The following is a 115,343-nucleotide window of genomic DNA, read 5'->3' as shown; positions in this document are numbered from 1 at the left end:
CCCGTCGATATCGGCGGCATCTCTCGCCGCATCGCCCGAGCCCGGCTGGTCGTAGCGCAACACCGGATAGCCGAGACCGGCCAGCCGGTCGGCGAGGATGCGCAGGGAGCGGCGGGCGCAGAGCGCCTCGTAGCCCCAGGGCTCGCAGATGACGATGCCGACATCGCCGGCCGCCGGATGCAACAGGGCGAAGGTCTGCGCAAGGCGAAGCGGCCGCATTGGCGCGAGAGCCGCGCCGTTCATTTTCGTTTCAAGGCGCTGCACGCCTTTTCCTCCGGGTTCCGCCGCTCGATCAGCCGCGAGATCGCGACCAGTTGCGGCCGGTCCTCGCCATCGACCGGCTGGATGGAGAGCGGATAGTCGCCCCACCAGTCGCCGGCGGACCAGATCGCCCAGCCAAGCCAGACATCGGGCCTGCCGTTGATGCGTCCGACCATCCGCGCCAGGCCGCGATAGCAGTCGGGACGCGGATGACCGCCGAACTCACCCAGAAACGCGCTGTTGCCGGTCTCGGCAAGCCAGCGCGTCATCGCGTCGACGGCGGCAACGGCGTCGCCGACCCGGTCGCAGGCCGTCTTCGTACCGGAGAAATCGGCATCGAGATACTGATGGATGTCGAACGCATAGCGATCCAGCGGATCGGCGACGCGGGCCAGCACCTCGGCATTGGACCCGCCGGGCTGGGCCTCGAACCAGTGCGAGGCGCCGGTCCAGATGGTGCCGGGCACCATGACGAGATTGTCGGCGCCCGCCTCGCGGATCGCGGCGATCGCCGCGTTGACCGAGGGCAGCCAGTCGGCGGCGGAAATCTGCGCCGGCTCGTTCATCAGGAGGTAGATGACGTCGTCGCGCCCGGCATAGCGGGGCGCCAGGCGACGCCAGAAATCGGCGAAGGCGGAGGATGGCGCCTTTGCCGATCCGACCATCTGCCCGCGATATTTCGCGTAATTGTGCGGGTCGAGAATGACGCTGAGACCCATGCCGGTTGCCATTGCCACCGTCTCGTCGATACGCGCCAGTTCGGCCTTGTCGAGCGGCGCGTTCAGGCGCGGCTGCAGCCGCTCCCAGCGAAACGGCAGGCGGACGACGTTCATGCCCTTGCCGCGCAGATAGGCCAGCGTTGCGCGCGAGGGATAGGTGTAGGTGCGGCCGGCGACGCCCGGCAGGTCGCCGAACTCCGCTCCGGCCACATTGGCGCCGCGCAGGCATTCGGCCAGTCCCGGCGCCGGCAGCAGCGTCGCCAGCACCGCCAGCACCGCCAGCCCCGCCCCCAGGCGGCGCAACCTAGGCAACGCCATCGCCGCCTCCCTTCGCCGGAACCGGGGCCGGAACCGGGGCCGAAACCGGGGCCGGGGCAGGTCCGCCCGCCTCGCGCGCCCGCCGGTCCGCCCGGCGCAAGCGGAAGAAGGCGGTCGCCATGTTGTCGACCTGCCAGTTGCGCATGACCCAGCGCCGCGACAGCAGATGCACCGTGACGAGCTGGATCCAGCCGGCGACGGCGACGCCGTCGAGGCCGTAGCGGGTGCCGAGCACATAGAGCATCACGCCGTAGAAGACGAAGACGACGCTGCGCATCCGAAGCAGATAGGATTCGCCCCCGCCTATCATGATCAGCCAGGTGCCCGGACCGAAGAACGCATGGCTGATCGCGGCCAGCGAGAGCAGCACGAGCACGTCGAAATGCTCGACGAAGGCCGGGTCGAACAGATGCAGGATGAAGGGGCCGGCGACGAACAGGAAAACGCCGCCGACAAGGGCGAGCGCGAAACTGCCGGCCGACAGCATCGCCACCAGGCGCTGCGCGCCGGCGCGGTCATTTTCCTGGAATTTCGCCGAGATCAGCGGCACGCTTACCGTGTCGATGGCCAGCACCGGCAGGGTCAGCAGCATGGCGATGCGGTAGGCGACGAAATAGAAGGCGGCGACCTCCAGCCCGATGGCGATGCCGATCAGGATCGTTTCCAGATAGGAGGAAGCGGAATTGAAGAAGCCGTTGGCCGTGAAGTTGAGCGTCTCGCGGTTCCACCGGCGCCAGGGAATATCCCCGCTGCGGGCCGGCGGGCGGAGGAAGGCGAGGCCTTCCTGCGCGACGAAGCGTGCCGCCTGGTAACCGACCGTGACGACGAGAAGGCCGGTGACGATCTCGGTTGCTGCCGCGCCGCTGCTCAGGTAGCCGCCCCAGGCGAGCAGCGGCAGGGCGAGGGCGCACAGGAGCCGCCAGAGGTTTTCGCGCGGCACCAGCGCCAGCACGATCTGGCCGTGGATGCGGAAATAGTTCTGAAAATACTCGCTGAGCGTGAACACGGCACCGAACAGCAGCGCGATCGGCAGCGCGTTGTAGGGGCTCGGCAATCCGTCGGCGAACCACCACAGCACGAGGGCGGCGACAAGCTGGCCGCCGCAGCCGGCCGCCAGCCAGAGCGCGTTGAAGACGAAGAGCGCCTGGTTGGTCTCGCCCCGGGCATGGTCCTTCAGCCGGAAATGCTTCACCAGAACGACATGCTGGCCGAAGACGAAGATCACGCCGAGCGAGGTGCCGACCGAGAAGAGGAAGATGTAAAGGCCGTATTCGGCGGTTTCCAGCGCGTGGCTGGCCGCAAACAGCGCCGCGAAGCTCAGCACCGTGCTGCCGAAACGGCTGAACAGCGACCAGAACAGCCGCTTGATGTCGCCGCGGCTGGCGAGCGCCAGAAGCCGTCTCATCCGGCCGCCTCCCGCTGGTCCCGGCGCGCCGGCGCGCCGCGACGCGCCAGCGTCTCCGAAAGGGCTGTTTCCAGGACCGTGCGCACCGCCGGTTCGAGATAGTCGGCGGCGGCCTCGAGCGCGCCCCGCGACAAGCGGGCGTAGAGATCCGGCGATCCGGCGATCCGTTCGATACAAGCCGCCAGAGCCGCCGGATCGCCGGCTGCGGCGTGATATCCGTTGACGCCGTCCTCGATGTTTTCCGCGACGCCGCCGATGTCGGTCGAGATCACCGGCACCGCATGCGAGAACGCCTCGATCGTCGCCCGGCCGAACGCCTCGCGGCCGATGGTCGGATAGACGAGAAGATCGACCTGGGGAAAGAAAGCGGCCGGCGTCGTCCAGCCCAGGAACGTCGTGCGTTCCGCCGGGAACAGCGCCCGGGTTTCCTCCGCGAAGCTGTCGCGGCCGGTGCCGCCGATGACGAACTCGACATTGCCGTGCGGGGCCAGCAGGCGCGCGGCCTCCGCAAGGACGCCAAATCCCTTGAACCGTGTCTGGACGCCGAGGAAGCCGACCCGGAACGGCCGGCCGAGAGCAAGGGCGCGCGGCGCGCGCGCATGTATCGCGTCAATCACCGCCGGCACCCGGTAGGCCTTGGCGCGGGGGAAATATCCCTCGTCGAGATGCCGCTGGACGATGTCCCGGGACTCCCCGATCACCGCATCGACCAGACGCGAGAACTGCCTGCGGCCGAAGGAGCCGGCATAGCAGCCGGTGCACTGGCCGCGGCAGTTCTCCCCCTCGCGCTGCATGACGCCGTTCCAGCACATCATGAAGGCGCTGAAGATCGTGTGCGCGACCGGAATGCCGGCGGCACGCGCCGCCGCCCAGGACGCGACATTGGTGTTCTCGATGCTCACCGTCAGCATGATGTCGGGCCGAAAGTCGTCGATCTCCCGGCGCATCGCGAAAAAGGCGCGCGGATTGCCGTTCTCCAGCGCGTGCCAGACGAGCTTCTTCCAGGCGGGCCTGGGCGTATAATAGTTCCAGTAGATGTTGAGACTGCGGATACGGTGGACGGGAACGCCCTCGTAGACCTCGTGCCGGTCGTCATCGCCGACATTGACAACGCGCACCTCGTGGCCGGCTGCGACCAGCATCTTCGCCAGCAACAGGGAGGAAACCGGCCCTCCCCCGTCGGCAAAGGGCGGGAACGCGGCACAAGGCATCAATATGCGCATGGAGCCAGTGGTATCCTCGGTTCGTTTCCAGAAGGCAGGAGGTCGGCTTGGCGGACGCGCGACCCTGCCGATGATCGAAAGATCAATAGCCCGGACATCTTAACCTGCCGTGTCCCGAACCCGGAGAGCGCCTTGTGGCGGCGAAAAACGTTCAATGGGCTTAACCGGACCTTTCCGCTAAACCCATACCCGGATCGGGCAGTCCCGGGCGGCCGCCCGTGTTCACGATTGCTTTACCAAACCGGCAATCGGTCGCCGGCAGGGCGAAACTTCAACCTGTCGTTCACGCGCGGCGGCTAGCGTGCAAGGGGTCAAGCCCTGCCCCGCCCGGCGCGAGGCAGATTCCGGAGCCGGCCAAACCGGCCGCAACAGGACATTTCGCAGGACGCATGGTTGCGCAACCGACCACCACGCCGAGACTGAGCCGGACGGACCGCTGGAAGCGCCGCGTCAAGACGCTTGGATTGCGCGTGCTGTCCGCAAGCGGCGCGACCCGCCTGGTTGCAGCCCGCTATGGCGGGCGCGGCGTGATCCTGATGTTCCACGACTTCACCCACGATCCGCGCCGCGACCTCGACCAGGGGTGCCGCATCGGCGATTTCGAGCGGATCCTGGCCCATTTGCGCAAGTCCGGTCGCGACATCGTCACCCTTGACGAGGCGCAGCGCCGGCTGAGGGATCCGGCCGCGCGCCGTTTCGCCGTGCTCACCTTCGACGACGGGTATCGCTCGAACATCGATCTCGCCCTTCCGGTCATGGAGCGGTTCGAGGCGCCCGCGACGATCTATGTGCCGACCGGCATGATCGCCCGCGACATCAACGCCTGGTGGCTCGGCCTGACGGTCCTGTTCCGTGACCGGGAACTGATCGACATCGAACCGATGGGCGTGCGCTATGCCTGTCCGGACCTCGGCAGCAAGATCGCGGGCCTGCGCCGCGCGCTCGCCTGGGTTTGGGGCGATTTCCGCCGCGCCGAAACGCTCGGCCCGACCTTCGCGCGCCATGGCATCGACCTTGCCGACATTGTCGAGCGCGCCGCCATCGACGAGGCCGGCATGGTCGCCGCCGACCGTCACCCGCTGATCGAGATCGGCGCCCACACGGTGAGCCACCGGGCGCTTTCCCTCCTGGACGACGCGGATGTGCGCGCCGAGATGAGCGACAACAAGCGCTTCCTGGAGGAACGCCTGCAGCGGGAGGTCCCGCATTTCGCCTATCCTTACGGCGCACCGTCGCTGTCCGGGGCACGCGAGCCGCGTATCGCCCGCGAGGCCGGGTTCCGCTCGGCCGTCACGACCTCGCCGGGATGCCTGTTCCGCGAACATGTCGACAGCCCCTTCACCCTGCCCCGGCAGAATGCCGAATACACCGAAGACGGTGCCGCTTACACCGCCTGCGGCATGGCCGGCCTGTTCCGCGCTCTTGCAAGCCGTGGCGGAAGCCCGCTTGCAGGCCTCGCGGGAGCGGTCACGTGAGGGCGGCGATGCACGGGAACGAGCCCCTGGACAGCGACGCGGCCGGACCGGAGCCGGTCTTTGCCGGCGACACGCTGGTGCATGTGGTGCGCCAGTACAAGCCGAGCATCGGCGGGCTGGAGGATTTCGTCGCCAGCCTCGCCGCGCGCCAGAAGGACCGGTTCAAGCGCATCCGCATCGTCACCTGCGACGAGGTGTTTCGCGGCGCCGACGGCAAGCTGCCGGCGCATGAGGTGATCGACGGGATCGAGATCGAGCGGCTGCCCTATTTCGGCTCGCCGCGCTATCCCGTGTCGCCCCGCATCCTGTCGGCGATCCGCGACGCGGATCTCGTTCATGTGCATGCGGTCGACTTCTTCTTCGATGCACTCGCCTTCGCCGCGCCGTTCCACGGCAAGCCGATGGTCGCCACCACCCATGGCGGTTTCTTTCACAGCCAGGACTACCGCCTTCTCAAGCAGATCTGGTTCCGCACCGTGACCCGGCTGACTGCCAACCGCTACAGCGCCGTCGCCTGCTGCAGCCAGAGCGACTATGAAAAATTCTCGGAGATCGCGCCGTCGAAGGTGCGGCTGATCGAAAACGGGGTCGACCTCGGCAAGTTCGGGGATTGCGGCTCCGGCGTTCCGCGCCGCAGCCTCGTCACCATTGGCCGGCTGGCGATCAACAAGCGGGTCGACCTGTTGCTCGACGCGATGGCGGACCTGAGCGCGCGCGACGACAGCTGGACACTCGACATTATCGGCACCCCGTTCGACTGGAGCGCGGAAGACGTGACGCGGATGATCGCCGCGCGCGGGCTCACGGAGAAGGTCCAGCTGCATATCGGCCCGTCCGACGCGCAGATCCGGGACATCCTGGCGCGCAACAGCCTGTTCGTCAGCGCCTCCGCCTACGAGGGTTTCGGCATCGCGCTGATCGAGGCGATGAGCGCCGGCCTGACGCCGGTGGTGCAGCGCAACGCCGCCTTCTCCGCCTTCGCGGCCAGACATGAGGGCATATCCTTGTGCGATTTCACCGACCCGGCCACGACCGCGCGCCTGATCGAGAAAGCCCATGCGGCCCTGGTGAAGGCGCCCGCCGCCGTGCGCGCACAGGTGATGGGCGTCGCCGACGCCTACTCCTGGGCCGGCACCGCGCGGCGCTACGAGGATCTCTACCGGGACGTCACCGGCCGCTGAGCGGGCTGGCGCGCTTCGCGCGGCTGCGACTGCGGCGGGGCCTTGCGGGCAAAGCCCGGCCAGACGTCGACAGCCCCCACGCACAGCCACAGCAGCGCGGCGGTCTTGATCGAGTACAGGGAATTCGAGACCACCATCAGCAGGCAGATATAGGTCGCGACCAGCGCCCGGAAGCGCCAGGCATCGACAGAGCGCGTCCTGGCGAAGATGAACAGCGACCACAATCCGGCGACGCCGATCAGGCCGAACTGGTGCAGCGTGTAGGCATAGCCGTTGTCGTCGAGAAACGTGTCGATGGCCGAGATGCCGAAAATGCCCGCAAGGTCGAGCTTCAGGAACAGGCGCGCGGCATGGAACCAGCGGCCGCCCAGGTCGTCCTCCCAGCTCAGCCGCGTCGTCCAGCTGCCGTAGATCACGAGGCTGACGATCACCAGCGCCGGCAGCAGCCACCACAGGACGCGCGGCACGAAGCGGTGGACGACGAAGGCCGCCCCGAAGCCGAAACAGACGAACAGGCCGAAACGCGCGTCGCCCAGGATGATCACCGTCGCTGCGGCGGCAAAGAGCAGCTTGCGCCGCGCCATGTCCTTGCGAAACAGCGCCCACATGCCCAGGAACGCGCCGAAATTGCCCATCGACACCGGCTCCAGAAACACCGAGGAAACCCGGTGCTGGCCGAGAAAGGGGAAGAAGTTGCGTCCCTCCGGCCGGATGCCGCTGATGAACAGGCTCGAACCCTCGTTGAAATTGTCGCCCTGCTGGATGGTGCCGCGGGCGACGTAGTAGTCGTTGATGTTGACGTTGGCGACGAAGAGATCGAGCAGGAAATACTCGAAGAGCCCGACGCCGATGACGATCCCGGCGCAGCCGAGCACGAGCCGGTCGGCGGTCTCGATATCGCGGATGCCGCGACCGAGAAAATAGAACACGATGGGGATCAGCCCGTCGCGGATCGCCTTCAGGTCGAGTTCCGGACGCAGCGCCAGGATCATCGCCATATAGGCCAGATAGATCATCAGCACGACATAGAGATCGACGCGCCGATCAATCGCGAGCATCAGGCCGATGCCGATCAGGATCACCTCCAGCAGCATCACGTGGCTGGCGGAGATACCGAACAGGCGGGTGTTGACGAAGGCCAGGAAGAAATTGAAGACAAGCCCGCCGAGCACGACGGCAACGACCGCCTTCAACCACAGGTCATAGGGCTCCGGCCGCACCTCGAAAGGGCGGTGCCGGGCCGGCAGGCCGGCCGTGCGGGGCGCTGCAAGCGCCTCAGGCCGCGAGTGCCACATTGCCGATCATCCGGTCCTGCCAGGGCTGCAGCAGCGCCAGGGTCCGGTCGAGATCGCGGCGCGAAGTCTCGCCGACACCGGACACCAGCACGATCGCGTCGCAATAGCCGAGCAGCATCGGCAGATAGGGATTGGAAAGCGCCGAGCCGCCGTCGATGACGAGGAACTCGTCGTCCTCCGCCTCGCGCAGACCCGGCACCGCACCGCCGCGCCCGTCCAGGCGCTCGACGGCGAAGGGGCTCGCGGGCGCGGCACGCCGCGTCGCGGCCGGCTCGGCAAGAGGCTGCGCCTCGCGACGCAGGCTCGACAGGCGGCTGCGCGCCGGCGAGGCGAGCTGCTCCGGTTCCGCAGGCACCTGGCGGGTGGCTGCGGCGGAGCCGCCTTCGTCCATATGCGCCAGCAGAACGTCCTCGCCCATGTCGTAGAGGCCGGCGGCGATCGCCCTGGTCAGCGGGGAGACCCCCGCAGCGTCGCCCGAGGAGAGGACGAGAACATGAGCCGGGCGTTCGTTCTCGAATGCGTGACGCAGGGCGTAGGCGATGCGGGCGACGGCGAGCTGGCGCTCGGCCGCCTCGGCCGGGTCTCCCGCGCCCGGCAGCAGCCGCGCCAGGCGCCGGGCCGACAGGGGGCGTCCGGGCGCGCTCAGGCTGGCGATCAGCGGCACCCCGGTCCGCTCGACGAGCTCGCGCTCCGATCCCAGCTTGCCGTTGACCATCTCCCAGCCGACGCTGCCGGCGGCGGCCAGCGAGAAGCCGAAGAAACCGGCGGCGAGCAGAACGATGATGCTCGAGGGGCCGGTCGGCGACAGCGGCGCCACCGCGCGCGAGATGATGCGCGAATTGGACGTGTCGATTTCCTGCTGTTCCTGCAGCTCCTTGGCGCGGCTCAGGAAGGACTTGTAGACGGCGTTCAGCGATTCCGCCTCGCTCTCCAGCTGGCGCAGGCGGATCTGCGACTTGCCCTGGCTGACATTGGAGGACGCAAGGCGGCGCGATTCCTCTTCCAGCGCGACGACATTGGCCTCGGCGCGCTGGGCCTCGCTGGTCACAGAGCGGCGCACGCGGGCCAGTTCGTCGGCGATCTGGCGGCGCGTGTTGTCGAGCTGCGAGCGCAACTCGCGCAGTTGCGGGTGGTTGGCGCCGAGCGTCGTCGCGGCCTGTGCCTCGCGCTCGGCGGCGCGCGCATACTGAACCCGGAGCGTGCCGAGCGTGGTGGTCTGCAGGTTGGTCGGCAGGCCGCCGGCCTCGATGTCGGTGACCGTCAGGTTGGCGAGAAGGTCCGCATTCGCCTTCGCCTTTTCCAGGTCCAGGCGGGCCTGGGTCAGCTGGGTGTTGACGTCCTGGAGCTGCTGGTCGACGACCAGCCCGCGCTGGCCGGTGCTGATCAGGCCGTTTTCCGCGCGGAAGGTCTCGACCGCCGCCTCGGCGATCTCGAGGCGGCGGCGCAGGTCCTCCGCCTGCGACTGCAGCGAGACACTGGCGCGCAGGGTCGTGTCGGCGCGCGAACGGCGCGCCTCGTCGAGATAGGTGCGCGCCGCCTCGTTGGCGATGGCGGCCGCCTTGAAGCGGTCCGGATGGCTGGCGTAGATGTTGAAAACGAAGGCCTTCTCGATGCGGATCGCCTGCAGGCTCTCGCGCAGGCCGGCAACGGCGGCGGCGCGGATGTCGTCGGCGGTCGGCTCGGGAGCGCTCCTGCCCAGCAGGCGGGCGACCCGGCCCGGGCCGATCGGCTTGGTGATGGCAGGGTCGCTTTCCAGGTCCAGCTTCTCGATGACCTCGTTGAGCACCGCGTTCGACAGGATCACATAGGCCTGGCTGTCGATGGACAGGCGCTGCAAGGTGTCGCCGCCCTCGCGCGCGACGATGTCGTTGCCGACGATCTGCAGGCCCTGCGGCTCGATCAGCATCTCGGCCATCGCCCGGTAGACCGGCGTGCGCATCGCAAGAAACGCCATTGCCAGGGTCACGAAGACGAGGGGCAGCACGATCAGCCAGACGATGCGCTTCTTGAGAATCCCGGGGATCTGGTAGATGTCTATCATGCTCGAGAACCGATCTTCCTGTCCGGCGCCGGGGTCGTTGCGGCCCGATCACACCGTGTCCGGCATCGCGGCGGCATCCCGCCGCCACATGCTCCGGCGCTTTGGAGTGTCACCGTTCATGGTTAACATTTCCCCAAAACCGGCCCTTGCCTTTCCCGATATCGCATCACCGGTTAGGCACCTGTTCACCATTTCGAGAGGCGCTTGCCCTACATTCGCGGCCCATTGAGTAGAAACCGTCCATTCCCTTGCCCTACCGGATCGGAAGCAGCAACCATGAGCGAGCAAGCGCCAGCGCCCCAAGCCCGGGATTCCCGCGCCGGAGCGACCAGCGAACCGGTGAGAATCGGACCGGTCGAGCTTGCCCGCCTGTCACGGGAGGCGGCCGTTGCGCTGCTTCTCGATCATGTCGCGCGGCGGCAAAGGCGCGCCGTCGCCTTCGCCAATGCGCACGGGCTGCTGCTGGCCATGGACGATGCCGCCTATGCCCGGACGCTGTCGCGCTTTCTGGTGCTCAATGACGGGATCGGCGCGGAAATCGGCGCTCGCGTGCTCTCCGGCACGGGCTTTCCCGACAATCTCAACGGCACCGATTTCATCCCCGCGCTGCTTTCCGCCGCGCCGGCCGGTACCCGCCTCTACCTTCTTGGCGCCCATCCCCATGTCGTGGAAAAGGCGGCCACGACCTTCACGGACCGCTATCCCGCCATCGAGATCTGCGGCTGGCGCGACGGCTATTTCAGCCCTGACGACGAGGCCGGGATTGCCGCCGCGATCAATGCCGCGAGCCCGGACATCCTGCTCGTCGCGATGGGCAATCCCAAGCAGGAATACCTGATCGACCGGCTGTTCCCGCATCTCGAGGTGCCGCTGGCGCTCGGGGTCGGCGCGCTGTTCGACTTCACCGCCGGCGAGGTGGTACGCGCACCGGGCACGATGCGCCGCTTCGGCCTCGAATGGATCTTCCGCTTCCTGCAGGAGCCTCGCCGCCTTGGAAAGCGCTACACGTCCGGCGTCTTCCGCTACTTGTGGAAAATCCTGTGGCTCAGGCTCACGGGCGGCAGGCAACCGTCAGGCTGACGCCGCCCTGCCGGCCAGCAGCTCCAGCCAGGCCATCGCCGCCGCGACGTCCTCGACCCTCTCGCCCGCGCCTGCGCCCGCCATTCCGGGTTCGGGCCGGCGCAGCATGATCACCGGCAGGCCGAGCCGGCGCGCCGCGACAAGCTTCGCCGCGCCCCAGCGCCCGCCGCTGTTCTTGGCAACGACATGGGTGGTGCCGTGGCTTTCCAGCAGGGCAGCCTCCGTGTCGACATCGTCCGAGGGCCGCGCCAGCACCAGCCGCCCGCCGGGCAGCGGCACGTCCTGCCCGGGCGGATCGATCATCCGCATCAGGCAGTCGAGATCGCTGCGCCCGGCAAAGCGGGCAATCTCCTTGCGCCCGACCGCCAGAAAGGGCCGCGCGCCTTGCGGCAGCGCCGCCGCCGCCGCGTCGAGATCATCGACCTCGCGCCAGTCGTCGCCCGAAGAGGAACGCCAGGGCGGCCGCTCCAGTCGCAGCAGCGGAACGCCGGCCTCCTCGGCGGCAGCCACCGCGTTCGCCGAGATGCGGGCGGCGAAGGGATGGGTTGCGTCGACCAGGCCCGCGACGCCGGTCTCCTTCAGGAACCGCGCCAGCCCTTGCGCCCCGCCAAAGCCGCCGGTCCTCACGGGAAGCGCATAGGCGTCGGGCCGCTCGACCGCGCCGGCCAACGACACGCTTGCCTGAAAGCGCGGATCGGCGGCCAGCCGCCGGGCGAGCGCGCGCGCGTCTCCCGTGCCGCCGAGCACCAGCAGGACAAGCGGCCCGCTCATGCGGCGGCCTCCGCATCGAACGGCTCATGCGCGACGACGGTGCCGGCCCGGTCGACCAGCAGCACCTCGACATCGATCTTCGCGTCGCGCAGCACGGTGCGGATCTGCGTCTTTGCGGCGCGCGCCACGCAGGCGGCAACGTCGATGCCTTCCGCCCCGGCGCGGTCGAGCACTTCCTTGGCCGTATTGGCATGGCGCGCGGCATCAACCAGCGCCGGCGAGGCCCCGGCATCCGCAATGATGCCGGCCAGGCCCTCGAAATCCACCTGGCTGCGGGCCGAATGCAGGTCGAGCGCGCCCTGCGCCAGCTTGACGAATTTGGCAAAGCCGCCGGCCATCGTCAGCCGCGGCAGGGGATGGGCGCGCAGATACTTGAGCAACCCGCCGGCGAAGTCGCCCATGTCGAGGCACGCCATTTCGCTGAGGTGCGGATGACGGGCAAGGGCGGCGGCCTCCGACGTCGATCCGGTGGCGCCGACCACATGGACGAGCCCGGCGGCGCGCGCCACGTCGACGCCGCGATGGATCGAGGCGATCCAGGCGGCGCAGGAGAAGGGGCGCACGATGCCCGTGGTGCCGAGGATCGACAGGCCGCCGAGAATGCCCAGGCGCGGGTTCATGGTGCGCCGGGAGATCTCCTCGCCGCCGGGGATGGAAATCTCCACCTCCACGTCGCCGCTGGCGCCGAAGCGCTGCGCCACTTCGGCGATCGCCTTGCGAATCATCTCGCGCGGCACCGGATTGATGGCCGGCTCCCCGGGCGGCACCGGCAGGCCGGCCAGCGTCACCGTGCCGACCCCCTCGCCGGCGCGGAAGCTGACGCCGGTGCCCTCGCCCGTCTTGCGCACCGTGGCGATCACCAGCGCTCCGTGGGTGACGTCGGGATCGTCACCCGCGTCCTTGACGATGCCGGCGCGGGCGAAATCCCCCCCCAGTTCCTCGCGCGCCAGCGCGAAAGCGGGGCGCTCCCCCTTCGGCAGGCTGACCTCGACGGGATCGGGAAACGCACCGGTCAGCAACGCCTCGTAGGCCGCCTTCGCGGCGGCGCTGGCGCAGGTTCCGGTGGTCCAGCCCCGGCGCAGCTCGGACGGCTGCTTTCGTTCGGTTTTTCCCGCGTTCATGGGCGCGACTATAGGTGCGCGCGCCGCCAGGTCGCAATTCCAATAGCGCCGGACGCAATGCAACCTTGGCTGGACCGCCACGGCGGCGTACAAAAAGGCCAGCATGAGAGACACGACCGATACCGAAAAGCACGCCGGAACCGAAGCTGCGGCACCGCATGGCGCACCGCTGGCCGGGCTGCTGCCTGCCGACTTTTCCCTGCCCGCCTTCGAACCCGGCTGGGTCTGGCTGGCGGGCGCGGGCCCCGGCGATCCCGGCCTCTTGACGCTGCATGTGATCAACGGCCTGCGCCAGGCGGACGTCATCGTCTACGACGCGCTGGTCGACACCTCGATCCTGGCGCTGGCCCGGCCCGATGCCGTGATCGACTATGCCGGCAAGCGCGGCGGCAAGCCGAGCCCGAAGCAGCGCGACATCTCGCTGAAGCTCATCGAGCATGCCAGGGCCGGCAAGCGGGTGCTGCGGCTGAAGGGCGGCGATCCCTTCGTCTTCGGACGCGGCGGCGAGGAAGCGCTGACGCTGGTCTCGCAAGGCGTGCCCTTCCGAATCATTCCCGGGATCACCGCCGGCATCGGCGGGCTCGCCTATGCCGGCATCCCGGCAACCCACCGCGACACCAACCAGGTGGTCACCTTCCTCACCGGCCACGACCAGACCGGCCTGACCCCCTCGGCCATCGACTGGGAGGCGGTCGCGCGCGGCTCGCCGGTGATCGTCATGTACATGGCGATGAAGCACATTGAGCTGATTTCCTCCAAGCTGCTTGCCGGCGGACGCAAGGAGAGCGAACCGGTCGCCATCGTCTGCGACGCCTCGCTGCCCACCCAGAAAGTGCTCGAGACGACACTCGGAACGGCCGCGCGGGATGCGGCGGAGGCCGGGCTGGAACCGCCGGCGATCGTGTGCGTCGGCGAGGTGGTGCGCCTGCGCGCCGGTCTCGACTGGCTCGGCGCACTCGCCGGTCGCGAGCTGGTCGCCGACCCGCTGGGCCTGGGTCAGCGGACATCCGTGACCGGATGAGCACAGGCTGCGGCTCAGGCCTTGTCGTGGCCGCCCCCTCCTCGGGCGCCGGCAAGACGGTGCTGACGCTGGCGCTGTTGCGCGCGCTGGCGCGCCGCGGCCTGCGCGTTGCCAGCGGCAAGACCGGACCGGACTATATCGACCCCGCCTTCCACGCCGCCGCCAGCGGCCGGCCTTGCGTCAATCTCGACCCCTTCGCCATGCGCGGCGAATTGCTCGACCGGCTTGCCGCACGGCAGGCGGTGGAGGCCGATATGGTCGTCATCGAAGGCGTGATGGGGCTGTTCGACGGGGCCGCCGACGGCAGCGGCTCGACCGCCGACCTTGCCGCGCGCCTGTCGCTGCCGGTGATGCTTGTCGTCGACGCGGCGAAGCAATCGCAGTCGGTGGCGGCGCTGGTGCGCGGTTTTCGCGACCACCGCACCGACATCGATGTCGCCGGAGTGATCCTCAACCGGACCGGAAGCCCCCGGCACGAGACGATGCTGCGCGCCGCACTCGGGGAAATCGGCATGCCGGTCCTCGGCGCCATCGCCCGCGATGCGGCGCTGGACCTGCCCGAACGCCATCTCGGTCTGGTGCAGGCGGGCGAACATGGCGATCTTGCCGCCTTTCTCGACCGCGCGGCGGAGCGCCTCGAGGCCTCCTGCGACCTCGACGCACTGATCCGGCTGGCCCGCCCGGTTCCTGCCGCCGGCGAGGCCTCGACGCTGTCGCCGCCCGGCCAGCGTGTCGCCATCGCCCGCGATATCGCCTTCGCCTTTTCCTATCCGCACCTGCTCGAGGGCTGGCGGGCGCAGGGCGCCGAAATCACGTTCTTCTCGCCGCTTGCCGACGAGGGGCCCGACAGCGACGCCGATGCCGTCTATCTGCCCGGCGGCTATCCGGAGCTGCACGCAGGCCGGATCGCGGCGGCCTCCACGTTCCGGGCCGGCATGCACGCGGCGGCGGCGCGCGGGGCGCTGGTCTACGGGGAATGCGGCGGCTACATGGTGCTCGGCGACGAGCTGGTCGACGCGCAAGGCATCCGTCATGCCATGCTCGGCCTGCTGCCGCTGGAAACGAGCTTTTCAACGCGCAAGCGGCACCTGGGCTATCGCCGGCTCCTCGCCCATGCCGGCGCGCCCTGGCAGGGACGGCTCACCGGCCACGAGTTCCATTATTCGACGCTGGTGCGGGAGGGCGAGGCGAGCCGCCTGTTCGAGGCCCGCGACGCGGCCGGCACGCTCATCGGCGATGTCGGCCTGCGCGTCGGCCGCGTCATGGGTTCCTATATTCACCTGATCGACAGGGTGTGAAAAGGGGCGCGCCGCCGCCTGCGATCAGGAACCCGCGATCAGACGGCTCAAGCCCCGGCCTTCGCCTTCTTCTTCTTCGGCCTGAGCACATGCACGTGGTCGGCATGGTAGAGCGCGGAATCGCGAAAATCCGCCGCCGGCTGCAGCGCTCGGCCGACGAAGATCAGCGCCGTGCGGGTGATTTTCGACAGCCTGACCTTCTCGCGGATGTCGGACAGCGTGCCGTGGATGAAGCTCTGGTCGGGCCAGCCGACCCGGTAGGCGACCACCACCGGGCAATCCGCACCGTAGAGCGGCACCAGCTGGCGCTCGATCTCGCGCAGGTTGCGGATCGACAGGTGGATGGCGAGCGTCGCGCCGCTCCGGCCCAGCGTCTCCAGGTCCTCGCCGGGCGGCATGTCGGAGGACTTCATCGTCGTGCGGGTGAGGATCACCGTCTGGGCGATCTCCGGCACGGTGAGTTCCTGGCCGAGCGCGGCGGCGGCGGCAGCGAAGGCCGGCACGCCGGGCGTCACGTCGAAGGGGATGTCCTTTTCGCGCAGCCGGCGGATCTGCTCGGCAATCGCGCCGTAGAGCGAGGGGTCGCCGGAATGGACCCGCGCCACATCCTCGCCGCGCGCATGCGCCGCCTCGATCTCGGCCATGATCTCGTCGAGGGTCATCGGCGCGGTGTCGATGACGCGCGCGCCCTCGGGCGCCGCCTTGACGATCGCCTCGGGCACCAGCGAGCCGGCATAGAGGCAGACCGGACAGGCCTCGATCAGCTTCAGCCCGCGCACGGTGATGAGGTCCGGATCGCCGGGGCCGGCGCCGATGAAATGAACGGTCATAGTTTCTCCTCGATGCGTTTGGCGTAGCCGCGCGGGGTGTAGACGAAGGGCCTGCCCGCGCCCGTCATCACCGCGCGCGAGGCGGACGAACCGACCAGCACCGTGGTCAGCATGTCGACATCGTCGACGCGAAGCTCGCCCAGCGTCGTCACGGTGATCGTCTCGCCCTCGCGGCCAAGGTTGAAACCGAGCACCACGGGCGTGTCGGCGGGCCGGCCGGTCAAAAGGATTTCCCGGGCGGCGGCAAGCTGGGTGCGGCGACGCTTGGAGACCGGGTTGTAGAAGGCGACGACGAAATCGCCGAGCGCTGCCGCCTTGAGCCGCTGCTCGATCGCCTCCCAGGGGGTGAGCAGGTCGGACAGCGAGATGGTGCAGAAGTCATGGCCGAGCGGCGCGCCGACAAGGGCGGAGGCCGCCTGCAGGGCCGAGATCCCGGGCGCATTGACCACCTCGATGCGCCTTGCCGCATCCGAAACGCCGCCCTCTTCCTGCGGCCTGTGCAGCAGTTCGTAGACCAGCGCGCCCATGGCGTAGATGCCGGCATCGCCGGAGGAGACGAGCGCCACCGAACGCCCCTCGCCGGCGCGCTCCAGCGCGAAACGCACCCGCTCCTCCTCCGCGCCGAGCGGAAAGGCGTGGCGCGGCTTGCCCTGGATCAGCGGCGCGACGATGTCGAGATAGAGCGAGTAGCCGACCGCCTCGTCGGCCTCGGCCAATAGGCGCGAGGCCTGCGGCGTGCGCCAGTCGTCGCGTCCCGGGCCGATGCCGATCACCGAGAGCCGGCCGCGGGCCCGGCCGATCTCCGCCGGATCGAGGGGTGCGGGCGCGCGCGCCACGGCGACCGTCGCATTGGCGCTCTTGCGCTTTTCCACGACCAGCGCGCCATCCGTGCCGCTTGCCGCCAGTGCCGCACCTTCCGAGACGCCATGGCAACCGACCTCGGCGAAGACGACGTCAGACGGGTTGGCAAGACGCCCTGCCTCCTCCTCCAGCCGGCTTGCCGGAAACACCCGCACCGGCGTGCCGAGCGCCCTGCCCAGCGCGTGCACGGCCGGCTCGTCGGCCTTGAGATCGAGTGTGGCGACCAGCGCCACCGCACCTTCGGCGAGCCCTGCCCCGGCCAGCGCCTCGCGGACAAGCCCGGCCAGTTCCTCCGGCGGACAACCGCGCGCACAGCCGACGCCGACGACAAGGCATTGCGGATGATAGACCAGCGTGTCCGGCGTTGCGGCGCGCGCCTTCTCGGTGACGGCAATGGCGAGCGCCGCGCTGTCGGAGACCGGCAGGCGCGAGCGGGTCAACCAGGAGGCCGATCCTTCGATACGCACCGGCTCGCCGGCGAGCAGCCGCGCCATCACGCCTTTCGCATGCTCCGGATTGGCCAGCCACCAGCCCTTGGGCGGCGAATCGAGCGCCACGCCGAGCGCCGTGTCGCCCTGCGTCGTCACCGCGGCGTGGGCGTCGAGCGCGCCGGCCACCTGCCGGGCGAGCGAGTTCGCGCCACGGTGGCCGCCAAGCAGCGGCACGACGCTTTCCCCGTCCTCGGAGACGGCGATCACCGGCGGCTCGGAGCGCTTGTCCTCGATCACGGCGGCAAGCGCGCGGATGAGGATGCCGGAGGCGCAGACGCCGATGATCGGCGTGCCGGCCTGGTAGAGCGCGCGGATATGGTTGAGCGTCTCGGCAAAGGGGACGTCGAGCCCCGGCACCCGGTGGGCGAGCCCGTGCAGGGTCGCGCCCGGCAGGGCGGCGGCAATGCGCCGCGCCGTGGCGAGTGCCGCCGGCGTCAGGACGAGGATTGCGGCGGAAGCATCCACGCTTCGTCTCCCTTGTAAATCAGGATCATCGAGAAATAGGGGGCGGAAGCGTCATTCACCTCCGCCAGCGGCATCGCCTTTTCGCTGGCAAGCGTCGCCCGCTCCACATAGCCGGCATGGCCCAGCAGGCCCAGCCCGGAAATCAGCCTCTTCAGCCGCTCCAGGTGGCGGCCGACCTTCATGATGGCGACCGCACCCGCCGCCTCGATGCGGGCGGCGATCTCCTCGTCCGAAAGCGGGCCGGGAATGACGGTGAGCACGTCGTTCCTTGCGGTGAGCGGCCGGCCAAGCCGTGCGGCACAGGCCGTCAGCGAGGTGACGCCGGGCACGATCTCGCAAGGATAGCTGCCCGACAGCCGCTCGTAGAGATACATGAAGGAGCCGTAGAAGAAGGGATCGCCCTCGCACAGGGTCACCACGTCCTCGCCACCGGAAAGCGCCGCGCCGATCTCCTCCGCCGCCCGGTCATAGACGGATTGTGCCGGATACCGCTCGACGCGCATCGGCACGACAATGGGGATCTCGCGAGCCTCGCGCGGAATGACATGGGCCGCAATCGAGCGGGCGAAGCTTTCGCCGTCGTCGGGCGCCGGATAGGCGACGACCGTCGCCGTGGAGATCAGGCGGTGCGCCTTCATCGTCATCAGCTCCGGATCGCCAGGCCCCAGCCCGACGCCGTAAAGCGTTCCGGTTTTTGTCATGGTTCCGGTTTTCGTCATGGCAGGGTGAGGCTCCATTGCGTCACCGGCATCAGGGGCCGCCAGCCGGTCATGCCGCCGACCGGGCCGGCCCGTGAGACGGCGATCCGCGCCAGTTCGCCGCCATGGCGGGCATGGGCTGCGGCCAGCACCGCCTCGCTTTCCAATGTCACCGCGTTGGCGACGAGCCGGCCGCCGGGTTTCAGCGCCGCAAGCGCGGCCTCCAGCGCGCCGGGCGCCGTCAGTCCGCCGCCGAAGAAGATTGCGTCCGGCGCGGGCAGGCCGGCAAGCCCGTCGGGCGCGGATGCGGCGCGCAGGTCCAGATGCGGCACGCCAAGCGCTGCCGCGTTGGCGCGCGCCGTGGCCCGGCGGGCGTCGTCCGGCTCCAGTCCGACGGCCTGACTGCGCGGCGCGGCGCGCAGCCATTCGATGGCGACCGCCCCCGATCCCGCGCCGATGTCCCAGAGCAGCGCGCCCGGCACCGGCATCAGCCGGGCAAGCGTCACGGCGCGGATCTCGCGCTTGGTGATCTTGCCGTCATGGCGGAAGGCGTCGTCGGCAAGGCCTGGCACGCGGGCCCGCAAGGGCGTGTTGGCGACCGCCTTCGCCTCGATGGCAACGACATTCAGCGCCGCCACGGCCCCGCGCCAGCTCTCCGCCGTCGCCGCAAGGATGCGCTCGCGCGGCCCGCCGAGATGTTCGAGCACGGTGATCCGGCTGGCCCCGTAGCCCTCGTCGGTGAGCAGGTCGGAAATCTCATGCGCGGCATTCGCGCCCGAGGTCAGGCAGAGGATGCGGGCGCCGGGAAAGAGCACGCCGCGCAAAAGATCGAGCGGGCGGCCATGCAGCGACAGGATCTCGCTCTCCTGCAGCGGCCAGCCGAGCCTTGCGGCGGCGAGCGACAGGGAGGACGGCGCCGGCAGAACCAGCATCTCGTGCGGGGCAAGTGCGCGCGACAGCGTCGCGCCGACGCCGAACCACATCGGATCGCCGGAGGCGAGCACCACGGTCGGCGTTCCGCGCCCGGCAAGCAGCATCCCGACGCCGGCCTCGAAGGGAGAGGGCCAGGGCGTCACGCTCTTGCCGAGTGCCGTCACCAGCTCCGCGTGGCGGGTGCCGCCGAAGATCCGCCCTGCCTCCTCCAGCGCCCGGCGAGCCAGCAGGGACAGACCGTCCAGGCCATCCTCGCCAATGCCGATCAGCGTCAGCCAGGGCGCCGGGGCGCCCGACGCGCGGTTCTCCGCCGGGCTCACGACGCCGTCTCTTCCGGCACGCCGGCGGCAAGCGCGTTGAGCGCCGCGGCGGCGATGGCCGAGCCGCCCTTGCGACCGCGCAACACCAGGCACGGGATGCCGAGCGGGCTGTCCAGCAACGCCTCCTTCGATTCCGCCGCGCCGACGAAGCCGACCGGGAAACCGAGGATCGCGGCCGGCCTCGGAAAGCCCTGGTGGATCCGCTCCAGCAGGTGGAACAGCGCTGTCGGCGCGTTGCCGATGACGACGACGGCTCCCTCGATCCGCTCCGCCCAAAGATCGACGGCGGCGGCCGAACGGGTGGTGCCCAGCCGCTGCGCCAGATCCGGCACGCCGGGTTCGTTGAGCGTACAGACGAGACTATTATTAGCCGGCAAACGTTTTGCGATGATCCCCTCGCAGACCATGCGCACGTCCGCCAGAACCGGGGCCCCGGCGGCGAGCGCCTTCGCCGCGACGGCCGCGACATCGCCGCGCCAGGCGATGTCGGCGACGATCTCCGGCATGCCGCAGGCATGGATCATCCGGATCGCGGCCGGATGCAGGCTTTCCGGCAGGCGCGCCAGATCGGCTTCGCCGCGCACGATGGCGAAGGACCGGCGGTAGATCGCCGAAGGATCGTGCTCGTAGTCGTAACAGGGGGGATCGCCCGCGTTCACGCCGTCATCCTTGCCGTCGTGGTGCCACGCTCACCCATCCGACTTGCGCATGGATTTCGGACCGTGCGGATGGTCGGCATGCGGATAGACCGGGTGATGATGATCGTGATGGTCATGCCCGTGGGAATGCCCGTGGGAATGCCCGTGATGGTCATCGCCGTGCGAATGGCCCTCGCCATGTCCGTGATCGTGGTGGTGATCACGATGATGGTCGTGAGAATGCCCATGTCCGTGGCCATGCCCGTGGCCATGATCGTGGTGATGGCCGGCGGCCGCCTGTTCCTCGCAGGCACCGGTGCAGGTAACGTCGCAGAGCTTGCACTCGGCATCGGCGCCGAGCCCCTCGACATGGTGGTGATGGCTTTCCTGCGGCCGGCCGATATCCTCCTCGAAGCCCAGCACCTGCTCGCGATACTTGCACATCTGGCAGTTCATCAGGTTGGCGCCCTGCAGGATCTCCTGCACACGGTCCGCCATCGTGTCGATCACCTGCGGATGGTCGTTGAGATAGCCGGCCTTGAGGAACTCGATCTCCGGATGCCGTGCGGCGACCTCGTCGGTGTGGTTGTAGATGCGGCTGACCAGCACGCCGGAGAACAGGAAATAGGGGAAGACAATGATGCGGCGGTAGCCGAGCTTCGCCGCATGCTCCAGCGCCGGCTGCACCAGCGGGAAGGTGACGCCGGAATAGCCCGTCTCCGCCCAGCCGAAGCCGAAGCCTTCCCACAGCATGCGGGTGATCTTGGCGACATTGGAATTGGCGTCGGGATCGGAGGCGCCGCGCCCGATCACCATCAGCAGCGTCTCGTGCAGGGGCACATCGCCCTCCGCCGCCTCCAGCGCCTCGCGGATGCGGTCGCCGGCGGCGCGGATCATGCGCGTGTCGACGGCGAGCTCCCGGCCATAGGTGATGGTGACGCCCGGGTTCTGCGCCTGGTAGGTGTTGAGGACGGACGGGATGTCGTTCTTGGCATGGCCGGCGGCGAACAGCATGCCCGGCACCGCGAGAATGCGGGTGCAGCCCTGCGCGCGCAGCCGGTCGAGGCCGTCCTTGATCACCGGGTTGGCAAACTCGAGATAGCCGTATTCCACCGGCCAGTCCGGAAAGCGGGCCTTGAGCCGTTCGGCAAGCTGCGCGAATTCACCGACCGCGCCGCGGTTGCGGCTGCCATGGCCGCAGATCATCAGCCCGAGCTTCTCGCCCGTCGCGCCCGTCATGTCGGCCATCACGCTTCCCCCTCGAATGCATCCGAGGGACGCTCCGTCAAAACCGTGCCGAAGACAAATTCGTGTTTCATCTCAAAAGCTCCCTCTCGGCCTGACGGCCAGTGCCCGTGGCCGGCCGGATGCCGGGCCACCATCGGCGTCGCTTGAGAGGGAGAAACCGGTCGCGCACGCCATGCCGGGCGCAGCGCAACCCGCGCAACGCCTGCCAAACCGCTCGGACAGCTCCGGACTGGATCCCCGACATGGGTCGATCGGCACCGGAATCGCTTTCAGTCCCTCCCGGGACGCCGTCATTGGCCGGGCACGCTAGTGGAGCCGACCGGAGGCATCAAGCGCCAAATCCGGCAGACGCTGTCGGCGGAGCGGCGGGCATCGCGAAAACCCCGGCGGCCTCAGGCAGATAGATGCAATCCTAGCAATCGCGGAAACCGGATGTTCACCGCTTTGCCTTATCCTCGGTTGCAACAAGAATGAGGGAGAGAATCGTTCATGACGCAACTCGCCGCGGCGACCGCCTCCGCCAGCGCAATGACATTTGCCGACCGCACCCCCGCCGGCCTGACGCTGGCGCGCCTGGACGGGCTGGAGCTTGACCCGGCGCCGATCAACCCGGACTGGGTGCTGGAGGGTGAGCCACAGGCCCGCGCGGTGCAGCTGGCACAGGGCGACGACCGTTATGCGTCGATGTCGGTCTGGGACTGCACGGCCGGCTGCTTCAACTGGTATTTCGGCTGCGACGAGGCCGTCTACATTCTCGAGGGCTCGGTCACCGTCACCGGCCCGGATGGCGAGACGCGCGTGCTGAGTGCCGGCGATACCGGGTATTTTCCGGCCTTTTCCTGGTTCGAATGGCATGTGCCGGACTATGTCCGCAAGGTCGCCTTCTGCCATGACGTGGTGCCGCCGCTGGCGCGCCTGCCGGTCAAGGTGCTCGTCCGCCTGTCGCAGATCGCCGACCGGCTCTATACGGCGGCCTTTCGCACCCGCACCATGCCGGGCAACCGCAAGGCCTCGTGAAAAGGGACCGGTTTCCTCGGACGCTGAAAGGCTCTAACCTCCCGGAAAACAACCCGGGAGAGCCTCCTTCATGTCCATGACATCGCTGGTCCTGACCGCGCTTGCCGACGACCGCCCCGGCCTCGTCTCGCAATTGGCGGACGTGATTGCCGCGCACGAGGGCAACTGGATCGAAAGCTCCATGTCGCGGCTTGCCGGCGAGTTCGCCGGCATCGTCCGGGTCGAGGTGCCGGAGGGCCGGGTCGCGGCTCTCGAGGCTGCGCTCGGCGCGCTTGCCCCGCACGGCATCACCACCACCCTGAGGCGCAGCGACGCGGCGAACGAGACCCACGGCCAGGCGGCGCGGATGACCGTCATGTGCCAGGACCATCCCGGCATCGTTCATGCCGTTTCCGCCGTGCTTGCCGCCAAGGGCGTCAGCATCACCAGCCTGGAAACCGAGGTCTATGCCGGCTCGATGAGCGGCGAACGGATGTTCCGCGCCGAGGTCGACATGGTGCTGCCGGTCGATCTTGCCGCGGGCGATCTCTCCACCGCGCTGGAAAACCTTGCCGGCGACCTGATGGCGGAAGTCGACTTCACCGATATCGGCTGAGGCTCGCGGCCCGTTCAGGCGGGGCCGAGCGCCACGAGATGATTGTCCCAGGCCACGCCGGGCGTGGCCGCCAGCAAGGCCGGCGCGCCGGCCGGATCGGCGCTGTCGCTGAGCCCTCCCTGCCCGTCGGAGATGAGGAACGCGCCCTGGTCGAGCGGTGCCAGTCCGCAGGCGTCGACGCGGTTCTGGGCGGCCAGGAAGCTGCCGTCGGCCGCCTTGAAATAGAGCACCTTGCCGGCGCGCGGACAGGAGGCGGCGACCACCTCGCCGTCGCGGCTGAGCGTGACCGAGCCGACATAGTTGGCGAGCCTCCCAGCCAGGTCGTCCGGCACGTCATGCATCGCAAGCCGGCCGCTGGCGATGTCGAGCGAGGCGATCAGCGGCGGCGCATCGTCGCGCGGCCCCTCGTACTGGCCGCCGATCCACACCTTGCCGGCCGTCCCCGTCGCCATGTGGCGCAGCGACAGCCGGTGCAGGTGCGCCGGCGCCTCGATGGTGGCGAGGATGGAGCCGCTCGGCCGGTCGATCAGCGCGATGTTGGGGCGCATGGTGGCGATGTTCAGCTTCTCGCGGTCGCGGTCCGGATGCGTCTCGATGCCGCCATTGGCAACGACCAGCGTCTTGCCGTCCGGCAGGGGCAGGATGTCGTGCGGACCGATGCCGCCGGACCAGTATTCGCCGACGCGCACGGGCGTCTCGCCGGAGAGATCGTAGACGCCGATGACGCCGCGCGAGGTCTCGAAGTCGTTCTCCGTGGCAAAGACCAGCCGGCCGTCGGGCGAAAACGCGCCATGGCCGTAGAAGTGCCGGCCGGGAACCGCGGTGACCGTCACAGGCGCGCTGCGCCCCAGCGGATCGAACAGCACCGCGAAGGTGCCGGGCCGGCGGGCGAAGACGAGACAGCGGCCGGTGCCCGGGCAGACGGCCACGTCGTGGCCCCGGTCCGGCAGCGGCACCCTCGCCCGTGTCATGCCGTCGAGGCCGGTGACGACCACCGAATGGGTGCCGTCGGCCTCGCGCCGCGCGGCGGCGAACAGCGGATCCTGCGCATCGAGCGCCAGCATGTCGCCCGCGAAGGCGGTTGGCCCGCGCGCGGCGAGGGCGGCGAGCCCCGCGCCCGTGCCGAGCAGCAGCTGGCGGCGGTCAATCCCCGTCGAGCGCATTGAAGCCTCCCCGGAAATCGAGATGCCCGGCAAGTTCGCCGGCAAGGGTGGCGCGCAGGCCCGTCAGGATCGTGTGCACATAGGCAAGACGCCCCGAAGCCTCGTCGTCGGCGAGCGCCGCCTCGAGATCGGCCGGCACGGCGTCAAGCGCCCGCCCGGCATTGTCCGTCTCGAAAGCGAGCGTGTTGCCGATCCAGGCCGCATCGTCGACGGCGGCGGCGAAACCCGCCGCCTGGATCGCGTCATTGAGGCCGCGGATCGCGCCGGACAGGTAGGCGATGCTCGAGCGCGAGCGCGAGAACGGCACGCGCGCGGCGCGCACCGAGGCGAGCCCGTCGCCCAGCAGCGGGGCGACCATCTGGTCGCGGACGAGTTCCAGCGAGGTCATCAGCGCGTTGAAGACATGACCGGCCGCCTCCTTGTGGGTCACGGCGAGTGCGTTTCCGGGCCCGGCCGAGAGCAGCAGCGCCGTCTGTCCGGACGGCTCGGCGAAGGTCCTGGCGACCTCGGCCGTCGTCGCCGTCATCCGCACGGCCAGCGCGCGGGCATAGGCGCAGCGATAGGCACCCTCCTCGCCCGTCTCGCCCAGCAGCACGTCGCCATCGCCGTCAAAGGCGGCCCATTCCAGCGCCGTCAGCCCCTGCAGCGCGACGCTCTTGCCGCGCAGGCTTTGCGCGTCCAGCGCGCTTTCCTCGCGCGCCGCGATCAGCCGCGTCACCTGGCGGCGCACGACACCGCGCCCGTCGGGGATGAAGGCAAGCCGCTCCAGCCGGTTGTCGTCGGCCAGCGCACCGGCGCGCAGCACGGCAAGATGCGCCTGCGCCGCCACCGCCGCGCGGAAGGCCTCGGCGAAGCCGTCGCGCGCGCCGCCCTCGCAGGCTGTGTCGATTTCAGTGCCGAGCAGTTGCAGGCGCGCGCCAAGCGCCGCCGTCGCCGGAGCCGCATAACCCTCGACCAGCGCCGGCACGAAGCGCGCGTAGTCGGGGCCCGCCGTGTCCTGTGCATGCGCGCCGGCAAAGGGAACGGCCATGGCAAGGCCGAGCGCCAGCGCGGCGGACAGCCGCCGCCGGACCCGGTGATGTCGTTCTCTCATGCCTTCTCCTTCGGCCCCGCCAGCGCCCCTTGCGGCCATTGGCCTATAGCGACTTGAGGAAGCGGACCAACGCCTCCCGGTCCTTTTTCTCCAGTCCCGCATAGCCGTCACGCGCCGCCTGTGCTTCGCCGCCATGCCAGAGGATCGCCTCCTCCAGCGTGCGGGCACGGCCGTCATGCAGGTAGGTCTCGCGCCCCGACACAAGCTCGGTCAGGCCGATGCCCCAGAGCGGCGGCGTGCGCCATTCGCGCCCCGTCGCCGTGCCCGCCGGCCGGTTGTCCGCCAGTCCCTCGCCCATGTCGTGCAGCAGCAGGTCCGAATAGGGCCAGATCAGCTGGAACCGGTGCGCCTCGATGTCCGCCTTGCGCGAGGTCACGAATTTCGGCCGGTGGCAGGCGGCGCATTGCAGCGCCTGGAACAGCTCCTTGCCGGCCAGAACCTGCGGGTCGTCGATACCGCTTCGGCGCGGCACGGCGAGATTGCGGCTGTAGAAATCGACCAGTTCCATCACCGGATCGGGCGCTTCCGTCTCGCCGAGATTTGCCTGCTCGCCGCTGGGCATGGCCCGGCACGCGGCCTGCGCCTGCGTGCATTCGCCGAACGGGTCGGGCTTGTCGGGCGAGGAAATGCCGATATCGCCGGAAAAGGCGCCGGCCGACTGGGCCCGGACCGTTGGCGCCGACGCCTTCCAGCCGAAGCGGCCGAGCACGGTTTCACCGCTCGCCTCGTCGCGAACGAGGCTGGCGCGGCCCGAGATGCCGTCGCCGTCTGCATCGTCCGGATCGGCGCCGGCCAGAATATCCCCGGGATGGATCGCCTCGACGAGGCCAAGGCCGATCATCGGCGGGGCGACGCGCGGCGACACCATGACAGTGTCCGCCATCGGACCGTAGCCGAGATCGCTCATGCGGTAGTCCGGCACCCGCAGCGACACCTGCGTGCCGTCGCCGAGCGCGACTGTCTTCTCCTCGTAGCGCACCTCCAGCCGGCCTTCGGCGGCCAGCCCCGGCACCGCGAAGGTCTGGAACTGGGTGCCGTAGGTCGGTTCGGGCAGCACCAGCGCCACACCGCTGGCCAGCAGGGCGCGCTCGTCCTCGCTTGCCGGCGGCACCGACAGGCGCAGGAACAGCGCCACCGCATCCTCGCCCGGAAGCGGCGGGTGGCCGCGTCCGTCGCGCAGGTGGCAGCCCTGGCAGGAGCGGGCGTTGTAGAGCGGGCCGAGCCCGTCGGAGGCCTTGGTCGAGGCGGGCGAGGACACCCAGAACTTCTCGAACAGCCCGTTGCCCAGCGCGAAACGCTGCTGGTCCTCGAAGGAGAGGTTGGCGGACGGGAAGGAAAAGGCGGTGCTGGCAATGCGCTTGGCATGCGTCGCCGCGCCCGCGCTCATCGCCTCGAACGGCTCGGGCGCGGAGAAATCAGTCGCCGGGGCCGTGACGCGGGCAACCCGGCCCCGGTCGCGGGGGCTGAGGTCGTCGCGGTGGGCAAGCGGTCCCTCGCCGGCCAGGACAGGGGCGGCGGAGAGCGCCGCCACAAGGCATGCGGCGACGGCTTTTGCTATCTTCTGCATGAAGTTTCGCTTGAGACTTGCGGGCGCCCTCCGGTCCCGCGCGTGAAGTCTGGCCGCGGCGGGGCCTCGTCCCCCGCCACGGCCGGTTTCGTTCTTACTGGAACACGGCGTTCGGATTGTCGAGGCTGTCGGAGCCCTCGAAGGCGATCTGGTCGAGACCAAGTGTCGCAACCACCCGCTCGATCGAACGGGTCTGGTCGACAAGCGCGTCGACGGCGGCCTGCACCACCGCGTTGCCCTCCTCGTTGCCTTCGCCGATCATCTGGTCGTAGGCCTCGACGGTCTCGGCGCGCGCGCGCATCGCCTCGAAGGCGGCCAGCGTCGCGTCGAGCTTGGCGGTCACCTCGTCGGCGAGCGCCTGGTCCTTTTCGGCGACCAGGTCCTTCAGCGCCGCGCCCTTGGCCGAACCGCCGCCGAAGCCCTCATAGGCGCCGAACCAGACGTTGCGGATGCCGTTGACGTCGTCGAGATGCGACATGTGGGTGTTGTCGGAGAAGCAGTCATGCTCCTCTTCCGGATCGTGCAGCATCAGGCCGAGCTTGATGCGCTCGCCGGCAAGCTCGCCATAGGAGAGCGAGCCCATGCCGGTGAGGATCGTGGCGAGGCCGCCGGCTTCGCCCTTCCCGGCCAGCTCGGCGCGGGCGCCGCCGCCCTCTTTCCAGGCATCCGCCATCTCGGTGAGGTCGGAGATCAGCAGCTCGGTCGCCGCCTTCAGATAGGCGACGCGGCGCTCGCAATTGCCGCCGGTGCAGTTGGCGGTGTCGAAGTCGGTTGCCGGGCGTGTGCCGGCGCCCTTGCCGGTGCCGTTCAGGTCCTGGCCCCATAGCAGGAACTCGACCGCATGGTAACCGGTCGCCACATTGGCCTCGATCTCGCCGGCTTCCTGCAGTTCCCCGGCCAGCAGCTCCGGGGTGATCTCGGTCGCGTCGATCTCGCGCCCGCCGACCGAAAGTTTCGGATTGGCGATCACGTTGGCGGTGTAGAACGGGTTCTCGGGGTTGTCGGCGCCATAGCCGGCATCGACATAATCGATCAGGCCCTCGTCCAGCGGCCAGGCGTTCACCTTGCCTTCCCAGTCGTCGACGATGGCATTGCCGAAGCGGTAGACCTCGGTCTGCTGGTAGGGCCGGCGCGCCGCGATCCAGGCCTGGCGCGCGGCCGCCAGCGTCTCGTCGGTCGGCTTGGCGGCGAGCGCATCGACGGCGGCGGACAGGTTGCGCGCGGCGGCAAGCGAATCGGCATAGGCCGCCTCGGCGATATCGCCATAGGTCTTGACGACAGCGCCGCCCTCGACGGCCCCTGCGTGGGTGGCGGGCATCAGTGCGATACCGGCGAGCGTTGCCAGCAGAAGGGTCTTGTTCATCGGTGTCAGTCCTCGTTCGAAGTGTGTGAAAGGCTCAAGGATCAGGTCCCTAGTGGCCCGTGGCCCTAGTGACGCGTGGCAGATGCCTCGTGGGTGGCAAGCCGTTGACCGTGCGGACAGGCAAGGCAGGGGTTGTCGGGGAGCACCAGGTCGAGCCGGCGCAGCGTGTCGGCGAAATTGGCGGCCGCCTCCAGCGTGAAGGGCAGTCCTCCCGAGATCACCAGTTCCTCCGCGATGTTGGTCGCGGCCTCGCGATCGCCGCGCTGCCAGGCGGCAACCAGCGCAACCGCCAGGCACTCGTGGGCGCAGCGATGCGGGCAGTCATAGGGCAGGATCGACAGGCCGCATTTGGCCCAGCCGTTCAGAGCGCGGGCAAAGGCGGAAAGCCCCGATACGGCGTGGCGCGCGCGGGTCACGCCAAGCCGCCCGGCATAAAGGGTCCAGGCCATTTCCCAGCATTCGATGCTGCCCGACTGGTATCCGGCAAGCCAGCGCCGCAGCCCCTCGACGACAAGGGTCTCGGCCTCCGCGCCCCGCGCCGGAGCATCGAGGCGGGTTTGGTCAGTTCCGGTCACGTCAACCTCCAATCGACAGGGGTCAAGGTCCCGTCATCAAAGGGAAGGCCAGTGCGGCCACGGCCGAACTAACTCTAATCGGAGTTTGATAGTCAAGTTATTATTCCAATAAAATCAATATATTAGAACTACTCTAAACTGGACTCAGAGGGTCATATTTCTGAATTTTCAGGGGTTTGCATCATGCGGCCGGCCAAGGGCAGCACCCGGCGCGACCGCCCGATGCGGCGCACCGAAGCGCCGTGCGCGCGGGTCAGCCGCCTGTTGCGCCGGCAGCCAGGGGCAGTGTCTGCACACCGGACGGGGCAGCGCCTGCAAGCAGTGCCTGCCGGGTTTGCTCCAGCGCACCGGCGGCAGGCGCGGGGGCTGCAAGCATCAGCTTCAGCAGGTCGCCGGCCGGAACCGGCCGGGAAAAGAGGAAGCCCTGGATCGTGCGGCATCCGGCCGCCTGCAGAAAGACGAGCTGCTCGTCGGTCTCCACGCCCTCGGCGAGCACCGGGGTTCCGAGCGACTGGCCCAGCATCAGCACGGAATGGACGATGGCGCGCGCCTCCTCGGAGGTGGCGAGGTCGGAGGTGAAGCCCCGGTCGAGCTTGATCCTGTCGAACGGATAGACCCTGAGGCTCGCCAGCGCCGAGTAGCCGGCGCCGAAATCGTCCAGCGCGATCGACACGCCAAGACCCTGGATCCGGCGGAGCACGGCAAGGCTCAGGTCGAGGTCCGCCATGAAGGAGGATTCCGTCACCTCGACCTCAAGGCGGGCGGGATCGAGACCCGTCTCCTTGAGGATATCGGCGATCCGCTCGGCAAGGTTGCGCTGGCGCAACTGGACAGCGGAAATATTGACCGCGACCTTGATCGGCTGCGACCAGGAGGCTGCCTGCCGGCAGGCCTGCTGCAGCACCCAGTCGCCGATGGGAATGATCTGCCCGTTCTCCTCGGCAATCGGGATGAAAACCGCCGGGGAGACCGCGCCATGCTGGGGATGGATCCAGCGCAGCAGCGCCTCGGCGCCGGAAAAGACCCCGGTCTCCAGATCCATCTGCGGCTGGAAGAAAAGCGTGAACTCGTTGCGTTCCACGGCGCCGCGCAGGGAGAGCGACAGTTCCCGGCGCCGGCGCTCGGCCTGGTCCATGATGCTGTCGCAGAACTGGGTGCGCTCGAGCGTGTCGAGCTTGGCGCGGGCCAGCGCCATGCCGGCATTGGCCAGCAGGTCGGAAACCGACAGTCCGTGTTCGGGGTAAAGCGCCACGCCGATGCCGGCGGAGCACGACAGCACGGTTCCCGAGGCGCGCACGGGAGAGCGGAACAGCCCGTCGAGCCTGTCGAGGAACGGCTGCAGGTCGGTGTTGCCGTCGAGCCGCTTGATCAGCGCGAATTCGTCGCCACCGGTGCGCATCGCCGCCTCGCCGGGTTCCAGCCCCTTGAGGACGCGCGCGCCCAGCGCCTGAAGGAAGGCATCGCCGGCCGTGTGGCCGCGCAGGTCGTTGATCGCCTGGAAGTCGTCAAGGTCGACCAGGACGAGGCAGAGCCGGGCATCGTTGGCATCCGCCCAGATGCAGCCGTCCTCGAGTTCGCGGTTGAACAGGGACCTGTTGCCCAGATCGGTCAGCGGATCGTATTCGGCGATCCGCAGGAGATCGGCATCGGCAAGGGCGCGGGTGCGGTGGTCGATCAGGGCGGTGACGACGCCCATGCCGATCACCATGGTGCCGACACCGGCGACGGAAAGGGCGAGCGCCCACAGCTGGTCAGTTGCGGGCGTCAGCACCGGGCGCAGCGGCGTCACGTCCAGCGCCGCCATGCCGGTGAAATGCAGGACGACGATGCCGATGACAAAGGCGGTCTTGGCGGCGTATCGGCACCAGACCGTGACCGGCCGCATCGAGCGGTTGATGGCGAGCATGCCGAACAGCACGCTGCCGATCACCGAGGCGACGACGAAGTTCTGGTTCCAGCTGATCAGGCCGTCGACATGATATCCGGCCATGCCGAGATAATGCATGCCGGCAATGGCCAGGCCGATCGCCGCGCCGCCGGCCTCCGGGGCCAGGCGAAACCAGCCGCTGATGGCAAGGCCGAACCCCGCTGTGGTTCCGGCGATGGCCAGGAACAGCGACAGGATGGTCAGGGTCGGATCGAAATAGACCTCCGCCTGGGTCCGGTAGGCGAGCATGGCGACGAAATGGGTGCACCAGACCGAGGATCCCGCGGCCATGCCGTTGAGGAACAGCCAGCCGGCACGTGTTGCGCCGCGCGTGTCGCGGGCGCGCTGGAACAACCGGAAGCTGATCCATGCGCCGAGCACGCAGATTGCGGCGGCAAGCACAACCAGCACCGGATTGTGATCTATTGCTATGCAGGCGATGACGTCGAGCAAGACAGGTCAACCTCGGCAGTCATGCAACCATCCTTCGACGAATCGCACGAGTGTTAGCGATCGGACCGCGCAGAACGTGGAAGGGCACTGGCGAAGCAACGCCTCTTGCGGGTTATTGCATGCTGCACCAAAGAATTTAACGTTTTGCTATCGGTTGTTTCGCAATTGCGAATTTCTACGGGAAACCCGCCTCAATATCCTCGCCAGGGCCTCTCTGTCGTCCGCCTCCAGACCGTCCAGCAGGCGATCTTCGGCCTCCCCGATCATCGGCCGCAGCTTGAGAAACCGCTCGCGGCCGGTGGCTGAAAGCCGATAGGCGACCCTTCGCCGGTCCCCGGCGACCGTGACCTGTTCGAGCGTGCCCGACGCGGTCAGCGGCTTCAGCGCGGTCGTCAGCACCGATGGCGCGCAGGACATCGCAGCGGCGACGTCGCCATGGGTGATGCCGTCATTTCGGTCGACAAGCTCCAGCACCATGAATTGCAGCGGCGTCAGCGCCTCGCCGGCAAAGACGTCCGCGAAGACCTGCTGGCCGCGCAGGAACGCGTGGCGCAGGAGATGGCCGACAAGATCGTTGAGGCAGCCGTAGTCGAGGTCCTCGCGCAGCCGCTCCGCGGCCTCGCCGCCGCCATCCGGCCCCGCCTCCTTCCGCCCTTCCACGGTCAGGGCACCGGAACGATCGGCGGGCGGGCGTTGAGCGCCTCCACGTCGAAGCCGGCGAGACGCTTGTAGAGCGAGGCCGTCTCCACCAGTTCCTCGCGCGACAGCACGTCGTCGATATCGGCAAAGCCCTGCGGCGCCCTCTCCTCGACCACGTCGAGCACCTTGTCGGGACCGTCGGCGCGATTGGCCAGCACGATGGCCGCCGTCGCCGGGCGCCGTTCCGCCTCATAGGCCGCGAGCGCGTCCGGCACGGCTCCCCGCGCATGGATCTCGCGGGTCAGCACCCTTGCATCGAGGATCGCCTGGCTCGCCCCGTTGGAGCCGATCGGATACATCGGATGGGCGGCATCGCCCATCAGCGTCATGCGGCCATGGGTCCAGCGCGGCAGCGGGTCGCGGTCGACCATCGGATACTCGAAAATGTGTTCGGCGTCCCGGATCACGGCCGGAATGTCGAGCCAGTCGAAGTTCCAGGTCTTGAAGTGCGGCAGGAAGTCGTCCGGGTTGCCCGGCCGGTTCCAGTCCTCGCGCCGCCAGGCATGGTCTTCCGGCATCCTCAGGTCGGCGATCCAGTTGATCACGGCGCCCGGGCTGCCGTCGTCCAGCTCGATGTCCTCGATCGGGTAGCAGACGAACTTGCGCGGCTTGCAGCCGGTCATCGCCATCGAGCGGCCGGTGAGGAAGCGCGGCCCGCGCGTCACGCCGCGCCACATGACGATGCCGCCCCACACCGGCAGCCCCTCTTGCGGGTAAAGCGTGGCCCGCGCCGAGGAATGGATGCCGTCGGCGGCAACAAAGGTCGAACCTGCGACCGTGCCGGCGCCGGCGCCCGTCTCGCGGTCGACGAGATCGATCTCGACGCCGTCATCCGTCTCGCGCCAGGCGGTGACGGCACGGCCGCAGGTGATCGCATCGGGGCCGAGACGCTCGCGCACCGCGTCGAGCAGCAGCATCTGCAGCTTGCCGCGATGGATGGAGAATTGCGGCCAGGCATAGCCGGCGGTCAGGCCGCGCGGCTCCGTCCAGACCGGCTGGCCGTGGCTGGAGAAATAGGCGACCTCCCGCGTCCTCAGACCGATCGCGTCGAGCCCGGCAAGCAGACCCAGCTCGTCGAGCTCGCGCACCGCGTGCGGCTGCAGGTTGATGCCGACGCCGAGCGGACGGATTTCCCGGACCGCCTCGAAGACGCGCACCGGCACGCCGATGCGGTGCAGGCTGAGGGCAAGGGTCAGGCCGGCAATGCCGGCGCCGGCAACGAGTACGGTCATGGCCTGGTATCTCCTTCGTCCGGCCTGCCATCGGCCGGCATGGCTCCGCCGTCGTCCGGCGAGGACGCGCCGGACCGGTGCCGAGCCGGAAATGTCGTTAGGATCGTTGCGGGTCGCGCCGGGAACCGGGCCGGCGCGACCGGGATTTGCCTGTTGCGGATTACTCGCCGGCGTATTTGGCGATCAGCGCCTTGGCGTCCTCGACCATCGCCGTGCCGTCATAGCCCTTGGCCGAGACTTCCGCGATCCACGCCTCGACGACCGGCTCGGCCGCCTGCTTCCAGCGGTCGACCTCGGCCTCCGGCAGCTTGCGGATCGTGTTGCCGGCCTTCTCCGCCGCCTTGATGCCCGGCAGGTCGCCCTCGTCCATGACGCGGCCGACCCATTTCGACATCTCGCGGCCGGAATTGGCGTCGATCACCTTTTTCAGGTCATCCGGCAGGCTGTCGTATTTCGCCTTGTTCATGGCGAAGACGAAGGTCGCTGTGTAAAGCCCGCGCGTGCCCTCGAAATCCGTGTGGCTGCCGACGAGTTCCGACACTTTCAGCGGCGTCGTCACCTCCCAGGGCACCACCGTGCCGTCGATGACGCCCTTGGAGAGTGCCTCCGGCATCGCCGGCACCGGCATGCCGACCGGCGTCGCGCCGAGCGCGCCGAGCAGCGCGTTGGTCTGGCGCGTCGGACCGCGCAGCTTCAGGCCCTGCATGTCCTCGAGCCTGGCAACGCCGTCGCCCTTGACATGCAGCAGGCCGGGCCCGTGCACATGCACGGCGATCGGCTTGACGTCCTTGAACTCGTCCGTGAGATACTTCTCGTAGAAGTCCCAGAAAGCCTGGCTGGTCGGTTCGGCCTTGGCCGCCATGAAGGGCAGCTCGAAGGCTTCGGTGCCGGGGAAGCGGCCAGGCGTGTAACCCGGCAGCGTCCAGACAATGTCGACGACGCCGTCCTTGGCCTGGTCGTAGAGCGAGGGCGGCGTGCCGCCGAGCTGCATCGCCGGATAGACCTCGACCTTGATGCGGCCGCCGCTGTCGGCCATCACCTTCTCCGCCCAGGGCGTGATGAAATTCTTCGGCACCGGCGCGGGCGCCGGCAGGAAGTGGTGGACGCGCAGCGTCACCTCCTGGGCAAGCGCCGGAGCGATGCCGGCACAGGCAAGCGCCGTCGCGGCGACGGCAAGCGTTTTCAGTCGAAGCATGTGATCCTCCCAGATATCGTCTTGCGCCCGCGGTGCGGCCGCGACAGTGTCTCCCGGCAATTCCCTCGTCCAACCGGATCGCGACAGCGGCCGACCGGGCCGACCGGGCGCCGCGCTATCGCATGCGGTCGTGCGCGAGCGCACATTGCGTGCGGCCGCGCGATCCCGCAACCCGCCAGCCGCCGTTTCTCCTCCCGGCGGTCCATGCGGACAGGCTCGATCAAGTTCGTTTATAATGTAAACGATTATGCCGGCGAAAGCGCCCGGAATCAAGGCACTGCTTCTGCTACCGTTCGGTTACGAAGATCGGCTACAATGAATATCTCGGCGCCATATTGATCGTGGTGTGGATGAAGAACACATTTTGAAATCGCGGATCCGCGTGCGATATATGGAAATCATATTGACGTTCGTTACGTGATCTCATCGCCGTGAGGGAGTGACGCATGAATTTCAAACGCGTGGTTATCCTTCCGACACGTTCCAAGCTGGCATTCGGGCATATCGAAATGCCGAACGGGGATGACGTGCTCGTCCTCAACGAGAGCGTTCACACCAACGCCCTGAAAATTGCTGACCAGAAATTAAAGAAAACCTTGAAGGCCAATAAATTGAGGACCAATCGTGGCGGAGCCGGAAAAGCCGCTTGAAGGCACGACGACAGGCAACGACTACAACAGCGTATTTGAAAAACTGGTCGATGAAGCCGACGGCAGTGATGCCACGCTGGTCGGGCTGGTTGCATATGGCTTCTACAAGATCAGCAAGCGTGACTGGGCGATGCAGATCCGCGATGAGGCGGGACGCAAACCGACCAGCGAAGAGCTTCATGCGTTCGCCAGAAGCCAGACGGATACCGTTCTGGACGGATACCGCTCCCAAGCCGACAATATCGTCGCGACATATGCCAATTCGGTTCTCAAAACCCAGGAGCCGGTTGTCTACAAGAAGGCACTGGAAGGCAGCTTCATGCGCTCCTTCTGGCCTTCGTTCTGGGCTTCGGTCACCTTCGCGGTGGTGCTCGTGATGTTGGGCATCGTCCTTGCGTGGCAGGGTGTGAGCCTTCCGATCAAATTCGGAACCTGATCGCCCGGCCTGCCGGTCGCGGGCGCCGCCGCCCGAACCGGATCCGCGCTCAGAACCGCGAGACCATCCGGTAGCCCGGCGGATGCAGCATGCGGACATGGGTGATCGCCTGGTCGAGCAGCCAGGTGGTCCGTTCGAAGACGAAGAGCGGCGTGCCGCGCTCCAGTCCGAGAAGCGCCGCTTCCTCGGCATTTGCCGCCGTGGCGCTGAGGCCGATCTCCATTTCCGAGAAGGGCGCGTTCTTGACCAGCCACTCGTTCGGGCTCAGCACCGCGAAACTTTCCTCCGCGATCTCGGGCACGGCGGCGACATGAATCCAGCGATCCTCGAACTGCCAGGGCCGGTTGTCGGCGAAATGCAGGCAGCGCACATGCAGCATTTCCGCATCCGCCGGAAGGTCGAGCCGCGCCCGTACCGGCTCGGGCGCCTCAATGCGCTTGCGGCTGAGGATGGAGAAGCGGTACTGGGCGCCGCGCGCCTCCACCTCGACGCGCACCACCGGGATTTCCAGCCGCGCCTCGCGCAAGGGATGCTCGGCGATGCGCGTGCCGGCGCGGCGCTTGCGCTCGATGATGCCGATCTCGGCCAGTTCCCTGAGCGCCCGGTTGACGGTGACGCGGGCGCAGCCGAACTCGCGCGCCAGGTCCTCCTCGCCGGGGATCAGTTCTCCCGGCAACCACACCCTGGCGTGGATGCGCTTGAGGATCTCCGCCTTGATGGTGCGGAAGGAGATCGGCACGCGAGGCGCCGCGAGCGCAGCCGCCGCGCTGTCCTCCGAGCCGGTCGGCGCCCGCGTCAAAGGCTCCGCCTCAGGCTCTTCATGGCGCGGCGATAGCCCGCCTCGATCTCGTCGCGGGCGACGTGGCGGCCGTTCCGCACCAGATGGCGGCCGGCCGACCAGACGTCGGCGACCAGCCGGTCGTCGCCGGCGAAGATCCAGGCGTCGAGCAGCGTGTCGCCGGCAAGCCCCTCCAGATGCAGCGCACCGGCATCGAGCGCGACGAGATCGGCGAAGGCGCCGGGGCGGATGACGCCGCTGTCGCGGCCGAGCGCCCTTGCACCGCCGGCGAGCGCCTCGTCATAGAGCCTCCGCCCGCAGGAGCGGTCCGGCGTTGCCAGCACGGCGCGATGCCGGTCGCGCAGGCGCTGCGAATATTCGAGCGTCCTGAGCTCTTCCGATAGCGCGATGCGGATGTTGGAATCCGAGCCGATTCCAAGCGTTCCGCCCTCCGCGAGGTAGTTCGCCCCGTCGAAGATGCCGTCGCCGAGGCTCGATTCGGTGATCGGGCAAAGGCCCGCCACCGCGCCGCTTTTCGCGATCAGCCCGCGTTCGGCCTCCGTCAGGTGGGTGCAGTGAATGAGGCACCAGCGGGCATCGACCGCGTGGTTGTCGAACAGCCATTCGACCGGGCGCCGGCCATAGGCGGCGAGCACTTCCTCGATCTCGCCGGTCTGCTCGGCGATATGCATGTGCAAGGGCGCGTCCGGGCGCAAGGCCGCGACACGGGCAAGATCCTCGGCCGGCACGGCGCGCAGCGAATGCGGCGCGATCCCGAGCCGCGCATCGGCGGCAAGACCGGCAACGGCATCCTCGGCCCCCTCAATGAGGCGGGCGAAGCCGTCGAGATCGGAACCGAAGCGCTTCTGGCCGCCGGCAAGCGGCCGCCGGTCGAGCCCGCCGGTCGTGTAGTAGACCGGCAGAAGCGTCAGTCCGATGCCCGAGCGCCTGGCCGCGCCGGCAATCCGGCGCGACAGTTCGGCCGGGTCGGCATAGGGCGTTCCGTCGGCCTGGTTGTGCACGTAGTGAAATTCCGCAGAGGCCGCATAGCCCGCCTCCAGCATCTCCATCTGCACGAAGGCGGCGACGTCCTCGATCGTCTCCGGCGTGAAGGCATCGAGGAAGCGGTACATGATCTCGCGCCATGTCCAGAACGTGTCATGCGCACCCGGACCGCGCCTTTCGCTCAGACCCGCCATCGCCCGCTGGAAGGCGTGGCTGTGCAGGTTCGAGGCGGCGGGAAGCAGGATCGAGACAGTCCGGTCGGCGGCCGCCGCCTCCCGGCCAACCCCTTGGGAAACCGTGCCGATCCGCCCGTCCGCATCGACCTCGACGCTGACCTTTTCCGCCCACTTTCCGGCCACCAGGGCCGTCTCCGCCCAAATCCTCATGCGTCCGCCTCATTTTTGCGATTGACAATTATGTACATACATATCGTAATTAAACAAACACATATTCCGACATTTTTCGGAACCTTCGCACCATTGCCAAGCCTTGGGAGGGGCCATGCCCGGAGCAACAACCGGCACCGACCGCGCCAGCCTGCCCGGACCCGCGTCCGGCATGCAGCCGCCGATCGTGCTCGTCGACATCCGGCTTGCAACCATGCGCGCCGGCGAGGCGGAATACGGCCTTGTCGGGAACGCGGCGCTCGCCATCGGCGCCGACGGGCGCATCGTCCATGCAGGGCCGGCCGACACGCTTCCCGCCGCCTGCGCCGGCTGGCCGAAGCGCGCGCTCGGCGGCCGGCTCGTCACGCCCGGCCTGATCGACTGCCACACCCATATCGTCCATGGCGGCAACCGCGCCAACGAGTTTGAGCTGCGCCTGAAGGGCGCAAGCTACGAACAGGTGGCCCGCGCCGGCGGCGGCATCGTCTCCACCGTCACGGCGACCCGCGCGGCCGGCGAGGACGATCTCGTCGCCTCCGCCCTGCCCCGGCTCGACGCGCTCATCAGGGAAGGCGTCACCACCATCGAGATCAAGTCCGGCTACGGGCTGACGATCGCCGACGAGATCAGGATGCTTTCCGCTGCCCGCCGGCTGGGGCGAGAACGCAATGTCAGCGTCGTCACCTCCTGGCTTGCCGCCCACGCGGTGCCGGCCGAATACAAGGACCGTTCGCAGGCCTATCTCGACGAGGTGGCGTTGCCGGGCCTCGCGGCGGCACACGCGGCCGGGCTTGTCGACGCGGTCGACGGGTTCTGCGAAGGCATCGCCTTCTCGCCCCAGGAAATGGCGCAAGTCTTCGACAGGGCGAAGGCGCTCGGCCTGCCGGTCAAGCTGCACGCCGAGCAGCTCTCCGATCTGGGCGGGGCCAAGCTTGCCGCACAATACGGCGCGCTGTCGGCCGATCACCTGGAATATCTCGGCCAGGACGGGGTCGACGCGATGGCCGCCGCCGGCACCGTCGCCGTGCTGCTGCCCGGCGCCTTCTACACCTTGCGCGAGACCCAGGCCCCTCCGGTCGCCGCCCTGCGCGCCGCCGGCGTGCCGATCGCGCTCGCCACCGACTGCAATCCCGGCTCCTCGCCGATGACCTCGCTGCTGCTCACCCTGAACATGGGGGCGACCCTCTTCCGCCTGACGCCGGAGGAATGCCTTGCCGGCGTCACCCGCGAGGCGGCGCGCGCCCTCGGCCTTGCCGCCGATCTCGGCACGCTGGAGGAAGGCAAGATCGCCGACCTTGCCGTGTGGGACGTCGGCACGCCGGCCGAACTCACCTATCGCATCGGCTTCAACCCGCTCTTCGAGCGCATTTCACCAAAAAGCACTCCGGGAACCGCGCAATGAGCCTTCTCACCCTCACGCCGGGCGACGTGACGCTCGCCGATCTCGAACGCGTCTATCGCGAGGAACTGGCCGTCAGCATCGACCGCGCCGCGAAGCCCGCCATCGACGCGGCCGCTGCCCGGGTGGCGGAGGCGGCGCGCGGCGAGGAGGCCGTCTACGGCGTCAACACCGGCTTCGGCAAGCTCGCCAGTGTCAAGATCGCACCGGGCGACACGGCAACGCTGCAGCGCAACCTCATCCTCTCCCATTGCTGCGGCGTCGGCGAGGCGCTCGACAGGGCCACCACGCGGCTGATGATGGCGCTGAAGCTCCTGTCGCTCGGGCGCGGCGCGTCCGGCGTGCGCTTCGAGGTGATGGAGCTGATCGAGGCGTGTCTGGCGCGCGGCGTCACGCCGGTCGTCCCGGCGCAAGGGTCGGTCGGGGCCTCCGGCGATCTCGCGCCGCTCGCCCATATGACCGCCGTCCTGATCGGCGCGGGCGAGGCGGAGTTCGGCGGCACCCGCATGCCCGGGGCCGAGGCGCTCGCCAAGGCCGGGCTCGCACCCGTCGTGCTCGGGCCCAAGGAAGGCCTCGGCCTGATCAACGGCACCCAGTTCTCCACCGCCTGCGCCCTTGTCGGGCTATTCACCGCCTGGCGGCTCGCCGAGGCGACGCTGGTCACCGCGAGCCTTTCGACCGACGCGATCATGGGCTCGACCGCCCCCCTTCTGGCCGAGATCCACGCGCTGCGCGGCCATCGCGGCCAGATCGAGGTGGCGAGCGCCATGCGCGCGCTGATGGAGGGATCGCAGATCCGCGAGAGCCACCGCACCGGCGACAGCCGCGTGCAGGACCCCTATTGCATCCGCTGCCAGCCCCAGGTGGCCGGCGCCTGCGTCGATCTTCTGCGCATGGCCGGGCGCACGCTCGAGATCGAGGCGAATGCGGCGACCGACAATCCGCTGGTGCTGATCGACGAGGGGCGCATCGTCTCGGGCGGCAATTTCCACGCCGAGCCGGTCGCCTTTGCCGCCGACCAGATCGCGCTTGCCATCGCCGAACTCGGCGCCATCGCCCAGCGCCGGGTGGCGCTGATGGTCGACCCGACGCTCTCCTTCGACCTGCCGCCCTTCCTTGCCCGCGATCCCGGGCTCAATTCCGGCATGATGATCGCCGAGGTGACGACGGCGGCCTTGATGAGCGAGAACAAGCATCTCGCTCATCCCTGCTCGACCGATTCCACCCCCACCAGCGCCAACCAGGAAGACCATGTCTCCATGGCCGCCCATGGCGCGCGGCGGCTTGTCCGGATGAACGCCAATCTCGCCGTCATTCTGGGCGTCGAGCTGCTCTGCGCGGCAGAGGGCATCGAGCACCGCGCCCCGCTGGCGACGAGCGCTCCGCTCGCGGCCGTCATCGCCCGGCTGCGCGACCATGTTGCAGCACTTGAGGTCGACCGCTACATGGCGCCCGACCTGGAACGTGCGGCCCGCCTCGTCACCAGCCGCGAGCTGGTCGCTGCCGCCAGCGCGGAGAACCTGATCACGCTGGGAGAGGCCGCATGACCATGACCCCAGCCATGCCTCCCGTCGAGATCCGGCAGGGCACGAGCCCTCTCATCCTCGGCCTGCCGCATACGGGCACGCATGTGCCCGAGGCGATCGCCGCCCGGCTGAACGCACGCGGGCGCGAGCTTGCCGACACCGACTGGCACATCCACACGCTCTATGACGGGCTCCTGGACGATGCGACGACGGTGCGCGCCACCTTCCATCGCTACGTCATCGACGCCAACAGGGACCCCGCCGGCGCGAGCCTCTATCCGGGGCAGAACACGACCGGGCTGGTGCCGGAGACCGATTTCGACGGCGAGCCGATCTGGAAGGACGGCGAGGCCCCGACGGCGGCGGATATCACGGCCCGGCGCGAGGCGTTCCACGCGCCCTATCACGCGGCGCTCACCGCGCAGATCGCGCGGGTGAAGGCGATCCACGGCGTGGCGATCCTCTACGATTGCCACTCGATCCGCTCGCATATCCCGTTTCTGTTTGCCGGCAAACTTCCGGATTTCAACATCGGCACCAGCGGCGGCGAGACCTGCCATCCGCTGATCCAGCAGGCGGCGGTCGATGTCTGCGGCGGGGCCCAGGGCTATTCCAGCGTCCTCAACGGCCGCTTCAAGGGCGGCTGGACCACCCGCCACTACGGCCGGCCAGCGGACAATGTCCACGCCATCCAGATGGAGCTCGCCCAGTCGACCCATCTTGCCAGCGAAACCGCGCCCTTTGCCTATGACGCGGCGAAGGCCGCCCCCTTGCGCGCCCATCTCAAGACCCTGCTCACCCGTCTGGAACGCCTCGCGCTCGACGGCAAGCTGACCGGGGAACCGGACCGATGAGCGCGGTCGTAGATAAATCCGTGACCGAAGCCCTATTGCAATGGACCACACTGCTCCTGTTGTTCCCGGTGACCTTTGTCTTGCTCCTTGTCACCGGAATCGCATTTGACGGCTGCACCAAATGCCCAATGGAGTCTAACGCGCAACGGATCTCGTTGGGGCTGCAAGTCGCGTCCTTCTGGCTGCTGCCCCTGGGTCTGGTAACAGCCACGATTGGCTACAAGCTCTACAAGCGAGGCCATGGCGATGCATCCCGAAGCTATCTGCTCATCTTCCTGGCGGCGACCGTCGCGTTCTTCGGCGGCTCAATTCTTGAAAGCATTGGGAGCAGTTTGCGGTGCGGAAAGGACTGCCTCCCGGCACACCCGCTCGCCCAGCCGCTAGGCACCCTTGGCTTGTCTCTCATGGCGCTGGCACCACTGCTCTTCGTTATCGCCTATGTCCTTCGCCACCGGAAATATGCCCTCCGCGACCGAAAATCGGTGAACCGATGACGGACAAACGATTGGATCCGGCCGTCCCGGCAATCACCCTGTTTTCGACAATCTTCGGGAGTTCCACATGACCAATCCCCGCCACAACAGCCGCACCGTGCGGGCCGCCACCGGCACCGGGATCACCGCCAAGTCCTGGCTGACCGAGGCTCCCTTGCGGATGCTGATGAACAATCTGGATCCGGACGTCGCCGAAAAGCCGCACGAGCTCGTCGTCTATGGCGGCATCGGCCGGGCGGCGCGCACCTGGGACGATTTCGACCGCATCGTCGCCACCTTGCGCGATCTGGAGGCGGACGAGACGCTGGTCGTCCAGTCGGGCAAGCCGGTCGGCGTCTTCCGCACCCACAAGGATGCGCCGCGGGTGCTGATCGCCAATTCGAACCTCGTCCCGCATTGGGCCAACTGGGACCATTTCAACACGCTCGATAAGGCCGGGCTGATGATGTACGGCCAGATGACCGCCGGCTCGTGGATCTATATCGGCAGCCAGGGCATCGTGCAGGGCACCTACGAAACCTTCGTCGAGGCCGGCCGGCAGCACTATGACGGCTCGCTCAAGGGCAAGTGGATCCTCACCGGCGGCCTCGGCGGCATGGGCGGCGCCCAGCCGCTCGCCGCGGTGATGGCCGGCGCCTGCTGCCTTGCGGTCGAGTGCAATCCGGACTCCATCGATTTCCGCCTGCGCACCCGCTATGTCGACGAGAAAGCGGAGACGCTCGACGAGGCGCTGGAGATGATCGAGCGCTGGACGAAGGCCGGCGAGGCCAAGTCCGTCGGCCTGCTCGGCAATGCCGCCGACATCTTCCCCGAACTGGTGCGGCGCGGGGTGAAGCCGGACATCGTCACCGACCAGACCTCGGCCCATGACCCGATCAACGGCTACCTGCCGAAGGGCTGGACCATGGCGGAGTGGGACGCCAAGCGCGAGAGCGATCCGAAGGCGGTGGAAAAGGCGGCGCGCGCCTCCATGCGCGAGCATGTGGCCGCCATGGTCGACTTCTGGAACATGGGCGTCCCGACGCTCGACTACGGCAACAACATCCGCCAGGTGGCGCTCGAGGAGGGGCTGGAAAACGCCTTCGCCTTCCCCGGTTTCGTGCCCGCCTATATCCGCCCGCTCTTTTGCCGCGGCGTCGGCCCGTTCCGCTGGGCGGCCCTTTCCGGCGATCCGGAGGACATCTACAAGACCGACGCCAAGGTGCGGGAGCTGCTGCCCGACAACACCAACCTGCATCGCTGGCTCGACATGGCGCGCGATCGCATCGCCTTTCAAGGGTTGCCGGCACGCATCTGCTGGGTGGGCCTGGGCGACCGCCACCGGCTCGGCCTCGCCTTCAACGAGATGGTCAGGAACGGCGAGTTGAAGGCACCGGTGGTGATCGGCCGCGATCATCTCGATTCCGGCTCCGTCGCCTCGCCGAACCGCGAGACGGAAGCGATGAAGGACGGGTCGGACGCGGTCTCCGACTGGCCGCTGCTCAACGCGCTGCTCAACTGCGCCTCCGGCGCCACCTGGGTCAGCCTGCATCATGGCGGCGGCGTCGGCATGGGCTTTTCCCAGCATTCGGGCATGGTGATCTGCTGCGACGGCAGCGAGGACGCCGACCGCCGCATCGAGCGGGTGCTGTGGAACGACCCGGCGACCGGCGTGATGCGTCACGCCGATGCCGGCTACGACATCGCGCTCGATTGCGCGAAGGAACACGGCCTGCGGCTGCCCGCGATCCTCGGTAACTGAGGACGGGCGGCCAAGGGCCGTTGCGGGGCGTGTCGCCCCATGGAAGACGTGAACGAAGACCAACCAGAGGATCGTGCACCATGAAAAGACGTGATTTCCTGAAGACCGCCGGTGTCGGCGCCGTTGCCACCGCCGCCGCCTCCACCCTTGCCGCCCCGGCCATCGCCCAGGACGTCAGGCGCTGGAAGATGGTCACCGCCTGGCCGAAGAACCTTCCCGGCCCGGGCGTCGCCGCCCAGATGCTGGCCGACCGCATCACCGCGCTGTCGGGCGGGCGCATCGAGGTGCAGCTCTTCGCCGCCGGCGAGCTGGTGCCGGGCAACGGCGTCTTCGATGCCGTCTCCGAAGGCACCGCCGAGCTCTACCACGCGGTTCCCGCCTATTGGGGCTCCAAGTCCAAGGGCATCCTCTTGTTCGGGTCGCAGCCCTTCGGCCTGCGCGCCGACGAGCAGTTCGGCTGGCTCGCCCATGGCGGCGGACAGGCGCTCTATGACGAGATGTACGGCCGCTTCGGCCTGAAGCCGTTCCTGTGCGGCAACTCGGGTCCGCAATGGGCCGGCTGGTTCCGCAACGACATCAACTCCGTCGACGACCTGAAGGGCCTGCGCTTCCGCACCACCGGGCTTGCCTCGGAGATGTGCGCCAAGCTCGGCATGGCCGTGCAGGCGATGGGCGGACGCGACATGTTCCAGGCGCTGCAGTCGGGCGCGCTCGACGCGGGCGAGTTCATCGGCCCCTGGTCGGATTCGGCCCTCGGCTTCTACCAGGTCGCCAAGAACTACTACTGGCCCGGCGTCGGCGAGCCCTCCTCGGCCGAGGAATGCTCGGTCAACAAGGCCGCCTACGACGCCCTGCCGGAAGACCTCCAGCAGGCCGTCAGCGTCGCCTGCTCGAGCCTCTACAACCCGGTGTGGACCGAGTACACGACCAAGCACGCGCTGGCGCTGGAAAAGCTGGTCGCCGAGCAGGGCGTGCAGGTCAAGAAGCTGCCCGACGAGGTGATCGTCGCCATGGGCAATGCCGCCGGCGAGGTTATCGGCGAGTTGCGCGAGAACGACGACGAGCTGGTGCGCCGCATCACCGAGAGCTTCCTTGCCTACCGCACCTCGGTATCGGCCTACATGACCTATGCGGATAACGGGCAGATGAATGCCCGCGCCATGGACTACAAGTACTAACAAGGTCATTGTTCACGAGGGACCGCGGACCGCCAACACGGCCCGCGGTCTCCCCGCCCCCGGTTCACGCCCCCGACCAAGAGGACCGCCCGTGCTCGACCGCCTCGCCGACAGGCTCGACCTCCTCAACCGCGCCGTCGGCGCCACGGTGCGCTGGCTGGCGCTCTTCATGGTGCTGCTGCAATTCGCCGTCGTCGTGCTGCGCTATGTCTACGGCATCAGCTTCATTTTCCTGAACGAGGGCGTGCTCTACATGCATGCCGCCCTGTTCATGCTCGGCGCCGGCTACACGCTGCTCGTCGACGGGCATGTGCGGGTCGACATCTTCTACGCCAAGGCCGCAAGGCGCGGGCGGGCCACCATCGATGCGGGCGGCGCGATCCTCTTCCTGCTGCCGTCGATGGCCATCCTCGCCTGGTGGTCCTGGCCGTCGGTCAGAAACGCCTGGGCTGTCATGGAAGGGGCGATCTCGGTGGGCGGCATTCCCGCCTCCTTCCTGCTGAAGTCGCTGATCCCCGCCTTCTGCCTGCTGCTCGCCATCCAGGGCCTCGCCTGCCTGTTGCGCGACCTCGCGCGCCTCGCCGCGCCCTCCCCCAATGACGGGACGCCCGCCTGATGCTGCCGCTCGACCTCCTGATGTTCGCCGCCCTGATCGCGGCGATCCTGATCGGCTATCCGGTCTCCTTCACGCTGGCCGGCATCGCCACGCTCTTCGCCTTCCTCGGCTGGGCGACCGGCCAGTTCGACATGAGCCTGCTCGGCGCGCTCGCGCAGCGCGTCTTCGGGCTGATGACCAATGACGTGCTGATCGCCATCCCGCTCTTCGTCTTCATGGGCGTGGTGCTCGAGAAAAGCCGCATCGCGGAGGACCTGCTGGAGACCGCCGGGCGCCTGTTCGGCACGCTGCGCGGCGGGCTCGGCATCTCCGTCGTGCTGGTCGGGGCGCTGCTGGCCGCATCGACCGGCATCGTCGGCGCGACAGTGGTCGCGATGGGCCTGATCGCGCTGCCGACCATGCTGAGGAACGGCTACGACCCGAAGCTTGCCTCCGGCATCGTCTGCACCTCGGGCACGCTCGGCCAGATCATCCCGCCCTCGACGCTCCTGATCATCCTCTCCGACGTGATGTCGAACGCCTACCAGCAGGCGCAATACGAGCAGGGCAAGTTCACCATCGAGACCATCTCGGTCGGCCAGATCTTCGCCGCAGCGCTCCTGCCCGGCCTGATGCTGGTGGCGATCTACATCGTCTACCTGCTGGTCAAGGCCTGGCTGCAGCCCGCCTCGGCGCCGGCGATGGAACAGCTCGACGAGCGTCCCTCGCGCACCCAGGTGGCGCGCGCCATCCTGCCGCCGGTCCTGCTGATCGTGGCGGTGCTCGGTTCGATCCTCGGCGGCATCGCGACGCCCGGCGAGGCGGCCTCGGTCGGCGCCGTCGGCGCGCTCCTGATGGCCAGCGCCCGGCAGTCCGCCGGCACGCCGCGCCTCGTCATCGCCGGCGCGATCAGCCTTGGCCTGCTCGCCGTGCTGATCGGCGTGCATCCGGTGCGCCTGCAGCGCGACGATGCCGGTCTCGCCGACTGGCTCGTCGGCGGCCTCGCGACGCTGCTCGTCGCGGTGGCGGGCGCCGCGATCTGCCAGGCGCTGGTCCGCACCTTCCGCGCCGATGTCCTCAAGCCGGTGATGAATTCGACCCTGTCGGTCACCGCGATGATCTTCGCCACGATCCTGACGGCCAGCGTCTTCTCGCTCGTCTTCCGCGGGCTTGGCGGCGACCACCGGGTGGAGGAGTTCCTCGCCAACATGCCGGGCGGCCCGGACGGCGCGCTGCTCTTCGTCATGGCGCTGGTCTTCGTGCTCGGCTTCTTCCTCGATTTCGTCGAGATCTCGGTGATCCTGCTGCCGCTGGTCGCGCCCGTGCTGATCCTGATGGGCCACGACCCGGTCTGGCTGTCGGTGCTGATCGCGGTCAACCTGCAGACGTCGTTCCTGACGCCGCCCTTCGGCTTCTCGCTGTTCTACCTGCGCGGCGCCGCGCCGCCGGAGGTGACGACAGGCCAGATCTATCGCGGCGTCATTCCCTTCATTCTGCTGCAGATCGCCGGCATCGCGCTGATCTGGCTGCTGCCGCCGGTCGCGACCTTCCTGCCGAAGCTGGTGTTCTGACGCCCGGCATCGCGCGGGTGCGGGACGGCGATCAGACGGGCGCCAGCACCGCCGCCTCGCCATCGGGGAAGAACACCTCCTCCAGGTTGTCGCCCGGCCCGACCCGGTCGGCGACGAGGAAGTCCTGCAAGGGCTGCAGCACCAGCAGCGGGTGATGCCAGACGCCGCGCGCGATCTGCACGCCCTGGTCGCCGCGCGCCAGGAAGCAGCGGCAGGCGGCGGCGTTCGGGGCCTCGGCCACCACCACCAGCCAGGGGTGCCGTTCCATCGGCACGAAGGCCTGGCTGGCCAGCGGATGCCGCTCGAGCATGCGGATCGTCACCGGGCTCGGCCACGGCGTGCCGCGAAACACCGAGAGGGCGATCTCGCCGCCTTCGCCGGGATCGGTGGCGGCAAGCGCATGGAAACGCCGGGTGCGCCCCTCGTTGATCAGATAACTGGCCTCGAACCGGGTCTCGATGACCGTGCCGAAGGGAGCGAAGGCCCCGGCGGTCAGCGGCTCCGGTGTCAGGATCTGGCTCAAGCGTCTCTCCCTGCCTGTCTGGCGTGAACGTGTCTGGCGCGACCGTATCTGGTGTGAACGTGTCTGGCGCGACCGTTCCCTGGGGAACACCCCTTCGCGCATGCCTCTTCCATGTGCCCGGCGCCTCCCGCCTTGCCGTGGCCTGCCATCCTAGCCCGCCTGTTGCCTGAATGCGACGGGTGAGCCGGCGCCGGACATCGGCTTTTCCGGACCGGGAAGCGGAATCACATCAGATGCTTGGCTGCACCAGGCCCGCCCCGTCGGTGCGGCCAGGCACCGACGGGGCGGGCCGGCCGCACTGCAACCTCTCGATGTGTAGCCCTTGTGCAACACCCCTTAACAAAACACTGCAAATCGCCGCCCCAAACGAGTGCGTGCGATTGCATACACGCGGGCGGTGGTTAAACGTGAGGCGCGGCCAGCGTCAGCGCCGGGCTGCCATTGATTACGTTCTTTCGAATTTTTGCACACACCTTGGGAGGGTGTCATTTCCTACTCGTATCCTCATAGGCGCTTCCTCTCGGGAGCCGGACGGGAATTGCTGTCCTCCTCGTGTGCCGCCGCCCTGCTGGCCGGCACGGGATCCGCCGCCCTTGCCCAGGAGCCCGCTCCGCTTTGGGGCGCCTGGGGTGAACTCGGCGCCCAGGCCGGATCCCAGAACGCCGCCTTTCTCGAAGGGTTCATGCCGCTCGCCCAGGACGGCAACAGCATAGTCTTCCTCGACCTGCGCCTCGATTACGGCGAGAACAGCAAGGGCTCGGCCTCCGTCGGTCTCGGCTTCCGCGAAATCGTCGGCCCCGACCTGATTCTCGGTGCCAATGCCTTTGTCGACCTGGTGCGGACCGACAACGGCAACCAGTTCCTCGGCATGACGCTCGGCGTCGAGGCCTTCACCTCGATCTTCGACATCCGCCTCAACGGCCATATTCCGCTTGGCGGCGTCAGCAAGCTGTCGAGCACGACGACGTCCACCGGCGTGACCATCGTCAACAACCAGCTCGTCGAGCAGAGCAGCCTGACCGAGCGCTCGGAAGCCCTTCTCTACGGCCTGACCGGCGAAATCGGCGCGATGTTCGATTCGCCCTTCTCCGAGGACCAGCGGCTGCGCACCTATGTCGGCGGCTATGTCTACGACCGTGGCGGCCACGCCATGGAGACCGGCGCCCGGCTTGGCCTCGAATACCAGATCGACGGCGCGCTCGGTCTCGCCGGATCGCGACTGACGCTGGGCGCGGAACTCGTCTACGACAAGGAAGACGAGCTCGACGCGATCGCCTCCGCCCGGTTCCGCGTGCCGCTCTTCGCCGGCCGGACCGAGGACGGCGCGGACACGGCCTCACGCCTGTCGCCGATCCAGGAACGCATGTCGGAAGGCATCCGCCGCGACAAGGGCATCCGCTCGAGCGCGCGCGCCCGCACCTCGCCGCAGACCGCGACGCCCGTCATCAACCCGACCACCGGCCGCGTCTATGGCGGCGTCTACTACGCCAATGCCGCAGGCGGCGGCGTCGGCTCGTTTGCCGATCCCACGAGCCTTGCCACCGCGGTCGCCAATGCCGGCACGGACGGCATCGTCGTCGTGCTGGGCGCCGGCGGCACGGTCACCACGTCCGGCGTCACGCTGCAATCCGGGCAGATCCTCACCGGCGGCGGCGAGAGCGTCGGCGTCCAGCTCGCCAGCGGCGCGACGACGACCTTCCTGCTGTCGGGCACCAACGGCACCATCGACGGCGACCCCGGCGTCACCACGGTGACGCTGGCCGACGGCGTCACCATCCGCGACCTGACGCTGCTTGGCGGCACCACCGTCGTCGGCGGCAACAATGTCACCGGCGTCACGCTGCAGGACCTGTCGATCCAGGACGCGACCGACGGCGTGCGCATCACCGGCGCCACCGGCACGACGCTCACCAACCTGTCGTTCAGCGGCATCACCGGCACCTCGATCTTCCTCAACAACGAGGCGGCGACGCTGTCGGGCATCACCATCGACGGCGGCACCACCGGCATCTCGATCGCCAACAACACCGGCACGACCAGCCTGTCGGCGATCAACATCTCCAATGTCAGCGGCGACGCGCTCGCCTTCGCCAACAACACCGGCATCATCAACGTCGCCGACCTGACCGCCACCAATATCGGCGATGACGGCGTCGTCATCACCGGCGGCGGCACCTTCGGCTTCACCGGCACGACCGCGATCAACGGCCTGGGCGCCGGCGCGACCAGCGACGGCTTCGACCTGACCGGCACCACCGGCGCGACGATCACCACCGGCGACACGGACATCACCGGCCTTGGCGGCGGCACCGGCCTCAATCTCGCCGGCGGCGACGCCACGGTGACGATGTCGAGCCTCGACGTCACCGGCACCGGCGTCGCGGGCTCGCGCGGCATCGACCTGTCCGGCACGCAGAACGGCCGCGCGGTGACCATCACCAATGGCGGCAACATCTCCAACGTCGCCACCGGCGTCGTGCTGGGCACCAACGGGGCGGCCGGAACGGCGGCGAGCGCGGCCTTCACCTTCGGCGGCGGCATGATCGCCGGCAACGTGTTCGCGCTCGACGGCATCGGCGTGATCTCCGGCAGCGGCACCTACGGCTTCGGCACGACCAATTTCACCGGCGCCTTCAATTTCGACGTGAGCAGCACGCAGAATTTCTACGTGGCGGCCACGGCGACCGGAACCGGCGACGGCTCCTCGACGGCGAACCGCGCCTCGATCGCGACCGCCATCGCTGCTGCCGGCGGGCTTGGCACCGTCAACTTCGTGCTGATCAACGACGGCACGGCGATCGACACGAACGGTCTCAGCTTCGCGCTGGCCAACGGCCAGAGCGTCGACACGTTCGGCAATGGGCGCACCTTCGCCGAGGCGGGCTTCGTCATCCCGGTCAACATCACCGGCGACAACCTGCCGACCGGCAGCGTCACCGTCACCGACCCGACGGGCCTGGGCGCCGCGACGCTGACCAATTCCTCCGGCGCGGTGGCGACGCTGACGCTCGCCAACGGCAATGCCGTCAGCAACATCACCATCGGCAGCTCGGCCGGCAGCGCGATTTCCGGCACCGGCATCGCCGGCGTGATGATTTCCGGCGTCACCTCGACCAGCACCGTGGCGCTGACCAACACCACCGGCGCGGTGACGCTGACCAATCTCGACATTTCCAACGGGTCGGGCACCGGCCTGACGCTCGCCGACGTGTCGGGCAGCGTCACCGGCACCAATGTCGACATTGCCGGCGTCAACACGCTCGCCGTCACCGGCGGCAACGGGACGATCTCCTTCGACGCGACCAGCTCGCTCACCAACACCTCCGGCGCCGCGGTCTCCGTTACCGGCCGCATCGGCGGCAGCTTCAGCCACTTCGGCGCCATCTCCTCGAACGGGGCGGGTGCGACCGGCATCACCGTTTCCGGAGCGACCGGGGCGAGCAACGTCACCTTCGGCGGCCAGGTGTCGCTCGGCACGACGACCGCGCTCGGCGGCATCGGCGTCAACATCGACAATGGCGGCCAGACCTCGACCGTCGCCTTCGACGGCGGTCTTGACGTCGCCACCACGGGCTTCACCGGCCTGCGCGCTGTCAATGGCGGCACGCTGCGGATCGCCGACACGGCCAGCGAGACGGTCACGGCGACGGCGGCGGCCGCGCTCGAGCTGAACGGGATCAACACCGACGTCACCTTCGACCAGGTCAACGCCACCAACTCGAACATCGCATCGGTGTCGCTGCAGAACCTCGACGGGTCCTTCACGGTCAATGGCGGCACGCTGGCGACCGTCGCCAGCGGCAGCTCCTTCAACAGCTTCAACGTTGTCCAGAACGACGGCACGGCGACGCGCGCGCTTACCCTCGCCATCGACGGGCTGACGATCACCCACGACGCCTCCGGCGCCAGCAGCACACCCAGCGAGCACGGCATCGCCGTGACCACGAACGGCGACGACAGCGCCGTCGTGGCGATCTCCAACTCGACCTTCCGGACCGAGGATTCCGCCGTCCGGGTGATCGCCAGCAACAGCCTCGTAACGGTCACGAATTTCGCCAACAACACGCTGCTCGGCGACGCCACCTCCTTCGATCCGGGGCTGTTCAACAACGGCGTCAACTTCCAGGGCGTCACCTTCGACGCCGACCTCGCCACGGCCGGCATCCAGACCGTCAACGGCGGCACCTTCACCGCCGGCACGCCGGGCCAATCCGTCCTGAACGGCATCTTCTTCGGCGATTCGCTCAACAACAATTCCGGCCGCATCGACTTCAGCAACTACACGGTCAACGCGGTCCGCACAGGCCTGTCTCTCAACGGCGGCAATCCGGGCCTGACGGTGGGCATCGCCGACGGCAGCATCACCGCCGAGAGCGTCCGTCTCGGCACCGGCGCCAGCGCGACCAACGGCGACATCACGCTCTCCAGCCTGACGCTGAGCGGCGGCCTCTCGGCCAACCAGTTCGCCGGTTCCTTCGCCGTCACCGGTGCGACCACCATCAATGCGCCGGAGACTTTCACGGATTTCGGCGGCGGCTTCTACCAGCGCATCGCCACAACCGCCGTCTCGGTGGCGAATTCCTCCGGCAGCTTCAACTTCAACACCCTTGACATCACCTCGGTGGCCGCTGCCAACCACACAAGCGGCGGCGCGACGGTCGGCATCGATCTCAACGGCAACAGCGGCACCTTCACCGTTTCCGGCACGACGACGATCACCGACACGGTCGAGGACGCGATCCGCATCACCGGCACGAGCGGCGCGATCTCCTTCGGCCAGACGGTGATCGTCAATCCGCACGCCACACCGATCGTTTCCGGCACCTTCATCGCAGGCGCCGGCACACCGGAAGCGCACAGCGCCGGCATCGACATTTCCGGCACGATCACCGGGGCGATCTCCTTCGCCGATCTCGACATCACGCTGAACTCCGCCAATTCCACCGGCATCGAACTGACCGGGGCGACGCTCAATGCCGCCGTCACCGCCGGCGATTTCGACCTGACGGGCAACAGCTCGGCCGGCACCATCGGCGTCGACCTGCGCGGCGTTCTCGGCGGCGGCACGGTGCAACTTGGCGATGCCACGGCCGGCGGCGCGGACGCCACCATCGCCGGTGTCGACACCGGCGTCTTCCTCGACAACACCAGCAATGCCAACTTCATCTTCGGCGACGGCGAGGGCGCCAGCGACACCGGGTCGTCGATCTCCGCGACGACGGCGATCAACGCGGCCAGCGCGCCGACGCTCGGCACCTACAATTTCCAGGATGTCGCGTTTGTCGGCAGCCCGGGCGCGGGCTTCGGGCTCGGCACGATCTACTATGTGGATTCCGACGGCGCGACCGGCGGCGGCGACGGGTCCGGATCAGATGCCTCCAATCCGATGACGCTGGCCGCGGCGGAACTCGCCGCCGGTGCCGGCGACATCATCGTGCTGATCAACAACGGCAATGTCATCTCGACGGCCGGCACCAACGCCAACGACACGCTGAACCTTGCCGACGGCCTGCAGCTGCTTGGCTTTGGCGACGGCGCCGGCGGCAGCCAGGCGATCACGGTCAATCTGACGGTTCCGCCGACGATCCTGCTGTCGGCGGCCGGCGTCACCATCGCCGACCCGACCAGCGGCGGCGCCGCCACGCTGACCACCACGGCCGGCAATGACGTGATCACGCTGGGCGCCAGCGGCAACCGCATCTCCGGCCTGACGCTGGAAGGCAACGGCACCGCAGGACGCGGCATCAACGACAACGGCACCGGCGCCACCGGCACGGTGATCGAGACGTCCACGATCCGCAACTTCGCCACGCGCGGCATCGAGATCACGCCGTCGACCAACACGACGATCAACGGCGTCACCTTCTCCGGCAATGCCGGCGACGTGCTGTTGAACGCCTCCAACTCCACCCTGCGCAACATCACCTCGACGGGCGCAACCGGAACCTCGATCACGCTCACCGACGTGTCCGGCACGACGACGCTGGAAAACATCTCGATCACCGGCGCCGGCCAGAACGGGCTGAGCTTCGCCACCAACGCCACCGGTCCCGCCGGCACGATCAACGCCACCAATGTCGACATTTCCGGCAGCGGCGCCGTCGCCCTGCTGATCGATGGCGGCAATGCCGCCTACAATTTCGACGCGACAAGCTCGATCAATGTCACGACCGGCATGGCCGTCAACCTGATGAACCTCGCCGGCGGCAGCCTCACCCATGCGGGAACGGTCACCGCCAATGGCGCCGGCGCCAGCGGCATCTCCTCCTTCGGCGCGACAGGGGCGCATTCCGTCACCTTCAGCGGCGCGGTCGATCTCGGCGCGACGACGGCGATGGGCGGCTCCGGCCTCTTCATCGACAACAACAGCCAGGCGGGGACGTACAGCTTCGCCAATCTCGACATCAACGTCGAAAGCGCCTTCGGCGTGGTCTTCCAGCAGGGTGGCTCGCTCGGCATCACCACCGGCACGGTCGCCGCCAACGCCGGTCAGGGCATCAATCTTTCCAACACGGCGATCGCCGCCGGCGGCATCAACCTGACCTCGCTGTCCAACACCAACGTGGCGGGCGCGACCGGCATCGGACTGAACAACCTCACCGGCGGCGCCTTCACCGTCTCCGGCACGACCACGGTTTCGGGCACCACCGGTTCGGCCGTGTCGCTCGCCAATGTTGCCTCGAATGTCAGTCTCGGCACGGTCAACATCTCCGTTACCAGCGGCGACGGGCTGCTTCTCAACGGCAATTCCGGCACGCTGACCACCGGCGACATGACCATCGCCATGGGCACCGGCGGCAATGGCATCCGCGCCACCAACGCCAATGGCACGATGACGTTCGGCAACGTCGACATCACCGGCCTTGGCGCGGGCACCGGCGTCAACCTGTCGGGCGGCACGTTCGACGGCGCGATCACCTTCGCCACGCTCGACATCACCGGCACCAGCCAGACCGGCTCCACCGGCATCGACCTGACCGGCTACGACAACACGCAGAACGTGGTGACGACCGGCTCCGGCACGATCCAGGGCGTCCAGATCGGCGTCAACCTGACCAATGCCAACATCGCCAATGGCGTGCGCTTCCAGTATGGCGACGGGTCCGCCCCGGTCGCCAGCACGATCGACACCTCGGGCATCGCCGGCAATTTCGCCATCGTCACCACCGGCGCAACCGGCACCGGCGAGTACGATTTCGAGGATGTGGGCTTTGCCACCAGCAACGTGTCGAACCTGCAGGGCGTCAGCTATTTCGTCGTCGACACGGCCGGGACACCCGGCGCGGGCACCTTCGACAGCCCGGGCACGGCCGCCCAGGCGGAGGCCTCCGGCGCCAGCGTCATTGTCCTGATCGACAGCACCGTCGACGCCGTCCAGGACACGATCGACCTCGTCGCGCAGGGCGACGGCACTCTCAACCTGGCAGCGGGCCAGGCGCTGATCGGCATGGCCAATGGCGACACGATCGACGCCTCGACCCTGGGTATTTCGGCCGGCGGCGCGCCGGCCAGCGTGCAGCTCACCGGCTTCTCCTCAAGCAGCACCATCACTGCGACCAGCGGCATCACCACGATCGATGACGAGGTGCCGATCCTGACCACCTCGGGCGCCAACAACACGGTGGTGCTGGCCGGCACGGCGACGATCCAGAACGTCTCGATCACCAATACCGGCACCGGCAACGGCGTTTCGGCGAGTTTCGGCGCGGCCTCGAACGCCATCATCCGCTCCAGCACGATCGGCGGCGGCACCGGCGCCCTCGCCATCAGCCTCGCGAGCACGTCGGGCGCCTCGACGGCGGCCTTCTCCGACCTGACGCTGACCAGCGGCCTGCGTCTCAACGGTTCGGGCGGCGGCTCGCTTGCCGGCACGATGACCGGCACCAACACGATCGACGGGGCGAGCGGCACCGGCCTGCAGCTCACCAACGCGTCGGGCACGTTCGGCAACATCACCTTCGGCGCCACATCCGCCATCGGCGGCGCGGGCATCCAGGTCGTCAATTCGGATGGCACATCCCGAACCGTCGCGCTCTCCGGCATCACGATGGGATCGGGCGGCAACGGCGACACGGGCGATGTCGCCGGGATCGGCGTAGACATCGATTCCTCCGGAACGGGCGTGCTGACCGTCAACCTGACCGGCACCAACACGATCCGCTCGACCGGTCAGGCGTTGACCGCCAACGAGACCGGGGCGGGGACCGCCAACAACCTGCTGCTGTCGCTCGACACCACGACGTTCGAGAGCACGGCCGCGGGCGTGCCGAGCGTCGCGATCACCGGCCAGAACGTCACGACGACGACCAGCAGCGTCGGCATCCGCTCATTCTCGGGCAACACGGTGATCGGCAACGGCACCGGCGGCGGCATTCTCTTCTCCGGTGTCGATTTCGACGGCAACGGCGCGGGAGCAGCCGTCGCGGGCGGCACGCTCAATGTCGGCCAGGGCACGGGCAACCGGGTCCAGGGCGACGGCCTGTCCCTGATCGACACGACCGGCGAGCTCGGCTTCACCACGCTCAACATCTTCAACAATGGCGGCACCGGCCTTGAGGTCGACACCAAGACCAATGGCAACAACACCGTCTTCACGCTGAACGGCGGCGGCTCGGGCACGGTCGACACGACGGGCGGGGCAGCGCTCTTCCTCGATCCGCTGACGATGAACCTCACCTTCGGCACGGTCAGCTCGACCGGCTCCGCCGGGTCCGGCGTCTTCGTCGACGGCGGCAACGCGACGGCGGCGGGCAACAACGCCCTGACCATCGGCACGCTGAACGTCACCGGCTCGACCAATGCCGGTCTCAGGATCACCAATTCGACCGGCACGTTCTCGCTCGGCGCGACCACGATCAACAATGCGGGCTCGGCCGGCGGCGGCGTCGACATCGATCTCGGCGCCGGCGACACGGCCACGGTCAGCTTCACCGGTGCCCTCGACATCGACACCAATGCGGCGACCGGCTTCGACGCAAACGGCACGGCCGGAACACTGCTGACGCTGAATGTCGCAAGCGCCGGAACGCAGTCGATCAACACGGCGACCGGTCGCGGCATCATCATGAACACGGTCGCGGTCGGCGCGAGCGGCGTCTTCTTCGACAATGCGACCGCCTCCGGCACCTCGAGCGGCAATTTCGTCGACCTGCAGAACGTCTCCGGCGGGGCCTTCCGCGTCGCCGGCACCTCGGCCGCCGGCGTCACCGGCACCGGTATCCGGGTCAACAACTCGTCCGCCGCCTTCACCTTCAACTCGATCACGCTCGGCCAAAGCAGCACGCCGGGTCCGATGACCTACGGCATCGATCTCGACGGAAATTCCGGTTCGTTCACCACGACGGCGTCGAACATCATCTACTACGCCCAGACGGCAGGTATCCGGATCACCAATGCCCAGGCTTCCTTCGTCGCCGATTTCCAGGGTCAGATGGAAGTCTCCAACCGCGACAACGTTGCCTATACGGCAGGCGGCGACGGCCTGGTGCTGCTGAACAACAACGCGGCCTCCCAGACCACCTTCTCCAGGTTCGTCCATACGGACTTCCAGAGGAACACCGGAGGGGGCACCGTCACCGCCAGCGGCCAGGGCATTGATGCGGATAACGGCGGCAGTCTCACCATTCTCGATGGCGCCGTGAGCAGCAACAACGCGCTCGGCGACGGCGTTGCCGCCATCGACATCCGCGGCACCGCGACCAACATCACGCTCAGCAGCGTGGCCCTGGACAATGACGACAGCGGCGAAAGCGGCGGCGGCATCTATCTTGAGAACAACACCGGCAGCTTCACCATCCAGTCGGCCAGTGCTTTTTCGACGCGCAACACGACAGCAATCTTCGCCAACAATGCCGGCACCGTGTCGCTCGGCACCGTTTCGGCGATCAATATCATTTCCTTCGGCGCCAGCACCGGCGCGATCGACATCACCAACACAGCGCTGAACCTCACCCTTGGCACCGTCAGCGCCCCGACCAGCGCGGGCCAGGGCATCCGCCTCAACAATGTCTCCGGCACGGTGACGACCGGCAACCTCAACCTGTCCAACACGGGCGGCACGGGCGCGACGATCGACATCTCCAACCTGCAGGCCGGCACCAGCGTGACCTTCGCCGGCACGAGCGCGACCGTCAACGGCGGCACCAACACCGCCGTCAGCCTGACCAACAACACCGGCTCGACCATCGCCTTCACCAATGGCGGGCTCGATATCGACACCACGTCGGGCGCCGGCTACGTCGCAACCGGCGGCGGCACGGTAACGGTCACGGGCACCGGCAACTCGGTGACGACGACGACGGGCCGGGCGGTGCAGATCGACGGCACGTCAATCGGTGGCGCCGGCGTCACCTTCCAGTCGATCTCGAGCAATGGCGCGAGCAACGCCATCAACCTGCGCAACACCGGCTCATCCGGCTTCTTCCTGATCACCGGCACGGGCTCGACCGACGGTTCCGGCGGCCTGATCCAGAACATCGGCGGCGCCGACATGCCGGACGAGACGCCGACGGCCAGCGGCCAGGGCACGGCGATCTATCTGGAGAACGTCACCAACTTCCGCGCCGACAACCTGCAGGTGCAGAACACCTCGAACTTCGGCCTGCGCGGCTTCGGCGTGAACGGCATCACGATGACCAATGTCGACTTCACCGGCGTCCACGGCAACAATGCCGGCGCCGACGAGGGCGTCTTCTACGTCAACAACCTGACCGGCACGGCGACCTTCACCGGCGGCACCTATCTCGGCGGCATCGAGGATTCGGTCCATATCGACAATGACGGCACAACCGGCACGCTGACGCTTGCCATGTCCGGCATGGCGATCACCACGGGCGACGGCAGCAACGCGGCGATCGGCAACAACGGCATCACCATCCAGGCGAGCGCCGGCAACGTCAACGGCACGATCAGCGGCAACAACTTTGTCGCCGCCGTCTCCTCGCACCTGCAGCTGGTCTCCTCCGGCACCGCCAATTACGGGCTGACGATCGACAACAACACCTTCACCCGGCATTCCGGCATCGCCGGAAACGGCGGCATCGGCATCCTTGCCGGCACGCAGAGCTCGGGCCTGTTCAACGTCACCATCTCGAACAACAACATGGCGACGCTCGGCTCGCTCAACAACGCCATCGATGTCGGCAGCGTCAACGGAGCGGGCAACTTCGCCGGCACGGTCGACATGACGATTTCCGGCAACACGATCGGCACGAACGGCGTCAACGGATCGGGCACCGCCTTCTCGGCCATCAACGTCGACGGCGACGGCGACGGCTCGTCGATCTACCGCATCACCGGCAACCAGATCTTCGATCACAACGAACGCGGCATCTGGGTCCGGGCGGGCGAAGGCGCCGGTTCCAGCCACCAGATGAGCGTCCTCATCGACAACAACCTTGTGCAGGACACCGTCACGGGCTTCGAGTTCGACGGCATCATCGTCGATTCCGGCGTGAGCAGCGGTCCGACGCCGACGATCTGCGCCACCGTCACCAACAACACGGTGACCGGCACCCATTATGCGGGCCACGGCATCCGGGTGCGGGCACGCAACAATGGCAGCCTGCAGATCGCCAACGGCACCGGCGGCGCCGCGACCGAGGTCGCCGTCGAGACGCATCTGGCCGGCGCGGCCAACAACACGGTCGCCCAGACCATCGACGCCGCGCTGTCGGGCACCGGCACGCTCTCCTTCGTTGCCGCTTGCCCGAACTAGTCACCTGAATCTGAAGTTCGCTTCACTCGCGACAGTCTCTGAACGAACTTCAGATTCAAGAAGGTGACTAGCAAGTTTCTGTTTCTAGTGTGGTTCTTGGATTTGACGTCCGTTTCGGAGCTTGCTGCAACCAATGAAGCGAACTTCAAATCCACCACACTAGGGGCATCGCCAAGGGGCGACACCGGATCCGACCAGGAACGCCCGCCACGCGCGGGCGTTTTTGCACCGCCACTGGACACGACGCCTGCCGGGGCGCAGGCAACCGGATGCCGGCACGCCCGGCTCCGCTTGTTGGCGCCTACGTGAAACAGCTGGGTTTCACAACCCTTGATCGATATTTTCACGGATAGCGCGAGGCGCTGGTTAGCTCTTTCAATCGCTAATAATCTCGTGCATGATACCGCCGGTTGCCGGAACGTTGATTACACTTTTTTGAAAGTTGGAGGATTCATGTCGGAGCCGTTTCTTGCCGAAGTCCGCATGGTGGGGTTCAATTTCGCCCCGCGCGGCTGGGGGTTCTGCGACGGGCAGATCCTTCCGATCAACCAGAACCAGTCGCTCTATTCGCTGCTCGGCACAACCTATGGCGGTGACGGACGCACCACCTTCGCCCTGCCGGACCTGCGCGGCCGCACCCCGATCCATGTCGGCACTTCCAATGGCGGCGCGCACCACGGCGAAGGCCAGAAGAGCGGCGAGGAAACCCACACGCTCGCCGTCAACGAGATGCCGCAGCACAGGCACCTCGTCGAGGCGGACTCGGCCAGCGGCACGACGCGCTCGCCGGCCGGACATGTTCTCGGCGGCTTTCCCGCAGGCTTCGCCGACTTCTCCAGCACCTCGGTGACGCTGCGGGCCGGCACGCTGACCAATGTCGGCGGCAGCCAGGCGCATGACAACATGCAACCCTACCTCGCCGTCAATTTCTGCATCGCGCTGCAGGGTCTCTTCCCCTCGCGCAACTGACGCGTTCCTTTCCCGATATTCCTGAAGGCTGGGAGGGCCTTATCCATGTCCGAACCCTTTGTCGGCGAGATCCGCATGTTCGCGGGCAATTTCGCCCCGCGCGGCTGGGCCTTCTGCGACGGCCAGCTTCTGGCGGTCAGCCAGAACGACGCACTCTTTTCCCTGCTCGGCACCATCTATGGCGGTGACGGACGCACCACATTCGGCCTGCCCGACATGCGCGGCCGCCTGCCGATCCATGCCGGCCACGGACCGGGCCTCAGCGAGCGGCGGCTCGGCGCCAAAAGCGGCGAGGAAAAGGTGACGCTTACCGTCAACCAGATGCCCAGCCACGGCCATCCCGCGCGCGCCGACACCAATATCGGCACCGAAGCCACCCCGGCCGGCAATGTCACCGCGACATCCACGGCGGTCGACATCTATTTCGACGGAACCGCGGACAGCAATCTGCGCGCCGAAGCCGTCACCCATGCCGGCGGCAGCCAGTCGCACACCAACCTGATGCCGTTCCTGTGCGTGCATTTCATCATCGCGCTGTTCGGCATCTATCCGAGCCGGCACTGAAGGAGGCGATCCCATGTCCGAACCGTTCATTGCCGAGATCCGCATCTTCGCCGGCAATTTCGCGCCCCGCAGCTGGGCCTTCTGCAACGGCCAGCTTCTGCCCGTGTCGCAGAACACGGCCCTGTTCTCGCTGATCGGAACCACCTATGGCGGCGACGGGCGCTCGACCACCGCGCTGCCCAACCTGGAAGGCCGGGCGCCGATGCATCCGGGCCGCGGCCCGGGTCTGACGTTGCGGCGGCTCGGCGAGCGTGGCGGCGTCGAGACGGTCACCCTGACCGAGGCGCAGATGCCCAATCACACCCATACGCTGCGGGCCGTTGGCTCGGATCCCGGCGACATCACCACGCCGACTTCCAACACCTCGTTGGCCTTTTCCAGCGGCGGCAACGCCTATTCGCTCAACCAGCCCAACAGCACCATGGCCGAGCAGATGCTGCCGACCACCGGCGGCTCGCAGGCGCACAACAACATGCAGCCCTATCTGACCATCAATTTCATCATCGCGCTGCAGGGCCTCTACCCCTCGCGCAGCTAGTGTCCAAAGACCGAAGTTCGCCGCGTCCCGAAGCGCAACCGTGACGAACTTCGGGTCCGCCACACTGGCTTTCGACCTTCTTTCGAACCAATTGCGGGAGTGCCACATGACCGAGGCAGCCAGGACCGAAATCGAACTGGAGGAAGGCGCCTTCCTTCCCGAGCCCCTCGCCGATGACGAGGCCCGCGAGGTTCCGTTCTTCGAGAACTCGCGCCTCATGGTCATCGGCATCGAGACCGATGCCGGCAATCCGCTCGTGTGGAAGGCCCAGGTCGCGCCGAACGGCCCCTGGTCCGAAAAATGGGTGACGGTGACACCCGACGCCTACAGCGCGCCGCTCGCCTCCGGCACCACCGCCGACGGCCGTGTCGCCATCGTCGCGATCAGGAGCGGCCAGCCCTCCATCGACTATATCGACGAGGCGGGTGACGGCTCGGGTCCGGAGCAAAGCTGGAACGCGCCGGTCTCGCTCGGCCTGCCGCCTGGCGTCACCCAGCTTCACCAGCTGCGCCTTATCGCCGATGCCGAGGGCCGCGTCTCGGTCTTCGCGCTGGCGACAAGCGGCGATCTCTGGTGGATCCGGCAGAACCCGGACCGCATCGTCGAGCAGACGATCAAGGTCGTGCCGCCGGGCGCCAGCGAGCCGATCACCATCACCGTGCCGGTGGAGCAGCCGCCCGAGCATGTCTGGGGCACCTGGCAGCAGCTCGCCGGCCAGTCCGTCGCGCTCATCGAGGTCGCGGCCAATGTCGACGGCCGCATCCTCATCGCCGGTGTCGGCAGCGACCCGAACGACCGCCATCTCTATGTCAACCAGCAGACGGTGGCGCAGACCCTGACACCGCAGCAATGGACCGGCTGGACACAGATCGACACCGCCGCGAGCGGCCCGGCGAACAGCCTGCCCTGTCCGGTGCTCGACAAGGAAAGCGCCCTCAACATCTTCATGGTCGGGGCGAATTCCGACGTGGTACAGATCCGCCAGAGCCCGCCGGGATCGCTGACATGGTCGCAATGGATCCGCCCGGGCATGGTCGGCACCACGCTCGTCAACCTTGCCGCCGACTTCGACGCCGATGGTAATATCATGCTGGTCGCCGAGGACGAGAACCATGGCCTGTACGCCAACCAGCAGGTCGATGCGCTGTTCCAGCAGTGGCGCGGCTGGCAGAAGATCGGCATTTCCCCGGGCTTCGGCTATGCGGTGATGGACTACAGTGCCGACGGACGCCTGTTCTATTTCCAGCAGACGGCCACCAACGGCGTTGCCTGCCTGCCCGAGGCCGGACCTGAATCCACCTCCTGGGAGGCGGGCTGGACACTGCTTGCCACAAGCGGCTTCCAGTCGGGCTACACGGTGGTGCGCGACCTGACGCCGCCGCAGGAAACCCCGGCCTGAACGAGATGCCGGACCCCGGGCACACGATACTGGCGGCCGCGAGGGATGCGCGGCCGCTTCCCGTTCTGCCGCGTGCCGCCGCGCGCGGCCTCGCCTTTCGGCGAATGAACGAGGACGACCTTCCCTTCCTCGGCAGCCTCTACGCCTCGACGCGGACGGAGGAGCTTGCGCCCCTGCCCTGGAGCGCGGAGGAAAAGCGCGCCTTTCTCGAGCAGCAATTTCGCGCCCAGCATGCCCATTACATGCAGCACTATCCCGATGCAGACTGGCTGGTGGTCGAACGGGAGGGCGCGCCTGTCGGCCGGCTCTACCTGGAGCGCTGGCCGTCGGAAATCCGCATCATCGACATCGCCCTGATGCCGGGCGCGCGCGGGACCGGCCTCGGCCGGGCGATGCTGGAGGATGTGCAGGCGCTCGCCGCGCGCGACGGCCTGGGCGTCGGCATCCATGTCGAACACAACAACCCGGCCATGCGCCTCTATCTCCGCCTCGGCTTCTCCAGGCGCGAGGACAAGGGCGTCTATCACCTGATGCACTGGGACGGCCAGAATCGGACAGTCTGAATCGGACGGCCTGAATTCGGAGGCTTGAAACGGACGGCCAGAATCGGGCGGGCTGAACCGGGACGGCGCGGCTGCGGCCTGGCGCAGGCCGGGCCCGTGCGAGACCTGCCGTGCCGTATTACTACGCCGGCTTATCTTGTCCCGGACGGCCACAGGCGAACCCGCCCGGCAGCCGGCGTGGCGTGGCGTGGCGTGGCGTGGCGGATTTGAAGCTTGCTCCACAGGTTGCGGCAAGCTCCAAAACGAACTTCAAGTTCAGGTGACTAGTTGAAAACCGCCTCGTAGAGCATGCCGTCCCTGTCGGGTCCGAGCGGCACCAGAAAGATCTCCGCCTCGCCGTGTCCCTCGACGACGATATGGTGGATCGCCTGCTCGACAACCGGCTCGCGCGGCCCGCGAAACACCACCGAAAACGCGCCGCCCGGCCGTTCCGGCCCGCTGACGGCGGTCACCTCGGTGATGGCCAGGTCCATGCTTTCACCGCCGGCCGTCAGCCGTACCGGCTTGTCCTTGCAGGCCTCGAAGTCGGCCATCGTCGCCGTCGCAAGGTCGCTCTGTCCGCTCATTCCCTGTCTTCCTTCCTGTCCGTGGTGACTGTGGCCGGCGAAGCTCCCGCTCGCGTCGCGCCGGCCGCCGCCGGGCGATGCAAGACCCTGGGCACCGGGAACTGGCCGAAGCCGAGATCGATCGACCGTCCCCGCCGCCCTGTCGGGCGCGTGTCCGCCGGAGCAGGCTCCAGGACGGCCCCGCTGCGAACCCCTTCCAGGGTCCTCTCGACCATCGCCGAGAAGCCGCCCTGGTGGAGCGCCGCCAGCATCGCCAGCGTGTCGGCCGCGGCCTCGCCGAAGAACCAGGCGCAATCGGAAAAACGGCAGCCGGTCAGCACCGGCAGCGTGCCGCCATCGTAATGCAGGTGACAGCGCTCGAAGCTGCAGTCGCGAAAGGCCCCGCCGTCGAGCAGGATCTCCTCGCCGGCGAAACTGATGCCCGCATGCGCGCCGGCGACCCGCTGCGTTCCGGAAACGGCCTTGGCCATCTCGTCTCCCCGTTTCCTCGTCCGTCCGTTTCATCATGCGCCGTGCCCGCACAAACCAGGCGCCGCGCCGCGCAACCGGCGGTATGCACATTCATCTGCCCGGCCACCCTAGGCAACCCGTCGCTGGAATTGTACAAAAAAGTCGCGTGGCCTGAGGCCCTGCCCGATTTCCGCATATTCATTCAACCGCCCGAAGGACGGATCACCATGACCAAGACCGAGGCCGAGGCCGACAGCACCGCTCCGCGCGCCGCGGCAGGCGCCGCCGCCATGCCGCTGTTCTACAAGCGGCCCGAGGCGCTGCGGGCCGACAGGCACGGCGCGTTCGGCGTGACGCTTGCCCCGGACTACGGCTTCGCCGCCGGCACCCATGCGGTGCCGGTCAACGCGATCGAGTTCGGCATCGCGGCGCGGCACTATCCGATCGTCTTCGCCGCCGGCACCACGCCGCCGGCAGCCGTCGCCGTGCTTGGCCTGCGACGCGACCGGAACCTGTTCGTCGACGCGGCCGGGGCCTGGGCGGAGGAGATCTACATTCCCTCCTATGTCCGGCGCTATCCCTTCGTGCTCGCCCGCAACGACGATGCCAGCGAGTTCGCACTGTGCGTCGACATGGAGAGCGGCAAGATCGGCCCGGATGGCGAGGTGCCGCTGTTCGAGGGCTCGGAGCCGTCCGAGGCGGTTCGCAAGGCGCTCGACTTCTGCGGCGCCTTCCAGCGCGAGGCGCGCGAGAGCGAGACGGTGCTGGGAAAGCTTGCCGAGCATGACCTGCTCGTCGCCAACGAGGGGCGCTTCACGCTGCCCGGCGGCGAGGTGCTCACCGTCAACGACTTCTGCATCGTCGACGAGGCCCGCTTCTCGGCCCTTTCCGACGAGGCGTTTCTCGACCTGCGCCACTCCGGCGCGCTGCCGGTGATCTACGCGCATCTGTGGTCGATGCGCAACTGGGCCGACCTGACCCGTCGCACGGCCGCCGCCTGAGGCATCCGGAAAAATAAGAAGGCAAGCTTTCCGAAGAAAGCCTGCCTTTGTTCCACGGCACCAGTGCCGATGGCCCTGCCGGGGGCGTCAGCTTCCCAGCTTGGTATAGGCGGCGGTGAAGCCGATCAGCGTCACCGGCACAGCGAGATCCTGCTGCTGCGCCGTCTTGAAGGCGATGATCAGCCGCTGCCCCTTTTTCAGCGAGGCGAGCAGGTCGTCGCTGATCGCCGTTCCCGCATAGGCGCCGTTGGCGTCGCTCGTCTGGATGACCAGCGGCGTCGGCTCGCCCTCGTCGACACGGATCGCCGCGCCGGCCGGCAGGAACACGCCATGCGGCAGCGCCAGCACCAGCGCGTGGTTGGGTGCGCCCTCGCGCGGCTCGACCACGACCGTCAGCAACCGCTGGCCGCTGTCCTTCATGACGATGTTCTGCAGCACCCGGCAGCTTTTCGGTGCCTTTTCGGTCGCCTCGCTGCATTGCAGGACCCAGTTTTCGCCGCTCGGGCTGGCGGTCTGGCCCGCGCCATCGGCCGCCTTGTCCTGGGCAAGAGCGGGCCCTGCCATGGCGAGAGCGGCGGCCAGGATGACGGACCGGGCAAGAGCGCGCAGGCATCCGGTCGCGGAAGGAAAGGTCTGAAACATGATCGGTTTTCCAGGCAAGGTGTGGACGTTTCAATTTGCGCGCGATCCTAAGTGCCGGGCACCCGCAAGGTCAATGGCCGTCCCCCGCCGACGGGTTGCTGCTTGCCAAATGACGTAAGGGACGGCAAGACAGGGGCGGGAGAACAAGAACATGCCCCGGGTCACCTCACTCGACGTCGCGCGCCGTGCCGGCGTCAGCCAGTCCGCCGTCAGCCGCGCCTTCACCGCCGGCGCCAGCGTCTCCGCGGAAACCCGTGCAAAGGTGATGGCGGCGGCCGAGGAACTCGGCTACCGCCCCAACAAGATCGCCCGCTCGCTGATCACCCGGCGCTCCGGCATTGTCGGCATCGTCGCCGCCTATCTCGACAATCCCTACTATCCGGCGATCCTGGAGAAGCTGTCGCGCCGGCTGCAGGCGCGCGGCTACCACGCGATGATGTTCTTCACCGGCCAGTCCAACGATCCGATGGACGACGTGCTGCGCGAACTTCTCGAATACCAGATCGACGGCCTCGTCATGGTATCGGCCGGGCTCAGCTCCGCCTTCGCCGCGCGCTGCAGCGCCGCCGGCATTCCCGTCGTCCTGTTCAACCGCACCCTCGACGACGAGAGCCTGTCGGCGGTGAGCTCCGACAACCGGGCCGGGGGCCGCCAGGTGGCGCGCTTCCTGATGGAGAACGGCCACGAGCGCATCGCCTATCTCGCCGGCTGGCCCGGAAGCTCCACCAACAGGGACCGGCGCCAGGGCTTCATCGAGGAACTGGCCCGCAACGGACGGACCCTGTTTGCCGAGGATGTCGGCAATTACGAGCGGGTGGCGACCTGCGCCGCGATCCGCCGCCTGTTCTCCAGGCCGAGCCGGCCCGACGCCGTGTTCTGCGCCAACGACCACATGGCGGTGGCGGCGCTCGACACGCTGCGCCACGAGCTCGGCATCGACGTGCCGGGCGAAGTGTCCATCGTCGGCTATGACGATGCCCCGATGGCGGACTGGCCCTCCTATGCGCTGACCACCGTCAGCCAGCCGGCGGAGGAAATGGTCGAGGCGGCGGTGCGCATCCTGCTCGCCAATATCGAGGCGAAGGCTCCCGCGCCCGAACGGGTGATCGTCGAAGGAGCCCTCGTCCTGCGCGGCTCGGCAAGAATTTCCGCGTTGCAGCATGGCGAAAACCATCGCATCCAAAGAAACGTTCCTCGCGATTAATTGCGAGAACACATGGTGCAACCGGTTTTTAACCGCTGCGTCCTAAGCTCCCGCAAACAAAGGGGACACGGGACATGGCGGCATTGCAATCCGGGCATTGGAGACGCGTTTCGGCACTGGCGGTGCCGATGGCGGCCATGCCCGTGCCGGCCTTTGCATCCGGTCTTGCGGGCGAGCTGTTGTCGCTGCAGCGCACCCTCGATTTCGTCTGGATTCTCGTCGCCGCCGGGCTCGTCCTTTTGATGCAGGTCGGCTTCCTGCTGCTGGAAGCCGGCATGGTGCGCTCGAAGAATTCGATCAACGTCGCCCAGAAGAACCTGCTCGACTTCACCTTCTCGGTCGTGGTCTTCGCGCTTGTCGGCTTCATGTTCGCCTTCGGCGCGTCAAACGGCTTCATTGTCGGCTTCGACGCGAAACTGTTCATGCTCGGCGGGCTCGATGCCTGGGGCCTTGCCTTCTTCGTCTTCCAGGTGATGTTCTGCGGCACGGCGGCGACGATCGTGTCGGGCGCGGTGGCGGAGCGGATGCCGCTTGCCGCCTATGTGGTGTGTTCGGTGTTCATCGCCGGCCTCGTCTATCCCGCCTTCGTCCACTGGGCCTGGGGCACGGCGCTCAACGAGAATGCCGGCGCCTTCCTCGCCCATGCCGGCTTCATCGATTTCGCCGGATCCACCGTCGTGCACGGCACCGGCGCCTGGATCGCCCTCGCCGCCTGCATCGTCATCGGCCCGCGAATCGGCCGTTTCGATGCCGACGGCCGGCCGGTGCGCTTCAACGGCCACAGCCCGGTGCTGGCCACCGCCGGCGCGCTGCTGCTCTTCGTCGGCTGGATCGGCTTCAACGGCGGTTCGACGCTGGCCGCCTCCCCCGCCATCGCCCATGTGATCGCCAACACGGTGCTCGCCGCCGCCACCGGCGCCGCCGCCGGCTATGCCATCGGCTGGCACCACGAGGGCGTGCTGCTGCCGGAGAAGGCGTTTTCCGGCATGCTCGGCGGCCTCGTCGCCGTCACCGCCGGCTGCATGGTGCTCGATGCGCGCGGTGCCATGGCGATCGGCTTTGCCGGCGGCACCGCGGCGATCTACGGCATTTCCTTCCTTGAGCGCCGCCTGCGCATCGACGACGCGGTCGGCGCCATCGGCGTGCACGGTATCGCCGGCGTCGTCGGCACGCTCGGCCTTGCCCTGCTCGCGCCGGTGGAGAACCTCGCTTCCGGCGGGCGGCTGGCGCAGCTTGGCGTGCAGGCGGCGGGCGCCGCGCTCAACTTCGCCTGGGCCTTCGGTCTCGGCCTGGTCTTCTTCCTCGCCCTGAAGCGGGTGATGGCGGTGCGCGTTTCGGCCGAGGGCGAGGTGCGCGGCCTCAACGAGGCGGAGCACGGCACACGCATCGGCATCGGCCATGTCGAGGATGCTGTCGGCCGCCTTGTCGCGGGCAAGGCCGATCTCGACCTGCGCCTGCCGGTCGAGGCCGGCGACGAGGCGGAAGGCATGACGGTGCTTTTCAACGCGCTGATGGATTCCATCCAGAACGAGGAGCTGGCGCGCGACCGCCAGGAAGACGTGCGCCGCACGGCGGAGGAGGCGGAGCGCCTGACCGCGCTTGCCAATGCCACCTTCGAGGCAATCGTCATCTCCGTGCGCGGCACGATCATCGACGGCAACCACGCGCTGGAACAGCTGATGGGCCTGCCGCTTGCCGAGTTGAAGTCCCGCAACATGCTCGACTTCATCGATCCGGACGACCGGGCCCGCGTCGCCGTCCAGCTTTCGGAAGCCGAAAGCGGACCCTACGAGCTCAATGTCATCCATTCCGACGGAGACCGGATCCCGGTCGAGGTTCGCGCCCGGGAGATCCTCTATCGCGGCGAGCGGACCCGGGTCTCGGCCATTGTCGACCTGCGCGACCGCAAGAAGGCGGAGCGGCATATCCGACACCTGGCCCAGCACGACCCCTTGACCGACCTGCCCAACCGCGCGGTCTTCGCCGACCGGCTGACAGGCGTGCTCGATGCGGCCAGGGCCAGCGACAGCGCCGCGGCCGTGTTGATGATCGACCTCGACCGGTTCAAGGAAATCAACGACGTTCACGGCCATCTGGCCGGCGACCAGGTGATCCGCGCCACGGCCGACAGGCTCAAGGCACTGGTGCCGGCCAGCGACACCGTCTCGCGGCTGGGCGGCGACGAGTTCGCCATCATCCAGCACCAGATCGCCTTCGCCAACCAGGCGGCCGATCTCGCCCACCGGCTGGTCCATGCGCTGTCGCAGCCGATCGACTGCGGCAACGGCGTGATACTGCGCACCGGCGCCAGCATCGGCATCGCGGTCAGTCCGCTGCATGGCGAGGATTCGGAGCTGATCGTGTCGCGGGCCGACACCGCGCTCTACAAGGCCAAGAGCCAGGGGCGCAACACCTATTGCGTCTTCGAGGAAGGCATGGATGCGGTGCTGCGCAAGCGCCGCCTGCTGGAGGCCGACCTCGTCAAGGCGATCGAGAACGACGAGTTCGAGCTCTACCTGCAGCCGCGCCTTTGCATCGCCTCGCAGGCGATCGGCAGCTACGAGGCGCTGATCCGCTGGCACCATCCGGAGAAGGGGCTGATCAGCCCGAGCGACTTCATCCCCGTCGCCGAACAGTCGGGCCGCATCATCGCCATCGGCGAATGGGTGCTCCGGCGCGCCTGCGAGATCGCCCGGCGGCAACCGGAGATCCCCCGCATCTCGATCAATGTCAGTCCGCTGCAGTTCCGCGAGAAGCACTTCCTGGAGACGGTGCGCGAGGTGCTGGAGGCGACCGGCCTGCAGGCCAGCCGGCTGGAGGTCGAGGTCACCGAGAACGTGCTGATCGACGACGACCGCCGGGCGCTGCAGATCCTCAAGGCGCTGAAGGCGCTCGGCGTGCGTGTCGCGCTCGACGATTTCGGCACCGGCTATTCCTCGCTCGGCTATCTGTCGCGCTTCCCCTTCGACGTGATCAAGATCGACCGCTCCTTCGTCAAGGCGATGCGCCAGACGGCGAGCGCCCGTCCCATTGTCGAAACGATCGTGCGGCTCGGCGCCGCGCTCGGCATGAGCGTGGTCGCGGAAGGGGTCGAGGACGCCAGCGACCTGCGGGTGCTGGCGGAGGAGGGGTGCAACGAGATCCAGGGCTATTTCGTCGGCCGGCCGACACCGCTCGACACCTTGCAGACCGAACTCAACGAGGAAACGCGGGCGCTGCTGCGCGACCTCCACGGGTCTGCCGTGCCGCCCGCCGAGAGCACCGACCGCGCCGTCGCGGCGCTGCGCAGCACCGCCGGGCGGATGCGCGATCCGGACGCCAAGGCGGGCCGCCTGCGCGGCCTGCGCATGCGCTCCGGCCGGTTGCGCCGCGGCAAATAGGGCCTCTCCCGGTTTATTTTGCACTGCAAAAAAACGTTGCGCCGGCGGCGTGGCGATATATATAACCATTCGGTCGGAAAAAATCTCTGGATCCGGATGGGACGCAAACGCACCATAGAACCCGATGCGGTTCTCGATGCTGCCGAGCAGGTCGTGATGCGCGATGGCGCGGCGCGGCTGACGCTCGATGCGGTCGCCTGTGCCGCCGGCATCAGCAAGGCCAGCGTCCTTTACGACTACAAGAACAAGCAGGCCCTGATCCGGGCGGTGGTCGAACGACGGCTGGCCGCGCACCGGGCCTGCGAACGGGACGCGGCGGACGAACTCGGCAATGTGGCGGATGCCGCGATCCGGGCGCGCATTTCCGTCGCCTCCCATTCCCTGACCGACGAGGACCGCGCCGTGGCGCTCGGCCTTCTCGCATCGCTCGCCCAGGAGGCGGAGTTGCGCGAGCCGATCGCCCGTGCCTATCGCGAGCGCCTCGCCGAGGTCGAGGAGACGTCGCGCCATCCGCGCGCCGCGCTGCTCGCCTTTCTTGCCCTTGAGGGACTCATGTCCCTGGAGTGGCTTGGCCTGCACACCTGGGCGCCCGACGAGCGCGCCCGCCTGATTTCGGAGATCGGCTGGCTGGTGGACCAGAACCCAGAGCCCGCCCGTCTCCCCGAAAGGTCGACGACATGAACCGGAAACTGATCGCCGTAGTCCTGAGCGCTGCCCTTCTGGCAGGCTGCAACGAAGTCTCCAGCAAGAGCGAGGCGGGGGGCGCCAAGGCGCCGCCGCCCACCGGGGTGAGCTTCGTCGAGGTCAAGGCCGAAACGATCCCGATCACCAACGAACTGCCCGGCCGCATCGCGCCGACGCGGATCGCCGAGGTGCGCCCGCGCGTCTCCGGCATCCTGGTCGAGCGGGTCTTCGAGCAGGGCTCGGTGGTCAAGGAAGGCGACGTGCTCTACCGCATCGACCCGCGGACCTTCCGCGTCGAGGTGGCGCGCGCCAAGGCGACCCTGCAGCGCGCCGAGGCGGCCCGGCTGCAGGCCAGCCAGCAGGCCGACCGGCAGAAGGAACTGCGCGACCGCAAGGTGAGCAGCGTCCAGGCCTTCGACAATGCCACCTCGCAGCTCGCCCAGGCCAACGCGGATGTCGCCCTGGCCCGTGCCGGCCTCGACGCGGCCGAGCTGAACCTGCAGTTCTCGGAAGTTCGCGCCCCGATCTCGGGACGCATCGGACGGGCGCAGCTGACCGAGGGTGCGCTGGTCGATCCCTCCAGCAGCGTGCTGGCGACCATCCAGCAGCTCGACCCGGTCTATGCCGACTTCACCCAGTCGGCCAACCAGTTGCTGCGCCTGCGCCGCTCGCTCGATGTCGGCGCGCTGAACGGGCCCGGCTCCGGCGAGGCCTCCGTTCGCCTGCTGCTCGATGACGGCCAGCAGTATCCGCATCCCGGCCGCCTGCTCTTCTCCGAGGCCGCGGTCGATGCCACAACCGGCCAGATCACCCTGCGCGGCGAGTTCCCCAACCCGGACGGCGACCTGTTGCCGGGCATGTATGTCCGCGTCCTGATCGAACAGGGCGAGGAGGAGAACGCCGTCGCCGTGCCGCAGCAGGCGGTGCAGCGCAATGCCGGCGGCCAGGCCCAGGTCTATCTGGTCGGCGCCGACGACAAGGCGGAGCTGCGCTCGGTCGAAACGGGCCGCGTCGTCGGCTCGCGCTGGGTCATCACCAAGGGGCTCGAAGCCGGCGACAAGGTGATCGTCGAGGGCTTCCAGAAGCTGCGACCCGGTGCGCCGCTCGCCGCCACCCCCTGGGCCGCCGAGGCCAAGACCGCGGAACTCTCCGCAAAGTGAACCCCGGAAGGCTCCGGGCCGCGCCTGCGCGCGGACCGGAGCCTTTCGCCATGACACAAAGGACCGGATGACGGCGCCACGCCGCCGCCTCCCCTCCCGGTCCAGCAGGATGTGATCGCATGCCGTCCTTTTTCATCGACCGGCCGGTCTTTGCCTGGGTCATCGCCATCTTCATCACGCTTGCCGGCGTGATCGCGATCCCCTTCATGCCGGTTGCCCAGTACCCGACCGTCGCCCCGCCGCAGATTTCGGTGCAGACCAATTATCCGGGCGTCTCGCCCGAGGACGCCTATCTGAGTGTCACCCGGCCGATCGAGGAGGAGCTCAACGGCGTCGACGGGCTGATCTATTTCGAATCCACCTCCGAAAGCTCGGGACGGATCGCGATCACCGCGACCTTCGCCCCCGGCACCGAGATCTCGCAGGCCGCCGTCGACGTGCAGAACTCGATCCGCCGCGTCGAGCCGCGCCTGCCGCGCACCGTCACCCAGCAGGGCATCCGCATCGAGCAGGCCGGCGCCGGCTTCCTGATGGTCGTCTCCGTCACCTCCACCGACGGGTCCCTCGACGTGATCGGTCTCGGCGACTACCTGAGCCGCAACGTGCTCGGCGAGATCCGCCGCATCGACGGCGTCGGCAGTGCCCAGATGTTCGCCAGCCAGCGCTCGATGCGCATCTGGATGGACCCGGACAAGATGCTCGGCCTCAACCTGACGGCCAGCGACGTGATCGCCGCAATCCAGGCGCAGAACGCCCAGGTCGCGGCCGGGCGCATCGGCGCCCAGCCCAACCCGGTCACCCAGCAGATTTCCGCCACCGTTCTGGTCAAGGGCCAGCTGACCTCGGCCGAGGAATTCGGCTCCATCGTGCTGCGCGCCAATCCGGACGGCTCGACCGTGCGGCTTTCCGACGTCGCCCGGGTCGAGATCGGCGGCGAAAGCTACAATTTCTCCACCCGCCTGAACGGCCAGCCGAGCGCGGCCATCGGCGTGCAGCTGTCCTCCACCGGCAACGCCATGGCGACGTCGGCGGCGGTGCGCGCCAAGATGGAGGAGCTCGGCCAGTTCTTCCCCGAAGGCATCGCCTATGAAATCCCCTACGACACCTCGCCCTTCGTCGAGGCGTCGATCGAGAAGGTGATCCACACGCTGCTCGAGGCGGTCGGTCTCGTCTTCGTGGTGATGTTCCTGTTCCTGCAGAGCTTCCGCTACACGGTCATTCCGACGCTGGTGGTGCCGGTCGCCCTGCTCGGCACCTGCGCGGTGATGCTTGCCGCCGGGTTCTCGATCAACGTGCTGACCATGTTCGCCATGGTGCTCGCCATCGGCATCCTCGTCGACGACGCCATCGTGGTGGTCGAGAATGTCGAGCGCATCATGGCCGAGGAAGGCCTGTCGCCGCGCGCCGCCACCCGCAAGGCGATGTCGCAGATCTCCGGCGCCATCATCGGCATCACCCTGGTGCTGACGGCCGTGTTCATTCCGATGGCCTTCTTTCCCGGCGCCGTCGGCATCATCTACCAGCAGTTCAGCCTGACCATGGTCGTGTCGATCCTGTTCTCCGGCTTCCTGGCGCTGTCCTTCACGCCGGCGCTCTGCGCCAGCATGCTGAAGCCGATCCCGCAGGGACATCACGAGAAGAAGGGCTTCTTCGGCTGGTTCAACCGCGGTTTCAACCGCACGACGAAGGGCTACAGCTCCACCGTCGGCTGGCTGTCGCGCCGCGCCGGGCGGATGATGATCATCTATCTCGCCCTGCTTGTCGGCCTCGGCTGGGCCTTCACCCGCCTGCCCTCCTCCTTCCTTCCGAACGAGGACCAGGGCTACCTGCTGGTCAACATCCAGGCCCCGCCCGAGGCCAGCGCCAACCGGACGCTGGAAGTGATCCAGCATGTCGAGGAGATTTTCGGCAAGGAAAGCGCCGTCTCGCGCATTGTCGGCATTCTCGGCTTCTCCTTCTCCGGCACCGGCCAGAACGCGGGCCTTGCCTTCGTCACGCTGAAGGACTGGTCCGAGCGCGGGCCGCAGGATTCGGCGGCTGCCATCGCCGGTCGCGGCAATGGCCAGCTGTTCGGGCTGAAGGACGCGATTTCCTTCGCCCTCTCGCCGCCGGCGATCCAGGGCCTTGGCACCTCGAACGGCTTCTCCTTCCGCCTCCAGGATCGCGGCGGCCGGGGCACCGAGGCGCTCGGCGCCGCCCGCGACCAGTTGATGGGTGCGGCCGGCCAGAGCCCGGTCATCGCCGGGTTGCGCATCGACGGCCTGCCCGACGCGGCGCAGGTCAATCTCGAGATCGACCGCGAGAAGGCCAATGCCTTCGGCGTCGCCTTCGCCTCCATCAACGCCACCATCTCGGCGCATCTGGGGTCGAGCTATGTCAACGACTTCCCCAATTCCGGGCGCATGCAGCGGGTCACCGTGCAGGCCGGCGAGGACGCCCGCATGCAGACCGACGACCTGCTGAAGCTGACGGTGCGCAACGCCAATGGCGGCATGGTGCCCCTGTCGGCCTTCGCCACGGTCAGCTGGGTCAAGGGGCCCTCGCAGATCGTCGGCTACAACGGCTATCCCTCGATCCGCATCTCCGGCCAGGCGGCGCCGGGCTATTCCTCCGGCGAGGCGATCGCCGAAATGGAGCGGATCGCCGCCTCGCTCCCCGCCGGCTTCGGCTACGAGTGGACCGGCCAGTCGCTGCAGGAGATCCAGTCCGGTTCGCAGGCACCGTTCCTGATCGGGCTGAGCATCCTGTTCGTCTTCCTGCTGCTCGCCGCCCTTTATGAAAGCTGGTCGATCCCCTTCGCCGTGATGCTGGTGGTGCCGCTCGGCGTCATCGGTTCGGTGATCGCGGTCACCCTGCGGGGCATGCCGAACGACGTCTATTTCACGGTCGGCCTGATCGCCATCGTGGGGCTTTCGGCCAAGAACGCCATCCTCATCATCGAGTTCGCCAAGGACCTGATGGCGGAAGGGCGGACCATGTTCGAGGCCACCGTCGAGGCGGCGCATCTGCGCTTCCGGCCGATCCTGATGACGTCGCTCGCCTTCACCCTCGGCGTGACACCGCTGGCCATCGCCACGGGCGCCAGCGCCGGCAGCCAGAACGCCATCGGAACCGGCGTGATGGGCGGCATGATCTCGGGCACGGTGCTGGCGATCTTCTTCGTGCCGGTGTTCTACGTCTTCGTCATGCGGCTGTTCGCCCGCATCCCGGTCGACGGCAAGCTGAAGCCGCGCATCGACGAGGACCATCCGGCGCCCGCCGCGGCGGACAAGACCCCGGCCGAATAGACGCTCCTCACGGACCCGCCGACCCGGCGGGGACAGGTCGCGACGGCCGCCGGGGATAACCTCCGGCGGCCGTCGCCGTTTCAAGCCGGAAAGCCGGCCTGACGTCATCCGCCTGCAGCGTGCAATTTCGAAAATAAATGAATCAATTTTTCGAAAATCCTGCGCAAGAATTGTCCGGGCTTGTCAAAATCCGGCTCGTCCGGTGCAAAATTCAGGCCCGGCCGGGCCTTTCGCCGGGCAGCGTCCGGCGGCTCTGAAATCCGCTTCCTATCCGGCCCGGGCCGCGTTAGCGTGGCGGCCGGCCAGTCATATCGGCACGACGGTCGCGCGGTCCGTTCCGGGAGGGATCCATGAGCATCGAACTCTGGCTTGTCTTCGTGCTTGCCGCCGTTGCCCTGTCGCTGACGCCGGGGCCGAACGGACTGCTCTGCCTCGATCACGGCGTTCGTTACGGGCTTGGCCGCAGCATCTTCACCGCGCTCGGCGCGGTGGCCGGGATGAGCCTTTTGATCGGTGCCTCGCTTGCGGGCCTGGGCGCCGTCATGCAGACCTCGGAGCTGCTGTTCACGGTGGTCAAATGGGCAGGTGCGGCCTATCTCGTGTGGCTCGGCATCCGGCTGTGGCGGGCACCGGGCTTTTCCGCCGCCGTCGACAGCGCCGCGACCGCGGCCCGTCCGATCTCCCGGCGCCGCGCCTTCGCGCAAGGGCTTCTGGTCGCCGTCTCCAACCCCAAGGCCTTGATCTTCTTCGCGACTTTCCTGCCGCAATTCATGCAGCCGGGCCAGTCGCTGTGGCTGCAATTCGTCATCTTCGCCGGCACCTACGGGGCCATCGAGTTCGCCTATGAGGTGGTTCTGGCCGGCGCTGCCGGCCGGCTCGCGCCCTGGCTGGAGCGCTGGGGCCGGGTCTTCAACCGGATCACCGGCGGCGCCTTTGTCGGGGTCGGGGCGATGGTCGCCGCGACGCAGCGCTAGAGCGCCTTTCGCAACCGCCTGACCAGCGGCAGGCCGACCGCCAGGGCGATCGCGGCGACAAATCCCATCGAGATCGGGCTTGCGACCAACGCGGCCGGATCATTGCCCCCGATCATCATCGACAGGCGGAAGTTGCGCTCGGCATATTCGCCGAGGATCAGGCCGAGCACGGCCGGGGCGAGCGGTATCTGCTGGCGTTCCATGACATACCCGATGAAGCCGAAGCCGAACATCAGCGCCACGTCGAACATGCTGCCATTGATGGCGAAAGTGCCCACGACGGTCATGCCCAGGATGATCGGGGCGAGCACCGGACGCGGGATTTCCAGCAGCCTTGCGAAGGTGCGCGTCGCGATCGCCCCGCCCAGGAAGACCAGCAGCAGCGACGACACGAACATCTGGATCATGAAGCCGTAGACCACCGTCGGATGGCTGCGGAACAGCTCCGGCCCGGGCTGCAATCCATGCACCAGAAGCGCGCCGAGAATGACCGCCGTCACCGAACTGCCCGGGATGCCGAGCGTCAGCGCCGGGATGAGGGCTGCCGCGTTGTCGGCATTGTTGCCGCATTCGGCGGCGGCAACGCCGGCCGGCTCGCCGCGCCCGAAGGCATCGGGATCGCGCGAGGTCCGGCGCACCTCGTTGTAGCTCAGGAAGGCCGCCATCGAGCCGCCGGCACCGGGCAGGATGCCGACGAAAATGCCGATCACCGAGGCGCGCAGCCAGACCAGCCAGAAGGCGGCAAGGTCGCGCCAGCGGGTCAGCAAACCGCCCCGCTCGATCCGCACCCGGGTCGCCGCCTCGTTGCCCGGACCGTCGAGCAGCAGGCCGATCATCGGCGGGATCGCGTAAAGTCCGACCAGCATGACGACGACGTTCAGTCCGTCAAGAAGCTCCAGCCGGCCGAACGTGTAGCGGTCGACACCGGTGATGACATCGGTGCCGACCAGCGAGACCACCACGCCGAACAGCGCGCTGATCAATCCCTTCACGGGCTGCTCGCCGACCAGGAAGACGATCGCCGTCAGGCCGAAGACCGCCACCCAGAAGACCTCCGCCGGACCGAAGGCCAGGGTGATGTAGGAGAGCGGCGGGGCGATGGTCATCAGCGCGATGGCGCTCGCCATGCCGCCGACGGCGGAGGAGACGCAGGCGATCTGCAACGCCCATCCGGCCTGACCCTTCTGCGCCATCGGGTAGCCATCGAAAGTGGTCGCGACCGCCGCCGGGGTTCCCGGGATGCGCAACAGCACGGCCGGGATGGACCCGCCATACATGGCGCCGTTGTAGATGCCGGCGATCATGCCGAGCGCGGCGAGCGGCTCCATGAAGAAGGTCAGCGGGATCAGCACCGAGATCGCCATGGTGGCGCTCAGGCCCGGCAACGCGCCGATGGCGATGCCGCCGATGACGCCGGCGATCATGGCAATGAAGTTGGTCAGCCGGAAGATTTCGAGAAACGCGTCGAAAAGGACATCCATGGGTTAACTCCGGCGTTTCACTTCAGCCACGGGGCGAGGAGCAACCCGTTGGGCAGCGGACGGTCGAACAGGCCGGTGAAGACCAGCAGGATCAGCGCCACGAAGACTGTGCCGGCGAGCAGTGCCACCGGCCAGCGCCGAAAGCCGAACAACGCCGACAGGCCGATGGTGACGAGCACCGTCGCCAGCGGGAAGCCGATCAGTATGACACCGGCGAAATAGGCGGGGATCGACAGCCAGATCTTCAGGAATCCCAGCGGCTGCGGCAGGAATTGGGCTTGTCCCTCCTCGCCAAGACGGCGCAGGCCCTGGACGGCGTTCGCAAGGCCGAGCGCGCAGAGCAACCCGGCGACGATCCGCGGAAAGATCCCGGCCGAGGCCGACCAGCTGAATGTCAGTGCAAACAGCAGCGCGGCCAGCGCGGCAACGAAAAGACCGAGCGCGATATCGGCCCGCGCGCTTGGCAGTGCCTTGCCGGCACGCGGCATTTCAGGCTGGGCGTTCGATCCGGCGCTCATGTGCCTCGTCTCCCTCGTCTGCAACGGGCCCTCCGGCCGGCACGACAGGATGCCGGCCGGAGGGAGCCTCATGATGACAGCTTACTGCCAGGGGGTTTCGTTCCAGACACGCTGTGCCACAGCCGACTGCTCGGCGGCCAGCGCGCGATAGGCATCGCCGGTGACGACCTCGAGCGGGAAGCCTTGCGCCTCGCGCAGGGCCAGAAACGCCGGATCCTCGGCCATCGCGTCGAAGGCGGCGACGAGCTTCGCCTCGACCTCTTCCGGCAGGCCGGCCGGCGCGGCAAGGCCCCGGATCGAGGCGATCTGCACGTCGAAGCCCTGCTCCAGCGCCGTCGGCGCGTCGGCGGCAAGCGGCGAGCGTGCCTTGGAGTAGACAGCCAGGATGCGGACCTGATCGGCGAACTCGGACACTTCGCTCAGATTGACGCCGCCAAGCGCGACATGACCGCCAAGCAGTGCCGCACGGGCCGGAGCCGCACCGCCGAACGGCACCACGGCAAGATCGGCCCCGGCCGCCGCTTCCAGCTGCACGGCCGCGAAATGATCCTCGCCGCCGAGACCGCCGATCGCATAGGTGATCGCGCCCGGCGCCTTTTTCGCTGCCTCGATCACGTCATTCAGCGATGTGTAGGGCGAATCGGCGCGCACGATCATCACGCTGGGGTCGCGCATGACCGTGCCGATGAAGGTGAAGCTGTCGAGGGTGAAGTCGGGCTCGCGGTCGTAGAGCTTGGCCACCATCGAAGGCAGGTTCATCGTGCCCAGCGTGTATCCGTCCGGCGCCGCGGCCGCGAGTTCGGTCCAGCCGATCTGTCCGCCCGCGCCGGGCCTGTTGACGATCGAGACCTCGACCCCCTCGCCCAGATGACGGGCCAGGATCGGCGCCACCGTGCGCGCCATAACATCCGTGCCGCCGCCGGGATTGAAGCCGACGATCACCTGGATGTTGTCCGCCGGGTAGGCGTCCTGCGCAAGTGCCGGTGCCGCCGTCCCGAGAGCGATGACCGCCATGGCCAGTGTATTCCGAAGCATCCGCTTTCCTCCCTTTGGAATGCAATTTTGATTTATATTCGCATTCTGTATTCTTGACTTTTGCCGCCGTCAAGGAGAAACAACGGCATGTTCGCGCTTCAAGACAGACAAAATTCCAGGAATTATGCCATTTACCGCCTCAAGCCGGAGACTCTCGATGCCTGACACAAAAGTATGCAATGATCCGCTAAATGCGGATATTGTCGACATGACCGGAGTCCCCGGATTTTGCGTGGCACCGCATGGCGCGACGGCGGACCGCGCCACCATCGCGGCGCTCGGCGAGGTGCCGGTGGCCGCGCTCGGCGACGTCCTGGGGCGGCGCGGGATCATGGATGCCGGCATCAAGCCGCTGTCGGACATGACCCGCATCGCCGGCCCGGCGCTGACCGTGGAGACCCGGCCGGGCGACAATCTGATGCTGCACGCGGCGCTGAAGATCGCCCGCCCGGGCGACATCCTGGTGGTCAACGGCCACGGATATGCCGAGGCGGCCGTCTGGGGCATGCTGATGACCCATACGGCCATCGCCGTCCAGCTCGGCGGCCTGATCATCGACGGCGCCCTGCGCGACAGGCAGGAGATCGTCGCCTCGGGCTTTGCCGCCTACACGCGCTGGATCTGTGCCGCCGGGCCGCACAAGGACGGTCCCGGCCAGGTCAACCTGCCGGTCGCCTGCGGCGGGGTCGCGGTGCGCTCGGGCGACGTGATCGTCGGCGACGCGGACGGGATCGTCGTCATCGCCGCCGAAGATGCCGGGTTCGCGCTGCACAAGGGCCGGGCGAAGGTGGCGGCCGAAGACCGGCGCGCCCGCGAGATCAACGAGGATGGCGTGCTGCACCAGGGCTGGCTGATCCCGACGCTCTCGAAAATGGGCCTCTTCGGCACGGACGGCGCGCAATGAGACCGGCGGGCACGGTGCTGATCACCACACCGGAACTCGCCGGAGCGGCCGACGCCCTGCTGAAGGAGGCGGGCCTGCGGCCATTCTACGTGCCGAAAGGTACCACCGGACAGGACCTGCCGGACCTTGCCCGCGCGGCGCAGGCCGGGCACGGGCCGGTCGTCGCCGTCATTTCCCGCAGCCTGCGCCTCGGCAGCGACATCATCGGGGCGCTTCCCGACCTGCGGATCATCTCCAAGCACGGGGCCGGTGTCGACAATATCGACACGCTCGCCGCGGCGGCGGCAGGCATATGCGTCACCCGGACGAGCGGTTCCAATGCCCGTTCGGTGGCCGAACACGCGCTGGCGCTGATCCTCGCCGCCGCGCGGCACCTGGTGCCACTGGCCACATCGACGGCCGCCGGCGACTGGGAGCGCGCCCGCTGGCGCGGCGAACAGCTGGGCGGCAAGGTGCTCGGACTGGTCGGGTTCGGCCAGATCGGCCGGGAACTCGCCGCCATGGGCCGGGTCGTCTGCGGCACGGTGCTGGTTCACGATCCCTTCGCGGACGCGGACGGTATCCGCGCCGCCGGAGCGGAACCGGTGACGCTCGCGACGTTGCGCGCCCGCGCCGACATCGTCAGCCTGCATTGCCCGCTGACGGAGGAAACCCGCTCGCTGGTCGACGCGCCGTTCCTGGCGGCGATGCGGCCCGGCGCCATGCTGGTCAACACCGCACGCGGCGAGATCGTCGACGAGGCCGCCCTGCTCGCCGCGCTCGAAAGCGGACACATCTCGGCGGCGGGCCTCGATTCCCTGTGCGACGAGACGCCGGGACACAGCGCCCTGCGCCACCATCCGCGCGCGGTGATCACCCCCCATGTCGGCGGCTCCACCCGCCAGGCGATGGAGATCGTCGCCGAGCGCGCCGCCGGAACGATCGTCGACTTCCTGGCGGGAAAGCCGGTCAGGCCGGCCGATCGCGTATGTTGATCTTGCCCGTCCGGCGATCACCGACTAAGCAATCGGAATGAGCGAGCCCAGCGCCATGAAACCACGTACGGACCATGAGCCGGGCCAGGCCCGCTCGGCGCTGGCCTATGATCTTGTGCGCAGGCGCATCGCCGAAGGGCTGCTGCGGCCGGGAGAGCATGTCGGCGAAAGCGAAATGGCGCAGGCCCTCGGCCTGAGCCGCACGCCGGTGCGCGAGGCCATGAAGCTGCTTCAGGCCGAAGGGCTGCTGGAGGCTTCGCCCGGGCGCGGCCATACGGTGGCGATGCTGTCCAGGGAGCAGGCCTCGCAGCTGTTCTACATGCGCGAGGCGATCGAGGGCATGGCGGCACGGCTGGCCGCCACCCATGCCAACGCCGCACAGATCGAGGCGATGGCGGCGGCGCTGCGGGAGGAAGGCGCCCTGCCGGAGAGCGAGCCGGACGCATTGCTGGCGGTCAACGACCGGTTTCACAAGGTGATCCACGACGCGGCCTGCAACCGCTACGTCCTGCAGGCGATGCAGGTCTACGACACCGGCATGATCATCCTGCGGCTGATGACGCGGGTGCGCTTCACCCCGTCCGCCAACGCGCATGAACACCATGTCGCCGTGTTCCAGGCGATCGAGCGCGAGGACCCGGTCGCGGCCGAAGCGGCGATGCGCCAGCATATCCGCGCCTCCCGGCGCAAGCGGCTGGCCCTTCTGAACGGGTCCGACTGGTCCGCCTGAGTACGGGCAGCACAGCCCTTACCGGTCAGCCATGGCCGCCCCCGCCGCGATCCGCCTGTAGCCGGCAACGCCATGATAGAAGCCGTTGCTGAAGCGCGTTGCCGGACACAGGCCGACGAGTTCCGCCTCCGCCTCGGCCGGGTCCTTGCGACCGTCGAGGCAGTCGCGAAAGGCGCGCGCGACGCCCGCCATGTCGACCGCCTGCGGCATCAGGCGCAGATGCCCGACACCGGCCTTCGCCAGCGCGCCGGCCTCCCCCGTCAGGCAGACATAGCTTTCCGACAGGGTCTGGATGCCATTCACCCTGAGGAACGGCCGGCCGTCGCGGGTCGCGAGCGGCATGCCGTCGGCATCCTCCTCGCAGACGAACTGGCAATTGTCCTTGGTCCGGCCGTGGGCGCGGGCGTGGTAGCAACGGGCCGAGACGGCGAGCGGCGCGCAGGGCGGCCGGCGTGCCGGCCGGACAGACGAGTTCGGCCTGCGTCATGCGGCGATCCCCCCGGCCTGATCCTCGTAGCGGCGGCGCAACTGCGCCAGCACGGCGCGCCCGGCCGGGCCGAACATCGCCGCCGTTTCCCCGGCCAGCGAGCCCTCCATGTCGTCAAGCGCGTTGCGCAGGCGCACCACCGCCTCGGTGCTGCCGGTGATCGTGAGGTCGCGGGAGAAGAAGGCGGCGTCGCCGTCCCCGTCGGCATCGACGAGTTGCAGCAACAACAGGAAGCGGCCCCGGATCGCGGCTCCCGCAGCCGGTTGCCGGTCGCGCGGCACGGCGCGCAGGACCAGCGCGCGCGGGTCCGGGCGCAGGTGCAGCGCGAAGGGCAGATCCAGCGGATCGATCACATAGTCGGTGGTGCAATGCTCGCCGAGCCGGTCGAAAAGCTCCGGATGACGGGAGGCGATGCGTCCGACGATGCGCTCGAGCAGCGGTTGCAGCAGCAGGCAGACCAGCGGCGCGGCGCGGGCGCCGAGACGCGCCAGGCCAGAGGCCGCAGGAGAGAGAGAAGATGTGTGTGGATCGCTCATGGGAGCGGACGCTAGCTGTGGCGAGGCCTGCGCGAATTGACATATATCAAGTGACAAGAACTCCAAGCACACCTGCGACGGAGTGCCGCCGGGCAGGCCAAAACCTGGCCGTCTACGGCGCAGGTCCTCTGTCCGAGAGGCTCCAGTTCCTCGAAAGCAAGGGTGGCGCGCACCGCGTCGCGTTCCTCCACCCTCGCGGCGAGGCCGGACAGGTCGGCGGAGACCGCCATGCCGAGCATCGCCGCCCAGCGCAGCATCACGTAAAGAAGCGCGTCGGCCCCGGTGAAGCGGTCACCGAAGAGGTGGCGGCCCTCGGCCCGCCCGCCGATCCAGTCGAGGCGCCGGGCCAGGGTCTCGCGCAGATGCTCCTTTTCGCCTTCGCTGAAGAACAGCCGGACGAACGGCTTCTGGACCTCGCTCGACAGGAAGGCCAACATTTGCAGGTGGCGGGTTCTGCCAAGCGGACCAGCCGGCATCAGCGACAGCCTCGCAAGATGATCGAATCGACCCGATGGCCTGGCATCTCACGGCAATCAAAACTTTCGAAGCGGATTTTCACGCCCGGCACGCCCGGCGCGGCGACGGTTCGGCCGGATACCGAACCTTCAACTAGCGTCTCAATTGCCATAGTTGATAGAGCGAGAAACAAGACGTCAGTACAGCCAAGGGTAGCCAAATCAGTTTTGACTGCTCCAAATACACCACCCCAGCGTCGCTGTCGAAGCAAATGCCCAATTCATTAAAACAGCCGAGCCATTTGAAATAGAACGAATAACAAGCAAACCAGAAGATTGCAGACAATCCCAGTGATGCAAGAAAAAGCAATTTCCTCAGCGCAGCTTCCATCTCGCGAATATACCGCCGGCACCCAAAAACTCAATGTCTGACAGGCCCGTGTGGCCGATCTCTGTTGTATCGACTGCGTATGCCTGTTTGGCCGCGGACGCCGGCAACACCGAACGGAAACAACTGCCATTCCTGGTAGAGAGTGACCGGCAGCGCATAGGCCACCGGCAGCGCATAGGCCATTGTATGCGACAGTCGGCGGAGATTTGGGGTGTCAGCTCGAACCCGTGATATTCGCAAGGCCAAGGGCCGTCCGAGCTTATGCGAGGCCCTGACTGGAGCGAAGCCCGAAGGGCGACAGCGCGAAGTCAGAAAATGGCGGAGCATCGCGGAGACATTTCGAACCCGCCGGGTTCGCAAGGCCAAGGGTCGCCCGAGCTTATGCGAGGCCCCGACTGGAGCGGAGCCCGAAGGGCGACAGCGCGAAGTCAGAGAATGGCGGACATAGATGTAGCAACATCAAACGCCATTTTCGAAACGCTTGAGGGCTGGAACACCCTCCTACAGTCCGAACATATCGAGCTTTCCAGTCGCCCCAGCCCCTCCAGAGCACCCAGCGGCCCAACTCGCCGAGGGCCGTCACCATGAGCGAGAGCCGGAACACCAACACCATCAAGAGCGAATTCCAGCTCACGGCTACCAAGACGGGAAAGCGGAAGAAGCCCCGCCAAGCGGTCTCGAAACCGTTTTCCATCCGCCTGAGCGAAGAGGAACGGGCGATACTGGAGCGGGAAGCCGGCTCCCTTTCGCTCGCCGCGCATGCACGCAGAAAACTGATTGGCGACGTGACAACATCACGACGCGGAAAGAGACCGGCGCGCAGACGGCATACCCCACAGGTGGATCAGGTCGCGCTTGGCAGGGCGCTGGCATTGCTTGGACGCGCGGAGCTTCTCAGGCGACTGGACGAACTGGCGACTGCCGCAATCATGGGTGCGCTGCCACTCGGCCCGGAGTTGATTGAGGAGCTTCACGCGACCTGTGCCCATATCCGCGCCATGCGAGACGCCCTCATGGAGGCCCTGAATGTCGAACGGGGTTTTGAGGAATGATTCTGGTCGGAAACCAGCGCGGCGGCGCAAAGAACCTCGCCCTGCATCTGCTCAAGGATGAAAACGATCATGTGGACTTGCATGAACTGCGGGGCTTCGTTGCGCGCGACCTGCGCGGCGCCTTCAACGAAGCCTATGCGATCAGCCGAGGGACCCGCTGCAAGCAGTATCTCTTTTCCTGTTCGCTCAATCCCCCCGCCGCCGCGAATGTAAAAACGGAGGATTTCGAGAAGGCGATCAACCGCATCGAAGCGGAACTGGGACTGGTAGGCCAACCGCGAGCCATCGTCTTCCATGAGAAGGCCGGTCGGCGGCACGCACACTGCGTTTGGTCGCGCATTCGCGCCGACGACATGAAGGCGGTCCAGCTCTCCTACACGCGCCGGAAGCTGATGAGGGTCGCACGAGAGCTTTATATCGAGCATGGCTGGACCATGCCGCGCGGCCTCTCACAGACCAAGGCCAGCGATCCGTTCAATTTTACGCTGGCGGACTGGCAGCAGGCGAAACGCACCGGGCAAGATCCCCGAACCATCAAGGCGGCGCTGCAGGACGCCTGGGCAATCTCCGACTCGAAAGCCGCCTTGATACGCGCGTTGGATGAACGCGGCTTCAAGCTGGCGCGCGGTGACACGAAAGCGTTTGTCGTCGTAGACCGGCACGGTGAGGTCTATTCACTCCCCCGCCAGATTGGTTTGAAAACCAAGGAAGTGCGCGCCCGTGTGGGCGATGGGGACGACTTGCCGGATGTCGCCGGCGCGAAGGTCCAGATTGCGCAAGACATCCGTCCTGCCCTTTTCCGACTGAGAAGCGAGGCACTGACGGAGTTGCGCGGCCGAAACGTGCAATTGCGCAAGGAGCGGCACAGCATGCGGCAGCGCCATCGAGAGGCACGAGAGGCCCTATCTCAAGCGATCGAAGCGCGTCGGTGGGAGGAGGCAAGGATCAGGCAATCGCGCTTTCGTACCGGTGTGAAAGGCCTATGGGATTGGGTGCGCGGCGAGAACCAGCGCATTCGCGAACGGAACAAAGCCGAGGCCAGGGAAGCTGCTCTGCGCGACAGGGCCGAGAAAGACGCGCTGATATTCGCGCAGCTCGAAGAACGGCGACGGATGATCGATCTGCGCCAAGAGATTGCACGTTCCTACGCGGACAAAGCGCGAGACATCCGCGACGATCTGCGCTCCTACCGTGACATGAGCCGCAGTCCGAGCCGACAGAAAATCGCCCTGCGAAAACGCAATATGCCGCAAGCCTAGGATGGCTACCTACGCCGCCAGCTTCAGCCGGTTGAACGCCAGGCGAATGCAGTGGTCCTTGGCGAGGCCGGGAGGAACGCTGGTATCGGTGGCGTCGATGAACATCTCCCACATCTTCAGGAAGTCGCCGCGATAGGCGCTGATCCCACCGAGGTCGTCATAGGCGCTGATCCCACCGAGGTCGTCATAGGCGGTGGCGAAGACGGCGGTCTCTTCCAGGAGATACTGCTCCGACAGGGCAAAGAAGCGCCGCCGGTCGTGCTCATCCATACCGCGACGATCGATGAACTCGGTGATCGCATCGTGGATTCAGCTCACGGCCGACCACGCCCGCCTCTGGACGGAGTAGCATTCCAGGATACGGAAACCGCACTCGAGACGGCGCTCCACAATGAAGGAGAGAGCCTCGACATCAAGACAGCAGAACGCCTGACACTGTCGATCCGGCGGAAAGAGCCGCGCCGCCCCGCAACCCGCCAAGTAGACAAACCGCGAATGAGTGAGGGACGGTTGATCGGTGGTTCCGGCCTTGAGGCCCCAGCTCATCGAAATTCAGCAATCGACCGTTATGCGTCCCGGCGCGTCTGCTCGAGGTTTCAGAGATGAGTAATAAAAGCATAAACTTCTTCATCGTCACCGCTCAGTCTTCAAGATCAGAAGACAATAGTTGAAATGATCTTGCGAATTCAGGCCTCCGATACCTACAAAATTGAAACTTGTTCATTCAGGAAGAGATCACGCGCAACCAGTTCTTTTTGGGCCGCTTCCGCGTCTTTCGAAAACATCAAGATCCTAAGGTTCACTTCCGCCCGTGAAAAACAGACATAGGCCAGTCTTTGAGTGAGCTCTTTCTGCCGGTCAGTTGGATCGCCCGCGACGCCAGGGGTCAAAACTTTCGAAAAGCTGTAGGTATTCCAGGCTGCCTCGACATCGTCGATCATGACCAGCACGTTCTCATACTCTTCGCCTTTCGAGCCATGCTGCGTACTGAAAGGAGAATTTTCATCCAGATAATCGATATATTTTTCGAGTTCGTCAGCCTTCAACGTGAAGAATTCATCAGCCAGCCAATCGCCTTTTTCCCTTTGGTGATCCTCGTTGCCGGAGTCATAAGCTTCGCGCGGAGCTCGAGCCAACTGACCTGCAAGGCGGTCCGAAAATAGATAAAGTGCGTTCGCGCTACAGTACTCCAGAATTTCTTTGACCGAATTGCCTTCCCATTTTTGCGCCAAAGCAGCGGCGTGTCTTGAGGCCTCTTCGAGCATATGTTTGAGGGTTTTGCTCTTGTTCGCTTCAGTGTCGTCAAAAGCAGGGCTTACTCTTCGGAGTGTTTCAATCAGCTTCTTAGGATCGTTGTTGCGGGATGCATCGACCAATGGAAAAATACCGTCCACAAAGGGCTTGAGAAGATAGTGCGTGCCATCTTCATAGTCGGATTGAGATCTGGACGACGAATAATCGCCTGTAAAGAGCTTGTGCAGGGTGACGAAGCCGAGCCTCCGAGCGATCATCTGGCGTGCCAGAAAAAGGTTCTTTACACGAGTAATATCGGTCCATCCCCATTGTTCGACGGCCTCTTCGAATTTCGCTGTCACTTCATCGAGTTGTTCGAGGGTGTAGGTATTTCTCGGACCAGCAGGTTCAGGGGCTTGCGCGACCGTGATCAAAACGCTTCCTTCAACATCGGCGTTTTCACCACCAGGAACTTGTTTCAGATCGGTTCTGAAGTTGTTGAGAAGGTCGATCACGGAGGTCGAGCTACGAAAATTCTCTTCCTTCGGAATCATTTCGGAGCCTTCTGGACCGGCAAAATCTCCGGCTCGCTTGTCGTAAATCTGCTGCATCGGATCGCCGAAATATCCGACGACGGGTAGCCCTTCCCCCGCGCACACAGTGTTGAGCGCCTCAACGACCTGTGGGAACGTGTCTTGAGCTTCATCGACGAAGATGTAGGGGTATTTGAACCCGAGGCCTTTGCGCAAAAGCGGTTTGTGCGTGATCAGATAGGCCGCGACGTCAATAACATCATCATGGTTTAGGACACATTTGGAATAGTCGCTGATAACGGTTTCTTCGTAGGATACGGGCGGCTTATTCGCGTTCAGCGCAGCAAGTTGGGAGGTCAGGCGCTCAAGGTCTTTCCTGGCTTTTTGAGCGGTCTGAGACATCCCACCGTTGTCTTTCTCGCGGGCTTTTTCCATATGCTGCGGGACGACCGCATCACGAAGGGCCTCCCGAATAGCCTCCTGAAAGCGCGCGATTTCTGCCCAAAGAAACCCGTGCAAAGTGGAAACGCAAAAAATCTCATCGAAACCGAGACGCGACGAAATCACTCCGACTGCACGGTTTGTGTATGTGATACACACGACGCGCTGACCGTTCTTCCGAAGCTCGTCTCCACGGGACTTCTGAATTCCTTTCAGAGCTTCAACGAGCGATGTGGTCTTGCCTGATCCAGCGCCTGCGATAACCGAAAATGAAACGTCCTTTGCGATGCACTCAGCAATTTTCGTATCGGCCTCTGTTGGCTTGAGTTTTGCTGTCATTCGCCGGCCCCCTGGTTTTGGGAGAGACGTGTCTCCAGCCATTTTAGGCCTTCGGCGATGTAGTGGGGGACATTCCAGTCCTTGTTCTGTTCCGCGTTAGCTTCTTCGTCCTCTCCTTCTGGTATTTCGTAAGCAAGGACATCCATGGCAAATTCAGTTTTCTTGAAAGTGCTGCTCTTTATTCGCTTCCAAACAGCCTCCTGAATCTCGGCGGGGGCATTTGGCAAGTCAATACCTATACTGAGACCCTTTGCATGAAAGAGTTCGAGGTTTTCATAGACAAAGGCTTCTTCAAGGGTTCTTCCGTGGAAGGTGTGAGCGCTATCCAGGTGGTTCACCGCCACCGGCTTTTGAAAAGCGACAAAACGCATTCCCTCGGCTTGCACACAATCGTCGAAGCTCTTGACCGAAAGTGCAGCAACTCCTGTCTCTCCGAAGAAGTATCCCAGAGTCGCATTCGACGAAATGGCTCCCGGACGGGTGGCAACGCAATTCGCTCGGTTGTTGGCGGGATCAACGGAGTCGATGTCGGTGATAACCAAGTAGGGTATTCCGAGGAAATCCAGCAATCCAGCGAAGCGCATCCCGTATGCTCCACCTACCTCCAGAATTGCTAGATACTTCTTGTTCAGTTCCTTTGCCGATATGTCGATCATGCGCGGCAAAAGCAGTTTTTCAGCAGACCCCTCAACGAGTATGGCAGCATCGGAGAAAAACAGGTCGCAATGCGTAAGTCTCAGATATTTTTTGAGAAAAGAAAGAGCTTCCTCTGGCGCGATTACCGCGTCGCCCAATTCGAGCGGCTCCGGTTGAAATTGCCGAAGACTTTGGACTGTCGTTCCTTGAAACGTTACTCTTTCCTGTTCGCCGATCTGGCTCCGACGGAAGTAGCGGATTTTCGAGAATTCTACTGTATCAAGAATGTGCGACGAATGGGTCGTGATCGTAAGCTGAGGTTTGCTTTCGCCTTCGGGAGCATCGGCAGTCAAGACATCCCACATTTGGCGAATGAACGTCTGTTGAACCTGCGCGTGCAGATGCACCTCCGGTTCTTCAATGAAGATCATTTGGCAAAGTGGACGAGTATCCTCGGTCGCGAGCCATTGTCGATAAAAATGATCGACCTGAATGGCCATGAACACAAGGTTCTTGAAGCCCAGTCCGTTGTAGGCCTCGGGAAGCTCATGGCTGGTGCTGGCATCGACGTAGAAAAGTTCGGTATTACCGCGTAACGCAACCTCCGAACTGAGTGTCGAAACAACCTTCATTGTGCGGTCATTGTCGGAGGGAAGGCCGAGACCTCCGATCATCGTCATCAGGGGTCTGAAGCGTTCGTCGTAGTGCCTGTTCAGGCTTTCATTATTCTGTTCAATGACCGCGATAGCTTCTTCAGCCAGTTCCGCCTGCTCCAGGTTTCTCCGGTAATACGTCGCAAAGGCATCTGATAGTCTGTTGCTCCTGGCGGCATTCTCGTCGTCAATATTCCGCTGAGCATCAACGAAATCTACGCGCAGAAGAGAACTGAGCAGCTTTTTGCCTTCTTGCACCGAAATCGGCGTTGCCACAAGTTCTTGTTCGAGCCTTTCCAGCGAAGATACCTTAATGCTGAAATATTTTTTTAAATTTCCTTCCATTCCAAGGAAGAAGCTCAACGGACGCTTGCGGGTGCCATCCTCCTTTGTCGGGAATGCTGAATCGTAATGCTTCCAGAGTTCTGCTGTGTCATTCACAGCGAATGCGCAACGCATCCCGATTTCAGAGAAATCAGCGGAAAGGCTCGTTGCTAGTGCAAAAACCCGACCAAATGCAATTGAGTCCGGATCAATGTGAAACCAAAGATCAAGTTCTATTTGAGGTAAGCTTGTTTCGTCTCCGGGAACAAAGGCATCGATAGCGACAATTGCGGGAATGGAGAAGTCATGGATTTTGAATTCGCGATTCCCGAGAAAGCTGCGAATGGCAGCCGTCGCGGAGGTCTTACCACTGTTGTTTGGGCCGACAAATATAGTTTCTTTACTTTCGAAAACTATTGAAACATCGTGCAGGCGTCGAAATTTTCTTATTGTGCTACTTTTCAATCGCATAGTGCGCCTCCCAATTAAACCATGACAAAATACCAATTCTGAGTTGCTTCTGTGAAGAGCATTGTTTACTTGCGCGCAATATATTATTCGGAAACCGCGGATCGGCTTGGCAAATTTGAAATTACACTGAGCTATGCGAAAAGAAACATGTAACGCGGAAGGAGGGCGGAAGCCTGCAGCTCCTCGGGGGATAACATACGGTATTCAAGGGGCAGCTGTGTCGGCGTGATTTTGAACTACGCACTTGAATGGCGCTTCGAGGGAGGGCGACTGTGCGCAGGGTGAGCCAGCGGCCACTTACCATCAGCTTTGCCCTGCCCACGGCAAAACCGGACATTCCGCAGTCGACCCCACACCAGAACATGCTACCCCAGCCGCCCGATAACCGAGCGACCGGGGTAGAGCTTGAGTTCTAGCACCCACTCTACGCCGCAGCCTGTTCCGTCTCCCGCGCGATCAGCCAATTGGCGGCCTCGGACGCTTTGGAGGCGGCAGTGAAGACGGCCTTCTTGTCGTCCTTGAGGACCTTGAGCCAGTGGGCGATGTACTGGGCATGGTCGGCACGGGGCTCCGGCGTGATGCCGAGATCACCGCACAGGAAGGCTGCGCCAAGCTCGGCGACAAGTTCCTCCATGGCGTAGCTCTCGGCATTGAACCGACCGACGAGATTGCGATCGAGGCGGTTCGGCGCGCCCGACCAGTGGACCTTATGCCGATATCGGCATAAGACCCATAATGCCGCTATCAGGATTATGCCGGTATCTGTTCCGGTGAGCCGAAAGCGGTCGCCTCCGGCTCACTTGTGTAGGCATAATCAGAGGGATTCGAGGAAGGCGAGCAGCTTATCGTCCGGCCGATATCTTCCCGGATTGGCAGCAGGGGCCGTTACCAGGGCCAATGCCTTCTCCTTGAGCCGCAGATCTGCATGAACATAGACCTGCGTGGTCTCGACATTCTCGTGTCCAAGCCACAGCGCGATAACGGTTTGGTCGACGCCATGATGTAGGAGCTCCATCGCGGTGCTGTGGCGCAGCACATGGGGACTGACCCGTTTGCCAATCAGCGACGGACACGATCTCGACGCCGTGAGCACGTGCCGACGTACAATGTCTTCCAGAGCGTCGCGACTGAGCCGCGTTCCCCGAATGCTTGGGAACAGTGGATCGTCCTCCGCGCCCCTCCGCTCCTTCAGCCAAGCTTCCAGCACCTTGACGGTTTCCCGTCGCAGCGGTGTGGTGCGATGCTTGCGGCCCTTACCCTCGCAGCAAATGTGAGCCCCGGTGCCGGGCACGATATCGCAGCACCGGAGTCCCGTAATCTCGGAGGCTCGCAAACCCGCCTGCAACGCGATCAGCAGGACTGCATGGTCGCGGCGGCCGATCCTCGTCGAGCGATCCGGCGCAGCTAGGAGAGCGTCGATTTCACCGCGATCGAGGAACTCGACCGTTCGCCGGACATATCGCTTGCCGGGCATTGCCAGTATCTTCTGACAGTGCAGCATGTATCGCGGCTCGCTCATCGCCACGAAGCGGAAGAATGAGCGGATGCCGGCGAGTCTCGTGTTGCGGCTTCGAGCACTATTGCCACGTCGCGTTTCGATGTCGCTGAGGAAGTCGGCGACGAGCTCGACATCAATGTCTTCGACCGCCAGCTTTGTCGGTGGTCTGCCGCTCTTCTCGCTGGCATAGCGCAACAGCAAACGGAAGGTGTCGCGATAGCCGGCGATCGTGTTCGGGCTGGCGTTCAGTTGGGTGCACAGCCGGTCGGTGAAGAACTGCTGTACGAGCGAGGGAAGCAACGATCTGCTCATGAGTACCCCTCCAGCGCTAAAGAGTGCTCTGCACGCGCCGAGGCCAGAGCCAGCAGTTCCGGCACCGCCTCTATGTACCAGTAGGTATGCTCGGGGTTCGCGTGCCCTAGATAGGTCGTCAGCTTGATCATTTCCCGGGCCGGGTCCATGCCGGACCGGTACCAGTTCAGCATGGTGCGGACGGCAAAGGTGTGGCGCAGATCATGGATTCGCGGGCCACGGCCATGCTTGTGGAACCTTTGCTGCTCCCGAAGTCCGAGCGACTGGCAGATCACGGCAAAGTTGTATCTGGCGCCGCAGTCGCTGACCCGCTCGCCATGATCCGCGACGAAGAACGGCTGCGAACTGCGCTCAAGCAGCCGATCCCGCTCCTTCGCGTAAGTAGCAAGCTGGAGTGTGGTACACCTCGAGACCGGAATCAGTCGCGCCTTGCCGAGCTTTCCCTTCCGCAGTGTGAGAACGCCCGTTTCAATGTCGACATCGCCGCTGTTGAGAGAGAGTGCCTCGCTGATCCTGAGGCCGGTAACGGCGATCAACCCGAACAGGGCCGGATATGTCAGCGATCGGATCCCATTGATCGACGGCAATGTCGCTGCGGTCTCCACGATGGCGCGGATTTCGTCCGGCGTATAAATGTAAGGTCTGTTTCGACGTTGACGGGTTGGGATGAGGTCACGGGACGGAACCTCGTGCCGGGGATCGATTCCATGGAGCCATTGCGCAAATATCCGGACGATGCCGAGCCGGTGCGCCCAAGTTTGCTGGTTGGCGACGCCAAATGACTCATGCCATCCCATGAATATCTCGGGATTCACATATTCAACGCGCTTACTCTCTGCATATTCGATGAAGCGTCTCAGGATTCGTTCGTCGGTGCGCAGCTCAAAGCCGAGGCCTCGGCGGACGGCGAGATAGCGGTCGAGTTCTTGAGACAATGTGCTCATGCCACACCTCCCGCGGTTGGCCACGACTGGGCGATGGAGCGCAGGCCTTCGACATCGAGCCTTGCGTAAAGCATCGTCGTCGTGCGGGAGCGATGGCGCAGCGTGTCGCTGATTTCCTCCAGCGAAGCGCCGTTTTGAACCAGATTGGTCGCCAGGCTGTGGCGTAGGATCTGGGCGCCAACATAGGGCGCAGGCGGCTTCAACCCTGTCTTGTCATACGCCTTGCCCAGTATGTCGTTCAGAACCTGGGCATTCTTGAACGGGCGATGCGGCGGCCGGCTGATCACGAACAGCGATCGCGACGTGGTCACCCGTTCCAGCTTGATGTAATCGGCCAGCGCCTTTCCGACCTCGGGCAGAAGCGGCAGCCTGTCATGTCTGTCGCCCTTGCCACGAACGAGGATTTCTCCCGAGCGCCAGTCAATATCGTCGATGTGCATGGCGACAACTTCCGGCGGACGCAGACCGAGACGCGCCATCAGCAGGACCATCGCGTAGTTGCGCAGGCTGCATGGTGCAGTGTTGCGCACAGCATCGAGAATCAAGTCGACCTGCTCGAGGGAGAGATGGCGCGGCAGACGCGTCCCGAACCGCTGCGCTACGCGCGGCACGGCGTTCGCCAGATTGGTGGACGTCTTGCCTGCCTTGAACAGGTAGCGGAAGAAGTTTCGCAAGTGCGACGGCACGGTCTTATCGCGCGGCGCCCTTCGGATGACGCGCGCTTGCAGGAAGCGAGCGATGTCCCCGGCGGATATGTTCCCGAGATCATCGGCCGCGTCGGGAAAGCGGAAGTCGAGGAACTGCTCTGCAAACCGCCAACTGTCGATGATTGTGCGTTCGCTCAATCCCCGCTGGCGCCGAAGATAATCCTCGTAGGCCGCCCGCAATTTCAATCGCGCCGCCTCTCTTGGCGACAGAGTTGGGCGCTCCCGCAGGACGCCGCGCTCTGCGAGGAAGCGCACGAAGCGCTTCATCATGAACCTTGCATAGGTTTCGCGGGATTTTATCCATCCCATAGCCGCGACGAGTTCAACGGCTCGCGTTTCATCGAGATCGCGTGCCGCGATCCCGGCTGCACCCATTGCCTTGGCAACATCGTTTATGCAGCTCAGGTAGATTTTGACCGTGCTCTCCGCATGATCGTGCTCGACCATCTCATCGACAAAGGCGACGAGATGTTCTTCGAACATCGAGAAGGCACAGGCGTAGAAGTAGCGGTATCGATTGAGCGTCATCCTGATCTCCTTGTGTTTCAAACAAGGAGAGACGGCGATCATTCTGCGTTTAGCGCAAATTACATATCACTACACGGGATGGACTGGCGAGCCCGCGTCAATACGATGCAGGATTACCCGAGGAGAGATTCGTCACCGCGGACTCGTGACAACATCACTAAAGGCTTGGCAAAGCGATCGGCTACAGGATCATCTAGCTGGAGTCGTTTTCTGGGCCGTAAGTGAGCATTGCGCCACCGCTGACCGCGACGACTCCGCTGTTGTTGCTGTCAAACGATCGTGCGATGAGCAAGCGGCGTAAGGCAAATAGCGCGATAATCGGCAGGGCGACGCCCAACAGCGCTCCGTTGCTGTAAATGAACGACCAAGCTATCGCGGCCAGCGTGGCAAGAAGGAGCAGGACCGAATATTTTCGAACGGACGACTTCGAAAGCCGTTCGTGTCCTACAAAGCCTTCCCGTGACACGAAGGTCAGCATGAGGCCAACCAAGAAGATCGTAATGAGCACGCCCTGATACGAGTAGCGAGTGAGTGTTTCGCCCGTCTCCGACGCCCCGAGTCGGAACACCGTTACGATGATCGGTGTCACGAGCAGAAGATGGATGTTTATCCCCAAAAGGATCGGATTAAAGCGTACTTTGCAGGCTCGGAAAACAATTAGCACCGCTGCAGCCAGAGTCGCACCGATCCAACCGGCTGTTTCTAGGTCAACGTTAGATCGCAGCAACGCAAGGAATGCGAAAGAAGGAACGCTTTCTAGAATGTCGGTGAGCCATTGCCGCTGAAGTGATCCCGACATCCGCATCGCCCTCTGCCAATTCGATACAAACCTTAGGGTACCAAAGACCATTGCGGCGGCGACCCCACGAATGCGATCGCCAGACGACAAGTTGCTCGCCTTACTCGAATCCCTCTGATTATGCCGACGCAAGTGAGCCGCAGGCGAGTGCTTCTGGCTCAGAGGAGCAGATGTCGGCATAATCCGGGTGTCGGCATTATGGACCAGCTCGTGACACAGGGTCGAGTAGAATCCCTCGGCCGGCGAGGTGGTGGCGGTGCCGGTGAAGCGGCGGCGCTCGGGCATGCGGATCATGTCGGCGGACGGGATATAGCAGGCACGGTCCCCGCCTTCCTCGATCCTGGCGCCGGTTGCCCTGGCGAAAGCCTCGGCGCGGACGATCGGATCGAAGACGGGCTCATTGGGCAAGGGCTGCTCCTCGGTGGCAAGATCGAGCCCCTCGACCTGGGAGGCGTTGAAGACGAAGCTGGCGCGGGCCATGAAGCGCTCGGCCTGCTCGCTCTCGCCGGTCTGCTCGTTGGTCTCCTCGATCGACAGCGTCTTGTAGAAGACCACCAGCGAAGATTTCTCGCCGCGACGCACCTGCGCTCCGCGCGCCTGCCACTGGCGATAGGTGCCCCACAGATGCGAGGGATAGTCCTGGACCTGCGCCGCCACCCAGAGCGAGACGATGTTGACGCCATTGTAGGGATTGCCGGAGGCGATGTTGACGGGGCGCTTCATTGAGCCGCCCTTGTTCCTGATCCAGGGCAGGCTGAACTCGCCGGCGCTCTCGAGCGCGTCGACGATGCGATTGGTGATCTCCTGGTGGACATCGAACTTCTGAATACGGGCCATGATCTCTCTCCTTGTGCCTGTTGAGGCCGCGACCACTGCGGCCTGACGGCGTCCGGAGAGGGAGGGAGAGGCGCGCCCTTGCACCCCGAGCGAGCGGAGCGGTTAGCGAGTGGGCGGGCGAAGCGGAAAGACGGCGCAGGCCGTTGCAAGGGCGCTCCTCCCCTGCCAGGACCGCCAGCAAAGGCCGCAGGCGGCGCGGCCAGGATGGTGGGCACCAAGGAGGCATGGCCCGGGAGACCGGTGGTGGCACCGGAGAGCGGGAAACGGATCGAGATCAGGAGGCGACGGCGTTCAAGGCGCTACCGCTGGAACCGCCAGGGACGAACTGCGGATCGAAGAGAAGCGCGTCCGTCTCTGCCCCGGAGACTGTTGCGGCATCATCATCGCTGCTCGGATGGTGCTATCGGGGGCGGAACGCCAGCGAGCCAGCGAGGTGGTGAGGCCGGTTGCGACCAGTGGCGACGCAGGAGATCAGGCCGAGGACGCGAGAGAAGCATGCTGGGCACAAGGCAAGTGGAGAAGTAGCACCGACAGCGACGCGTTGCTCAGCGACAGGCGTGGGTTTCATGTCCACAAGCGGTCGTCAGGAAATTGGATCAGGCCTCATCGGGCCATTGGCGCGCGCCGTGTTGCACGAAGAGGATCTGGACCTCGGCATCCGTCACCCGATAGGCGACGATATAGGGCGTGCCAGGGATGACGAGTTCGCGGGTGCCGCTGATTTCGCCGCGACGACCAATGAACGGATTGGCTGAAAGCAGCTTGCCGGTCGTGGTGTGGATGGCGTGGAGGACACGGGATGCGGCTGCGGGATTGTGCTGGGCAATGTAGTCGCTGATTGCCGCGAGCTCGTTCAGGTATCTTTTGGTCCAGACGATCCGCACGTATCCGGTTACGCCTGAGAGTATTTGTTCAGGACGGCGGCTATCTCTTCCTCGGAGGCGAAGCGGCCGTTGTCGGCGTCCTCGATCCCCTCCTGCACCCCGGCGATCCACTTTTCCTGCCAGGCAAGCGAGCGGCCATGGCTGAGCGCATCCTCGATGATCCGCTCACGGGTCAGGGAAGAGCGCGCCGCCAATGCATCGATACGGCGGCTGATATCGTCGGACAGGGTATTGTGGTCAGCCATGAGAGTATTTTGCCACGATTGCCGGGTCGAGGCCAAGCAAAAAAACATAATCAATTACAAAGAATAAGACGCGAGAGACGGCACTGCTCGCCGTTGTATTCGCACCGCCGCCCCTATCGGGTAAGGCCGGGGACGGATGCGGGGGTGAAGGAGGACGGGATCATGTCGTCGTCGATGGCAAGGCCGGTGTCGGCGGCGGGACCGGAGGAAGACGGCGCGGCAAGGTCTGCGTCCATGGTGACCTCGGAGGCCAGTTCCGGCACCTGCGCGCGCACGGCATCGGGCATGGCGGTCTTCAGCTCGTCGCGCATCTCGTCGAACTCCTCGCGCGAGATCTCGCCGGCATCGATCCGCTCGCGCGCTTCGTCCAGCTTCTGCTGGTAATCAAGAATCTCGTCACGCTCCAAGGTCAGTTCTCTCACCCGCTCAAAGTCAGGCTTGTACGCTTCCCAGCGCGGGCGGGAATTCTCGATGAGATCGGGATCGATCACGGTCAGATCAAGCTCGCTCCCGAACTCGTCAAACACCCGTGTGCCGTCCTCGGTCTTGAACACGCGGCGACCGTCTGGGAGCACATGCGCCTTCAAGAGCAGGCCGTCGAGACGTTCGCGAACAGCGGCCAGTTCGCGCTCGTTCTCCTGCAACGCGGCAACGGTGGCGGTGTCATAGCTGTCGAGCTCCACGCGGAATGTCTCCATCTCGCTGGCGGAGACCATCACCATGGCAAAGTCGATCAACTCCGCTTCATCGCCCTGCGCATCCTGACGGCGATCACGGCGCAGACGCTCTTCTTCCTGCTGGCGTTGGAACGCCCGCAAGTGCGCGGCAAGACCGGCGCTTGTGCGGAAGGCGCGACCGAGATCACCGATGACGGGCTGATGCATCATTCGCCGCACTCCTTCTTCAGAAGGCTGGCGATGATGACGGAGGGGGTGTACTGCCCGTTCTTTCTGAACGCTTCCTCAAGCATCACAAAGGTGCGGCCTTCACCCGTGAAGTACCAATCGTGGATGCAGTTCATGCCGCGCTCATCACGAGCACCCGATGCCAGGGTGTCCTTGCGAAAGCGGGCATAAGCCATGCCAGTGACGATGCCGCTGACATAGGCATAGCGTTCCTTGAGGTCCATCTTCTCCAAAATGAGCTCGCCGGTCATCGGCTGCGCCTGCGAGGGATGAAGACCGGTCGCGAGGAAGAACAGAACTCCGGAAAGACCTGCCTTCAAACCTCTTGTTACTTTTCCAACACCGCTCAAAACCGTCCCGTTTTGTGAGTATTTGAATAATACGCTCAAAATTTGGTATACTTTTATAGAAATCAGGGCCTTGAGTGCCCATGACCGATCACACCCGCCGGACACGGCGGCAGGAGCAATAGGGGACGGTTTCGAGACAGGTAGGAAGTGAGCAAGTCATTGAAAAAGAACAAAAAGATCGCATACATCCGCGTGTCCACCTCCGAGCAGCGCCATGATCGCCAGGTCGAGGGCCTGCGCCAGTTCTGCGACGAGCTCCATATGGAGACCGTCTCCGCCTGCGGCCACAGCCGACCCGTCCTCGACAAGGTGCTGGCGCGCCTCTCCCCCGGCGACACGCTGGTGGTGTGGGATCTCGACCGGGCGTTCCGTTCTGTGGTTGATGCGCTCACCCATGCCGAGGCGCTGCGGGCGCGCGGGGTGCACTTCCGCATCGCCAATCTCAACATCGACACGTCCACACCGGCCGGCATCTTCGTCTACACGATGATCTCGGCCCTGGCCGAGTTCGAGCGGCGCACGCTGTCCCAGCGCACCCGCGAGGGGATGGCTGCCGCGCGCAAGCGCGGCGCGCGGATCGGGCGGCCTCCCGCCTTGAGCCAGCGCGACATTCGCAAGGCGCGGCACCTGATCGAGCAGAAGGGACTATCGGCGAGTGCCGCAGCCCGCACCCTCGGTGTGGCCCGCTGGACGCTGGTGCGCACCCTGCGGCGGCACGAGGCAGCGGTTGTCTCGTGTTGAACAACTGGCGGCAAACAGCCGAATCTGCTAGCCTTAACCGTATGAGAACACGCTTAAAATCCTCGCCCGACAGCGCATTCGCAGACGTCAAGGAGCGACACATTCTTACCCAATCCACGCGCGGTAGGATGGCCGTCCACGGTCTTGTTGCCACCGTAGTGGAACGGGACCGCCGACCGGCGGGAAGAACACGATGATTGCAAAATCATGTCAGATTTGATATATTAATCATGTGGGTTGTTGAAACACTCAACGCGACGGTCGATGCGGAGTTGGAAGCGCTTCCGGCCGATCAGATCGCCAAGTTCCTGCGGATTGGCGAGTTGATCCAGTCACTGGGACTGGAGCGCGTTCGCGAACCCCATGTGAAGCATCTGGAAGGCCCGCTCTGGGAAATCCGGATGAAGGGCAGAGATGGCATTTCCCGCGCCCTTTATGTGGTGGCAAGGCCAAAGCGGGTGGTCGTGGTCCGGGTGTTTGCCAAGAAGACGCAGAAGACCCCGCGCCGTGAGATTGAGCTCGCCTTGAAGCGGGCGGAGGACGTGACATGACGAAGCTGAATGAACTGAAAAAGACGTTGCTGGAGCGCCCCGACGTGCGCGCCGAATACGAAGCCCTGGCGGAAGAGTTCTCGATTGCCGAGGCGCTGATCCGCGCCCGCGCCGAGGCGGACATGACCCAGGAAGAGGTTGCCCGGAAGATGCAGACCTCGCAGTCCTATATCGCCAAGCTGGAAAGCGGCCGCGTCAGCCCGTCGATGAAGGCCCTGCAGCGCTATGCGGCGGCGACGGGGTCGCGGCTGAAGATCAGCCTTGAGCATGCGACAACGCCGTAACACCGGGCAGCGCGGCGGCACGCACCCTCGGCGTGTTGTGTTGGACGGTGGTGCGAACACTCAAGCGAGAGCGTGAGGCGAGATAGGTAGGAGAGTGAAACAGAACTGCGAATTCTGATTGAGCGTCGGCTTTCGACGCAATCTCTGTGATCCCATGATCACCTACGGCTTCCCAAAAGCAGTCATTCCCATCGCACCCATCGATCGACGGATGCAGGCTAACCTCAAAGCGGGGACATTTCAGGGGAGCACATCAGAGCAGGTCACTGCGAACTCAGTCACGAAAGTCTATGTGCTCCGAACGCCAACTCCAATCAGAACAGTCCAGATGCGCTACAACGAAATTTCTGGCGCGCCTTCCTCTTGTCGAGGCCTTATCTTCTACCTATCATTAAATAGCACTCAGCGCAGGAGGATACGATGCCTAACTAAGCATTCGCGCGGCACCCGAATATTGGGCTGCCGCGCCTCTTGCCTAAACATTAGAAGAAGCTTCGCGGATAAGCGTCTGTACTTCTTCGAACTCTTTAGCTGGATCCAGGGAAGTACGGGTACCGGAGCGGTCGACAATAACGATTTGGACTTCCTTTTTTTTACTCATTGCATGAATCGTCGATGCCACCTGCGCGATAGACGCTGCTCCTCCCGCTATCGCGATCACCAGCGCAATTATTCCGCCATCCCTCTCACCAGATGTCTGCGGTGGTTTGACGCCGACGCCGTCCCTCTCAAATTGCTCAAGCAAGGTGGATGTGACCTCATCCACCACTGTCGAATTCTCACCTGCCACCTCGATCGTCACAATGCTCACAACACGATTCCTTTCGTTCGCTTGTCGATTACCTTTAGAAGCTCGCTAACTAGTTTGGTATGCTTCCGCCCCAAACAAAAGACTACATCTTGCCGGATTTGAATCAAAGCGAGACGATTGCTGCCAGCCGCACAAAGATCGGCCGCAGCGACAATCCTTTCTCGACTTCCCTCTCGCCCGGCCATGGCCAGCAAAATTCCGTCGTTAGCCCGAGTGTAGATGTCGTATTCATCGTTATTCGCTGTAAGAGGCCGTACCAACTCCATCCAAGTTTCGGCCGCTGAAAGATTTCCGCGATACAAGTTGAGCGTCGCAAGCGTGTTGGCAACCTGCATCATCTCCATGCGGCCAATATCTTGGATGGAGAGTTTGCAGAGTTGCTGCTCAAGAGGTTTGATGCGATTATCGTCAGGACCGCCCTGGCGGAGATATAGTTGAATCAGATTTCGTCGCGATTCGACCGCGTTTATGCTCATCCCCAGCATTTCCGCGATTTCAAGGCCTTCCTGTAGTTCTCGGTAGGATGATTCAAAGTCGGCAGACTTCCAACTCACTTCACCGCAGTTGCCTTTAGCGATTGCGACGCCCGCCAAATCGTTCGTAGCCCGTAGAAGCTCTGCTGCAGAGCGCAGAAGCATCCGTCCCCGCTCACCACTCAAGCCACGAATTCCGAGACATGTTCCTAGTATCAACTGCGCCCAACCGATCGCCCTTAGGTCGCCTGGACCGGGAATTACAAGCTGTTCGAGGAGGTCTTGCGCGGTCGACCAGCGACCTTCAAAGAAATCGGCTATCGCGAGCTCAAGGAGAGCTGCGCGCTGGCTTTGCTGATCTGATCTCAAAGCATGCTTCGCATGCAATCGGCAGGCGCTGTAATCGCCGGCCCACCAGGCCGCGCGGGCTTTGGCGAGTAGCAATCTTGGATCTGCCCGGTCGCCCCCCTCAAATTCAAAGCGATCTGTGACCGCCAACAAGGTCGCAAGGAGCTCGCTATCCCCGCGGCGCGACAGAATGTCGATAGCCTCGATTAATGCGCTGTCGCCCCCGCCCTTAGCCGCCGCAACCGCGGCGTTCGCCAAAGCGCGAGAAGTGACGCGTCCTTCGGCAATGCGCATCGCAGTTGCGACCGTGCCGGAGGAAAACTGAAGATCGGAATTCAAACATAATTCGATGATCCTAAGCGAGGCGGTGAGCGCATTCTTACCCGTCTGTTCGGCTTGCCAGTAAGCGACGATAGCATTCGCTACCGCATCGCCGCTGTCGATGCTAACGCTATCGCGAACAGCATCGTGCAGTCGGAATAGGTCCTTTGATTGGACCAGCAAACCGAGACCACGAAGACGGTCGAGTTCGGTTTCTTCCACCCCTGTGAGGGCGCAGAACAGAGATTGGCTGCAGTATCCACCGGCAGTCCGAAGTATCTGCTCGGTCCGTTGTAGAGCGCTCGGTATGGCGTTTGATTGGTTACCTCTGAGCGCCGTGAGGAATGGCAGAGGATATCCACCGCTGATCGCACAAGCACGGGCAATACTGTCTTGGCTCGATCTGCGTTCCTTGACTTCCGGCATCTCCGCTAGCTCATTGAGCGACATCGGTTCAATATCCACGTTCTGAGTTGTGATCCCCGGCACGCTCTTGTCGTGCCGGGTGGTAATCAAATCAACACCATATTGGTCAAGCACCTTAAGGATGGCGAACCAGCCCGGATTGGGCAGATTCTCGCCGCCGTCAATCGCGATTACGGGGTGAGGGTTCCGGGCGACGAAGGCACGGACTGCGGTGCTGAGTGTATGCGCCACAACCAACTCCTGATCCGACTCCGGCATCACCTCAGTGATTGCTTCTACTGCACGCTGGCATACCGTCTCGGGAGACAAATTCGTGTCTCCCCGAGTAAAGCTCGCAATCGGGCATTGCCCAAGGAGACGCGCAACTTGTTTGAGTACGACACTCTTGCCAGTCCCACTGGCTCCGGTGATGCATACTCGCACTCCGTCACGACTACGCAGCAACTCTAAGGCTTTTTCGACGAGGCTTGACCGGAACACTTCAGCGATAGACGAAGCTGTCGGAGGGATATGCACTCCTGATGGGAATGGCCATCGCGTTGGATCTCCCAACAACACCGAGGTAGGTGATGTGACGCCCGTGCGGGCTGCCCTCCGGGCAACTTCCATGGCAAGTGCTCCGACGGAGGGCATCGCCATATTGTCGGTATGTCGCAAACTGGCTAGGAGGATAGAACTAAACTCTCCCATCGGCGATGCGAAACCCTCAACTGCTATTCCGCCATCATTTGCCATGATACCGCAGAATACCCGGGCCGCATTTGCACGACCGGCCAGAATTCGCAGTTGGCGAGCAAGCGAGGCGAGGGTTACGTGACACGCATCGAGAAAAAGGTATACCTCGTCCACACCCCGTACATCGGAGACGGCTTCAAGCAGTTCGGTCATGCCGATCGATGAGCCGAGACGGTTTCGAATCGAGGTGTCGTGGCAAAACAATACACACTCATCGCGACCATCGGGAAGCCGCAGAGTTCCACCGTGACCTGAGAAGAAAATCATCAGGGCATGTGGTTCGGCGGAAGCCTGAATTGGCGTCTCCCGAATCGCAGTGAGAATAGCATCCTTTGTGGCAGCATCGCCGACTAGACGGGTAAGGCATGCGTCGGAGACGCCTTTGCTCAGTATAAAGCGCTCAAACCACACGGCGTCTCGCGCGGCACCGGGCAGCGAGGAGAATATCTCCTTCTGCCGATAGGTCGACGCGCCGACGATGACCGCACGCATAAACATCTATTAGGTGCCGATGCTCTCCCTGAGGACATTCAGCAATTCCTCTGGAGAATCAAGCATGGAGAAGTGCCCTCCGTCGAGCGTTACCCGCTTGGCAGACGGGGCCACGTCTGCAAAATCCGACTGACCGATGTAGTCCGTTGAGCCGAAAACCAAAGTTAGATTGCCCATCTTCGGCACGGCTGATCGAAAGTCATATCCGTTTAGCGAGGCATTAACCGAGTCAGCGGTAGCGATGTTGTAGTTCAAGTATACGTCAGGGAGCCGGCGTGTTCGTCCACAATATGCTGGCATCGCTAAGCGCATGAGCTCCCGGCCGGCTTCGGCAGTTCCCTCCTGGGAGAGCTCCCCGATCCGTTTCAGTATTTCTGGTTCCACCCGCTGGACTAGCCGGGCGCCAACAGTGTCAAAGCCATGTCGATCAAGCGGAACCGGATTGAATAGAACGGTCGAAGTTGGCGATGCGGAAAGCTCAAGGCATGCAGCTGCGGCGAGATAGGCTCCCCAAGAGTGAGCAGCAAGTGCAAAGCGGTCGGTTTGAAGGCTCCTAATAACCGCAGCAGTCGCGTCAATGGCTTGACGGGCTGTCGGCGGGAGAGAGGAAACAGACGCGCCGCAGCCGGGCTGATCGAACAGCACAACCTTGTGGCGATCTTGTAGTGCTTCGAGTGGTGCGAGATATTCGCTTGAGAGGCCGGGCCCTCCTGCAATGACCACCAGCGGTAGACCCGAGCCGAATGTCCGGACCGCGATGTCGCAGCCTTCGATAGCTATGGTTTTCATAAATTAAACTAGCTCCGTTCGTACAACTGCCCAAAAAAGCCGTACTGCACGTACGGACTTCCCATCCACCATTCTATCAACTCGCGATGGATCACCTCAGGAAGGGGGCTGCCCACGCCAAGTTCTGCAGTGCGATACATATATTTGAAGAGATCCTCGCCGGCATGCGGAAAGCTATTGTTTACAACGATGGAGTCTTCATACTGGAGGGTGAAACCATATGCATCTAGCTCATTGGGGAGCAGGGGGCGGAGCGCCCTGTTCTTGCTCTGGGCACGAAGCGCGCGTAGCGCGCTTACAAACTCGCGCGGCTGCGGATCAAATGCTAGAAGATCATCTTCAGCATCGAAGATCAAAAGCTTCGCTCCTATTTCGCTCCGCGCGGAAACGAACTTATAAACGGCTTCTCGCTCGGCGACATGAAGCAACACGAGCCGCAATAGATTGAAGTCAAAACGGACGTCAGACGGTATTTCGTCAAGTTGCCCGACGACGTGCAGATTTGGACGGGATCGACGCACGGCCACTTCACGCATCTCTGAGTCAGCCTCCACGCAAAAGAATTGCTTTCCTGGAAAAAGATCGTCGAGAAGAGTGGCATAAGCAATATTACCGCACCCGAAATCGAGGACTGTTCGAGCCTCGGCCCACCCCGGCAACGAGAAGAAATGACGCTCGAATGGAAATTGGAGCTTGGTTTGTAGAGTGAGCATATCTGAATAAACTGCCGTTCGAGATGTTACCATTTTTTTCCCTAATTTCTAATTATATTGTCGGTTCTCGCATCAGACCAAAATATTTGATATTTGTATAGCTCATCCGGAGGCAAAGAATCAATCTGAAGGACGCGTGTGAATGACAATTGAACTGCGGCAAGATTTAAACATTGATTGCCTGCGCGAGGCACAGCGCGAGCGTCAGGTATTGTCGGTAAAATCGTTTCTCGAACCTTCGTCCGCTGACACGCTCAGCCAGTTGCTCAGCGACCATCTGGAGTGGTCGGTCAGCGCGGTCGATGAAGCCCGGGTACCAATTTCAATTTCGGCTGCTGAATTCGCTTCGAATTCCGAAGCTCGAAGCGCTTTTCTGATGCGAGCCGATGCAGGCGATCCCAACCGCTTCCGCTATTTGTATGGCAGCTACCACTTGATGCGCTTCCATCAGGAAGGGCGCGACGTGGGTTGCCTGGACAGTCTGGTAAGTTTCCTAACTAGCCACGCGTTCGAGGACGCGGTGAGTCGAATCTTTGAACTCGACGTCTCCAACGCCGATGCTCATCTAGCGAGTTACGGACCGGGCCATTTCTTGAACCGTCATACAGACGCAGTGGCCCCGCTAAATGGTCGCCGTCGCGCGGTTGCGTTCGTGCTGAATTTTACCCAACATTGGCGATCCGATTGGGGTGGGCTGACGACCTTCTGGCCTCATCCCGGCGAGCCCGGCCAGACCTACACCCCCGAATTTAACAGCGCTCTCCTCTTTAGAGTTCCAATCGATCACTCGGTTGGGATAGTCGCACGGTCGGCACCACATCGTCTGAGTGTGGCCGGCTGGCTGCACGAAGGCGCTTAGGACACGGACTCATTATTCCCGATCCATAAGCGGATTGCAGCGAGTTTGATCAGGGCGAGATAGTTCTCGTCGTGCTTTTCGTAGCACGTGGCGATGGCACGGCAGTGTCTGATGCGGCTGAAGAACCGCTCGACGACGTTACGGAAGCGATACAGCCAGCGGCTGAAGGGAGGCTTGCGGCGTAGATAGGAGACCGGCTTGGCGCAGAGCCAGCCGCCCTGGGCCTTCATCTGCCGCCGCAATGCGTCGCTGTCATAGGCGGCGTCGGCCAATAGCACCTGACCCGGACCGATCCCGTCCAGCATGTCAGCGGCACTGCGGCCATCATGGGCCTGTCCAGCGGTGAGCTTCAGCTTCACCGGCAGGCCGGAGGCATCAACGAGAGCATGGATCTTGGTGGTCAATCCTCCTCGCGAACGCCCCATGCAGACGGTGCCGGATCATGCCAGACCGGCGGTCTCGGCGCCCCCTTTTTGGGCCGCCGCATGTTGCTGGCGTGCTGATGGACCTTGATGGAAGAGGAATCGACGGATTGCAGGTCGCCGTCATAGGCGGCCGAGACCGCCTTAAAGATGCGGTCCCATACGCCCAGCTTTCGCCAGCGTACGAAGCGATTGTAGCACGTGGTCGCAGGACCATAACGTTCTGGGATATTTGCCCAGGGCGAGCCCGTGCGCAATCGCCAGTAAATGCCGTTCAGCACTTTACGGTCATCGACCCGCGGCACACCGCGGGGATTATTGGAAAGCAGCGGTTCCATGATCGACCATTCGAAATCGGTGAGTTCGTAGCAACGTTGAGACATGCCGAAACTCCTTTCGGAGCTTGAATCATTCTTCGCCGCGAACCGTTACCCATTTATGAGTTTGTGTCCTAGTCTATCGCAATGCCGCCTTCAGCCGGCCCATGATCATAATCCGATGGTCGCTTGAAATGTCATGAATGGCTTCTGTCCCCTTGCGGTATGATGCAGGATTAGGAACGTTGCAGGACTCAGCATGTCCGTTTTCGAGAACTTGCAAGTGCCGGTCGAACGACCAATTTGAGCGCGCGTTGCTGCCAAAGCCCGCTGACCATGCGAAGGGCAGTTTTCTTGGTCTAGCCGCCCGAAACCTGCCAGTCGCCTTCTCACCCCAATGCAGACGGTCGAAATTCGAAAAAATCATAGCATTTTTGTTGCAGATCGCTCCGCCGGACCTCCGTCCGGCGGAGCGAAAATTTTCGCGCTATGCCGCTTTGCCGACATCGCCGCAATCATCGAGATCGGGGCCTTCGACTTCGGCGGCGTGGTCGTCCTCGGCACCAGCCTCACGACCCGATGACTTCGGTGTCCAGTCCGGCGTGATGGGCCCTTCGAAGCGGGTGGTGTAGCCCCTCGGCGGGAAGGCCATGTAGGGCGGGGCCCACTCCCCTGCCTTGACCTCGCCGGTGCGGGTCCCGTTGAGGCAGTCGGCCACGATCTTCTTCTGGATTTTCGCGGTGGAGAGCGCATGCGCTCCAGCGGTCACGTCTCCGGCCACTTCCCGCACCATGGCGTTGATCGCCTGCTTGTCGCGCAGGAGATCGAAGAACACCTCGTCCGGTGTCCACCAGTTGCGCATGTCGGTGCCGAGCAAAAGCCCCAGCGCGTCCACCGTGCCGGTCTGCGCCTCCAGCGTCTCGGCCATGGCAAAGGTGAGAATGCGCATGACCGTGCTGTCTTCCATATGCATCAGGCTTTCGAAGATGCGGGCAAGACAACGGCCTTCGAGCCAGTGTCCCTGACCATGGAAGACCACAGGCCCGTCCCGCCGGACGATCTGGCTGTCACGGTCGGTTGCGGCCTCGCCCTCGTCGGTTTCAGCCTCCGCGTTTGCATCCGGCTCGGCTTCGCTGTCACCATCGGCTTCGCTGTCGCCGTGGTCACCATCATGCCCCGCACCGGCCTCCGCGTCCGTGTCGTCCAGACCCAGAAGCAGATGGATGCGGCGGCGTTCCTCGGCAAAGCCCTGTTCCGCAAGCGAGGCGGCAAGGCTCTCCTGAATGGTGGGGCTTGCCGCCTTCTGGCGGTCGGCCTCCAGCTTCCACAGGCCGGAGCCTGCGATCATGTGCGCAACCGTCAGCCGCAGGGCAATACGCGGATGGGCCAGCAGTTCGGTGCGCACCGCCGCATGCTTGTGCAGGCCGATATAGTTGTGCATCGGCTTGGTCAGCTCGCCCCGCGCCACGGTGGAGGGAAGCGGTGCGCCATCGGGCTTGCCGCCCTCGGCCTCCTGTTTCTGCCTGCGCCGCGCCTCGCGCTCGGGCAGGTAGCCTTCAAGGAAGCTCACCTCGCCGTCTGCGGTCATGGAGACATAGACCTTGCCGCCACGCGCTTTGGGGACCTTCACGTAGTCCCAGCGCGGCACGTGCTGGCCGATGTCGAGCACGACCACCGCCTCCCAGCCCTCGGCAAGATAGGCTTCGCGCCGCGCGGCAATGGCCGCATGTTGCAGGGACCAGAAGGCCTGCACATCGCCGAAGTAGCGCGCCTCGCTGAACAGGTCGGAGATGATCGGCCCCGTGTACTGCTCCAGATCGAACAGGGCATGGTCCAGCCGGATTTCTCCGCCGCCGAACAGCCAGCTTCGCAACTGCCTGCCTTGGGGCGCGTAGCTCTCCTTGTCCTTGAACAGCTTCCACCAGTCCTTTTGCTGGCGCGGCGTTGCCATGGTGAGGACGCGAAGCGTCTCGGCGCTGATCTCGTCGCGGCGATAGGCGTTGAGCACCGGTTCGATGATACCGGCAATCGCCAGCCGCTGGGTGACCAGCCGCTCGCTCACGCCGAAGCGCGCGGCAATGTCGCCGATCTCCAGCCCCTCGCCGCGCAGGGCGGCAAAGGCCTTGTACTGGTCGATCTCGTCCATCGGCAGACGGGCGATGTTCTCGGCGAGCGAGGCCTCGATCGCGGCGGCATCGTCTCCGTCCTGCATGACGATGACGGGCACGGGATCGGCAATCCCCTCTGCGGCCAGCGCTGTGAGGGCGGCCAGCCGCCGCTGTCCGGCAACGACCTCGTAGCCGTCCGCGCTAGCGCGCACCAGAAGCGGTTGCAGGATGCCGAGCCGCCGGATGGAGGGAAGCAGATCGGCGATCTCCTTGCCGCCCTTCTTGCGGACATTGACCCGCGAGGGGGACAATTGATCAAGGGTAAGGTGAATGAGTTTCATAGGTAGTCTCCTGTCGGTTAGGGGTTGAGGGCACGACCCCGAAGGGCCGCGCATGAACCCCCGGCCAGCGCCGAGCGTCCCCAGACCAACCAAACAGAAACATCGCCGCCGCCGACAGGCGGGCGGCGGCCACAAGGGACGGTCGTACCGAAAGGCGGTGCGGCCAAAGACGAACCGTGCAACGGCGCGTCATGCGGTCCGGGCCACACGGGAGACGGGAAGCTGAGCACCGCGAAGCGCACCCGGCGAAGGAGCGGGCCCGCCCGGACTTCGGCTATTGGCGGAGAGCTCCGCCGTCGGTGCAAGCTGGAACAAGGGGATCACGCGCGCAAACAGCGCGCAGAAGAACATCACTCAGGCGGCGACAGGCCGCCTGCCGAGCAACAAGCCAACTCCACTCACATGCCGGCCGCCTCGCGGCCGTCCACTCCCCGCCCAGGGATCGTCACCCGCATGGGCCGAAACCCGCAACGCACCGCCAAGGGGTTCGGTCGCGAGAGGCATCGCCCGAGCGATAGAGCCCGGTCCGAAGGAGGCGGACGATATCGCGGGGTAAGCGAAAGGGCTTATGGCCGCTAACGCTCCCATGACGCACAATGCGATATTCTTGACCATGATCGCGTTTGCTTTGAGTTCTTGGGGAATTGGCTGATGGAAATGTCTGACCACCCTTATCGCCCGGTGTTCTACATCGATGTCGCTCCGTCGCTGGCGGAGTATCTCGAGCCTGCTGCCGCGCGGCTCTCATATATGGAAGACGCATTCAGCCTTGAGATCGAACAATGCCGGGTGAAGGCGTTAGTCAAAACCGAGATTACAAAAGGTGAAGTGGAAAGAAAGCTGAACCATGCCCTCTATCGCGAGAAAATTCGTTCCGAGTCAGCCGAATTGCGCGGCAGATTTCTGCAAATGATGATTGAAACATGAATATCCTGCCGCTGAAATTCAGCGAACTCAACGAAGAAGATTTTATATTTTGCGATGATTCAGGCGCGTATTTCGTCTCGACGGAGGCATTTCTAAAACGCTACGCAGAAGGCTTTCTGCAAGAGAGCGATCAACAGTTCCTACTGGATGGAGGCCATGCCTTCCAACAGGAAGGCGACTACCGGTATCTTGGTTATGCTGCGCGGTGGGCGCGGCGCCAATTCAAACCTGGCGCCATGGACTATGTGATCATGGTCCCCACGCTACGCTGCAACTTGGCCTGCCACTATTGCCAGGTTTCCCGCGCGAACGAAAACGCGCGAGGCGTTGACTGGGACGATGAGACTCTCGCAGCCACCCTCACTTTTCTGGACACACTTGTTTCTCCCAAGATCAAGATTGAATTCCAGGGGGGCGAGCCTCTTTTGCGTTTAGACATACTGAACAAGGTCCGGAGTTTCTGCAGAGACAGGTTCCAAGAAGCACAGTTCATTGTTTGCACGAATTTGCAGGATGTCTCCGAGGAGGCGTGGGATTTTTTGAATGCGCCCGACACGTTGGTAAGCACCTCATTCGACGGCGACTTTTCCAAGCATAAGCAGCAGCGGACCTTTACCGATAGCGCGACACTCACGTTTCAGGAGAACTTGGTCCATGCGCTGGAAACGCTCGGGCCTGCGAAAGTATCTGTTTTACCGACCATCGATCCCGCGTCTCCTCCTTCACCCAGAGCTTTGATCTCCAATTTCGCTGCTCTCGGGATCCGATCCATCTATTTGCGGCCGGTCAACCATCACGGATTTGCACGCAAGCGTTTCAAGAACAACTCCTATGGGTGGGAAAAATACTACGACGACTTCATCGAAGAACTCATTGTTCACAATTTCAATACGGAAGAAATATTAGAAGAATTCTATCTAACTCACTGCCTCAGGCGGGTATTGCAGGCCGGTCACCACGGCCATGTTGACCTGCGGAATCCCAATTTCTTCGGGAAAGACTATGTCGTCGTAGACTACGACGGCACTTTCTACCCAACCGATGAAGCTCGCATGCTGCGGCGGATAGGTCATATTGACTTATCGATTGGCTCGGTCAGGGAGGGGCTGGATAAGCAGAAAATCGCTTCGATGAACGCGAACTCACTGAACAATTTCAACGAAGACTGTATTCACTGCGCCTTCCAGCCATTCTGCGGTACGGACATTGTCGACGAGATTTCGCGCTACAACCGCATCGATCTGCCGCGTCACGAAACATACTTCTGTCAGCGCCATATGTTCATTTTCAAGAAGATATTCTCACTAATCTATCGGGACGATTTGGCGACACGTCGCTCGCTCGCAGCCTGGCTGGATGTCCCAAACTTTGACCCCAGTCTTGCTGTGAGGCACACATGATCCCTCTCAGGCTTCGTACGGAACCGCCGCCCATCAGTCAGCCAATGGTCGTCCGCCTGCGCTCCCAGAAAACGGACGAGACGTTCTCACCGGACGATGATGCCGTCCTGGTCGACGAGCACTGGGGGTGGCTGGAATACGATGTCCAAGGATTTTCGCTTCGTATTGAACACAATGCCGGCGAGGACCTTGATGGTGACGTCATTCTCATGCTCCCCGGGCGCTCTACAGCGCATAGGCTTGTGAGAGCGCGGTCTCCGCACAATACCTTTCTTGTAACCGAGCGCTGCGATCAGCTTTGCCTGATGTGCTCACAGCCGCCCAAAAAACATCACCATGATTTATTCCCTCAGTTCAAGAAGGCGGCGCTCCTCTCGCCGGCCGGAGCTACGATCGGGATCTCGGGTGGAGAGCCGCTTCTTTACAAAAAGGAGCTGTTCGACCTGCTGCAGACCACACTGGATCACCGGGCGGATCTACGTTTTCACGTCCTGACAAATGCGCAGCACTTCGAAGACGAGGACCGCTTCTGCTTGCGGGATATGGCAGTCAGAAGCATTCTATGGGGTGTGCCGATCTACGCTCCCGATGCTTCCCTACATGACGAAATAGTCGGGAAAGACGGTGCTTTCTCCCAGCTTCTTAGATCTCTATCTCTCATGGCCCGGTTCGGGTTGCAGATCGAGTTGCGCACCGTCGTGACGAAAATGAACATCGAGAAGCTGCCGGATTTGGCGCGCTTCATCTCGACATTCTTGCCATACTGTTCGTCATGGGCTCTCATGCAGTTGGAGCCGATAGGCTTCGCCCGAAAAAACTGGGAGACACTATTCTACGACAATAGCGTCGATTTTGGGTCGATAGCACGAGCTGTTGATATCGCAGCCGCACGCGGCATTGACGTTAGTCTGTTCAACTTTCCTCTATGCAGTGTCCCGGACGATTACCGCCGGTTTGCATCGGTCACTATTTCCGATTGGAAGCAGAGATATCTCGAGATCTGTACCGATTGTCGACTGCGAGAGCGGTGCGGTGGCTTTTTTGAGTGGTATGATAAAAGCAGCGGTTTTTCGCGGTTGGGGGGATAATGAAGAAAACGGTGTTTCTGATCCCGTCACTTCTTGCGGCAGGCTTTGCATCGCCAGAGGCGCTCGCCAAGCCTGAGGATTGGTCATCGCCAGGTGATGAACTTGGGCCGTCGCTGTTCGAGAAGTTTCAGCTCAATCACATCTACACGCTGGCAGCCCATCGATCCCATTCAAGTCACCGATCGCATGGCAGTCACCGCTCGTCGTCGGGCGGCGGCTACACGCTTCCGCGCGTGACGCCCCCCGTCCGATCATTCACGTCACCGCCTGTTCAGGCTCCAATGGTGCCAAACACGTCGCGAAATCGCTCCAGCACGCCTCCGACGTCCGTTTTGCCCAGCCCGCCGGCTGCGGCGCTGAAAACACTTCCAGGAAATAGCCAGAAGTTTCAGCAGATTGTGACCCAGGTACAGCTCGCGCTGCTTGCCTACGGCTATTACACCGGTGCGATCGATGGAATCATTGGACCGGAGTCCAAAGCTGCCCTGTCAAAAATGCAGACCGATTACGGCCTGAAGGTCACGGGAACCATTACCCCGGAGGTGCTCGATGCGCTTCGCATTACGGCCAGGTAGTCTTGTTCTGTTTTTTGCGGTTTTTCTTGCGGGTATGGCGACTTCTTTGCTTGCCAAGCCGCTTTGGAAACTTGCGGTCATGGAAGCGTCGATGGAGGCCTATTCCGATCTCACCTATAGGTGTGATCAGGCGATGAGAGGGCATCTGATCGCTAAAATGACGGTATCCAGCGCCCCCTCGCAGGAGGCGGTCGACGGGCTGAAGGCTGCTGAGATCGAGCTCCTTGCGTGCCAGGACTACGATCTCATGCAAAAGCGATTGATCAGATGGGGCCTGACGGACAACGAAATAAGCGAGATGGCGTTGCTCGCGGTCGAAGCGCAGGCAGACACCTTGCAGGAAGTCGTTCGTGTTCACGAAATCCGTTATTAGCCTGTTGCTCGCAGGCTTCGCCGGTTTTGACATAAGCGCGGCGGACGCCCAAACGCTTCGGGAAAATGTTCTGCGCCAAGCGGCACTCGACGCGGGTTTCGTGCGCGCTGCGCAGACCCACATTCACGTCTCTCCCGATCTTGTCGCAGCAGGGAAGCTGGTTTTTCAAACCAAGAAGCTGTCGTTGGAAAACGAAATCGCCTGCGCATCCTGTCATCTGGACCGCTTTGGATCTGCCGACGGGTTACCGAATGCTGTTGGAACACGGGGACGTGGAGAGGGCGTCGAGCGTCTGATGAACGGTGGTGACATCATTCCCCGCAATGCGCTTCCCTTCTGGGGAAGAGGCGGCAAGGGATTTGATGTTTTTTTCTGGGATGGGCGTGTCGAGCTTCGTGATGGCGCTGTCGCGAGTCAGTTTCAGAACCAACCGCCGTCCAGCGATCCATTGTCCGTTGCCGTCCACCTGCCTCCCGTCGAAATCGGGGAGATGATCTTAGATAATGCGCAGAACGTAGATTTGCAGAACGAGAACGTGGATGAGGCTCAAAAGCTCTACGAACTCCTAGCCGATCGCTTGCGTAATGACCCCGAAATAGGGGCATCTCTGTCAAAGGCACACGCAATAGACCGTGAAAAAATTCAATTCACTCACATTTCTCAGGCACTGGCGGCATTCATTCGGCACAATTTTCGCCTAAAGACAACGAAGTTCCACAAGTTCGTTTTCGACGGGGGAAAATTGTCAGACGATGAACTAGAGGGCGGGCTCATATTCTACGGCAAAGGCCGATGCTCGGCATGCCACAATGGACCATATTTCTCAGACTTCGATTTTCACTCGATCCCGTTCCCGCAGGCGGGATTTGGGCGCAATGGATTTGGCGTCGACTACGGGCGCTATAACGTGACATTGGACGTTGCCGACCTGTTCAAGTTCCGAACGCCTCCACTCTACAACGTTACCAAGACAGCCCCATACT

97 protein-coding genes and 1 pseudogene (2 of these 98 running past the window's edge) are annotated in these 115,343 nt (G+C 65.2%); 45 read left to right on the top strand and 53 right to left on the bottom strand.

Translation table 11 applies throughout. The annotated features are described in order from the left end of the window. The 4 genes in view from ACQY46_RS06405 to ACQY46_RS06390 are tightly spaced (each overlapping or abutting the next) and all read right to left on the bottom strand, a layout consistent with a single transcriptional unit that may run on beyond the window. A protein-coding gene (locus ACQY46_RS06405) for an alpha/beta fold hydrolase (protein WP_428699435.1) crosses the window boundary here: on the bottom strand, positions 1–264 show its 5' portion. Its footprint begins 1,542 nt before the window's first position; the window shows 264 of its 1,806 coding nt (coding positions 1–264); its start codon is at positions 262–264; its stop codon lies beyond the left edge, outside the window. Beyond that, entirely contained in the window at positions 240–1,298 is a 1,059-nt protein-coding gene (locus tag ACQY46_RS06400; RefSeq protein WP_428699434.1) for a glycoside hydrolase family 5 protein, read from the bottom strand. Before ACQY46_RS06400 ends, ACQY46_RS06405 begins: the two co-directional genes overlap by 25 nt. After that, on the bottom strand, positions 1,285–2,703 hold the full coding sequence (locus ACQY46_RS06395; RefSeq protein WP_428699433.1) for a lipopolysaccharide biosynthesis protein: 1,419 nt from the start codon (positions 2,701–2,703) through the stop codon (positions 1,285–1,287). The genes ACQY46_RS06400 and ACQY46_RS06395 overlap by 14 nt, the downstream gene beginning before the upstream one ends. After that, a complete protein-coding gene (locus tag ACQY46_RS06390) occupies positions 2,700–3,926 on the bottom strand; it encodes a glycosyltransferase (RefSeq protein ID WP_428699432.1) in 1,227 nt (408 codons plus the stop codon). The genes ACQY46_RS06395 and ACQY46_RS06390 overlap by 4 nt, the downstream gene beginning before the upstream one ends. A gap of 389 nt (positions 3,927–4,315) precedes the next feature. Here ACQY46_RS06390 and ACQY46_RS06385 point away from each other — a divergent pair, with 389 nt between their 5' ends. Next, positions 4,316–5,401: a polysaccharide deacetylase family protein gene (locus tag ACQY46_RS06385; protein WP_428699431.1), complete on the top strand. Its 1,086-nt coding sequence runs from the start codon at positions 4,316–4,318 to the stop codon at positions 5,399–5,401. Between the two features lie 8 nt (positions 5,402–5,409). Then, positions 5,410–6,582 carry a glycosyltransferase family 4 protein gene (locus tag ACQY46_RS06380; RefSeq protein ID WP_428700425.1) on the top strand — a complete coding sequence of 391 codons (1,173 nt, stop codon included), beginning with the start codon at positions 5,410–5,412 and terminating at the stop codon, positions 6,580–6,582. On the opposite strand, the gene ACQY46_RS06375 is transcribed toward ACQY46_RS06380, so the two are convergent. Beyond that, a complete protein-coding gene (locus ACQY46_RS06375; protein ID WP_428699430.1) occupies positions 6,558–7,877 on the bottom strand; it encodes a UDP-phosphate alpha N-acetylglucosaminyltransferase in 1,320 nt (439 codons plus the stop codon). The two genes, ACQY46_RS06380 and ACQY46_RS06375, sit on opposite strands and share 25 nt — an antisense overlap. Next, on the bottom strand, positions 7,858–9,918 hold the full coding sequence (locus ACQY46_RS06370; RefSeq protein ID WP_428699429.1) for a GumC family protein: 2,061 nt from the start codon (positions 9,916–9,918) through the stop codon (positions 7,858–7,860). The genes ACQY46_RS06375 and ACQY46_RS06370 overlap by 20 nt, the downstream gene beginning before the upstream one ends. A gap of 276 nt (positions 9,919–10,194) precedes the next feature. Between ACQY46_RS06370 and ACQY46_RS06365 the strand changes: the two genes are divergently transcribed. Next, positions 10,195–10,998 (top strand): WecB/TagA/CpsF family glycosyltransferase, encoded by an 804-nt coding sequence (locus tag ACQY46_RS06365; RefSeq protein WP_428699428.1) that lies wholly within the window; start codon positions 10,195–10,197, stop codon positions 10,996–10,998. On the opposite strand, the gene ACQY46_RS06360 is transcribed toward ACQY46_RS06365, so the two are convergent. Continuing rightward, positions 10,990–11,769 (bottom strand): cobalt-precorrin-6A reductase, encoded by a 780-nt coding sequence (locus ACQY46_RS06360; protein ID WP_428699427.1) that lies wholly within the window; start codon positions 11,767–11,769, stop codon positions 10,990–10,992. The two genes, ACQY46_RS06365 and ACQY46_RS06360, sit on opposite strands and share 9 nt — an antisense overlap. Continuing rightward, entirely contained in the window at positions 11,766–12,890 is a 1,125-nt protein-coding gene (locus ACQY46_RS06355) for a cobalt-precorrin-5B (C(1))-methyltransferase (RefSeq protein ID WP_428699426.1), read from the bottom strand. Before ACQY46_RS06355 ends, ACQY46_RS06360 begins: the two co-directional genes overlap by 4 nt. Positions 12,891–12,993: 103 nt before the next feature. On the opposite strand from ACQY46_RS06355, the gene cobA reads away from it, so the two are divergent. Both cobA and ACQY46_RS06345 read left to right on the top strand, forming a co-directional pair. Continuing rightward, the gene (cobA, locus tag ACQY46_RS06350; RefSeq protein WP_428699425.1) at positions 12,994–13,911 is read left to right on the top strand and encodes a uroporphyrinogen-III C-methyltransferase; all 918 of its coding nucleotides are present in this window, start codon (positions 12,994–12,996) and stop codon (positions 13,909–13,911) included. Next, positions 13,908–15,209, top strand: coding sequence for a cobyrinate a,c-diamide synthase (locus ACQY46_RS06345; protein ID WP_428699424.1), 1,302 nt, complete (start codon positions 13,908–13,910; stop codon positions 15,207–15,209). The genes cobA and ACQY46_RS06345 overlap by 4 nt, the downstream gene beginning before the upstream one ends. A gap of 47 nt (positions 15,210–15,256) precedes the next feature. Here ACQY46_RS06345 and cobM read toward each other — a convergent pair whose 3' ends face one another. The 6 genes from cobM to ACQY46_RS06315 are packed head-to-tail and all read right to left on the bottom strand — an operon-like array spanning position 15,257 to position 21,684. Beyond that, positions 15,257–16,039 carry a precorrin-4 C(11)-methyltransferase gene (gene cobM, locus ACQY46_RS06340; RefSeq protein ID WP_428699423.1) on the bottom strand — a complete coding sequence of 261 codons (783 nt, stop codon included), beginning with the start codon at positions 16,037–16,039 and terminating at the stop codon, positions 15,257–15,259. Next, positions 16,036–17,856 (bottom strand): precorrin-3B C(17)-methyltransferase, encoded by a 1,821-nt coding sequence (gene cobJ, locus ACQY46_RS06335; protein WP_428699422.1) that lies wholly within the window; start codon positions 17,854–17,856, stop codon positions 16,036–16,038. The genes cobM and cobJ overlap by 4 nt, the downstream gene beginning before the upstream one ends. Beyond that, positions 17,826–18,557 carry a precorrin-2 C(20)-methyltransferase gene (gene cobI / locus ACQY46_RS06330; RefSeq protein ID WP_428699421.1) on the bottom strand — a complete coding sequence of 244 codons (732 nt, stop codon included), beginning with the start codon at positions 18,555–18,557 and terminating at the stop codon, positions 17,826–17,828. Before cobI ends, cobJ begins: the two co-directional genes overlap by 31 nt. 14 nt (positions 18,558–18,571) lie before the next feature. Continuing rightward, entirely contained in the window at positions 18,572–19,807 is a 1,236-nt protein-coding gene (gene cbiE, locus ACQY46_RS06325; protein ID WP_428699420.1) for a precorrin-6y C5,15-methyltransferase (decarboxylating) subunit CbiE, read from the bottom strand. Beyond that, entirely contained in the window at positions 19,804–20,466 is a 663-nt protein-coding gene (locus ACQY46_RS06320) for a precorrin-8X methylmutase (protein ID WP_428699419.1), read from the bottom strand. Before ACQY46_RS06320 ends, cbiE begins: the two co-directional genes overlap by 4 nt. A gap of 30 nt (positions 20,467–20,496) precedes the next feature. Continuing rightward, on the bottom strand, positions 20,497–21,684 hold the full coding sequence (locus tag ACQY46_RS06315) for a sirohydrochlorin chelatase (protein WP_428700424.1): 1,188 nt from the start codon (positions 21,682–21,684) through the stop codon (positions 20,497–20,499). A 498-nt stretch (positions 21,685–22,182) separates the two neighbouring features. Here ACQY46_RS06315 and ACQY46_RS06310 point away from each other — a divergent pair, with 498 nt between their 5' ends. After that, the gene (locus tag ACQY46_RS06310) at positions 22,183–22,710 is read left to right on the top strand and encodes a cupin domain-containing protein (protein WP_428699418.1); all 528 of its coding nucleotides are present in this window, start codon (positions 22,183–22,185) and stop codon (positions 22,708–22,710) included. Between the two features lie 70 nt (positions 22,711–22,780). Next, positions 22,781–23,305 (top strand): glycine cleavage system protein R, encoded by a 525-nt coding sequence (locus ACQY46_RS06305; protein ID WP_428699417.1) that lies wholly within the window; start codon positions 22,781–22,783, stop codon positions 23,303–23,305. Positions 23,306–23,319: 14 nt separating this feature from the next. On the opposite strand, the gene ACQY46_RS06300 is transcribed toward ACQY46_RS06305, so the two are convergent. From ACQY46_RS06300 to ACQY46_RS06260, 9 genes are all read right to left on the bottom strand, one after another. Continuing rightward, the gene (locus ACQY46_RS06300; RefSeq protein ID WP_428699416.1) at positions 23,320–24,468 is read right to left on the bottom strand and encodes a DUF1513 domain-containing protein; all 1,149 of its coding nucleotides are present in this window, start codon (positions 24,466–24,468) and stop codon (positions 23,320–23,322) included. Continuing rightward, positions 24,449–25,561: an imelysin family protein gene (locus tag ACQY46_RS06295; RefSeq protein ID WP_428699415.1), complete on the bottom strand. Its 1,113-nt coding sequence runs from the start codon at positions 25,559–25,561 to the stop codon at positions 24,449–24,451. The genes ACQY46_RS06300 and ACQY46_RS06295 overlap by 20 nt, the downstream gene beginning before the upstream one ends. 43 nt (positions 25,562–25,604) lie before the next feature. Further along, positions 25,605–27,128 (bottom strand): di-heme oxidoredictase family protein, encoded by a 1,524-nt coding sequence (locus tag ACQY46_RS06290; protein ID WP_428699414.1) that lies wholly within the window; start codon positions 27,126–27,128, stop codon positions 25,605–25,607. Positions 27,129–27,222: 94 nt separating this feature from the next. Then, the gene (locus ACQY46_RS06285; RefSeq protein WP_428699413.1) at positions 27,223–28,491 is read right to left on the bottom strand and encodes an imelysin family protein; all 1,269 of its coding nucleotides are present in this window, start codon (positions 28,489–28,491) and stop codon (positions 27,223–27,225) included. A 65-nt stretch (positions 28,492–28,556) separates the two neighbouring features. Further along, a complete protein-coding gene (locus ACQY46_RS06280) occupies positions 28,557–29,066 on the bottom strand; it encodes a hypothetical protein (RefSeq protein ID WP_428699412.1) in 510 nt (169 codons plus the stop codon). A 253-nt stretch (positions 29,067–29,319) separates the two neighbouring features. Further along, positions 29,320–31,446 (bottom strand): putative bifunctional diguanylate cyclase/phosphodiesterase, encoded by a 2,127-nt coding sequence (locus tag ACQY46_RS06275; protein ID WP_428699411.1) that lies wholly within the window; start codon positions 31,444–31,446, stop codon positions 29,320–29,322. Positions 31,447–31,593: 147 nt separating this feature from the next. Beyond that, the gene (locus ACQY46_RS06270; protein WP_428699410.1) at positions 31,594–32,106 is read right to left on the bottom strand and encodes a MarR family winged helix-turn-helix transcriptional regulator; all 513 of its coding nucleotides are present in this window, start codon (positions 32,104–32,106) and stop codon (positions 31,594–31,596) included. A 2-nt stretch (positions 32,107–32,108) separates the two neighbouring features. Then, on the bottom strand, positions 32,109–33,377 hold the full coding sequence (locus tag ACQY46_RS06265; RefSeq protein ID WP_428699409.1) for a flavin-dependent oxidoreductase: 1,269 nt from the start codon (positions 33,375–33,377) through the stop codon (positions 32,109–32,111). 160 nt (positions 33,378–33,537) lie between these two features. Then, on the bottom strand, positions 33,538–34,572 hold the full coding sequence (locus ACQY46_RS06260; RefSeq protein ID WP_350063097.1) for a TRAP transporter substrate-binding protein: 1,035 nt from the start codon (positions 34,570–34,572) through the stop codon (positions 33,538–33,540). Between the two features lie 446 nt (positions 34,573–35,018). Here ACQY46_RS06260 and ACQY46_RS06255 point away from each other — a divergent pair, with 446 nt between their 5' ends. Both ACQY46_RS06255 and ACQY46_RS06250 read left to right on the top strand, forming a co-directional pair. Next, positions 35,019–35,222 (top strand): hypothetical protein, encoded by a 204-nt coding sequence (locus tag ACQY46_RS06255; protein ID WP_428699408.1) that lies wholly within the window; start codon positions 35,019–35,021, stop codon positions 35,220–35,222. Then, positions 35,197–35,658 carry a hypothetical protein gene (locus tag ACQY46_RS06250; RefSeq protein WP_428699407.1) on the top strand — a complete coding sequence of 154 codons (462 nt, stop codon included), beginning with the start codon at positions 35,197–35,199 and terminating at the stop codon, positions 35,656–35,658. The genes ACQY46_RS06255 and ACQY46_RS06250 overlap by 26 nt, the downstream gene beginning before the upstream one ends. Positions 35,659–35,707: 49 nt before the next feature. Here the strand turns inward: ACQY46_RS06250 and ACQY46_RS06245 are convergent, their stop codons facing one another. Both ACQY46_RS06245 and ACQY46_RS06240 read right to left on the bottom strand, forming a co-directional pair. Further along, positions 35,708–36,457: a GntR family transcriptional regulator gene (locus ACQY46_RS06245; RefSeq protein ID WP_428699406.1), complete on the bottom strand. Its 750-nt coding sequence runs from the start codon at positions 36,455–36,457 to the stop codon at positions 35,708–35,710. Next, positions 36,454–37,827 carry a formimidoylglutamate deiminase gene (locus tag ACQY46_RS06240; RefSeq protein WP_428699405.1) on the bottom strand — a complete coding sequence of 458 codons (1,374 nt, stop codon included), beginning with the start codon at positions 37,825–37,827 and terminating at the stop codon, positions 36,454–36,456. Before ACQY46_RS06240 ends, ACQY46_RS06245 begins: the two co-directional genes overlap by 4 nt. A 172-nt stretch (positions 37,828–37,999) precedes the next feature. Between ACQY46_RS06240 and hutI the strand changes: the two genes are divergently transcribed. The 8 genes from hutI to ACQY46_RS06200 all read left to right on the top strand — a co-directional run bounded on the left by hutI (position 38,000) and on the right by ACQY46_RS06200 (position 47,185). Next, positions 38,000–39,229: an imidazolonepropionase gene (gene hutI / locus ACQY46_RS06235; RefSeq protein ID WP_428700423.1), complete on the top strand. Its 1,230-nt coding sequence runs from the start codon at positions 38,000–38,002 to the stop codon at positions 39,227–39,229. Then, the gene (gene hutH / locus ACQY46_RS06230; protein WP_428699404.1) at positions 39,226–40,773 is read left to right on the top strand and encodes a histidine ammonia-lyase; all 1,548 of its coding nucleotides are present in this window, start codon (positions 39,226–39,228) and stop codon (positions 40,771–40,773) included. The genes hutI and hutH overlap by 4 nt, the downstream gene beginning before the upstream one ends. Continuing rightward, on the top strand, positions 40,770–41,606 hold the full coding sequence (gene hutG, locus ACQY46_RS06225) for an N-formylglutamate deformylase (RefSeq protein ID WP_428699403.1): 837 nt from the start codon (positions 40,770–40,772) through the stop codon (positions 41,604–41,606). The genes hutH and hutG overlap by 4 nt, the downstream gene beginning before the upstream one ends. Further along, positions 41,603–42,100 (top strand): hypothetical protein, encoded by a 498-nt coding sequence (locus ACQY46_RS06220; protein ID WP_428699402.1) that lies wholly within the window; start codon positions 41,603–41,605, stop codon positions 42,098–42,100. The genes hutG and ACQY46_RS06220 overlap by 4 nt, the downstream gene beginning before the upstream one ends. 67 nt (positions 42,101–42,167) lie before the next feature. Continuing rightward, entirely contained in the window at positions 42,168–43,841 is a 1,674-nt protein-coding gene (gene hutU, locus ACQY46_RS06215) for a urocanate hydratase (protein ID WP_428699401.1), read from the top strand. An 80-nt stretch (positions 43,842–43,921) separates the two neighbouring features. Then, a complete protein-coding gene (locus tag ACQY46_RS06210; protein ID WP_428699400.1) occupies positions 43,922–45,019 on the top strand; it encodes a TRAP transporter substrate-binding protein in 1,098 nt (365 codons plus the stop codon). 91 nt (positions 45,020–45,110) lie between these two features. Further along, positions 45,111–45,635, top strand: coding sequence for a TRAP transporter small permease subunit (locus ACQY46_RS06205; protein ID WP_428699399.1), 525 nt, complete (start codon positions 45,111–45,113; stop codon positions 45,633–45,635). After that, positions 45,635–47,185, top strand: a complete 1,551-nt coding sequence (locus ACQY46_RS06200) for a TRAP transporter large permease (RefSeq protein WP_428699398.1) — start codon at positions 45,635–45,637, stop codon at positions 47,183–47,185. Before ACQY46_RS06205 ends, ACQY46_RS06200 begins: the two co-directional genes overlap by 1 nt. Positions 47,186–47,216: 31 nt before the next feature. On the opposite strand, the gene ACQY46_RS06195 is transcribed toward ACQY46_RS06200, so the two are convergent. Beyond that, positions 47,217–47,708, bottom strand: coding sequence for an ureidoglycolate lyase (locus ACQY46_RS06195; RefSeq protein ID WP_428699397.1), 492 nt, complete (start codon positions 47,706–47,708; stop codon positions 47,217–47,219). Between the two features lie 538 nt (positions 47,709–48,246). Between ACQY46_RS06195 and ACQY46_RS06190 the strand changes: the two genes are divergently transcribed. The 6 genes from ACQY46_RS06190 (at position 48,247) to ACQY46_RS06165 (ending at position 63,457) form a co-directional block, all read left to right on the top strand. Then, a complete protein-coding gene (locus ACQY46_RS06190) occupies positions 48,247–59,424 on the top strand; it encodes a beta strand repeat-containing protein (protein WP_428699396.1) in 11,178 nt (3,725 codons plus the stop codon). Positions 59,425–59,877: 453 nt separating this feature from the next. Beyond that, complete coding sequence (locus tag ACQY46_RS06185) at positions 59,878–60,393, top strand: phage tail protein (RefSeq protein WP_428699395.1); 516 nt, start codon at positions 59,878–59,880, stop codon at positions 60,391–60,393. 45 nt (positions 60,394–60,438) lie between these two features. Beyond that, positions 60,439–60,957: a phage tail protein gene (locus ACQY46_RS06180; RefSeq protein WP_428699394.1), complete on the top strand. Its 519-nt coding sequence runs from the start codon at positions 60,439–60,441 to the stop codon at positions 60,955–60,957. 13 nt (positions 60,958–60,970) lie between these two features. Further along, on the top strand, positions 60,971–61,495 hold the full coding sequence (locus ACQY46_RS06175; RefSeq protein WP_428699393.1) for a phage tail protein: 525 nt from the start codon (positions 60,971–60,973) through the stop codon (positions 61,493–61,495). Between the two features lie 106 nt (positions 61,496–61,601). Beyond that, positions 61,602–62,894 (top strand): hypothetical protein, encoded by a 1,293-nt coding sequence (locus tag ACQY46_RS06170; protein WP_428699392.1) that lies wholly within the window; start codon positions 61,602–61,604, stop codon positions 62,892–62,894. A gap of 5 nt (positions 62,895–62,899) precedes the next feature. After that, complete coding sequence (locus ACQY46_RS06165; RefSeq protein WP_428699391.1) at positions 62,900–63,457, top strand: N-acetyltransferase family protein; 558 nt, start codon at positions 62,900–62,902, stop codon at positions 63,455–63,457. Positions 63,458–63,720: 263 nt separating this feature from the next. Here the strand turns inward: ACQY46_RS06165 and ACQY46_RS06160 are convergent, their stop codons facing one another. Both ACQY46_RS06160 and ACQY46_RS06155 read right to left on the bottom strand, forming a co-directional pair. Continuing rightward, a complete protein-coding gene (locus tag ACQY46_RS06160; protein ID WP_428699390.1) occupies positions 63,721–64,023 on the bottom strand; it encodes a DUF6916 family protein in 303 nt (100 codons plus the stop codon). Continuing rightward, positions 64,020–64,493 (bottom strand): hypothetical protein, encoded by a 474-nt coding sequence (locus tag ACQY46_RS06155; RefSeq protein WP_428699389.1) that lies wholly within the window; start codon positions 64,491–64,493, stop codon positions 64,020–64,022. Before ACQY46_RS06155 ends, ACQY46_RS06160 begins: the two co-directional genes overlap by 4 nt. A gap of 207 nt (positions 64,494–64,700) precedes the next feature. Here ACQY46_RS06155 and ACQY46_RS06150 point away from each other — a divergent pair, with 207 nt between their 5' ends. Beyond that, positions 64,701–65,474, top strand: a complete 774-nt coding sequence (locus ACQY46_RS06150; RefSeq protein ID WP_428699388.1) for a SapC family protein — start codon at positions 64,701–64,703, stop codon at positions 65,472–65,474. An 87-nt stretch (positions 65,475–65,561) separates the two neighbouring features. Here ACQY46_RS06150 and ACQY46_RS06145 read toward each other — a convergent pair whose 3' ends face one another. Further along, a complete protein-coding gene (locus ACQY46_RS06145) occupies positions 65,562–66,116 on the bottom strand; it encodes an invasion associated locus B family protein (protein ID WP_428699387.1) in 555 nt (184 codons plus the stop codon). A gap of 151 nt (positions 66,117–66,267) precedes the next feature. Between ACQY46_RS06145 and ACQY46_RS06140 the strand changes: the two genes are divergently transcribed. From ACQY46_RS06140 to ACQY46_RS06115, 6 genes are all read left to right on the top strand, one after another. Further along, positions 66,268–67,320 carry a LacI family DNA-binding transcriptional regulator gene (locus tag ACQY46_RS06140; protein ID WP_428699386.1) on the top strand — a complete coding sequence of 351 codons (1,053 nt, stop codon included), beginning with the start codon at positions 66,268–66,270 and terminating at the stop codon, positions 67,318–67,320. A 74-nt stretch (positions 67,321–67,394) separates the two neighbouring features. Then, positions 67,395–70,700, top strand: coding sequence for an ammonium transporter (gene amt, locus ACQY46_RS06135; RefSeq protein ID WP_428699385.1), 3,306 nt, complete (start codon positions 67,395–67,397; stop codon positions 70,698–70,700). 96 nt (positions 70,701–70,796) lie between these two features. Further along, complete coding sequence (locus tag ACQY46_RS06130) at positions 70,797–71,381, top strand: TetR/AcrR family transcriptional regulator (RefSeq protein WP_428699384.1); 585 nt, start codon at positions 70,797–70,799, stop codon at positions 71,379–71,381. Further along, positions 71,378–72,544 (top strand): efflux RND transporter periplasmic adaptor subunit, encoded by a 1,167-nt coding sequence (locus ACQY46_RS06125; RefSeq protein WP_428699383.1) that lies wholly within the window; start codon positions 71,378–71,380, stop codon positions 72,542–72,544. The genes ACQY46_RS06130 and ACQY46_RS06125 overlap by 4 nt, the downstream gene beginning before the upstream one ends. 119 nt (positions 72,545–72,663) lie before the next feature. Beyond that, the gene (locus ACQY46_RS06120) at positions 72,664–75,831 is read left to right on the top strand and encodes a multidrug efflux RND transporter permease subunit (RefSeq protein ID WP_428699382.1); all 3,168 of its coding nucleotides are present in this window, start codon (positions 72,664–72,666) and stop codon (positions 75,829–75,831) included. Positions 75,832–76,181: 350 nt separating this feature from the next. Beyond that, the gene (locus ACQY46_RS06115; protein ID WP_428699381.1) at positions 76,182–76,805 is read left to right on the top strand and encodes a LysE family translocator; all 624 of its coding nucleotides are present in this window, start codon (positions 76,182–76,184) and stop codon (positions 76,803–76,805) included. On the opposite strand, the gene ACQY46_RS06110 is transcribed toward ACQY46_RS06115, so the two are convergent. From ACQY46_RS06110 to ACQY46_RS06100, 3 genes are all read right to left on the bottom strand, one after another. Beyond that, entirely contained in the window at positions 76,802–78,286 is a 1,485-nt protein-coding gene (locus tag ACQY46_RS06110; protein ID WP_428699380.1) for a tripartite tricarboxylate transporter permease, read from the bottom strand. The two genes, ACQY46_RS06115 and ACQY46_RS06110, sit on opposite strands and share 4 nt — an antisense overlap. Positions 78,287–78,303: 17 nt before the next feature. Next, on the bottom strand, positions 78,304–78,804 hold the full coding sequence (locus ACQY46_RS06105; RefSeq protein WP_428699379.1) for a tripartite tricarboxylate transporter TctB family protein: 501 nt from the start codon (positions 78,802–78,804) through the stop codon (positions 78,304–78,306). 81 nt (positions 78,805–78,885) lie between these two features. Beyond that, a complete protein-coding gene (locus ACQY46_RS06100; RefSeq protein WP_428699378.1) occupies positions 78,886–79,839 on the bottom strand; it encodes a Bug family tripartite tricarboxylate transporter substrate binding protein in 954 nt (317 codons plus the stop codon). 208 nt (positions 79,840–80,047) lie between these two features. On the opposite strand from ACQY46_RS06100, the gene ACQY46_RS06095 reads away from it, so the two are divergent. From ACQY46_RS06095 to ACQY46_RS06085, 3 genes are read left to right on the top strand one after another with little or no spacing between them, the layout of a single operon-like run. After that, a complete protein-coding gene (locus tag ACQY46_RS06095) occupies positions 80,048–80,743 on the top strand; it encodes an RraA family protein (RefSeq protein ID WP_428699377.1) in 696 nt (231 codons plus the stop codon). Then, positions 80,740–81,717: an NAD(P)-dependent oxidoreductase gene (locus ACQY46_RS06090; protein WP_428699376.1), complete on the top strand. Its 978-nt coding sequence runs from the start codon at positions 80,740–80,742 to the stop codon at positions 81,715–81,717. The genes ACQY46_RS06095 and ACQY46_RS06090 overlap by 4 nt, the downstream gene beginning before the upstream one ends. A gap of 55 nt (positions 81,718–81,772) precedes the next feature. Beyond that, positions 81,773–82,447, top strand: coding sequence for a GntR family transcriptional regulator (locus ACQY46_RS06085; protein ID WP_428699375.1), 675 nt, complete (start codon positions 81,773–81,775; stop codon positions 82,445–82,447). A gap of 18 nt (positions 82,448–82,465) precedes the next feature. Here ACQY46_RS06085 and ACQY46_RS06080 read toward each other — a convergent pair whose 3' ends face one another. The 3 genes from ACQY46_RS06080 to ACQY46_RS06070 form a co-directional block, all read right to left on the bottom strand. Next, positions 82,466–82,789, bottom strand: coding sequence for a hypothetical protein (locus ACQY46_RS06080; RefSeq protein ID WP_428699374.1), 324 nt, complete (start codon positions 82,787–82,789; stop codon positions 82,466–82,468). A 141-nt stretch (positions 82,790–82,930) separates the two neighbouring features. Further along, a complete protein-coding gene (gene ubiT / locus ACQY46_RS06075; RefSeq protein WP_428699373.1) occupies positions 82,931–83,470 on the bottom strand; it encodes a ubiquinone anaerobic biosynthesis accessory factor UbiT in 540 nt (179 codons plus the stop codon). A gap of 11 nt (positions 83,471–83,481) precedes the next feature. Next, entirely contained in the window at positions 83,482–83,946 is a 465-nt protein-coding gene (locus ACQY46_RS06070) for a glutathione S-transferase C-terminal domain-containing protein (protein WP_428699372.1), read from the bottom strand. 954 nt (positions 83,947–84,900) lie between these two features. Between ACQY46_RS06070 and ACQY46_RS06065 the strand changes: the two genes are divergently transcribed. Together ACQY46_RS06065 and ACQY46_RS06060 are read left to right on the top strand one after the other, a co-directional pair. After that, on the top strand, positions 84,901–85,368 hold the full coding sequence (locus ACQY46_RS06065; RefSeq protein WP_428699371.1) for a hypothetical protein: 468 nt from the start codon (positions 84,901–84,903) through the stop codon (positions 85,366–85,368). Beyond that, positions 85,365–86,627, top strand: coding sequence for a relaxase/mobilization nuclease domain-containing protein (locus ACQY46_RS06060; RefSeq protein WP_428699370.1), 1,263 nt, complete (start codon positions 85,365–85,367; stop codon positions 86,625–86,627). Before ACQY46_RS06065 ends, ACQY46_RS06060 begins: the two co-directional genes overlap by 4 nt. A gap of 9 nt (positions 86,628–86,636) precedes the next feature. Here the strand turns inward: ACQY46_RS06060 and ACQY46_RS06055 are convergent, their stop codons facing one another. The 12 genes and pseudogenes from ACQY46_RS06055 to ACQY46_RS06000 form a co-directional block, all read right to left on the bottom strand. Then, positions 86,637–86,897, bottom strand: coding sequence for a hypothetical protein (locus tag ACQY46_RS06055; RefSeq protein WP_428699369.1), 261 nt, complete (start codon positions 86,895–86,897; stop codon positions 86,637–86,639). Positions 86,898–87,328: 431 nt separating this feature from the next. Further along, positions 87,329–89,173 (bottom strand): UvrD-helicase domain-containing protein, encoded by a 1,845-nt coding sequence (locus tag ACQY46_RS06050; protein ID WP_428699368.1) that lies wholly within the window; start codon positions 89,171–89,173, stop codon positions 87,329–87,331. Further along, entirely contained in the window at positions 89,170–91,257 is a 2,088-nt protein-coding gene (locus ACQY46_RS06045; RefSeq protein ID WP_428699367.1) for an ATP-dependent nuclease, read from the bottom strand. Before ACQY46_RS06045 ends, ACQY46_RS06050 begins: the two co-directional genes overlap by 4 nt. Positions 91,258–91,681: 424 nt before the next feature. Beyond that, positions 91,682–91,960 (bottom strand): annotated as a pseudogene (locus ACQY46_RS06040) (zincin-like metallopeptidase domain-containing protein); the annotation flags it as partial. 111 nt (positions 91,961–92,071) lie between these two features. After that, the gene (locus tag ACQY46_RS06035; protein WP_428698291.1) at positions 92,072–93,067 is read right to left on the bottom strand and encodes a tyrosine-type recombinase/integrase; all 996 of its coding nucleotides are present in this window, start codon (positions 93,065–93,067) and stop codon (positions 92,072–92,074) included. Further along, on the bottom strand, positions 93,064–94,011 hold the full coding sequence (locus ACQY46_RS06030; protein ID WP_428698292.1) for a tyrosine-type recombinase/integrase: 948 nt from the start codon (positions 94,009–94,011) through the stop codon (positions 93,064–93,066). The genes ACQY46_RS06035 and ACQY46_RS06030 overlap by 4 nt, the downstream gene beginning before the upstream one ends. Then, entirely contained in the window at positions 94,008–95,246 is a 1,239-nt protein-coding gene (locus ACQY46_RS06025; protein ID WP_428698293.1) for a tyrosine-type recombinase/integrase, read from the bottom strand. Before ACQY46_RS06025 ends, ACQY46_RS06030 begins: the two co-directional genes overlap by 4 nt. A 193-nt stretch (positions 95,247–95,439) precedes the next feature. Continuing rightward, positions 95,440–96,882, bottom strand: a complete 1,443-nt coding sequence (locus ACQY46_RS06020; protein ID WP_428699366.1) for an ArdC family protein — start codon at positions 96,880–96,882, stop codon at positions 95,440–95,442. A 596-nt stretch (positions 96,883–97,478) separates the two neighbouring features. Continuing rightward, positions 97,479–97,766, bottom strand: a complete 288-nt coding sequence (locus ACQY46_RS06015) for a type II toxin-antitoxin system mRNA interferase toxin, RelE/StbE family (protein WP_067338022.1) — start codon at positions 97,764–97,766, stop codon at positions 97,479–97,481. Between the two features lie 8 nt (positions 97,767–97,774). Further along, entirely contained in the window at positions 97,775–98,011 is a 237-nt protein-coding gene (locus tag ACQY46_RS06010; RefSeq protein ID WP_249693746.1) for a CopG family ribbon-helix-helix protein, read from the bottom strand. A gap of 113 nt (positions 98,012–98,124) precedes the next feature. Further along, complete coding sequence (locus ACQY46_RS06005; protein WP_428699365.1) at positions 98,125–98,898, bottom strand: hypothetical protein; 774 nt, start codon at positions 98,896–98,898, stop codon at positions 98,125–98,127. Further along, a complete protein-coding gene (locus ACQY46_RS06000; protein ID WP_428699364.1) occupies positions 98,895–99,266 on the bottom strand; it encodes a hypothetical protein in 372 nt (123 codons plus the stop codon). The genes ACQY46_RS06005 and ACQY46_RS06000 overlap by 4 nt, the downstream gene beginning before the upstream one ends. A gap of 159 nt (positions 99,267–99,425) precedes the next feature. On the opposite strand from ACQY46_RS06000, the gene ACQY46_RS05995 reads away from it, so the two are divergent. From ACQY46_RS05995 to ACQY46_RS05985, 3 genes are all read left to right on the top strand, one after another. Next, the gene (locus ACQY46_RS05995) at positions 99,426–100,007 is read left to right on the top strand and encodes a recombinase family protein (RefSeq protein WP_428699363.1); all 582 of its coding nucleotides are present in this window, start codon (positions 99,426–99,428) and stop codon (positions 100,005–100,007) included. Between the two features lie 197 nt (positions 100,008–100,204). Further along, a complete protein-coding gene (locus ACQY46_RS05990; protein ID WP_428699362.1) occupies positions 100,205–100,558 on the top strand; it encodes a type II toxin-antitoxin system RelE/ParE family toxin in 354 nt (117 codons plus the stop codon). Next, positions 100,555–100,842 (top strand): helix-turn-helix domain-containing protein, encoded by a 288-nt coding sequence (locus ACQY46_RS05985; RefSeq protein ID WP_249693736.1) that lies wholly within the window; start codon positions 100,555–100,557, stop codon positions 100,840–100,842. The genes ACQY46_RS05990 and ACQY46_RS05985 overlap by 4 nt, the downstream gene beginning before the upstream one ends. A 475-nt stretch (positions 100,843–101,317) precedes the next feature. On the opposite strand, the gene ACQY46_RS05980 is transcribed toward ACQY46_RS05985, so the two are convergent. The 4 genes from ACQY46_RS05980 to ACQY46_RS05965 are packed head-to-tail and all read right to left on the bottom strand — an operon-like array spanning position 101,318 to position 105,983. After that, on the bottom strand, positions 101,318–101,653 hold the full coding sequence (locus tag ACQY46_RS05980; protein ID WP_428699361.1) for a hypothetical protein: 336 nt from the start codon (positions 101,651–101,653) through the stop codon (positions 101,318–101,320). Further along, the gene (locus ACQY46_RS05975; protein ID WP_428699360.1) at positions 101,650–104,454 is read right to left on the bottom strand and encodes an AAA family ATPase; all 2,805 of its coding nucleotides are present in this window, start codon (positions 104,452–104,454) and stop codon (positions 101,650–101,652) included. The genes ACQY46_RS05980 and ACQY46_RS05975 overlap by 4 nt, the downstream gene beginning before the upstream one ends. Before the next feature lie 3 nt (positions 104,455–104,457). Next, positions 104,458–105,237, bottom strand: a complete 780-nt coding sequence (locus ACQY46_RS05970; RefSeq protein ID WP_428699359.1) for an alpha/beta fold hydrolase — start codon at positions 105,235–105,237, stop codon at positions 104,458–104,460. 8 nt (positions 105,238–105,245) lie between these two features. Next, a complete protein-coding gene (locus tag ACQY46_RS05965; protein ID WP_428699358.1) occupies positions 105,246–105,983 on the bottom strand; it encodes a class I SAM-dependent methyltransferase in 738 nt (245 codons plus the stop codon). 109 nt (positions 105,984–106,092) lie between these two features. Here ACQY46_RS05965 and ACQY46_RS05960 point away from each other — a divergent pair, with 109 nt between their 5' ends. Beyond that, on the top strand, positions 106,093–106,809 hold the full coding sequence (locus ACQY46_RS05960; RefSeq protein WP_428699357.1) for a 2OG-Fe(II) oxygenase: 717 nt from the start codon (positions 106,093–106,095) through the stop codon (positions 106,807–106,809). On the opposite strand, the gene ACQY46_RS05955 is transcribed toward ACQY46_RS05960, so the two are convergent. Beyond that, a protein-coding gene (locus ACQY46_RS05955) for an IS5 family transposase (RefSeq protein ID WP_428699356.1) occupies positions 106,806–107,614 on the bottom strand; the annotation gives its coding sequence in 2 pieces (ribosomal slippage) (positions 106,806–107,237 and positions 107,240–107,614; 807 coding nt in all). The genes ACQY46_RS05960 and ACQY46_RS05955 overlap by 4 nt on opposite strands. 421 nt (positions 107,615–108,035) lie before the next feature. Beyond that, the gene (locus ACQY46_RS05950; protein WP_428699355.1) at positions 108,036–109,997 is read right to left on the bottom strand and encodes a ParB/RepB/Spo0J family partition protein; all 1,962 of its coding nucleotides are present in this window, start codon (positions 109,995–109,997) and stop codon (positions 108,036–108,038) included. A gap of 651 nt (positions 109,998–110,648) precedes the next feature. On the opposite strand from ACQY46_RS05950, the gene ACQY46_RS05945 reads away from it, so the two are divergent. The 6 genes in view from ACQY46_RS05945 to ACQY46_RS05920 are tightly spaced (each overlapping or abutting the next) and all read left to right on the top strand, a layout consistent with a single transcriptional unit that may run on beyond the window. Continuing rightward, positions 110,649–110,924 carry a hypothetical protein gene (locus ACQY46_RS05945; protein WP_428699354.1) on the top strand — a complete coding sequence of 92 codons (276 nt, stop codon included), beginning with the start codon at positions 110,649–110,651 and terminating at the stop codon, positions 110,922–110,924. Next, positions 110,921–112,324: a His-Xaa-Ser system radical SAM maturase HxsB gene (gene hxsB / locus ACQY46_RS05940; protein ID WP_428699353.1), complete on the top strand. Its 1,404-nt coding sequence runs from the start codon at positions 110,921–110,923 to the stop codon at positions 112,322–112,324. Before ACQY46_RS05945 ends, hxsB begins: the two co-directional genes overlap by 4 nt. Then, a complete protein-coding gene (gene hxsC / locus ACQY46_RS05935; protein ID WP_428699352.1) occupies positions 112,321–113,412 on the top strand; it encodes a His-Xaa-Ser system radical SAM maturase HxsC in 1,092 nt (363 codons plus the stop codon). The genes hxsB and hxsC overlap by 4 nt, the downstream gene beginning before the upstream one ends. Next, positions 113,412–113,987 (top strand): His-Xaa-Ser repeat protein HxsA, encoded by a 576-nt coding sequence (gene hxsA, locus ACQY46_RS05930; protein ID WP_428699351.1) that lies wholly within the window; start codon positions 113,412–113,414, stop codon positions 113,985–113,987. Before hxsC ends, hxsA begins: the two co-directional genes overlap by 1 nt. Then, positions 113,962–114,360, top strand: coding sequence for a TIGR03982 family His-Xaa-Ser system protein (locus tag ACQY46_RS05925; RefSeq protein ID WP_428699350.1), 399 nt, complete (start codon positions 113,962–113,964; stop codon positions 114,358–114,360). Before hxsA ends, ACQY46_RS05925 begins: the two co-directional genes overlap by 26 nt. Continuing rightward, on the top strand, positions 114,338–115,343 hold the 5' portion of the coding sequence (locus tag ACQY46_RS05920; RefSeq protein WP_428699349.1) for a His-Xaa-Ser system-associated MauG-like protein. 242 nt of this gene lie beyond the right edge of the window; only the first 1,006 of its 1,248 coding nucleotides appear in the window; it begins with the start codon at positions 114,338–114,340; its stop codon lies off the right edge, out of view. The genes ACQY46_RS05925 and ACQY46_RS05920 overlap by 23 nt, the downstream gene beginning before the upstream one ends.

It is taken from the genome of Stappia sp., assembly GCF_965276915.1.
In the GTDB taxonomy this organism is placed as follows: Bacteria; Pseudomonadota; Alphaproteobacteria; order Rhizobiales; family Stappiaceae; genus Stappia.
This window is presented reverse-complemented; position numbering and strand designations above follow the sequence as displayed.

Bases quoted from the DNA above. Each gene is read 5' to 3' on its own strand.
- ACQY46_RS06210 (WP_428699400.1), top strand. From the start codon at position 43,922: ATGAAAAGACGTGATTTCCTGAAGACCGCCGGTGTCGGCGCCGTTGCC.
- hxsB (WP_428699353.1), top strand. From the start codon at position 110,921: ATGAATATCCTGCCGCTGAAATTCAGCGAACTCAACGAAGAAGATTTT.
- ACQY46_RS05925 (WP_428699350.1), top strand. From the start codon at position 113,962: ATGCGCTTCGCATTACGGCCAGGTAGTCTTGTTCTGTTTTTTGCGGTT.
- ACQY46_RS06395 (WP_428699433.1), bottom strand. From the start codon at position 2,703: ATGAGACGGCTTCTGGCGCTCGCCAGCCGCGGCGACATCAAGCGGCTG.
- ACQY46_RS06085 (WP_428699375.1), top strand. From the start codon at position 81,773: ATGAAACCACGTACGGACCATGAGCCGGGCCAGGCCCGCTCGGCGCTG.
- ACQY46_RS06030 (WP_428698292.1), bottom strand. From the start codon at position 94,011: ATGAGCACATTGTCTCAAGAACTCGACCGCTATCTCGCCGTCCGCCGA.
- ACQY46_RS06165 (WP_428699391.1), top strand. From the start codon at position 62,900: ATGCCGGACCCCGGGCACACGATACTGGCGGCCGCGAGGGATGCGCGG.
- ACQY46_RS06345 (WP_428699424.1), top strand. From the start codon at position 13,908: ATGAGCACAGGCTGCGGCTCAGGCCTTGTCGTGGCCGCCCCCTCCTCG.
- ACQY46_RS06070 (WP_428699372.1), bottom strand. From the start codon at position 83,946: ATGCCGGCTGGTCCGCTTGGCAGAACCCGCCACCTGCAAATGTTGGCC.
- ACQY46_RS06055 (WP_428699369.1), bottom strand. From the start codon at position 86,897: ATGGATGAGCACGACCGGCGGCGCTTCTTTGCCCTGTCGGAGCAGTAT.
- ACQY46_RS06090 (WP_428699376.1), top strand. From the start codon at position 80,740: ATGAGACCGGCGGGCACGGTGCTGATCACCACACCGGAACTCGCCGGA.
- ACQY46_RS06360 (WP_428699427.1), bottom strand. From the start codon at position 11,769: ATGAGCGGGCCGCTTGTCCTGCTGGTGCTCGGCGGCACGGGAGACGCG.
- cobI (WP_428699421.1), bottom strand. From the start codon at position 18,557: ATGACAAAAACCGGAACGCTTTACGGCGTCGGGCTGGGGCCTGGCGAT.
- hutU (WP_428699401.1), top strand. From the start codon at position 42,168: ATGACCAATCCCCGCCACAACAGCCGCACCGTGCGGGCCGCCACCGGC.
- ubiT (WP_428699373.1), bottom strand. From the start codon at position 83,470: ATGAGCGATCCACACACATCTTCTCTCTCTCCTGCGGCCTCTGGCCTG.
- ACQY46_RS06180 (WP_428699394.1), top strand. From the start codon at position 60,439: ATGTCCGAACCCTTTGTCGGCGAGATCCGCATGTTCGCGGGCAATTTC.
- ACQY46_RS06045 (WP_428699367.1), bottom strand. From the start codon at position 91,257: ATGCGATTGAAAAGTAGCACAATAAGAAAATTTCGACGCCTGCACGAT.
- ACQY46_RS06185 (WP_428699395.1), top strand. From the start codon at position 59,878: ATGTCGGAGCCGTTTCTTGCCGAAGTCCGCATGGTGGGGTTCAATTTC.
- ACQY46_RS06265 (WP_428699409.1), bottom strand. From the start codon at position 33,377: ATGACCGTACTCGTTGCCGGCGCCGGCATTGCCGGCCTGACCCTTGCC.
- ACQY46_RS06105 (WP_428699379.1), bottom strand. From the start codon at position 78,804: ATGAGCGCCGGATCGAACGCCCAGCCTGAAATGCCGCGTGCCGGCAAG.
- ACQY46_RS05965 (WP_428699358.1), bottom strand. From the start codon at position 105,983: ATGGTAACATCTCGAACGGCAGTTTATTCAGATATGCTCACTCTACAA.
- ACQY46_RS06375 (WP_428699430.1), bottom strand. From the start codon at position 7,877: ATGTGGCACTCGCGGCCTGAGGCGCTTGCAGCGCCCCGCACGGCCGGC.
- ACQY46_RS05945 (WP_428699354.1), top strand. From the start codon at position 110,649: ATGGAAATGTCTGACCACCCTTATCGCCCGGTGTTCTACATCGATGTC.
- ACQY46_RS06115 (WP_428699381.1), top strand. From the start codon at position 76,182: ATGAGCATCGAACTCTGGCTTGTCTTCGTGCTTGCCGCCGTTGCCCTG.
- cobM (WP_428699423.1), bottom strand. From the start codon at position 16,039: ATGACCGTTCATTTCATCGGCGCCGGCCCCGGCGATCCGGACCTCATC.
- hxsA (WP_428699351.1), top strand. From the start codon at position 113,412: ATGAAGAAAACGGTGTTTCTGATCCCGTCACTTCTTGCGGCAGGCTTT.
- hutG (WP_428699403.1), top strand. From the start codon at position 40,770: ATGACCATGACCCCAGCCATGCCTCCCGTCGAGATCCGGCAGGGCACG.
- ACQY46_RS06170 (WP_428699392.1), top strand. From the start codon at position 61,602: ATGACCGAGGCAGCCAGGACCGAAATCGAACTGGAGGAAGGCGCCTTC.
- ACQY46_RS06095 (WP_428699377.1), top strand. From the start codon at position 80,048: ATGACCGGAGTCCCCGGATTTTGCGTGGCACCGCATGGCGCGACGGCG.
- ACQY46_RS06110 (WP_428699380.1), bottom strand. From the start codon at position 78,286: ATGGATGTCCTTTTCGACGCGTTTCTCGAAATCTTCCGGCTGACCAAC.
- ACQY46_RS06220 (WP_428699402.1), top strand. From the start codon at position 41,603: ATGAGCGCGGTCGTAGATAAATCCGTGACCGAAGCCCTATTGCAATGG.
- ACQY46_RS06255 (WP_428699408.1), top strand. From the start codon at position 35,019: ATGAATTTCAAACGCGTGGTTATCCTTCCGACACGTTCCAAGCTGGCA.
- ACQY46_RS06125 (WP_428699383.1), top strand. From the start codon at position 71,378: ATGAACCGGAAACTGATCGCCGTAGTCCTGAGCGCTGCCCTTCTGGCA.
- ACQY46_RS05985 (WP_249693736.1), top strand. From the start codon at position 100,555: ATGACGAAGCTGAATGAACTGAAAAAGACGTTGCTGGAGCGCCCCGAC.
- ACQY46_RS06305 (WP_428699417.1), top strand. From the start codon at position 22,781: ATGTCCATGACATCGCTGGTCCTGACCGCGCTTGCCGACGACCGCCCC.
- ACQY46_RS06130 (WP_428699384.1), top strand. From the start codon at position 70,797: ATGGGACGCAAACGCACCATAGAACCCGATGCGGTTCTCGATGCTGCC.
- ACQY46_RS06050 (WP_428699368.1), bottom strand. From the start codon at position 89,173: ATGACAGCAAAACTCAAGCCAACAGAGGCCGATACGAAAATTGCTGAG.
- ACQY46_RS06385 (WP_428699431.1), top strand. From the start codon at position 4,316: ATGGTTGCGCAACCGACCACCACGCCGAGACTGAGCCGGACGGACCGC.
- ACQY46_RS06140 (WP_428699386.1), top strand. From the start codon at position 66,268: ATGCCCCGGGTCACCTCACTCGACGTCGCGCGCCGTGCCGGCGTCAGC.
- ACQY46_RS06065 (WP_428699371.1), top strand. From the start codon at position 84,901: ATGAGCGAGAGCCGGAACACCAACACCATCAAGAGCGAATTCCAGCTC.
- ACQY46_RS06025 (WP_428698293.1), bottom strand. From the start codon at position 95,246: ATGACGCTCAATCGATACCGCTACTTCTACGCCTGTGCCTTCTCGATG.
- ACQY46_RS06365 (WP_428699428.1), top strand. From the start codon at position 10,195: ATGAGCGAGCAAGCGCCAGCGCCCCAAGCCCGGGATTCCCGCGCCGGA.
- cobA (WP_428699425.1), top strand. From the start codon at position 12,994: ATGAGAGACACGACCGATACCGAAAAGCACGCCGGAACCGAAGCTGCG.
- hutI (WP_428700423.1), top strand. From the start codon at position 38,000: ATGCAGCCGCCGATCGTGCTCGTCGACATCCGGCTTGCAACCATGCGC.
- ACQY46_RS06355 (WP_428699426.1), bottom strand. From the start codon at position 12,890: ATGAACGCGGGAAAAACCGAACGAAAGCAGCCGTCCGAGCTGCGCCGG.
- ACQY46_RS06290 (WP_428699414.1), bottom strand. From the start codon at position 27,128: ATGCAGAAGATAGCAAAAGCCGTCGCCGCATGCCTTGTGGCGGCGCTC.
- ACQY46_RS06160 (WP_428699390.1), bottom strand. From the start codon at position 64,023: ATGAGCGGACAGAGCGACCTTGCGACGGCGACGATGGCCGACTTCGAG.
- ACQY46_RS06370 (WP_428699429.1), bottom strand. From the start codon at position 9,918: ATGATAGACATCTACCAGATCCCCGGGATTCTCAAGAAGCGCATCGTC.
- ACQY46_RS06010 (WP_249693746.1), bottom strand. From the start codon at position 98,011: ATGGCTGACCACAATACCCTGTCCGACGATATCAGCCGCCGTATCGAT.
- ACQY46_RS06145 (WP_428699387.1), bottom strand. From the start codon at position 66,116: ATGTTTCAGACCTTTCCTTCCGCGACCGGATGCCTGCGCGCTCTTGCC.
- ACQY46_RS06035 (WP_428698291.1), bottom strand. From the start codon at position 93,067: ATGAGCAGATCGTTGCTTCCCTCGCTCGTACAGCAGTTCTTCACCGAC.
- ACQY46_RS06380 (WP_428700425.1), top strand. From the start codon at position 5,410: ATGCACGGGAACGAGCCCCTGGACAGCGACGCGGCCGGACCGGAGCCG.
- ACQY46_RS06200 (WP_428699398.1), top strand. From the start codon at position 45,635: ATGCTGCCGCTCGACCTCCTGATGTTCGCCGCCCTGATCGCGGCGATC.
- ACQY46_RS06300 (WP_428699416.1), bottom strand. From the start codon at position 24,468: ATGCGCTCGACGGGGATTGACCGCCGCCAGCTGCTGCTCGGCACGGGC.
- ACQY46_RS06260 (WP_350063097.1), bottom strand. From the start codon at position 34,572: ATGCTTCGACTGAAAACGCTTGCCGTCGCCGCGACGGCGCTTGCCTGT.
- ACQY46_RS05950 (WP_428699355.1), bottom strand. From the start codon at position 109,997: ATGAAACTCATTCACCTTACCCTTGATCAATTGTCCCCCTCGCGGGTC.
- ACQY46_RS06400 (WP_428699434.1), bottom strand. From the start codon at position 1,298: ATGGCGTTGCCTAGGTTGCGCCGCCTGGGGGCGGGGCTGGCGGTGCTG.
- ACQY46_RS05970 (WP_428699359.1), bottom strand. From the start codon at position 105,237: ATGAAAACCATAGCTATCGAAGGCTGCGACATCGCGGTCCGGACATTC.
- ACQY46_RS05975 (WP_428699360.1), bottom strand. From the start codon at position 104,454: ATGTTTATGCGTGCGGTCATCGTCGGCGCGTCGACCTATCGGCAGAAG.
- ACQY46_RS06285 (WP_428699413.1), bottom strand. From the start codon at position 28,491: ATGAACAAGACCCTTCTGCTGGCAACGCTCGCCGGTATCGCACTGATG.
- ACQY46_RS05960 (WP_428699357.1), top strand. From the start codon at position 106,093: ATGACAATTGAACTGCGGCAAGATTTAAACATTGATTGCCTGCGCGAG.
- ACQY46_RS06175 (WP_428699393.1), top strand. From the start codon at position 60,971: ATGTCCGAACCGTTCATTGCCGAGATCCGCATCTTCGCCGGCAATTTC.
- hxsC (WP_428699352.1), top strand. From the start codon at position 112,321: ATGATCCCTCTCAGGCTTCGTACGGAACCGCCGCCCATCAGTCAGCCA.
- ACQY46_RS06080 (WP_428699374.1), bottom strand. From the start codon at position 82,789: ATGCCGCTCGCGACCCGCGACGGCCGGCCGTTCCTCAGGGTGAATGGC.
- ACQY46_RS06310 (WP_428699418.1), top strand. From the start codon at position 22,183: ATGACGCAACTCGCCGCGGCGACCGCCTCCGCCAGCGCAATGACATTT.
- amt (WP_428699385.1), top strand. From the start codon at position 67,395: ATGGCGGCATTGCAATCCGGGCATTGGAGACGCGTTTCGGCACTGGCG.
- ACQY46_RS06295 (WP_428699415.1), bottom strand. From the start codon at position 25,561: ATGAGAGAACGACATCACCGGGTCCGGCGGCGGCTGTCCGCCGCGCTG.
- ACQY46_RS06155 (WP_428699389.1), bottom strand. From the start codon at position 64,493: ATGGCCAAGGCCGTTTCCGGAACGCAGCGGGTCGCCGGCGCGCATGCG.
- ACQY46_RS06240 (WP_428699405.1), bottom strand. From the start codon at position 37,827: ATGAGGATTTGGGCGGAGACGGCCCTGGTGGCCGGAAAGTGGGCGGAA.
- ACQY46_RS06120 (WP_428699382.1), top strand. From the start codon at position 72,664: ATGCCGTCCTTTTTCATCGACCGGCCGGTCTTTGCCTGGGTCATCGCC.
- ACQY46_RS06150 (WP_428699388.1), top strand. From the start codon at position 64,701: ATGACCAAGACCGAGGCCGAGGCCGACAGCACCGCTCCGCGCGCCGCG.
- hutH (WP_428699404.1), top strand. From the start codon at position 39,226: ATGAGCCTTCTCACCCTCACGCCGGGCGACGTGACGCTCGCCGATCTC.
- ACQY46_RS06060 (WP_428699370.1), top strand. From the start codon at position 85,365: ATGATTCTGGTCGGAAACCAGCGCGGCGGCGCAAAGAACCTCGCCCTG.
- ACQY46_RS06005 (WP_428699365.1), bottom strand. From the start codon at position 98,898: ATGATGCATCAGCCCGTCATCGGTGATCTCGGTCGCGCCTTCCGCACA.
- ACQY46_RS06100 (WP_428699378.1), bottom strand. From the start codon at position 79,839: ATGCTTCGGAATACACTGGCCATGGCGGTCATCGCTCTCGGGACGGCG.
- ACQY46_RS06315 (WP_428700424.1), bottom strand. From the start codon at position 21,684: ATGACGGGCGCGACGGGCGAGAAGCTCGGGCTGATGATCTGCGGCCAT.
- ACQY46_RS06390 (WP_428699432.1), bottom strand. From the start codon at position 3,926: ATGCGCATATTGATGCCTTGTGCCGCGTTCCCGCCCTTTGCCGACGGG.
- ACQY46_RS06020 (WP_428699366.1), bottom strand. From the start codon at position 96,882: ATGGCCCGTATTCAGAAGTTCGATGTCCACCAGGAGATCACCAATCGC.